General features: G+C 67.0%; 80 protein-coding genes and 2 riboswitches (1 of these 82 cut by a window edge). Of the genes, 35 read left to right on the top strand and 45 right to left on the bottom strand.

The features are described 5' to 3' along the window. The 4 genes in view from ACWV14_RS13250 to ACWV14_RS13235 are tightly spaced (at most 29 nt apart) and all read right to left on the bottom strand, a layout consistent with a single transcriptional unit that may run on beyond the window. Positions 1 to 675, bottom strand: partial view of an enoyl-CoA hydratase/isomerase family protein gene (locus ACWV14_RS13250; RefSeq protein WP_454909041.1) — the 5' portion only. It extends 441 nt beyond the left edge of the window; only the first 675 of its 1,116 coding nucleotides appear in the window; its start codon is at positions 673 to 675; its stop codon lies off the left edge, out of view. Between the two features lie 29 nt (positions 676 to 704). Further along, positions 705 to 1,859: an acyl-CoA dehydrogenase family protein gene (locus tag ACWV14_RS13245; protein WP_422086082.1), complete on the bottom strand. Its 1,155-nt coding sequence runs from the start codon at positions 1,857 to 1,859 to the stop codon at positions 705 to 707. Further along, complete coding sequence (locus ACWV14_RS13240) at positions 1,856 to 2,254, bottom strand: lysozyme inhibitor LprI family protein (RefSeq protein WP_454909040.1); 399 nt, start codon at positions 2,252 to 2,254, stop codon at positions 1,856 to 1,858. The genes ACWV14_RS13245 and ACWV14_RS13240 overlap by 4 nt, the downstream gene beginning before the upstream one ends. Further along, a complete protein-coding gene (locus ACWV14_RS13235) occupies positions 2,251 to 3,774 on the bottom strand; it encodes a CoA-acylating methylmalonate-semialdehyde dehydrogenase (protein WP_454909039.1) in 1,524 nt (507 codons plus the stop codon). The genes ACWV14_RS13240 and ACWV14_RS13235 overlap by 4 nt, the downstream gene beginning before the upstream one ends. A 151-nt stretch (positions 3,775 to 3,925) precedes the next feature. Here ACWV14_RS13235 and ACWV14_RS13230 point away from each other — a divergent pair, with 151 nt between their 5' ends. Both ACWV14_RS13230 and ACWV14_RS13225 read left to right on the top strand, forming a co-directional pair. Next, positions 3,926 to 4,837, top strand: coding sequence for a LysR substrate-binding domain-containing protein (locus ACWV14_RS13230; protein ID WP_454909038.1), 912 nt, complete (start codon positions 3,926 to 3,928; stop codon positions 4,835 to 4,837). Between the two features lie 56 nt (positions 4,838 to 4,893). Continuing rightward, positions 4,894 to 6,063 carry a pyridoxal phosphate-dependent aminotransferase gene (locus tag ACWV14_RS13225; RefSeq protein ID WP_454909037.1) on the top strand — a complete coding sequence of 390 codons (1,170 nt, stop codon included), beginning with the start codon at positions 4,894 to 4,896 and terminating at the stop codon, positions 6,061 to 6,063. A gap of 26 nt (positions 6,064 to 6,089) precedes the next feature. Here the strand turns inward: ACWV14_RS13225 and ACWV14_RS13220 are convergent, their stop codons facing one another. The 4 genes from ACWV14_RS13220 to ACWV14_RS13205 all read right to left on the bottom strand — a co-directional run bounded on the left by ACWV14_RS13220 (position 6,090) and on the right by ACWV14_RS13205 (position 10,078). Next, positions 6,090 to 7,145 (bottom strand): DUF4241 domain-containing protein, encoded by a 1,056-nt coding sequence (locus ACWV14_RS13220; protein WP_454909036.1) that lies wholly within the window; start codon positions 7,143 to 7,145, stop codon positions 6,090 to 6,092. 12 nt (positions 7,146 to 7,157) lie between these two features. Then, a complete protein-coding gene (locus tag ACWV14_RS13215; RefSeq protein ID WP_454909035.1) occupies positions 7,158 to 8,552 on the bottom strand; it encodes a CoA transferase in 1,395 nt (464 codons plus the stop codon). Positions 8,553 to 8,625: 73 nt separating this feature from the next. Further along, positions 8,626 to 9,264: a 3-oxoacid CoA-transferase subunit B gene (locus ACWV14_RS13210; RefSeq protein WP_454909034.1), complete on the bottom strand. Its 639-nt coding sequence runs from the start codon at positions 9,262 to 9,264 to the stop codon at positions 8,626 to 8,628. Between the two features lies 1 nt (position 9,265). After that, positions 9,266 to 10,078: a CoA transferase subunit A gene (locus ACWV14_RS13205; RefSeq protein ID WP_422086075.1), complete on the bottom strand. Its 813-nt coding sequence runs from the start codon at positions 10,076 to 10,078 to the stop codon at positions 9,266 to 9,268. Between the two features lie 94 nt (positions 10,079 to 10,172). Here ACWV14_RS13205 and ACWV14_RS13200 point away from each other — a divergent pair, with 94 nt between their 5' ends. Then, positions 10,173 to 10,739, top strand: a complete 567-nt coding sequence (locus tag ACWV14_RS13200; protein WP_454909033.1) for a LuxR C-terminal-related transcriptional regulator — start codon at positions 10,173 to 10,175, stop codon at positions 10,737 to 10,739. On the opposite strand, the gene ACWV14_RS13195 is transcribed toward ACWV14_RS13200, so the two are convergent. Next, complete coding sequence (locus ACWV14_RS13195) at positions 10,726 to 11,226, bottom strand: GNAT family N-acetyltransferase (RefSeq protein ID WP_454909032.1); 501 nt, start codon at positions 11,224 to 11,226, stop codon at positions 10,726 to 10,728. The genes ACWV14_RS13200 and ACWV14_RS13195 overlap by 14 nt on opposite strands. 194 nt (positions 11,227 to 11,420) lie before the next feature. On the opposite strand from ACWV14_RS13195, the gene ACWV14_RS13190 reads away from it, so the two are divergent. Together ACWV14_RS13190 and ACWV14_RS13185 are read left to right on the top strand one after the other, a co-directional pair. Next, positions 11,421 to 11,567 (top strand): hypothetical protein, encoded by a 147-nt coding sequence (locus ACWV14_RS13190; RefSeq protein WP_422086073.1) that lies wholly within the window; start codon positions 11,421 to 11,423, stop codon positions 11,565 to 11,567. A 76-nt stretch (positions 11,568 to 11,643) separates the two neighbouring features. Next, positions 11,644 to 12,123 carry an ASCH domain-containing protein gene (locus ACWV14_RS13185; RefSeq protein WP_454909031.1) on the top strand — a complete coding sequence of 160 codons (480 nt, stop codon included), beginning with the start codon at positions 11,644 to 11,646 and terminating at the stop codon, positions 12,121 to 12,123. Between the two features lie 9 nt (positions 12,124 to 12,132). Here the strand turns inward: ACWV14_RS13185 and ACWV14_RS13180 are convergent, their stop codons facing one another. The 13 genes from ACWV14_RS13180 to ACWV14_RS13120 form a co-directional block, all read right to left on the bottom strand. Beyond that, entirely contained in the window at positions 12,133 to 13,098 is a 966-nt protein-coding gene (locus tag ACWV14_RS13180) for a Bug family tripartite tricarboxylate transporter substrate binding protein (RefSeq protein WP_454909030.1), read from the bottom strand. Positions 13,099 to 13,151: 53 nt separating this feature from the next. Continuing rightward, complete coding sequence (locus ACWV14_RS13175; RefSeq protein ID WP_454909029.1) at positions 13,152 to 13,532, bottom strand: VOC family protein; 381 nt, start codon at positions 13,530 to 13,532, stop codon at positions 13,152 to 13,154. Next, positions 13,529 to 14,512 (bottom strand): hydroxymethylglutaryl-CoA lyase, encoded by a 984-nt coding sequence (locus ACWV14_RS13170; RefSeq protein ID WP_454909028.1) that lies wholly within the window; start codon positions 14,510 to 14,512, stop codon positions 13,529 to 13,531. Before ACWV14_RS13170 ends, ACWV14_RS13175 begins: the two co-directional genes overlap by 4 nt. Beyond that, positions 14,509 to 15,681: a CaiB/BaiF CoA transferase family protein gene (locus ACWV14_RS13165; RefSeq protein ID WP_454909027.1), complete on the bottom strand. Its 1,173-nt coding sequence runs from the start codon at positions 15,679 to 15,681 to the stop codon at positions 14,509 to 14,511. Before ACWV14_RS13165 ends, ACWV14_RS13170 begins: the two co-directional genes overlap by 4 nt. Before the next feature lie 113 nt (positions 15,682 to 15,794). After that, the gene (locus ACWV14_RS13160; RefSeq protein ID WP_454909026.1) at positions 15,795 to 16,565 is read right to left on the bottom strand and encodes a hypothetical protein; all 771 of its coding nucleotides are present in this window, start codon (positions 16,563 to 16,565) and stop codon (positions 15,795 to 15,797) included. Continuing rightward, entirely contained in the window at positions 16,562 to 17,290 is a 729-nt protein-coding gene (locus tag ACWV14_RS13155; RefSeq protein WP_454909025.1) for a phospholipase D-like domain-containing protein, read from the bottom strand. The genes ACWV14_RS13160 and ACWV14_RS13155 overlap by 4 nt, the downstream gene beginning before the upstream one ends. A gap of 1 nt (position 17,291) precedes the next feature. Further along, complete coding sequence (locus ACWV14_RS13150) at positions 17,292 to 22,556, bottom strand: DNA repair ATPase (protein WP_454909024.1); 5,265 nt, start codon at positions 22,554 to 22,556, stop codon at positions 17,292 to 17,294. 12 nt (positions 22,557 to 22,568) lie between these two features. After that, positions 22,569 to 23,114 (bottom strand): zf-TFIIB domain-containing protein, encoded by a 546-nt coding sequence (locus ACWV14_RS13145; RefSeq protein ID WP_454909023.1) that lies wholly within the window; start codon positions 23,112 to 23,114, stop codon positions 22,569 to 22,571. Next, positions 23,111 to 25,297, bottom strand: a complete 2,187-nt coding sequence (locus ACWV14_RS13140) for a flotillin family protein (RefSeq protein ID WP_454909022.1) — start codon at positions 25,295 to 25,297, stop codon at positions 23,111 to 23,113. The genes ACWV14_RS13145 and ACWV14_RS13140 overlap by 4 nt, the downstream gene beginning before the upstream one ends. Before the next feature lie 74 nt (positions 25,298 to 25,371). Further along, on the bottom strand, positions 25,372 to 26,025 hold the full coding sequence (locus tag ACWV14_RS13135) for a ubiquinone biosynthesis protein (protein WP_454909021.1): 654 nt from the start codon (positions 26,023 to 26,025) through the stop codon (positions 25,372 to 25,374). A gap of 34 nt (positions 26,026 to 26,059) precedes the next feature. Continuing rightward, positions 26,060 to 26,434 carry a hypothetical protein gene (locus ACWV14_RS13130; protein WP_454909020.1) on the bottom strand — a complete coding sequence of 125 codons (375 nt, stop codon included), beginning with the start codon at positions 26,432 to 26,434 and terminating at the stop codon, positions 26,060 to 26,062. A gap of 2 nt (positions 26,435 to 26,436) precedes the next feature. Beyond that, positions 26,437 to 27,150: a PspA/IM30 family protein gene (locus ACWV14_RS13125; protein ID WP_454909019.1), complete on the bottom strand. Its 714-nt coding sequence runs from the start codon at positions 27,148 to 27,150 to the stop codon at positions 26,437 to 26,439. 11 nt (positions 27,151 to 27,161) lie between these two features. Further along, positions 27,162 to 27,578 carry a YjfI family protein gene (locus tag ACWV14_RS13120; RefSeq protein WP_454909018.1) on the bottom strand — a complete coding sequence of 139 codons (417 nt, stop codon included), beginning with the start codon at positions 27,576 to 27,578 and terminating at the stop codon, positions 27,162 to 27,164. 151 nt (positions 27,579 to 27,729) lie between these two features. Between ACWV14_RS13120 and ACWV14_RS13115 the strand changes: the two genes are divergently transcribed. Then, a complete protein-coding gene (locus ACWV14_RS13115) occupies positions 27,730 to 28,647 on the top strand; it encodes a LysR family transcriptional regulator (protein ID WP_454909017.1) in 918 nt (305 codons plus the stop codon). Between the two features lie 25 nt (positions 28,648 to 28,672). On the opposite strand, the gene ACWV14_RS13110 is transcribed toward ACWV14_RS13115, so the two are convergent. Continuing rightward, positions 28,673 to 29,059 carry a DUF779 domain-containing protein gene (locus ACWV14_RS13110; RefSeq protein ID WP_454909016.1) on the bottom strand — a complete coding sequence of 129 codons (387 nt, stop codon included), beginning with the start codon at positions 29,057 to 29,059 and terminating at the stop codon, positions 28,673 to 28,675. Continuing rightward, positions 29,059 to 30,579 (bottom strand): aldehyde dehydrogenase, encoded by a 1,521-nt coding sequence (gene adh / locus ACWV14_RS13105; RefSeq protein WP_454909015.1) that lies wholly within the window; start codon positions 30,577 to 30,579, stop codon positions 29,059 to 29,061. Before adh ends, ACWV14_RS13110 begins: the two co-directional genes overlap by 1 nt. Before the next feature lie 229 nt (positions 30,580 to 30,808). Between adh and ACWV14_RS13100 the strand changes: the two genes are divergently transcribed. The 3 genes from ACWV14_RS13100 (at position 30,809) to ACWV14_RS13090 (ending at position 35,383) form a co-directional block, all read left to right on the top strand. Continuing rightward, a complete protein-coding gene (locus ACWV14_RS13100) occupies positions 30,809 to 32,680 on the top strand; it encodes a sigma-54-dependent Fis family transcriptional regulator (protein ID WP_454909014.1) in 1,872 nt (623 codons plus the stop codon). Positions 32,681 to 32,747: 67 nt separating this feature from the next. After that, on the top strand, positions 32,748 to 33,608 hold the full coding sequence (locus ACWV14_RS13095) for a class I SAM-dependent methyltransferase (RefSeq protein ID WP_454909013.1): 861 nt from the start codon (positions 32,748 to 32,750) through the stop codon (positions 33,606 to 33,608). A gap of 176 nt (positions 33,609 to 33,784) precedes the next feature. After that, complete coding sequence (locus ACWV14_RS13090; protein WP_454909012.1) at positions 33,785 to 35,383, top strand: glucan biosynthesis protein; 1,599 nt, start codon at positions 33,785 to 33,787, stop codon at positions 35,381 to 35,383. A 13-nt stretch (positions 35,384 to 35,396) separates the two neighbouring features. Here the strand turns inward: ACWV14_RS13090 and ACWV14_RS13085 are convergent, their stop codons facing one another. Continuing rightward, positions 35,397 to 35,807 carry an FKBP-type peptidyl-prolyl cis-trans isomerase gene (locus tag ACWV14_RS13085; RefSeq protein WP_454909011.1) on the bottom strand — a complete coding sequence of 137 codons (411 nt, stop codon included), beginning with the start codon at positions 35,805 to 35,807 and terminating at the stop codon, positions 35,397 to 35,399. A gap of 133 nt (positions 35,808 to 35,940) precedes the next feature. On the opposite strand from ACWV14_RS13085, the gene eat reads away from it, so the two are divergent. From eat to eutC, 3 genes are read left to right on the top strand one after another with little or no spacing between them, the layout of a single operon-like run. Further along, the gene (gene eat / locus ACWV14_RS13080) at positions 35,941 to 37,353 is read left to right on the top strand and encodes an ethanolamine permease (protein WP_454909010.1); all 1,413 of its coding nucleotides are present in this window, start codon (positions 35,941 to 35,943) and stop codon (positions 37,351 to 37,353) included. 20 nt (positions 37,354 to 37,373) lie between these two features. Next, the gene (locus ACWV14_RS13075) at positions 37,374 to 38,768 is read left to right on the top strand and encodes an ethanolamine ammonia-lyase subunit EutB (protein WP_454909009.1); all 1,395 of its coding nucleotides are present in this window, start codon (positions 37,374 to 37,376) and stop codon (positions 38,766 to 38,768) included. After that, the gene (gene eutC, locus ACWV14_RS13070; RefSeq protein WP_454909008.1) at positions 38,765 to 39,520 is read left to right on the top strand and encodes an ethanolamine ammonia-lyase subunit EutC; all 756 of its coding nucleotides are present in this window, start codon (positions 38,765 to 38,767) and stop codon (positions 39,518 to 39,520) included. Before ACWV14_RS13075 ends, eutC begins: the two co-directional genes overlap by 4 nt. Before the next feature lie 19 nt (positions 39,521 to 39,539). On the opposite strand, the gene ACWV14_RS13065 is transcribed toward eutC, so the two are convergent. The 3 genes from ACWV14_RS13065 to ACWV14_RS13055 are packed head-to-tail and all read right to left on the bottom strand — an operon-like array spanning position 39,540 to position 43,458. Then, a complete protein-coding gene (locus ACWV14_RS13065) occupies positions 39,540 to 40,928 on the bottom strand; it encodes a c-type cytochrome (RefSeq protein WP_454909007.1) in 1,389 nt (462 codons plus the stop codon). Further along, positions 40,925 to 42,697, bottom strand: a complete 1,773-nt coding sequence (locus tag ACWV14_RS13060; RefSeq protein WP_454909006.1) for a GMC family oxidoreductase — start codon at positions 42,695 to 42,697, stop codon at positions 40,925 to 40,927. Before ACWV14_RS13060 ends, ACWV14_RS13065 begins: the two co-directional genes overlap by 4 nt. A gap of 14 nt (positions 42,698 to 42,711) precedes the next feature. Beyond that, positions 42,712 to 43,458, bottom strand: coding sequence for a gluconate 2-dehydrogenase subunit 3 family protein (locus ACWV14_RS13055; protein ID WP_454909005.1), 747 nt, complete (start codon positions 43,456 to 43,458; stop codon positions 42,712 to 42,714). A gap of 167 nt (positions 43,459 to 43,625) precedes the next feature. On the opposite strand from ACWV14_RS13055, the gene ACWV14_RS13050 reads away from it, so the two are divergent. Continuing rightward, positions 43,626 to 44,210, top strand: coding sequence for a peroxidase-related enzyme (locus ACWV14_RS13050; RefSeq protein WP_454909004.1), 585 nt, complete (start codon positions 43,626 to 43,628; stop codon positions 44,208 to 44,210). A 7-nt stretch (positions 44,211 to 44,217) separates the two neighbouring features. Here the strand turns inward: ACWV14_RS13050 and ACWV14_RS13045 are convergent, their stop codons facing one another. Genes ACWV14_RS13045 through ACWV14_RS13035 form a run of 3 tightly spaced genes read right to left on the bottom strand, consistent with a single transcriptional unit; the run spans position 44,218 to position 47,140 of the window. Further along, positions 44,218 to 45,969, bottom strand: coding sequence for a phosphoethanolamine transferase (locus ACWV14_RS13045; protein WP_454909003.1), 1,752 nt, complete (start codon positions 45,967 to 45,969; stop codon positions 44,218 to 44,220). Positions 45,970 to 46,026: 57 nt separating this feature from the next. Then, positions 46,027 to 46,608 (bottom strand): phosphatase PAP2 family protein, encoded by a 582-nt coding sequence (locus tag ACWV14_RS13040; protein ID WP_454909002.1) that lies wholly within the window; start codon positions 46,606 to 46,608, stop codon positions 46,027 to 46,029. Further along, positions 46,595 to 47,140 (bottom strand): phosphatase PAP2 family protein, encoded by a 546-nt coding sequence (locus tag ACWV14_RS13035; protein ID WP_454909001.1) that lies wholly within the window; start codon positions 47,138 to 47,140, stop codon positions 46,595 to 46,597. The genes ACWV14_RS13040 and ACWV14_RS13035 overlap by 14 nt, the downstream gene beginning before the upstream one ends. 301 nt (positions 47,141 to 47,441) lie before the next feature. Between ACWV14_RS13035 and ACWV14_RS13030 the strand changes: the two genes are divergently transcribed. Together ACWV14_RS13030 and ACWV14_RS13025 are read left to right on the top strand one after the other, a co-directional pair. After that, positions 47,442 to 48,116: a response regulator gene (locus ACWV14_RS13030; protein WP_422086051.1), complete on the top strand. Its 675-nt coding sequence runs from the start codon at positions 47,442 to 47,444 to the stop codon at positions 48,114 to 48,116. Continuing rightward, on the top strand, positions 48,113 to 49,468 hold the full coding sequence (locus ACWV14_RS13025; protein ID WP_454909000.1) for an ATP-binding protein: 1,356 nt from the start codon (positions 48,113 to 48,115) through the stop codon (positions 49,466 to 49,468). The genes ACWV14_RS13030 and ACWV14_RS13025 overlap by 4 nt, the downstream gene beginning before the upstream one ends. A gap of 3 nt (positions 49,469 to 49,471) precedes the next feature. On the opposite strand, the gene ACWV14_RS13020 is transcribed toward ACWV14_RS13025, so the two are convergent. From ACWV14_RS13020 to ACWV14_RS13005, 4 genes are all read right to left on the bottom strand, one after another. Beyond that, complete coding sequence (locus tag ACWV14_RS13020; protein ID WP_454908999.1) at positions 49,472 to 50,167, bottom strand: M949_RS01915 family surface polysaccharide biosynthesis protein; 696 nt, start codon at positions 50,165 to 50,167, stop codon at positions 49,472 to 49,474. 6 nt (positions 50,168 to 50,173) lie between these two features. Then, a complete protein-coding gene (locus ACWV14_RS13015; RefSeq protein ID WP_454908998.1) occupies positions 50,174 to 50,596 on the bottom strand; it encodes an acyl-CoA thioesterase in 423 nt (140 codons plus the stop codon). Then, the gene (locus ACWV14_RS13010; RefSeq protein WP_454909630.1) at positions 50,593 to 51,426 is read right to left on the bottom strand and encodes a DMT family transporter; all 834 of its coding nucleotides are present in this window, start codon (positions 51,424 to 51,426) and stop codon (positions 50,593 to 50,595) included. The genes ACWV14_RS13015 and ACWV14_RS13010 overlap by 4 nt, the downstream gene beginning before the upstream one ends. Before the next feature lie 77 nt (positions 51,427 to 51,503). Next, a complete protein-coding gene (locus tag ACWV14_RS13005) occupies positions 51,504 to 52,286 on the bottom strand; it encodes an SDR family oxidoreductase (protein ID WP_081267080.1) in 783 nt (260 codons plus the stop codon). Between the two features lie 143 nt (positions 52,287 to 52,429). On the opposite strand from ACWV14_RS13005, the gene ACWV14_RS13000 reads away from it, so the two are divergent. Further along, positions 52,430 to 54,127, top strand: a complete 1,698-nt coding sequence (locus ACWV14_RS13000; protein WP_454908997.1) for an electron transfer flavoprotein-ubiquinone oxidoreductase — start codon at positions 52,430 to 52,432, stop codon at positions 54,125 to 54,127. A 111-nt stretch (positions 54,128 to 54,238) separates the two neighbouring features. On the opposite strand, the gene ACWV14_RS12995 is transcribed toward ACWV14_RS13000, so the two are convergent. From ACWV14_RS12995 to ACWV14_RS12985, 3 genes are all read right to left on the bottom strand, one after another. Continuing rightward, the gene (locus ACWV14_RS12995; protein ID WP_454908996.1) at positions 54,239 to 54,589 is read right to left on the bottom strand and encodes a hypothetical protein; all 351 of its coding nucleotides are present in this window, start codon (positions 54,587 to 54,589) and stop codon (positions 54,239 to 54,241) included. A gap of 5 nt (positions 54,590 to 54,594) precedes the next feature. Next, positions 54,595 to 55,101, bottom strand: a complete 507-nt coding sequence (locus tag ACWV14_RS12990) for a hypothetical protein (RefSeq protein WP_454908995.1) — start codon at positions 55,099 to 55,101, stop codon at positions 54,595 to 54,597. A gap of 65 nt (positions 55,102 to 55,166) precedes the next feature. After that, a complete protein-coding gene (locus tag ACWV14_RS12985; RefSeq protein WP_454908994.1) occupies positions 55,167 to 55,391 on the bottom strand; it encodes a hypothetical protein in 225 nt (74 codons plus the stop codon). Between the two features lie 95 nt (positions 55,392 to 55,486). On the opposite strand from ACWV14_RS12985, the gene denD reads away from it, so the two are divergent. The 4 genes from denD to ACWV14_RS12965 all read left to right on the top strand — a co-directional run bounded on the left by denD (position 55,487) and on the right by ACWV14_RS12965 (position 59,373). Further along, positions 55,487 to 56,506, top strand: a complete 1,020-nt coding sequence (gene denD, locus ACWV14_RS12980) for a D-erythronate dehydrogenase (protein ID WP_454908993.1) — start codon at positions 55,487 to 55,489, stop codon at positions 56,504 to 56,506. Between the two features lie 44 nt (positions 56,507 to 56,550). Then, entirely contained in the window at positions 56,551 to 57,519 is a 969-nt protein-coding gene (locus ACWV14_RS12975) for a TRAP transporter substrate-binding protein (protein WP_081267076.1), read from the top strand. After that, complete coding sequence (locus ACWV14_RS12970; protein ID WP_454908992.1) at positions 57,516 to 58,010, top strand: TRAP transporter small permease; 495 nt, start codon at positions 57,516 to 57,518, stop codon at positions 58,008 to 58,010. The genes ACWV14_RS12975 and ACWV14_RS12970 overlap by 4 nt, the downstream gene beginning before the upstream one ends. Positions 58,011 to 58,095: 85 nt before the next feature. Then, on the top strand, positions 58,096 to 59,373 hold the full coding sequence (locus tag ACWV14_RS12965; protein ID WP_454908991.1) for a TRAP transporter large permease: 1,278 nt from the start codon (positions 58,096 to 58,098) through the stop codon (positions 59,371 to 59,373). Here ACWV14_RS12965 and ACWV14_RS12960 read toward each other — a convergent pair. Then, complete coding sequence (locus tag ACWV14_RS12960) at positions 59,361 to 60,149, bottom strand: AraC family transcriptional regulator (RefSeq protein ID WP_454908990.1); 789 nt, start codon at positions 60,147 to 60,149, stop codon at positions 59,361 to 59,363. The two genes, ACWV14_RS12965 and ACWV14_RS12960, sit on opposite strands and share 13 nt — an antisense overlap. 89 nt (positions 60,150 to 60,238) lie before the next feature. Here ACWV14_RS12960 and ACWV14_RS12955 point away from each other — a divergent pair, with 89 nt between their 5' ends. Then, positions 60,239 to 61,429 carry an MFS transporter gene (locus ACWV14_RS12955; protein WP_454908989.1) on the top strand — a complete coding sequence of 397 codons (1,191 nt, stop codon included), beginning with the start codon at positions 60,239 to 60,241 and terminating at the stop codon, positions 61,427 to 61,429. A 78-nt stretch (positions 61,430 to 61,507) separates the two neighbouring features. Beyond that, on the top strand, positions 61,508 to 61,975 hold the full coding sequence (locus tag ACWV14_RS12950; protein WP_454908988.1) for a L,D-transpeptidase Cds6 family protein: 468 nt from the start codon (positions 61,508 to 61,510) through the stop codon (positions 61,973 to 61,975). Positions 61,976 to 61,979: 4 nt separating this feature from the next. Here ACWV14_RS12950 and ACWV14_RS12945 read toward each other — a convergent pair whose 3' ends face one another. Continuing rightward, positions 61,980 to 62,399, bottom strand: coding sequence for a hypothetical protein (locus tag ACWV14_RS12945; protein ID WP_454908987.1), 420 nt, complete (start codon positions 62,397 to 62,399; stop codon positions 61,980 to 61,982). 166 nt (positions 62,400 to 62,565) lie between these two features. Between ACWV14_RS12945 and ACWV14_RS12940 the strand changes: the two genes are divergently transcribed. The 10 genes from ACWV14_RS12940 (at position 62,566) to gcvP (ending at position 73,350) form a co-directional block, all read left to right on the top strand. Continuing rightward, entirely contained in the window at positions 62,566 to 63,123 is a 558-nt protein-coding gene (locus ACWV14_RS12940) for a hypothetical protein (RefSeq protein WP_454908986.1), read from the top strand. A gap of 144 nt (positions 63,124 to 63,267) precedes the next feature. Beyond that, on the top strand, positions 63,268 to 63,552 hold the full coding sequence (locus ACWV14_RS12935) for a DUF6506 family protein (RefSeq protein WP_454908985.1): 285 nt from the start codon (positions 63,268 to 63,270) through the stop codon (positions 63,550 to 63,552). A gap of 187 nt (positions 63,553 to 63,739) precedes the next feature. After that, a complete protein-coding gene (gene istA / locus ACWV14_RS12930; protein WP_454901620.1) occupies positions 63,740 to 65,329 on the top strand; it encodes an IS21 family transposase in 1,590 nt (529 codons plus the stop codon). Then, positions 65,319 to 66,122, top strand: a complete 804-nt coding sequence (gene istB / locus ACWV14_RS12925; protein ID WP_454901618.1) for an IS21-like element helper ATPase IstB — start codon at positions 65,319 to 65,321, stop codon at positions 66,120 to 66,122. Before istA ends, istB begins: the two co-directional genes overlap by 11 nt. A 139-nt stretch (positions 66,123 to 66,261) precedes the next feature. Next, the gene (locus ACWV14_RS12920; protein WP_454908977.1) at positions 66,262 to 66,822 is read left to right on the top strand and encodes a hypothetical protein; all 561 of its coding nucleotides are present in this window, start codon (positions 66,262 to 66,264) and stop codon (positions 66,820 to 66,822) included. Next, entirely contained in the window at positions 66,822 to 67,334 is a 513-nt protein-coding gene (locus ACWV14_RS12915) for a PaaI family thioesterase (RefSeq protein ID WP_454908976.1), read from the top strand. Before ACWV14_RS12920 ends, ACWV14_RS12915 begins: the two co-directional genes overlap by 1 nt. Positions 67,335 to 67,348: 14 nt before the next feature. Further along, positions 67,349 to 68,473 (top strand): alkene reductase, encoded by a 1,125-nt coding sequence (locus ACWV14_RS12910; RefSeq protein WP_454908975.1) that lies wholly within the window; start codon positions 67,349 to 67,351, stop codon positions 68,471 to 68,473. A 53-nt stretch (positions 68,474 to 68,526) separates the two neighbouring features. Next, positions 68,527 to 68,617: riboswitch (glycine riboswitch) on the top strand. A gap of 12 nt (positions 68,618 to 68,629) precedes the next feature. Beyond that, a riboswitch (glycine riboswitch) is annotated at positions 68,630 to 68,742 on the top strand. Positions 68,743 to 68,787: 45 nt separating this feature from the next. Further along, positions 68,788 to 69,960: a glycine cleavage system aminomethyltransferase GcvT gene (gene gcvT, locus ACWV14_RS12905; RefSeq protein WP_454908974.1), complete on the top strand. Its 1,173-nt coding sequence runs from the start codon at positions 68,788 to 68,790 to the stop codon at positions 69,958 to 69,960. A 60-nt stretch (positions 69,961 to 70,020) separates the two neighbouring features. After that, positions 70,021 to 70,392: a glycine cleavage system protein GcvH gene (gcvH, locus tag ACWV14_RS12900; RefSeq protein WP_093055555.1), complete on the top strand. Its 372-nt coding sequence runs from the start codon at positions 70,021 to 70,023 to the stop codon at positions 70,390 to 70,392. Positions 70,393 to 70,440: 48 nt separating this feature from the next. Next, on the top strand, positions 70,441 to 73,350 hold the full coding sequence (gcvP, locus tag ACWV14_RS12895; RefSeq protein ID WP_454908973.1) for an aminomethyl-transferring glycine dehydrogenase: 2,910 nt from the start codon (positions 70,441 to 70,443) through the stop codon (positions 73,348 to 73,350). A gap of 46 nt (positions 73,351 to 73,396) precedes the next feature. Here the strand turns inward: gcvP and ACWV14_RS12890 are convergent, their stop codons facing one another. Both ACWV14_RS12890 and ACWV14_RS12885 read right to left on the bottom strand, forming a co-directional pair. After that, positions 73,397 to 74,308 (bottom strand): DUF3014 domain-containing protein, encoded by a 912-nt coding sequence (locus ACWV14_RS12890; protein ID WP_454908972.1) that lies wholly within the window; start codon positions 74,306 to 74,308, stop codon positions 73,397 to 73,399. A gap of 135 nt (positions 74,309 to 74,443) precedes the next feature. After that, positions 74,444 to 75,559 carry a DUF2855 family protein gene (locus tag ACWV14_RS12885; RefSeq protein ID WP_454908971.1) on the bottom strand — a complete coding sequence of 372 codons (1,116 nt, stop codon included), beginning with the start codon at positions 75,557 to 75,559 and terminating at the stop codon, positions 74,444 to 74,446. A 49-nt stretch (positions 75,560 to 75,608) separates the two neighbouring features. Here ACWV14_RS12885 and ACWV14_RS12880 point away from each other — a divergent pair, with 49 nt between their 5' ends. Beyond that, positions 75,609 to 76,232, top strand: a complete 624-nt coding sequence (locus ACWV14_RS12880; RefSeq protein WP_454908970.1) for a TetR/AcrR family transcriptional regulator — start codon at positions 75,609 to 75,611, stop codon at positions 76,230 to 76,232. Here ACWV14_RS12880 and ACWV14_RS12875 read toward each other — a convergent pair. Beyond that, positions 76,207 to 76,884: an alpha/beta hydrolase gene (locus ACWV14_RS12875; protein ID WP_454908969.1), complete on the bottom strand. Its 678-nt coding sequence runs from the start codon at positions 76,882 to 76,884 to the stop codon at positions 76,207 to 76,209. The genes ACWV14_RS12880 and ACWV14_RS12875 overlap by 26 nt on opposite strands. A 16-nt stretch (positions 76,885 to 76,900) precedes the next feature. Next, positions 76,901 to 77,953: an NAD(P)H-dependent flavin oxidoreductase gene (locus ACWV14_RS12870; RefSeq protein ID WP_454908968.1), complete on the bottom strand. Its 1,053-nt coding sequence runs from the start codon at positions 77,951 to 77,953 to the stop codon at positions 76,901 to 76,903. A 104-nt stretch (positions 77,954 to 78,057) separates the two neighbouring features. On the opposite strand from ACWV14_RS12870, the gene ACWV14_RS12865 reads away from it, so the two are divergent. Further along, entirely contained in the window at positions 78,058 to 79,020 is a 963-nt protein-coding gene (locus ACWV14_RS12865) for a hypothetical protein (RefSeq protein WP_454908967.1), read from the top strand. A gap of 49 nt (positions 79,021 to 79,069) precedes the next feature. On the opposite strand, the gene ACWV14_RS12860 is transcribed toward ACWV14_RS12865, so the two are convergent. Continuing rightward, entirely contained in the window at positions 79,070 to 80,371 is a 1,302-nt protein-coding gene (locus ACWV14_RS12860; RefSeq protein ID WP_454908966.1) for a UDP-N-acetylglucosamine 1-carboxyvinyltransferase, read from the bottom strand. Between the two features lie 261 nt (positions 80,372 to 80,632). On the opposite strand from ACWV14_RS12860, the gene ACWV14_RS12855 reads away from it, so the two are divergent. After that, positions 80,633 to 81,046, top strand: coding sequence for a GFA family protein (locus tag ACWV14_RS12855; RefSeq protein ID WP_454908965.1), 414 nt, complete (start codon positions 80,633 to 80,635; stop codon positions 81,044 to 81,046). Positions 81,047 to 81,430 lie beyond the last annotated feature (384 nt).

The raw sequence follows: 81,430 nt of genomic DNA, 5'->3' as shown, positions 1-81,430 counted from the left end.
AATGCGCGACAGCGTTGCGCGATCGGCCTTGCCTTCGGCCGCCCACCGGGTGGAAGCGATGGCCTCGATCACGTCGCCCTTGCGCTCCTGCGGCACCAGCACGTCGGCCAGCCCGCAGAAGATGGTGTCGGCCGCGTTGATGTTCGCGGCCGTGAGCGCCAGGAAGAGCCCCGTGCGTCCCGGCGTGCGACGAAGGAACCAGCTGCCACCCACGTCGGGGTACAGGCCGATGTTGATTTCGGGCATGGCGATGCGGCTTTGCAGTGTCATCACCCGGTGCGAAGCGCCGGCCAGCAAGCCGACGCCGCCGCCCATCACGATACCGTGGCCCCAGCACAGGAAGGGCTTGGGGAAGGTATGGATCAGATAGTCGAGCTCGTACTCTTCGCGGAAGAAGTCTTCGGCATAGGTGTTGCGCGCGGGGCCGCAGTCCAGCAGCGTCTGGTAGAGCTGGCGCAGGTCGCCGCCGGCACAGAACGCCTTCTCGCCAGCAGCCTGAAGCAGCACGCCGACGATGCCGGCGTCCTGCGCCCACTCACGCAGCTTGGGCGTCAGCAGGCGCACCATGTCCACGGACAGCGCATTGAGCGAAGCCGGCGCATTGAGCGTGGCCACGGCAAAGCGCTGGCCGCCGGCGGTCTTGATTTCGTCGAAGAGAACTACGTTGTCAGTCATTGTTTTTTCAGGTTCCGGATACGGCGCGCTCAGCGGATATCGCTGTCGCCCTCCAGCAATTTTCGCGCAACGATCACGCGCATGATCTCGTTCGTGCCTTCGAGGATCTGGTGCACGCGCGCGTCGCGCACCAGGCGCTCGAGCGGAAATTCGCTCAGGTAGCCGTAGCCGCCGTGCAGCTGCAGCGCGTCGTTGCAGACGTTGAAGCCGGCATCGGTCGCAAAGCGCTTCGCCATTGCGCAATAGGTGCTCGCGTCGGCATGGCCCGCGTCGAGCTTCGATGCCGCCAGCCGAACCATCTGCCGCGCCGCGACCAGTTCCGTCGCCATGTCGGCGAGCTTGAACTGCAGCGCCTGGAAGCTCGCGAGCGGCTTGCCGAACTGCTGGCGCTCATGCAGATAGCGCCGCGCCGCGTCGAGCGCCCCCTGCGCCGCCCCCACCGAGCAAGTCGCGATGTTGATGCGTCCGCCGTCCAGCCCCTTCATGGCAATGCGAAAGCCCTCGCCTTCCTTGCCCAGCAGGTTCTGCGCCGGGATGCGCACGTTGTCGAAATTGATGGTGCGCGTGGGCTGGCTGTTCCAGCCCATCTTGTGCTCCTTCTTGCCGTAACTGACGCCGGGCGCATCGGCCGGCACGGCAAAGGCCGAGATGCCGCTCGCGCCCGCACCGCCCGTGCGCGCCATCAGCACCAGTACGTCGGTCGACCCGGCGCCCGAGATGAAGGCCTTGCCTCCATTGATGACGTATTCGGCGCCCTGCAGCTCCGCGCGCGTCTTGAGCGAGCCCGCATCCGACCCGGCGCCCGGCTCGGTCAGGCAATACGACGCCAGCTTGCGGCCGCTGGTCAGGTCTTCGCCCCATTGCTGCGCCACCGCGTCGGTCGCCCAGGTGCCGAGCATCCACGTCGCCATGTTGTGGATCGTGATGAAGGCCGTGGTCGACGGGTCGATTGCGGCCATCTCCTCGAACACCAGCGCCGCATCGAGCCGTGGCAGGCCGAGGCCGCCAATGCGCTCGGGCGCATACAACCCGCAGAAGCCCAATTCGCCAGCCTTGGCAATGGCTTCCTTCGGAAAGATGGCTTCCGCGTCCCACTGTGCCGCGTGCGGCGCGAACTCGGCCTGTGCAAAGTCGCGCGCGGTCTGCGCGAAAGCATTCTGTTCTTCAGACAGTTCGAAGTTCATTGTTCGCGCCCCTTCCAGCGGTCCAGTTCGGTGGTCCGTTTGCGGGTCGATTTCTCCAGGCATGCGTTGAACACCAGCGGCCAGATGGAACCACCTTCGCTTGCCTTCGCGGCACGCTTGCAGGCGGGATCGCGTCCCTTGAGCCACGTCCGCTGCTCGTTGCGCAGCGCGACACGCATCTGCGGCGAGAGCGTCTTCATCACCTCGCCGTACCGGATGTTGAGCGCGGCATCGGCAGCACGAAAGTCGCGTACCGCGCAGTCGTTCATCTGCTGCTGGTTTCCGTTCGGGTTGCAGTCGAGCGGCTCGTCAGAAGCCGCTGCCTGCGCCCTGCCCGCAAGCAATGCAACCGCCGCCACCGTGCCCCAGGCCGCGACGCGAAGCCCGCGCCTCATTTGAGGCTGATGGTGGTGTTGACGCCGTGCGAGACGGTGCTGTCGTCGAACCAGCGTGCCGTCACGGTCTTGGTCTGCGTGTAGAACATGATGACCTGCTTGCCGTACGGGCCCAGGTCGCCGAGCTTGGAAGCGCGCGAACCGGTGAACGAGAACATCGGCACCGGCACCGGGATCGGCACGTTGATGCCGACCTGGCCCACGTCGATGTCTTCCTGGAAGCGGCGCGCCGCGGCGCCCGACTGCGTGAAGATCGCCGTGCCGTTGCCGTTCGGGTTGCTGTTGATCAGGTCGATGGCCTCGTCGATGGTCTCGGCATCGGCAATGCACAGCACCGGGCCGAACACTTCCTGCTCATAGATCGTCATGCCCGGCTTCACGCCAGTGAAGATCGTCGGGCCGACGAAGTTGCCCTTCTCGTAGCCCGGCACGGTGGGCTTGCGGCCGTCGAGCACCAGCTTGGCGCCGTCGGCCTCGCCGCGTTCGATCAGGCTGTTCACACGGTCGTAGGCGGCGCACGAGACCAGCGGCCCCACGTCCACGCCCTTCTCGGTGCCGGCGCCGATCTTCAGCGTCTTCGCCTTTTCGATGAGTTCAGGCACCCAGTTGCGCGCCTCGCCCACCAGCACCGCCACCGACACCGCCATGCAGCGCTGGCCTGCCGCGCCGAAGCTGGCGCCGGCCAGTGCATTGAGCGTCTGCTCCTTGTTGGCGTCGGGCATGACGATGGCGTGGTTCTTCGCGCCCATCATGCATTGCGCGCGCTTGCCAGCCAGGGTGGCGCGGTTGTAGACGTGCGTGCCGACCTTGGTCGAGCCGACGAAGCTGATCGCCTTGATGTCCTTGTGGTCGCAGATGCCGTTGACGATGGCTTCGCCGCCGTGCACCACGTTCAGCACGCCGGGAGGAATGCCGGCTTCGAGCGCCAGTTCGCACAGGCGCATGGTGACCATGGGGTCCTGCTCGGAGGGCTTCAGCACGAAGGTGTTGCCGGTGACGATGGCCATGGGAAACATCCACAGCGGGATCATGGCCGGGAAGTTGAACGGCGTGATGCCGGCGCACACGCCCAGCGGCTGCAGCAGCGTGTAGGTGTCGACACCGTTGGCCACGTTGTTGGCCAGTTCGCCAAGCTGCAGGTTGCCGATGTTCGATGCGTGCTCCACCACTTCGAGGCCGCGGAACACGTCGCCTTCGGCGTCGGGCAGGGTCTTGCCCTGCTCGGCCGTGAGGATCGCGGCCAGCTCGCCCATGTTCTCGCGGATGAGCTGCTGCAGCTTCAGGAAGATGCGGGCGCGCGTGCCGATGGGGGTCTTGCGCCAGGTCTTGAAGGCTTCCTTGGCGGAGGCCACTGCGGCGTCCAGTTCTGACGGGGTCGCGAAGGGCACGCGGGCCAGCACCTGCTGCGTGGCCGGGTTGACGACGTCGCGCCATTCGGTGGTCTTGGATTCGACCAGCTTGCCGCCAATGAGCAGCTTGACGGTGGCGACCTGGGTCGACGGGGTGGTAGTGGCGTCCATGGGGTTTTGTCTCCTGTGATCCTGTGAATTCGGTGCCGGCGCGGCCGGTGCAGAGCGACATCCTAGCTTTGCAGATTTGCCATGACAATAGACAAAAATGCGCCAAGGCTTTGCAAATTTGCAGAGCCTCAACCTGAGGGCAAGCAAGCAGATGGATTGGGACAACCTTCGCTACTTCCTGGAGCTCGCCCGCTCGGGCACGCTCATGAGCGCCGCGCGCCGGCTCGAGGTCGACCACACCACCGTGGCGCGCCGCATCCAGGCGCTCGAGAAGGAGGTCGGCGCCCCGCTTTTCTCGCGTGAAGCGGGCGGGCACCGGCTCACCGAGGCGGGCCGGCGGCTGCAGCCGCAGGTCGAGGCGATGGAAAGCGCGTTCCAGGCCGTGGAAAGCACCGCGCCTGCCTCGCAGGAGGGCTTGTCGGGACTTGTGCGCATCGGCGCCACGGAGGGCTTCGGCACCGTGGTGCTGGCACCCCGTCTCGCGCTGTTCGCGGTGCAGCACCCGCGCCTCACCATCGACCTGCTGGCCATGCCGCGGCTGGTGCACCTGTCGCGGCGCGAGGCCGACATCGTGATCTCGCTCGAACGGCCGGCACGCGGCCCGGTGGTCGTCACCAAGCTCACCGACTACACGCTGCGGCTCTACGCATCGAAGCAGTACCTGTCGGTGCACAAGCCGATCAAGACACGCGAAGACCTGCGCGGCCACACCTTCATCAGCTACGTGGACGACCTGCTGTTCAGCAAGGAGCTGCAATACCTCGACGAGCTCCACCGCCCCGACAGCTTCGCGCTGCGCAGCACCAGCGTGCTCGCGCAGCACAGCGCCGTGGCGGCGGGCGCGGGCATTGCGGTGCTGCCCGCCTTCATCGCCGAGAAAGACGGCGCGCTGCAGCCCGTGCTGCCCGGGCAGGCGAACTTCACGCGGACCTTCTGGATGTCGATGCCGGCGGAAACCAAGCACCTTGTGCGGATGCAGGCCACCTGGGAGTTCCTGCGGCAGACGGCCGAGGCGCACCGGGCCCAACTGCTGCTGGACAGTCCGCCCGGTACCGCAGCCTGACGGCCCGTGTTGTGCCATGCTGGCGGCTACCCGCCGTGAACGACAAGGAGACCGGAATGCCACCCCACCGCCCCGCCCGCCTGACCCACATCGCCGGCATCGGCGTCGACCGCATGGGCGCCATTGCCGACGACGCCGACGGCCAGCCGTTCCTTCGCCTGGAGAACCTCGACGTCGACATCCCGCCCGACCCCGAGGCTGTCGCGCGCACGGTACGCGCGGCCTCCGAAGACGCGGACAACAGCTACCTGCCCTTCGTCGGCCAGTCGCGGCTGCGCGACGTGGCGGCGCGGCATGTGTCGGCGCTGTCGGGCGTGGCGTACAGCGGCGCGCGCAACTGCGTGATCTCGGCAGGCGGGCTCTCGGGCATCCTCAACGCGCTGCTCGCCACCGTCGAGGTCGGCGACGAAGTGCTGGTGACCGACCCGACCTACGCCGGGCTGCTCAACCGCGTCCGGCTTGCCGGCGGTACACCGAAGTACGCGCGCTTTCGCTTCACCCCCGGCGGCGAATGGAAGCTGGACCGCGACGCGCTCCAGGCCGCCGTCGGCCCGCGCGTGCGGGTGATGCTGCTGATGTCTCCTTCGATGCCCACCGGCGGCTACTTCGACGAGGAAGACTGGCGCGCCATCGCCGCACTGTGCGTGCGGCACGACCTGACGCTGATTCTCGACACGGCCATGGAGCGGCTGCTCTACGACGGCCGCCAGGTAATCCACCCCGCGGGCCTGCCGGGCATGGCCGAGCGCACCATCACCGTCGGCTCGTCGGCCAAGGAACTGCGCATGATCGGCTGGCGCGTGGGCTGGACCGTGGCGCCCGAGAGCTACATGCCCGACCTAGTGGCCGTGTCGCTCGCGAACGTGGTGGTACCGGTGGGCATCGCGCAGGATGCGGTGGCGACGGCACTGGAGCAATCGCCGCGCACGCTCGCACCTTATGTCGGCGAACTGGAACGTCGGCGCGACACCGTGCTCGCCGAGCTCAGGGGGCTGCCTGTCGGCGTACCGGCCGGCGGCTGGTCGCTGCTGCTGCGCGCGAGCGACTTCGGCATCGACGGGCAAACGCTGTCGCAACGCCTGTTGAAAGAGCGGGTCTGCGCCACGGCGATGCAAGGCTGGGGCGACACGCACGGCGCGCAATACCTGCGCTTCGTGTTTTCCAACGAGCCGGTCGAGCGGCTGCGCGGGCTGGGAGACAAGGTGCAGGCTGCGCTGGGCGCCTGAGCGCTCGGGAGCAGCTCAGAAGAGGCTCAGGAAAAAAGGCGCTTCAGGAATCCAGGCTTTGCCGCGGGCGCCGCAGCCTTCTCCAGCAGTTCGATCAGCCCCTCCACGCGCGGCTTCTTGAGCCGGCGCGCGTAGTCGATGTAGCTCTCTTCCTTGTCCATCCTGTAGAGCCGCGGCGGCATCGGCAGGCCTTGCACCGCGTCCAGCAACACGCGCAGCGCGTCGATCTGGTTCATGCGAATGGCGCTCGTGATCGCGGTCTCGCCGAACGACGGAATGATCTCGTTGGACTGCGCGAGGCCCGCACCGAGCAGGGCCTTGATTGCCGCCACGTCGCCTTCGACAGCCGCCGCACCCAATGCATCCAGCGCCGCCGATTTTTCGGGCGAGAGACTGGCCTTGTAGGCATCGCTGCGCTTGTCGTCCTCGTCGCGCGCGTCACCGCCTTCCATGATCATGAAGTCGGTCACCAGTGCCACGGGTTCGCCTGCAGCGTCGAGGGCCCAGAAGCTGGGGTAGCTGCCGTCGCCCCAACCCGAGCGGAAGATCACCATGTTGCTCGCCGAACCCGGCCCGAGCGGGTAGTGGTCGACGACGTTGGCCTCGCCCATCTCGCCCGCGAGCACGTCGTCGTAGTAGCTGATGAAATCGGGGTCGGCGGCTTCGCGCTTGTCGCGCTCGGCCATGGCGGCCGCGGCGTCGGGGTCCATGAAGCAGCCGACGCCCGCGTCGACCGGGTAGCCGTAGAACTCGCCGTCGCCCAGCGCTTCGAGCGACTCCCCTTCAATCAACGCCATCTGCCAGCTCAGATCGGCAGCGCGAAGGCTGCCGCGGTCACGCAGCCACAGCACCGCCAGCGCATGCCGGCCCTTGTCGTGCAGCACTTCGACGGGGAAAGCGCCGCGCGCCTGCAGCTCGCGCGCAAATGGTTGCCGTTCGGGCTGCACCAGCGGATCGCAGGCCACCACACGCCCGCTCGTGATCTGCACCGGGCCGCAGGGCAGCCGCGCCAGGTGCCGCGCGCGCAGCACATCGTCGTCGAGGAAAACGGCCTGGAGGTTGTCGATGTCGAGATAGGGCATCGGTCCAGTTTCTCACTTTGCCGTGTCAGCCGGCCACACCGGCGGATGGCTGCCCGGCGGCATCGAAGGGCGCGGCCAGGCGGCGGGCGTTCGCGACAGCTGCGCGCTGTGGCGCAGCGCGGCCAATTCGCCGAAGCCGGAGGCCGAGGTCTCGACGTACGGCTCGAGGTCCGGTCTTGCGATCGACAAGCCGCCGGGCACGCGACCGAGGCTGCGCAGCCAATGTCCCGTCTGCGCCAACGACACCTCCACGTGCCAGCTGCCGCCCTCCTGCTGCTGTCGCCACAGCGCGGCGGCGGCACCGAATGCGATCAGGTAGCCGGTCGCTTCGTCGAGGATCTGCATTGGCAGCGGCTTCGGCTTGCCGTCGCCCGCGGCCTCGCCTTCGGCGTGGTTGAAGCCCATTGCGGTCTGCACGAGCGAATCGAAACCACGACGATTGGCCCATGGACCTCGGGTGCCATAAGCCGTCAGCGACACGCACACGATGCCCGGCCGCACCCGCGCCAGCTCCGCCGGCCCGAAGCCCAGCGATGCGACGCCGCCGGGCCGGTAGCCCTGCACGAAGACATGCGCCTGCGTAGTCAGTTGCCGCAGCGCGGCGCGGCCTTCGTCGGTGCGCAGATCCACATGCGTCGACAGCTTGCCGCGGCTGGTGTCGGCAATGGATTCGATGTTCGGCAGGTTCGGCGAATTGACGAGCATCACGTCAGCGCCATACGCCGCGAGCGCGCGACCGCCGACCGGGCCCGCGAGGATGCGCGTCAGGTCGAGCACGCGTACGCCCGCCAGCGGCCGCTGGTCTTCGCGCAGCGGCGGCAGCGCGAGCGGCGGTGCGTCGCCGATGCGTTCGATGGTGAGGAGCGGTTGCGCCGCAATGGCCTGGCCTTGCGGCGTGGCGTCCCATTCGTCGAAACGGCGCAGCGCGGTCGCTACCAGCCCTTGCGCAGCGGCGGCATCTTCGAATTCATGCGCGCGCCAAGTCGCCATCACCGTCTCGGCCTCGGCACGCGTGGCGGTGGCCGGGTCCAGCTTCATCAGCCGCAACGCCCCGTCGCGGTGATGTGCAAAATTTGCGTGAATGCGCACCCAGCCGTCGGCGCAGCGGTACAGCCCCGAGAAGGTGTCCCACGGATCGGGCACGCGCCCGTCGAGGCTGAACCATCCGGTGCAGTCGAGCGCCGCATGCTGCATGTCGACGCCGACCTGCTGACGCGCCGAACCTCGCAGGTGCCCGAGCTCGCATGCAGCCAGCGCCGCCGCCGCGATGGTGCTCTGTGCCGCCACGCCGACCGCGAAAGACGACGGCAGCACCGGGTCGGTGCCCGTGAGCCGCGCAAACGACAAGGCATCCGGCGGCAAGCCTGCTTCCCGCCAGATGCCACCCAGAACTTCGCTCGCATTCATTCCTGTGTGCTCCAAAGAAAAAGGCAGGGCCTGCTTTCGCTGCCCTGCCCTTGCCGTAGTCGCGTCGAACGCCTTACTGGATCAGCTTGGCACCCGTCTTGGCCTGCAGCGTGTCGAAAGTGACGCCTGGCGCAAGCTCGACCACCTTCAGGCCTTCGGGCACGACGTCCATCACGGCCAGGTCGGTGATGATGCGGTCGACCACGCCCACGCCGGTCAGCGGCAGGGTGCACTTCTCGAGGATCTTCAGGTCCTCGGTGCCGTCCTTCTTCTTGGCGACGTGCTCCATCAGCACGATCACGCGCTTCACGCCGGCCACGAGGTCCATCGCGCCGCCCATGCCCTTGACCATCTTGCCCGGGATCATCCAGTTGGCGAGGTCGCCCTTGGTGCTGACCTGCATGGCGCCCAGGATCGACAGGTTGATCTTGCCGCCGCGGATCATTGCGAAGCTGTCATGGCTGCCGAAGATGGCCGAGCCGGGCAGCGTGGTGACGGTCTGCTTGCCGGCGTTGATCAGGTCGGCATCGACGTTGTCCTCGGTCGGGAACGGGCCGATGCCGAGCATGCCGTTCTCGCTCTGCAGCCACACTTCCTTGGTGCCGGTGTGGTTGGCCACGAGCGTGGGAATGCCGATGCCGAGGTTGACGTAGAAGCCGTCCTCGAGTTCTTGGGCGGCACGGGCCGCCATCTGGTCTTGGGTCCAGGGCATCTCAGGCTCCTTCTTTCTTGTTGGCGGGCACGGTGGGCACGGGCACTTCGCTTCCGGCTGCCGCCTGCGCGATGACGGCCTGGGCCTCGACCTTGGCGGCCGCGGCGTCCACCGGCGCGGCGGCGCTCACGGTGCGCTTCTCGATGCGCTTCTCGGGGGTGGCGTTGAGCACGATGCGGTGCACGTAGATGCCCGGCAGGTGGATGTCGTCAGGGGCCAGTTCGCCCACTTCCACGATCTTCTCGACCTCGACGATGCAGATCTTGCCGGCCATGGCCGCGGCCGGGTTGAAGTTGCGCGCCGTCAGGCGAAAGCGCAGGTTGCCCGACTTGTCGGCCACGTCGGCCTTCACCAGCGCCACGTCGGGCACCAGCGAATGTTCCATGACGTAGGTCTCGCCGCCGAATTCGCGCAGTTCCTTGCCTTCGGCCACTTGCGTGCCGACACCGGTCTTGGTGAAGAAGGCCGGAATGCCCGCGCCGCCGGCTCGCAGCTTCTCGGCCAGCGTGCCCTGGGGCGTGAATTCGAGGGCCAGTTCGCCCGCGAGGTACTGGCGCTCGAACTCCTTGTTCTCGCCGACGTAGGACGCGATCATTTTCTTGATCTGGCGAGTCTCGAGCAGCTTGCCGAGGCCGAAACCGTCGACGCCCGCGTTGTTCGAGACGACGGTGAGGTTCTGCACGCCGGAATCCTTCAGCGCGTCGATCAGCGCTTCAGGAATGCCGCACAGGCCGAAGCCGCCTACCGCGAGCATCTGCCCGTCGGCCACGACCCCCTTGAGTGCCGCGTCCGCGGAGGGATAAATCTTGTTCACTCGGGCTCCTTGATGGATGAATGGAGAGTGGGTGGGAAAGCCTTGAACGATACTACCTACTCGTATACGTAGTATTTCGTAATGGTGAGACCCGATGCCCGAAATCGATTACCGGCTGGCCTTTGAACACGCGCCCGTCGGCATGGTGGTTTCGAGCAACCGCACCATCGTGGCCTGCAACGTGCGCGTGTGCGAGATTTTTGGCGCAACGCCCCCAGCCCTGGTAGGGCATTCGTTCAGCATCCTGTACCCCAGCGTGGCCGAGTTCGAGCGCATCGGCAAGCGCATGGAGCCCTTTCTGAACGCCAGCGGGCACTACGCCGACAACCGCATGATGAAGCGCCTGGGCGGCCTGCACGGTGCGATCGCGGGCGAGACCTTCTGGTGCCACGTCACCGGCCATGCGATGAACCGCGCCGCCCCCCACGAGGCCGGCATCTGGACCTTCGAAGACCTGGGCTCGCGCCGCGCGGTGAAGGCCGAGCTCACGCCGCGCGAACGCGAGGTGGCGGCGCAAGTGATGCGCGGGCTGACCTCGAAGGAAATCGGCAAGGCGCTGGGCATCAGCCACCGCACGGTCGAGCTGCACCGGGCGCGGCTGATGCGCAAGTACGCCGCAGCGACCACGGCGGAGCTGGTGCAGAAGCTCATCGCGGGTTAGGTGCCGGCAACGGCAGTGCGAGCCGCACCATGTCGCGCAGCACGATGCCATCCTGCTTCTGCAGCTTCCTCGAGCGGCGCTCGAAGAAACCCACATCGACCCCGACGATGCGAAAGCCGAAGCGCTGATAGAAGGCCAGCTCTCGCAAACTGCTGTTGCCGGTACCCACCTCGAGCAGGTGCGCGCCACGCTCGACGGCAAGCGCCCTCGCCTTGCGCAGCAGCGCGGTACCCACGCCCCGACCGCGCAGATCGTCGCTCACCGCGATGTTCATCAACTCCCAGGTGCCGACGCGGGTCTGCATGAGCACCATCTGGCCCACGACGAGACCGTCGATTTCAGCGAGCCATTGCTCGCCGCGCGAGAGGTACTTCCGGATTTCCGCGCGCGGGCCGTCGGCCGCGAACAGCAGCGTCCAGGGCGTGGCATCGGTGGGAGTGGCGCGGCGCAGCTTCGGGCGCGCGGCGGGTTGTTTCTTCTTCGTCATCGGTCGGTGTCTGTGTTTCGTCTGCACCCGCGCAGAACGCGAGCGGCGGAGAGTACAGCCTTGCGACAGATCCTGGCGGGATCGTTGCAAAAACGGAAACGCCGTGTCGACGAAAGCGCTGCGCCGGCGCAAGCCCGCAGGTCTATCGTTGAACCCACGCAGGCACACAGCCCGCAATCACCCAGGAGCCTGAAATGTCCACACGCATCCATTCCGAACAAAGCCTCTTGCTGCAAACGCAGGCCACCGCCGTGCGCGCCCATGCGCTCGTCGTGCAGAAACTGCCGGTCGCGCTGACGCTCTCGGCCATCATCCTGTCGATCATCGGCGTGAAGCTGTAGCCGCGCCGGATGGCCGGAGCGGGCCGGCGGGCCGCCAGTTGTGGCAGGCTCGGCGCCTGTCTCCAGTCCATCCGACATGAACATCCCACCCCACCTGCATCCCTTCTGGGAGCGATTCCAGCGCGCCAGCGGAGCCGAGCTGTCAGCCCTGTCCGCCCGGTTCTGCGAGGCATTCCACTTCGACGACAACGAGGCCGGCGCCGCCGAACTCGCGGCACTCGTGCTCGCGGGACGCAAGCGCGGCACCGCCAGCCTCGAGTGGTCTTTCGAGGCAACGGGCAGGCCCCGCCCCCGGCCCGGTGACCTGAGCATCGTCACCGACTGGCATGGCAAGCCGCTGTGCGTGATCGAGACTCGCGCCGTGGTGGTCATGCCCTTCGAGGATGTCGGCGAAGACTTCGCCGCCGTCGAGGCCGAAGGCGACGGCTCGTTGCGCTACTGGCGCGAAGGCCACTGGCAATACTTCAGCGGCGAATGCGAGCGCATCGGCAGAGCACCCGACCTGCGCATGCCGGTGCTGTGCGAGACCTTCGAGGTTGTCTACCAGGAAGGCTGAGAGTCCCCTTCAGTCCGGCTTGATGTCCGCCGACTTGATGACCTTCGACCATGCCGCCAGTTCCTGGTCGACGAATTTCGCGAGCGTCGGCGAATCCATGTAGGTCGCGAAGGCACCCTGCTCGTCCACCCTCTTGCGGAAAGACTCGCTCTCCACGATCTTCCTGATCTCCGCGCTCAGCCTGGCGACCACATCGGGCGGCGTCTTCGCCGGCGCGAACACCGCGAACCACGACTCCACCTCGTAGCCCGGCAAGCCCGCCTCGGCCGAAGTCGGCACATCGGGCATCGACGGGTGCCGCTTGCTGCCCGTGTACGCCAGCGCCTTGATGCGCCCGGTCGCGAAATGGCCGATGACCGACGGCGGCGTGGTGATGAACATGTCGACGTTGCCCGAGATCAGGTCGTTGATGGCCGGCCCGGAGCCTTTGTACGGCACATGCGTCATCGCCTGCTTCGACTGCCGCGACAGCAGTTCGCCCGCGATGTGCTGGATCGAGCCGTTGCCCGACGAGGCATAGAACAAGCCACCCTCCTTCTTCTTGCCGTACTCGATGAGTTCCTTCATCGAATTCACAGGCAGCTTGCCGCTCACCGCGACCACGTGCGGCGCGCGCATCACCATCGCCACCGGCACGAAGTCCTTCGTGGGGGTCCACTTGAGGTTCGGGTAGAGCGAGGGGTTGCCGACGTGGTAGCCCGAGTACTGCATCAGCAGCGTATAGCCGTCGGGCGCGGCGCGGGCCACGAACTCGGCGCCGATGTTGCCGCTGGCGCCGGGCTTGTTGTCGACCACCACGGGCTGGCCCAGCGCGCGCTGCAGCGGCTCGCCGACCAGCCGCGCCATGATGTCGGTGGAGCCGGCGGGCGCGGTGGGAACGACGAAGGTGATCGGTTTGGAAGGCCAGGTGTCTGCGCTGGCGGCCGAAGCGGCCAGCACGAGGCCGGCCGCGAGCAGGCGGCGAATGGTTTGCATGGTTTGTCTGTCTCCGGTGTTTTTCTTGTCTGCTGTCTTCGAAGCCCGCGCCCTCAGGCCGCGAGTTCCGAGATCTCGATCAGGTTCAGGTCGGGGTCGCGCACGTAGACCGAGCGGATGCGCGAGGTGGCGCCCGTGCGCATCACCGGCCCTTCGAGAATCGGCACGCCCTTGTCCGCCAGCCGCGCCATCACCGCCTCGAGCGGCACGCTGGCGATGAAGCACAAGTCCAGCGAGCCTGGGGTCGGCAGTTGCGCCTTGGGTTCGAACTCGTGCCCCTTCACATGCAGGTTGATCTTCTGGTTGCCGAAGCGAAAAGCCTTGCGCCCGGCGCCGAAGCTCTCGAGCGTCATGCCCATCACGTCGACGTAGAAGCGGATGCAGTCTTCCTCGTGCGCGGTGGTCAGCACCAGGTGGTCCAGGTGATCGATCATGGGTGAAGCTCCTTCTGTGCGCGGGCGCTGGCGCGGGCCGCGATGTCGTTGAAATCAGGGGGCGGCGAGTGCCGCGTCAGGCGATGGCCGGCACGGGAAACCTGGCTCGGCAGTTCATGCTCCACAAGCAACGCCAGCTCGGCCGCCGCGGCAACCAGGCCGTCCAGGTCCATACCCGTCTCATAGCCCATGCATTGCAGCATGTGGACCACGTCTTCGGTCGCGACATTGCCGGTCGCGCCGGGCGCGTAGGGGCAGCCTCCGATGCCGCCCAGCGACATATCGAGCCGGCGTATCCCCGCTTCGACGGCGGCCACCGTGTTCGCGAGGCCCATGCCGCGCGTGTTGTGGAAATGGGCGGTCCAGCCCAGCGCCGGCCAGGCCGCGATGACCCGCTCGCAGACGGCCTGCACCTGCGTGGGATAAGCCATGCCCGTGGTGTCGCACAGCGTCGCGCCCTGCACGCCGAGCGCGGCAAAGCGCTCGATCCACCCGAGCACCCCATTCACCGGCACCTCACCTTCCATCGGGCAGCCGAACACGCAGGAGAGCGACACGTTCACCGGCACTGCGGCCTGCTTCGCCAGCGCTATCACTTCGGCCAGTTGCGCGAAAGACTGCTCCCGCGTCATGCGCAGGTTCGACAGGTTGTGCGTCTCGCTCACGGACATCACGATGTTGAACTCGTCGATGCGGCTTTCCAGCGCCCGCTGCGCGCCGCGCACGTTCGGCACCAGCGCCGTGTAGACCACGCCGGGCCTGCGGGCGATGCGGTGCATCACCTCCTCGCCGTCGCGCAGCGCCGGAATCGCTTTCGCCGACGTGAACGAGGTCACTTCGATCTTCGCGTAGCCCAGCCCGCCCAGCCGGTCGATCAGCGCGACCTTGTCGTCGGTGGGAATGAAGCGGCTTTCCATCTGGAAGCCGTCGCGCGTGGCCACCTCGTTGATGTGCAGCCGGGTGCCGTTGCCGGTTTTCATGCGGGCTCGCTTTCCGCGCGGCGCGCAGGCCAGCCGCCTGCGTGCAAGTCGCCGTTGTGCTCGCCCAGGCGCGGCGCGGGATGCGCGATGCGCCCCGGCGTCGCGCTGAGCTTGGGCACCACGCCGGGCACTTTCAGCGTGCCGCCGCTGGCGGTTGCCGACTCGACGATCATCCCGCGCGCCAAGTACTGCGGATCGCTCGCGATGTCGGCCACGGTGTAGATGCGGCCGACCGGCACGCCGGCCGCGTCGAGCGCCGCCAGCACCTCGTCGCGGCTGCGCTGCAGCGTCCACGCCTCGATGGCGGCGCCGATCTCTTCCACCCGCAAGACGCGCCCGTCGTTGTGCGCGAGTTGCGGGTCGCTTTCCAGGTCGGTGCGGCCGATGGCCCGCATCAGCCGGCGGAAGATGCTGTCGCCGTTGCCCGCCACCAGCACGTAGTGCCCGTCGTTGCAGCGGTAGGCGTTGGTCGGCGCGATGCCGGGCAACGCGCTGCCGGCCCGCTCGCGCACCGCGCCGAAGGCGTCGTACTCGGGCAGCAGGCTTTCCATCACGTTGAACACCGACTCGTACAGCGCCACGTCGATGAACTGCCCTTCCCCGCCGTGCGCCGTGCGGTGGTGCAGCGCCGTGAGCACGCCGATCACGCCATGAAGCGCCGCCAGCGTGTCACCCAGCGAAACGCCCACGCGCACCGGCACCCGCCCCGGCTCCCCGCTCAGGTAGCGCAGCCCGCCCATCGATTCGCCGAGCACGCCGAAGCCGGGCTTGTCGCGGTACGGCCCGGTCTGCCCGTAGCCGGAGATGCGCAGCATGATGAGACGCGGATTCAGCGCGTGCAGTTGCTCCCATCCCAGGCCCCAGCCTTCCAGCGTGCCGGGCTTGAAGTTCTCGATCAGCACGTCTGCCTCGCGCGCCAGTGCACGCACCGCATCCTGCCCCTCGGCACTGCGCAGATCGAGGCACACCGAGCGCTTGTTGCGCGACTGCACCTCCCACCAGACCGAGCCGCCGTCGCGCAGCAGCCGCCACTTGCGCAGCGGATCGCCGACGCCTTCGGGTTCGACCTTGATCACGTCGGCGCCGAACTCCGCCAGGGTCTTGCCGGCGAAGGGGCCGGCAATCAGCTGGCCGAGTTCCAGCACCTTCAGGCCTTCGAGTGCATTCATGTCCGCGTCTGTCTCCATGTTGGGTTGGCCCCACTCTAGGAACAGATTGCGCCGCGCGGAATTGCCGTGACGGCAGCAGGTCTTCGCGAAACGCGAAGACCTGCGAGCAACGCCTACTTTTTACGCGCGGGGCCGGACCCGGCAGCCGGCGGCACCGGCTCCGGCGCCTTGACCCATCCGCGCAGCAGCACGCCCATGAAGAGACCCGCGCCGAAGATCGCCCAGTACACCCAGACCGGCAGGTTCTCGGCCCCGCTGTGCAGGTTCATGCCAAAGACCGCGCCGACGGCCATCAGCGGAAAAGTCAGCGCCGCGATGGTGTTGAGCTTGTGCTGCGCGCGGCTCACCTCCATGGCCGCGCGCGCCTGCAGTTCCGCCGCGTGCGCGAGGCGGTAGTCGAGCGACATGCGGGTGTCCGCCAGCAGCAGTTCAAGCCCGCGCGCGATCTCGACGGCGCGGTCGCGCATGTCGGTGATCAGCGGATCTTGCGACGCGGCCTCGCGTGCCGCCTGCAGCGTGGCCTGCATGTTCGACGCTGCACGCGCCAGCGGAATCAGCGGCCCGAGGACCTGGAACAGCGCCTCCGCCGTCTCGGCCGCCTCGTGCCGGATCTCGAACGTGCCGAGCGCCGTGCGGTAGCTCTCGAGCAGCTTCGACAATGCCTTCTCGCCCGGGTTGTTGCCCTTGTGCAGCCATGCACCGTCGGGCTTGCGCAGGAACACGGCCGCCTTGCGCTCCGAGCCCGTGCCGGCGGGCGGCTCGTGCAGGATCACCATCAGATGCTCCTGCTCGTGGATGACGCGCTGCGCCCCGTAGCTGGAGGTGCCCAGCCGCTGCCGCATCTCGGGCGGCAGCTCCCAGTCGTAGTCGATGCGTCTTGTCATCGCGGGGCCTGCAGTTCTTTCCACAAGGTGTCGAATTCGTCGGCGAAGCGGCGCACCAGCGACGGATCGTTGCTCAGCACCAGGTTTTCCTCGTTGAACTCGCAGGCGCTGCGCGTCCAGTTGTAGCTGCCGTTGAGCAGCCGCGTGCCGTCGAAGATCGCGAACTTGTGGTGCATGTGCGCGTCGGTGCGGTCCACCGCGACCGGAATGCCCGCGGCGCGCAACTGGCCGACGTCGCTGCCGCGATCGAACTCCTTGTCGTTGTCGGAGATGAAGCGCAGCGACACGCCCCGCCTGTGCGCGGCCAGGATCTCGGCAGTGATGCGGTCGTCAGACAGCGTGAACACGCACAGGTCGACCGAGCGCCTGGCGGTCCTCAACTGCTGGTTGATGGCCTGCAGGCAGGCCGTGCCGGGGCTGAAGAAGGCCTGCGAGCGCACCGCCACGTTGTCGGGCGAGCGCCCGGTGTCGATGGCGCGGACCACGCCTTCGAGCCATTTCAGCAAGGCCAGCTGCTCCGGGTCCGCGGTGCGCGAACGCACCAGGTCGAAGGCGCGGTTGCGCAGCTGGCGCAGGCCGTCTTCGGGCGGAGAGGCTTCGCGCAGCGTGTGCACCAGCACCCGGCGCTCGTCGTCGCTCAGGCGGTCGTCGGCCAGCGTGGCGTCGAGCTGGGCGAGCAGTTCGGGCAGAGCCGGCTGTGGATCGGTCGATGGGGCTTGAGACACGTCACTCCTCCTTGCCGGGCTTGGGCGTGCGCTTCGGCGCAGCGTGGGTGGCCTGCATCTCGGCGGCCAGCCGTTTCATGTCCTGCGTGATCGTGCGGTCGAGTTCCAGCCGGCGCTCGGTGGCCGTCACCAGCGGCAGGATCAGCTCGCGATAGGTCACGGCGATCTGCAGCATGGCGTCCGCCAGGCGCTGGCTGTCGCCCGGCCCTTCGGCGGGCGGCACGGGCACGGGCTTGAGCCCGTCGACCGCGCGCGCAACGTCGAGCATGCTGCTCGCAATGCGCTGGCTGCCGTCCACGTCGGCGCCGCCCAGCTTGCGCTGGCGCACGAACTCATCGCAGATGGCCTGCCAGCGCGCGCTCTCCTCCGGCGTGGGGCTGCCGAGCAGTTGCGCGAGGCGCAGCAGGTTTTCTTCCGCCCCGGTGGCCAGCGTCTGGGCCTCGCCACGGTAGTGGTCGCGCAGCAGCGCATCGAGCTCGTCGTCGCGCATCAGCGCGGTGATCTTCCCCGCCAGCTTGGTCATGTTGCGGTAGCTGCCCTGCAGCTTGAACGGCGGCGCGGTGCGGTAGGCCTCCTGCTGCGCGGCAGACTCGATGTACGCGAGGTTGACTTTCAGCAGCAGGTCGCGCGCGCGGAACAGCCGCTGCAGCAGCGCCTTGATCTCCTCCAGCTCGACGGCGCTGTAGGCATGCGACAGCGCGCTGCTCGGCACCTCGTGTCCCTGCGCCATCTGCACCAGCAGCTGCACGTCCTTGGGGTCGCGCGAGGCCAGCGGCATCAGAGTGGGGTTGGAGGTAAGGCTGTTCTCGATGTAAGACAGCGCGAACGCCGCCTCGCGGCCCGAGAGCACGTCGCCCAGGTTGTAGATGTCGGCCCGGTTGGCCAGCATGTCCGGGATCTTGAACACGTCGCCCGACTCGGTGTACGGGTTGCCCGCCATCACGATGGCGAAGCGCTTGCCCCGCATGTCGTAGCTGCGCGGCTCGCCGTTCCACACGCCCTCGATGCGGCGCGTGCCGTCGGCCAGCGCGATGAACTTCTGCAGGAACTCCGGGCTGGTGTGCTGGATGTCGTCGAGGTACAGCATCACGTTGCTGCCCATCGCGAGGCCGAGGTTGAGCTTCTCCAGCTCCTGCCGTGCCGCGCTGTTGGGCGCATTGGCGGGGTCGATCGCGGTAACGCCGTGGCCCAGCGCCGGACAGTTGATGCGCACGAAGATCAGGCCCAGCCTGTCGGCCACGTACTCCATCAGCGTGGTCTTGCCGTAGCCGGGCGGCGAGATCAGCAGCAGCAGGCCCATGCGGTCGGTGCGGCTGCCCTCGCCCGCGGAGCCGATCTGCTTGGCCAGGTTGTCGCCGATGATGGGCAGGTAAAGCTCGTCGATCAGCCGGTTGCGGACGAAGGTCGACAGCGGCTTGGCCTGGAACTGGCCGAGCTTCAGGCGCGCCTTCTCGCGCTCGAGCAGTTCGTGGCGCAGGCTGTTCAGCGCCTCGAAGCCCGGCACCACATGCGTGGCGTGGAACAGGAACCGGCGCCAGAAGTCGTTGAGGTTCAGCGTCATGCGGCCGTCGATCACACGCGGATGCTCGCCGCGCAGCCCGTCGACCGTGCGGTCGAGCGCCACGTTCACGCGCGTACGCTGCAGCGGCATCGCCAGCACGCTGGCCGCGTCGTCCACCCAGTCGATCGACTGCGGCGACTGGTGCAGCGCGTAGGCATGCACCCAGTCGCGCGCGAGCCTCCAGCGTTCGGCCGGCGGGGCGGCATCGAGGTCGGCCTGCCATGCATCGCGGCGCCCACCGCGCTCCAGCTCCCGCAGCAGCGCGGCGGCAAGGTCTTCGCCAGCGCCCGAAACCACCCAGGTTTCACCGGCATGCGCCGCCAGCTCGCGCGCAAGGTAAGCCGCCGACTGCTCGCACAGCGTGGCGACGCGGCCATCGTGGGCGTCGCGTTCTTCCTGCGTGGCGTTGTCGGCCAGCGGCAGCAGGTCGGGCAGCACGTCGCGCACAAAATGGCCGAGCGAACGCGCCGTATCGGCTTCGAGCTGTTCGAGCGCACCGCACCGGCCGAACATCTCGCTCATCTGCATTGCTGCCCGGGCGCGCCGCAGAAGCGACTCGCGGTGCGCGATCAGGTGGCCGTGCTGCCAGTACAGCAAGGCCAGCGCGCGCTCGGTCGGCCCCCAGGCCAGCAGGCCCGCCTGGTCCTGCATGGCGACCAGCGCCCCCAGCAGGCGAAGCGCATCGTCATCGTGAATGCCCTTCTGGTAGCCCTCCTGGTAGCGCGCGGCGGCAAAGCGCCGCACCATCTCCAGCAGTTGCGGATGCTGCGGGTCTTCGGCCAGCAGCGTGCGCACCTCGGTCCAGTTACGCTCGGCCTTGCCGTCGAGCAGCGATTCCAGCAGGCGGCCTGCGAGGTACTCGGCGCGCGAGAGTTCCGCCGTCTCGGACACCAGCGACTGGTTCCAGTAGACCTGCAGCTCGCGCAGCCGCTCGTCGTCGACCGGGCTCTGGTAGTCGGTGCCGGTCACCTGGTAGGCCATGCCGTCTTCGCGTGCCACCAGCGTCAGGTCGACCGGCTGGCGGTGCACCGTGAAGGCGTGGCGGCCCAGGCGCAGCGTGTCGCCGCCCTCGCTCACCAGTTCGCGCTTGTCGCGCACCGCGCGCAGGGCCTGGTCGCGCGCCGTCTTCAGGCGCGTGTCAAGCTCGTCGGCCGGCACCGCAGCGCCCAGCGTGCGCAGGTCGGCGATCAACGTGTGCAGCTTGCCGATCATCGGGTCGGCCGCGAAATAGCTGTGGACCTGCGTCAGCTCGCCGAACTGCGCAATGCGGCGCGGAATGCCGTCCAGGATTCGGCCGGCCGCGTCGACCACGCCTTGCGCACGGCGCTGACGGGCATCGACCAGGCTCTGGCGCCGTGCGGAGAGCGCCTCGTACACGTTCTCACGCTTCTCGGCGATGTCGCGCAGAAAATCTTCCTGCTCGGCGAAGCGGCCTTCTATCTCCTCCAGTTGTGCCAGCAGGCGCGTGAGCGCGTCGTCGCATTTTTCTGGCGTGTCGGCGAACTCCAGCGCGTTTTCCACGGCCTGGCTGAACAGCTTGAACTGCGCGCCGAACTCGGCCCGCGCCTCGGTCGCACCAAGCGATTTGCGCCGCGCGCGCGCATCGGCGCGCATGCGGTTGATGTCGGCGTAGATCAGCGAGATGCGATCCAGGATCGACGTGCGGATCACCGCGTCGCCGCCCGGCAGGCTGCCGAGCTGCTCCGTCAGCAGGTCGAGCCCGGCCGCCTGTTCGTCGAGCGTGGCCAGCAGTTGCCCCAGCGCCGGCGAGGTGGCCAGATTCGGCAAGTCGAGCGCCAGCTTGTCCAGCGCCTGGCGTTGGCCGACGAAGGCGGTGTCGGCCGCCAGGAACTGCATCGCGCGTTCGCCGATGCGCTGCTGCTCGGTTGCCAGCGCCGCATCCATGGCGGCGATGCGCGGCAGGTCGGCGTAGCGCAGCTCCTTGAGCATCTGCAGCGCGCCGCGCCGCTCGCGCAGCCGCGCCAGCGCCTTCACAAAATCGTCGGGCGCGCGCCAGATGGTGCTGGCGATGTCGACCAGCAGCGCATGCTGCTCGTCTTCCGCGCGGGCCAGCGCACGCGCGGTCTCGCGGCGGATGGTGTCGACCTTCTCGAATTCGGCCAGCGTGCTGCGCGCCACCTCGGCGATGCTGCGCAGCTCGGCCATGAGCCCGGCGGCTTCCGGCGCGTCGAGCCAGAAGTAGGCATCGCTCACGCGGGTGCATTGGCGGATCAGGTCTTCGTAGGCGGCCTTGGTCGGCGCCTGCTCGCGCACCGCGCGGGCAATGCCCATGAGATCGCTCACGCCACGCACCAGCTCGGCGTTGCCGATCTTGCCGAAGAAGCCGGTGGCGGGCGGCTGCGCGCTCACATGCTCTTCGCTGGCGAACGGGGTCTGCCACAACTGCATCGGGTGCACGCGCGAAGGCTCGCCCTCGTTGTCGTGGAACACCAGGATGCGGCCGTCGGCAAATCGTGCGTAGCCGTTGGCGATGATCGGCGTCGCGAGCTTCTTGTCGATCAGGTTGTAGTTGAAGAGCGCGTAGCGGCCCGGCTTCGGGTCGTAGAAGATGTAGGCCACGTCTTCGCCGTTGGGCGAACGCAGCATGCGCTTGAAGCGCAGGTTTTCCACCGTCTCGGCCGGCAGGTCGAAGCGCTTGTGCTCGCCCGACTGCAGGTAGTAGCCGCCCGGAAAGATGATGCCGTGGTCTTCCGGCAGCTGCACGCACGAACCGCCGATGGCGTCGATGCGCTCCACCTGTTGCGTGCGGATGTTGAACACCAGGTAGCGCGTGACCTGCTCGCGGTAAGGCTTCACGCGCAGCAGGATCAGCATGCCGAGCTTGGCCCAGGCAATCTCTGCGTCGGTCAGCGACTGGCTCCTGTCTTCGACGGGCTCGCTGTAGATGCCCAGGCCGGTCTCGGTGTTGTTCTCTATCTTGACCGTGAGGTCGCCGCCCAGTGTCTCGACGAACACCGTGTCCAGCACGTTCACGTGCGGGTGCTTGCCGCCCACGTGGTCTTCGCGCGTGGCCACGGTCCATTCGAAGTCGTGGCTCGCTGGCAAGGCGATGTCGCGCTCGCCGCGGTTGTCGATGTAGCTGATGCGGCCGTCGCGCTCGATGGCCCAGCGGAACACGCGCACGTCTGTGACCTGCTGGCCGATCTGGAAGGCAGCGAGCAGCTTGTCCTGCGTTACGCGCAACTGCAGCAGCGTGGCCTGCTTGTAGTACGCATACAGCTCGCGGAAGTCGGACGCGAAGCGCGTGTCTTCAAGGAAGCTGCCGGCAAGCGGCACGGGCTGCAGTTCATCGCTCTCGGCACCGGCCTCGCCCGGCGAGGCCAGCCGGTACAGGCCGAACACATCGCCGACGGTGGTCTCCTTGCGCAGGCCGATGAACACGTTGTAGCCGAACAGCAGCAGGTCGCCGATGCGCACCAGGTCGCGCGCCACCGCGTTGTTCTCGGTGCGCGCGCGGGTGCGCAGTATCAGCGTCTGGTCGGAGCGGCCGAACTCGGCCAGCCGCTGCTCATTGAGCGCCTGCGTCTTCTTCAGCAGGCCCTCGCCCTGCGTTTCCAACCGCTTCTTCAGCAGGTCGTAGCTGCCGCTGCCGGACACCAGGGCTTCGGTCTGGGCCGAGGGGTCGGAGGCGGCCGTTTGCGTTGGAGCGCCGGGCGGGGCTCCCGTTTCATCCGTTGGGTGCATAGGTCGGCGCGGTCAGTCCGCGCGCAGCAGTGCGAGCAGTTCGTCGCGATGGGGCTGGGCGTCGAGCCAGGCGCGGATGCGGTCGAGCTCGTCGATGCATTCGTTGCCATAGCGACGGCGCAGCGCGGCAATGCGCACTTCGCGCACCTCCTCGCTCTGCAGGCGACGCTGCCAGCCGTCGGACAGCAGTTCATCGAGCCGGCCGGCGAGGCCGCGGCTCACGATGGCGCGCCACTCGCCCCTGTCGAACCAGAGGTTCTGGCAGGCCACGCAACGGTCGATGCGGAAGTCGGGGCCTGCGCTCACGCGCAGCCGCTGCATCAGCCGGTCGCACTCGGGGCAATGCCGCACCGAGGTCGCGTCGAACACTTCGATGACCTCGTCATCGACCGCATGCGGCACGCGGCTCCCGTCGGCGGCCTTCCATGCCCGCCAATCGTCCATGGCCATGAGCATGCCGCCGCAGTCGGCGCACTGCGCCGCGAGCAGGGCCTCGGCCAAGGCCACGGGCTGCATCGCCGGGTGCGAGGCGCAGCTGCATTTCAGGCCCGGCCTCATCGCGCATCTCCGTTCAGCGGGCGGAAGGTGGAGATCAGGTTGCTCAGCGCGGTCTTCTGGCTCTCGCTGCCGTCGCTTGCAATCTTCTTCATCAGCGCGGCCACGCTGAGGTTCTGGATTTCACCCGACGAGCTGCCGAGCGCGCCGACGATGTCGCGCAGGTCCTTCACCACGTCGCGCTCGCCCGAGAGCTGGTCCTTGAACGCGACCTGCAGCGCATTGCTCTTGGAGATGACGCCGTCGATGCCCTTGCCCACGGAGAGCGAGCGCACGAAGCTGTCGAAGTAGTCGCCCTGCCCGCCAACGATGTCGATCTTGGCGTTGGCCAGCGCGGTGCCCAGAACTTCGGCCTGCTCCTTGGCGATGGAGGTCTGCGCGTCGATGCCCTTGAGGGTTTCGATGTGCGACTTCTCCAGGCGCATGCGGAATTCTTCGTGGTCGCGGGTTTCGGGGCTCATGGACTTCATGGCCTCGAACTTCTCGTGCAGGCCCTTGGCTTCGGCACCGAAGCGCGCCTCGATGACCTGCGCATCGGCCTGGCCCGACTTGAGCGTGGCCTCGGCATCGGCCGTGCGCACGTTGACTTCGGCGAGGCCGAGCTTTTCCTTGCCCGAAGCCTCGGCCTCGAACTTGGCGCGCATGCCGGCAGCCTCGGCCTGCGAGCGGGCCTCGATGACCTGCGCATCGGCCTGGCCGGCCTTGAGGACGGCGTCGGCATCGGCCTGGCGCACATGCACGTCGGCCAGGCCCAGCTTTTCCTTGCCCGAGGCTTCGGCCTCGAAGCTCGCGAGCTTGGCCTGCGCGGTCGCGATCTCGACCTTGGCGGCCGCAAGGCCCGGCGCGGCCGTGATGGCCTCCACGCCTTCGGCTTCGCGCTTCTTCGACTCTGCATCGCGCTCGGCAATCTTGAGCTTGGCATCGGCCAGCGTGAGTTCTTCAGCGGCCTTGTGGCGGGCGCGCTTTTCCTGCGTCTCGGCCGCCTTCACGTCGAGCACCATCTTCTCTTCGGCCTGCCCCTCGGCCATGATGACGACCGACTTCTTGGTGCGCTCGGCCTCGGCCACCACGCGCAGTTCCTTGATGGCTTCTTCCTGCTCGGCCACCGTGCGCTCGACCACGATGCGTTCGCGGATCACGTCGGCAATGGCCTTCTTCTGCACTTCGACGGCCTTGTCCTTCTCGATGCGCTGCAGCGTCACTTCCTTCTCGCGGTCGACGATCTCCAGGTCGCGTGCGCGGATGACCTTTTCTTCTTCCACGGCCACGGCACGCTTGCGGTTGTTCTCGGCCACTTCCTTTTCGCGCTGCACGTTTTCCTGCTGCACCGACACCGATTGTTCGGCCACGAGGCGCGCGGTTTCGGACTTGGTGCGCTCCTCGGCCTGGATCTTGGCGGTCTCGGCTTCTTCGCGGGCGCGCACGCTGGCAATCTCGCGCTGCTGGCGCGCGGTGGCGTCGGCCTGCTGGCGCTCGAGTTCGAGCAGCGCTTCCTGCGTCTCGACGTTCTTCTTCTTGATCTGCATTTCCTCGTTGCGGCGCAGTTCGTTGGTGCGCACGTGCTCGACCGCCGTCAGCTCGGTGATCTTCTTGATGCCCTGCGCATCGAGGATGTTGTTGGAGTCGAGCTCCGACAGCGGCGTCTGCTCGAGGAAGTCGATGGCGGCGTCTTCGAGCACATAGCCCGAGAGGTCGTTGCCGATCTGGCTGACGATCTGGTCGCGGAAGTTGTCGCGCGCCTGGTAGAGGTCGACGAAGTCCATCGACTTGCCCACCGTCTTCAGCGCTTCCGAGAACTTGGCGGAGAACAGCTCCTCGAGCGTCTCGTGGTTCGACGCGCGCGCGCAGCCGATGCCCTGCGCCACCTTCAGCACGTCGTCGGCCGTCTTGTTCACGCGCACGAAGAACTTCACCTTGATGTCCGCGCGGATGTTGTCGCGGCAGATCAGGCCCTCGTTGCCGGAGCGGTCGATCTCGATGGTCTTGACCGAGATGTCCATCAGCTCCGCCTTGTGGATGATGGGGTACACCATCCGCCCGGTGAACGTCACCTCGGGTTCCGCGCGCAGCGTGTTCACGATGAGTGCATGGCCCTGCTCGATCTTGCGATAGAACTTGGCGAACATCGCGAACAGGCCGAGGATGACAACGGCCAGTATGACGATGGCAAAGATGATGGGCTCCATTTTTTCTCCAGGTGTGCTTTGAGAGCGAAAGAAACAGGTGAGCGGCGCGGCGCGATGCGGCGCCGCGAGGGCACTCAGACGGCGATGTCGTCTTGTGCGGCAATGAGGTAGCGGCCTGCCACCTCGTCGTATTCGAGGATCAGCGCCTGCGAACCGCGCTTGAGGGAGTTGGGCACCGTGGCCCACACGCGGATGTTGAGGCTGGCGCCGCGGCGCGCGACTTCGGCGCGGCCGTCCTTCTCGTTCACCACGCCGGTGACGACGCGGCAGCTCTGGCCGACCAGCGCGGCATTGCTCACGGCGGTGTGGCTCACGAACAGCCCGCGCAGCGGACGGATCGCCACCGCGGTGACGGGAATGGCGATGACGGCGCTGGCCACCAGCAGCACGGTGCCGGCGAGCAGCTGCAGCGGCAGGGTCGGCACCAGCGGCAACAGCCACTCGCCACCCAGGCAGCAGACCGTCCAGGAGACCAGCACCAGCAGGCTCACGGCCACCGAGAACGGCACGCCGTTCAGGCCGAAGGCCACCACGAAGCTCGCGAGATGCCCGATGTCGTTGGCATCGCCGTCCGCATGCGTGTGCACGCCGACATCGACGTCGAGCCCGCTGTGCTCGATGTCGACCATGCCCAGCATCGCGAGCAACCAGTAGATCACCACGACACCCAGCAGCACCGTGTAGATCGCGGTGGGGTACCCCGTCACCGCTCCCATGAAATCGCCCATTGATCCTCCCGGGTACGGGTTGTTGTTCGTTGTTCTATTTGCGGCCCGGCCTTCCCGTGCCGGTGCTCTTCTTCTCTGCCACTGTGCCAGAGCCCGCCTTGGCGGCGAATGCGATCAGGTCACGCGTGGCTTTCTCCTTGATGGCCAGGCGGTCGTCCGCCGCCAGGCCGTAGCGCCTGGCGAGGAATTCATAGTCGGTCGCGCTCAAAGACACCGTGAGGCGCGGGCGCTTGGGCTTCGAGGTGGTCGCGAGGCCCAGCACCTGCCGGATCTGGTCGGAGGTGGACACATGCTGCTCGAAGGCCGCTGTACGCACGGCCTCCAGCACGGCCTCTTCCACGTCGAACGCCACCTGCACGGCGCGTATCGCCTCGTCGGAGCCCTGCCAGCGAACCGGCTTGGCGCGCATGCTTATTGCGCTCCGGGCCCCGAGGGGTTGGCCTGGCGGGCGCGGATGCGCTCCATTACCTTGCCGGTGCGGTCGGCTTCGTTGCCGATGCCCGCCGCGGCGAGCTTCTTTTCAAGTGCGCTGTGGCCGAACTCGTTTTCGAGCTGCTGGCTGGCCGTCATGCGGTCGGACAGGTCTTCATGGCGCGCTCGGATGCGCTCCAGCGATTCACGCGCATTGGCCAGCCGCGAGCCGCCGCTGCCGATGTTCTCGGAGATCGACTGGGTGGCGCGGTAAACGCTCTCGGTGGTCTTGGCGATGCCGATCTCGCGCTCGTGTTCGCGAATGCGCGCCTCGGCCGACTTGATGAGTTCCTTCAGGCGGGACACCTGCAGCGCGTAAGAGGCATGCGCCTTGGCCTGCTCCTCGAGTTCCTGCTCCAGCAGGCCCACCTTGGCGGCCACGTCGAGCGCCAGGCCTTCCTGCGTCTTGTTGAGCGCCTCGAGCGCCAGGCCTTCGTAGCGCGCGGCTTCGTTCTTGAGACGCTCGATCTCGCGGGCCGACTGCATCTCCTTGGCCATCACGCCGGTGAGGTCGCCCTTGGCCTTCTCGATGCTGTGCTTGGCGTCGATGATTTCCTGTTCATAGATGCGCGTGGCGTTGCTGTCGACCACGCTCTCGCCGATTTCGCGCGCGCTGCCGCGCAGCAGGGTGACGAGTTTCTTGATGACTGTCATGGGACCTCCGCTTAATTCAGGAATTCGGACAGTGCGTCGAGTGCATCGAGCGCGTTGTCGCTGAGCACCGCCACTTCGCGCGCGATGTCTTGCACGCTCGCATCGCGGCCCAGCGCGCCGGTGAGCACATAGCGCCCGTCGACCCGGCCGAACGACGACAGCGGCACCGAGGGGTTCAGGTCGAGCAGCGATTCGAGCAGCTCGGTGCGGCGCGCGGGCTTCACTTCTTCTTCGGTCCAGAGGTAGCAGATGCAGATGATCTGCATGTCCGAACTCGTGACGAAGATCGGGAGCTCGTCGCGCCCCTCGATACTCACCTGGACCACCGGCGTGCTGCCTGGAATGGGCTGCAACTGAACGGGCAGCCCACCCATCGCAGCACCGGCCAGCGCGTCGAGCCCCTTGAGTTGATCGAGCAGTGATTGCATACCTCTCCTTATGGTTGGTATCGATGGAAGCGAGCGATGCTTCGATGGATTCACTATAGGTTTCACGACATATCATGTCAAATGAACCCTTTGGTTCTCAACACAAATGCACGGTGACTTTCGGCACTTGCACCCTCTCTAGAATTCGCCGATGGCCAACCCGATCAATCCCGCGCGCGTCGACTTCGTCACGCTGCGGTTGTTCTGCGCGGTGGCGCAGTCGGGCAGCATCACCAAGGGTGCGGAGGCATGCCACCTTGCGTTGTCAGCCGCAAGCCGCAGGCTTTCCGACTTCGAAGCGGCCACCGGTTCCAAACTGCTCGAACGCAGCGCACAAGGCATCGCGCTAACGCCCGCAGGCCATGTGGCGATGCAGCATGCGATGCGCCTCTTCCAGGGTTTCGAGCAGTTCAGCAACGAGCTCAACGACTACTCGAGCGGCGTGCGCGGCCATGTCCGGCTGTGGGCCAACATGTCGGCGCTCACCGAGTTCCTGCCCACAACCCTCGCGACCTTCCTCGCGCAGCATCCCGACATCCGCGTCGAGGTCGAGGAACAACTCAGCGGCGACATCGTGCGCGCGCTGGTCGACGGCCTCGCGGACGTCGGCGTGTTCGCGGAGAACACGCCCGCGTACGGCCTCGACGTCGCCCCCTTCCAGACCGACGAGCTGGTGGTGTTGTGCGCCAGGCAGCACCCGCTGGCACGCACGCGAGCCAAGCAGGTCGACTTCAAGACCTGCCTCGCACATGAATTCGTGGGGCTGAACCGCAGCAGCTCGCTGCTGGAACTCACGTCGCGCGCCGCCGAGCAGGCCGGCATTCCGATGCGGCTTCGTGTGCAGGTGCGCAGCTTCGACGCCATGTGCCACATGATTGCGGCCAACCTCGGCATCGGCGTGGTGCCGTTCGCAGCGTGCAAGGCGCAGGTGGCGGCGCTTGACTTGAAGGTGGTGCGGCTGCGTGACGCATGGGCCACGCGGCGGCTGCTGATGGCGACGAAGGCGGGGGCAACGTTGTCGCCGGCGACACAACTGCTGGTGAAGCAGTTGTTCGCCTCGTCGAACTAGCAGCGGACTTCAGTCCGCTGCCGCCCTACCGAACCTGCTTCGCCTCTTCGGCCTCCAGCACGGCCCACTCATCATCGGTGAAGAGCCGCGAGCGCGTCAGGAAGCGCACGCCCTCCGGTCCTTCCAGCGAGAACATGCCGCCGCGCCCCGGCACCACGTCGATGATCAGCTGCGTGTGCTGCCAGTACTCGAACTGCGGCCCGCTGATGTAGAACGGCATGCCGCCGATGTGCCCCAGCAGGCGGTCGTAGTCGCCGACGATGAACTCGCCCTGGGCGTAGCACATCGGCGCGCTGCCGTCGCAGCAACCGCCCGACTGATGGAACATCAGCGGGCCGTGCCTGGCGGCGAGCCTGTCGATCAACGCGAGCGCGGCATCGGTCGCGGTGACGCGCAGGACTTCGCCTGCCATCAGAAGAAGCCCAGCTTGTTCTCGCTGTAGCTCACCAGCAGGTTCTTGGTCTGCTGGTAGTGGTCGAGCATCATCTTGTGGTTCTCGCGCCCGATGCCCGACTGCTTGTAGCCGCCGAAGGCCGCATGCGCCGGATAGTGGTGGTAGCAGTTGGTCCATACGCGGCCTGCCTGGATGCCCTTGCCCATGCGGAAGGCGCGGTTCATGTCGCGGCTCCACACGCCGGCGCCCAGCCCGTAGAGCGTGTCATTGGCGATGGAGAGCGCTTCTTCCTCGTCCTTGAAGGTCGTCACCGACACCACGGGGCCGAAGATCTCTTCCTGGAAGATGCGCATTTTGTTGTGGCCCTTGAACACGGTCGGCTTCACGTAGTAGCCGTCGGCCAGGTCGCCTTCGAGGCTGGCGCGCTCGCCGCCGATCAGCACCTTCGCTCCCTCCTGCTTGCCGATGTCCATGTACGACAGGATCTTCTCGAGCTGCTCGCTCGAGGCCTGCGCGCCGATCATCGTGGCCATGTCGAGCGGGCTGCCCTGCTTGATGGCCGCCACGCGCTTGAGCGCACGCTCCATGAAGCGGTCGTAGATGGACTCCTGGATCAGCGCGCGCGACGGACAGGTGCACACCTCGCCCTGGTTCAACGCAAACATCGCGAAGCCTTCGAGCGCCTTGTCGAAGAAGCTGTCGTCGCGATCCATCACGTCGGCGAAGAAGATGTTGGGCGACTTGCCGCCCAGCTCCAGCGTGACCGGAATCAGGTTCTGGCTCGCATACTGCGAGATCAGGCGGCCGGTGGTGGTCTCGCCGGTGAAGGCGATCTTGCCGATGCGGTTGCTCGACGCCAGCGGCTTGCCCGCTTCCACGCCGAAGCCGTTCACCACGTTCAGCACGCCAGGCGGCAGCAGGTCCCCGATGATCTCCATCAGCACCAGGATCGACACCGGCGTCTGCTCGGCCGGCTTCAGCACCACGCAGTTGCCGGCCGCCAGCGCGGGTGCCAGCTTCCACACCGCCATCAGGATCGGGAAGTTCCACGGAATGATCTGGCCGACCACGCCGATGGGCTCATGGAAGTGGTACGCGAAGGTCTCGTGGTCGATCTCGCTGATGCCGCCTTCCTGCGCGCGGATGCACGAGGCGAAGTAGCGGAAGTGGTCGACCGCCAGCGGCAGGTCGGCAGCCATGGTCTCGCGGATCGGCTTGCCGTTGTCCCAGGTCTCGGCGGCCGCGAGCATGGGCAGGTTTTCCTGCATGCGGTCGGCAATCCTGTTGAGGATGTTGGCGCGCTCGGTGGTCGAGGTGCGGCCCCAGGCGGCCTTGGCCTTGTGCGCGGCGTCGAGCGCGCGGTCGACGTCCGCCGCCGTGGACCGCGGCACTTCGCAGAAGACCTTGCCGGTGACGGGCGTGATGTTCTCGAAGTACTGGTTGTCCGCCGGCGAGACCCATTCGCTGCCGATGTAGTTGCCGTAGCGCTTCTTGAACGGAACCGCGGTACCGAATTTGCCTGGTTCGAGCATGTCCATGAGTTGTCTCCATTTGCTGCTGTTGGCGCCACGACATGCGGCGACCCGCACGGACATCCGCAAGCCACGTACCCGCCGGGATCGGGACATTCCCTGAGTGCCTCCCTGCTGGCGACCGCACTCTGCAGCGGGTTTTCATTCGCAATCTGCGACATATTCTTGCGAACACAGCGACTAGGATGTCGCACAAGGCGAACAGACCGCGAACGGCAGACAACCGGAGACACGCATGAGTGAAGCGCAGTGGCCATCGGTCCGGGTCGAACAGGCCCGGGACCTGTTCTTCGTGCAGGGCCGCGACCCCGCACCGTGGATCGCGCCACACATCTCGCGCTCGTGGCAGCGCAGCCGTCCGGTCGACCATCAGTACATCGACCCGGCCCCCATGGCGCTGGCCCTGCTGCGCGAGCGGCGCGAGCAGTCGATGCGGCTGCTGGACTGCGCGCAGCCTGAGCTCGACGGGCTGGCCGAGCATGCAATAGGCAACGGCTGCGTGGTGATCCTGTCGGACGCCAGCGGGCTGATCCTGGAAGAAATAGGCAGCCCCGACTTCCTGCCCAAGGCCGAGCGCATCGCGCTGCAGCCGGGCGTGGAGTGGTCGGAAAACAACCGCGGCACCAACGCCATCGGCACCGCGCTGGCAGAACGCGAGGCGCTGATGGTGCTGGGCGGCGAGCACTACCTGGCGCAGAACGGCGCGCTGGGCTGCGCGGCGGCTCCCATCTTCACCGGCCGGGGAGAGCTGGCCGGTGCCCTCGACATCTCGGGCGAGACGGTGCGCGTGAACACGCATGCGCTGGGCCTGGTGCGCATGGCGGCGCAGCAGGTGGAGCACCGCATGCTGCTGGCCGAGGCACAAGGCCATGTGCTGCGCTTCCATGCGCGGCCGGCGCTGATCGGCACCGCGCGCGAGGGGCTGATCGTGATCGAGGGCGGACGCATCGCCGCGGCCAACCGCGTGGCGCTGGAACTGTTCGGCCGTTCATGGGACGGCCTGCTCGACCTGGAGGCCAGGGACTTCCTCGGCCCCAACTGGCCCGGCATGGAGCACCGGCGCAGCCTGCTGACCCTGCCGGGCGGGCGGCAGATCGCCACGGTGATGGAGCGTTCGAACATGCGCGGCGGCGCACGGCCGACGGCACGGCGCGCCGACGCGCCCCAGGCGGCCGACGACGTCCTGCCGCTGCTCGACAAGGCCGTGCGGGTACTCAACGAAGGCGTGTCGGTGCTGGTCAATGGCGAGACCGGCAGCGGCAAGGAAGTGTTCTCGCGCCGCCTGCATGCCGCGAGCCGCCGCGCCGCCGGCCCGTTCGTGGCGGTCGACTGCGCCTCGCTGCCCGAGACGCTGATCGAGTCGGAGCTGTTCGGCTACGACGAAGGCGCCTTCACCGGCGCCCGGCGCAAGGGCATGGCGGGCCGCATCCGCGAAGCGCACGGCGGCGTGCTGTTCCTCGACGAGATCGCGGAGATTCCGCTCGCACTGCAGACCCGGCTGCTGCGGGTGCTGGAAGAACGCGTGGTCACGCCGCTGGGCGGCGGCCAGGGCGTGGCGGTGGACTTCGACCTGGTCTGCGCCACCCACGGCGACCTGCCGGCGCTGGTGCAGGCCGGCCGCTTCCGGGCCGACCTGATGTACCGCGTGGCAGGCTTCACCGTCGCCTTGCCGCCGCTGAGCCGGCGCACCGACCGGCATGCGCTGATCGCGCGGCTGTTCCTCGAATCGGGCGGCGCCGACAAGCACCTGCGGCTGGAGAGCGATGCGCTCGAAGCGCTGGCCGCCTACCGCTGGCCTGGCAACGTGCGCGAACTGCGCAGCACGCTGCGCGCGGTGGTCGCGCTGGCCGACACGGGCGACTCGGTAACGGCCGCCGCCCTGCCCGCTCACCTGTTCGGCACGCCCGCCGCGCCGCCATCGGATGCGGCCACCGAAGCCGTCCTGGCACCGCAGGCCGGCCCGCTGCTGGCCATCACCCGCCACGCCATCGACGACGCGCTCAAGGCCTGCGACCACGACGTGTCCAAGGCGGCGCGGCGCCTCGGCGTGCATCGCAGCACGGTCTACCGCCATCTTGCGCGGCAGCGAGGCAAGCCGGCCGCCTGAACAAAAGACTGACTTGCCCATCGATGCCGGAGCGGCCAGACTGGGGTCTGGTCTTTCCTGGGCATTCATGACACACAGCAAACCCGCGCGACGCCTGTCGGCCGTGCCTTCCACCCTGCGGATTCCCCTGGCCGCGCGGGCATCGGGCGATGCGATGTTTCCGCAGGTGGCCGTGCGGGACGCCTATGCCGCCGGCATCCTCGAGCAGATCCGCGACGACGGCAGCGCGCTGCCCGAAGACCGCGCCACCATCTACGGCATCCTCTCGCGCACGCGCCGCTTCCGCAGCCTCGCGCAGGACTTCCTGAAGGCACACCCCGGCGCCCGCGTGGTCAACATGGGCTGCGGGTTGAGCCACTACTTCCAGTGGCTGGACGACGACAAGTCGCACATGACCGACGCCGACCTGCCCGAAGTGCTCGAGCTGCGCCGCGAACTGATCCCCGAAACCCACGAACGCCACGACCTGCGCACGCTCGACCTGACCGCGCCCGACTGGTGGGAGCAACTGGGGCTGCCGCGCAAGCGCAATGCGCGCCCGGTGTTCCTGTTCACCGAGGGCGTGCTCATGTACCTGCAGCCCGAGCAGGTGCAGGCGGTTTTCGCGACCTTCGGCGAACGCGCGCCCGCGGGCTCGGTGCTGGCCTTCGACGCCATGTGCTGGCTGGCTGTGGGCCGCGCGAAGCAGCATCCGTCGGTGCGCACCACTGGCGCCGAATTTCACTGGGGCATCCGCCGCGAGGCCGAGCTGACGCAGTCGCACCCCCGGCTGGCGCTGGACGCCACCTACAGGGTGATGGAAGGCATCGGCCTGCCCTACATGCTGTTCGCGCCGATGGTGATGCTGCTGCTCGGCGTGCCTCTGTATGCGGTGTATGCGCTGAAGGCCACGGACCCCGTCCACAAGACTGGGGGCGCCGATACATAAACGCACAATTTTCCGGATTCCCGGCCTTGTCCGGCCCGGTTTGCGCGGAATGGCTGACGCGGGGCGGCCGTGCGCCGGGTCAAGCTCGGGGTTGTTCCCGGTCGCGGAAAATGGCCGATTCGTTTCCGCCGCTTTCCTTTCTTTTCCCCCAGAGATTCGCAACCCTCAAGAACCACATGCTTGATCGCCGATCCTTCCTTGCCGCCGGTGGCGCTGCCGCCGCACTCGCCGCCCTGGGCCTGCCCACCGAGGCACTCGCCGCCAACGGCCTGCAACTGAGCCAGCCTTCCCCCTTCTCTTTCGACGCCTTGGTCGCGCAGGCCAAGGCGCTCGCCGCCCAGCCTTACGTGGCCGCCGCGCCGCTGGCTCCTGAAGTGCTCGACCGCATCGACTACGACGCGCACGGCAAGATCAAGTTCGACCCCGCCAACGCCCTCTTCCGCGACGGGCCTGGGGCCTTTCCTGTCACCTTCTTCCACCTCGGCCGCTTCTTCCAGGCGCCGGTGCGCATGCACGTGCTCGAAAACGCCGGGGGCGACGCCTTCGCGCGCGAAGTGCTCTACAGCCCCGACTACTTTTCGATGCCGGCCAACAGCCCCGCGCACCAGCTGCCGCCGGGCGCGGGCTTCGCGGGCTTCCGGCTGCAGGAAAGCCGCCTGGGCGACCAGAGCAAGCTCGACTGGCAGAAGAACGACTGGGTCGCGTTCCTCGGCGCTTCGTACTTCCGCGCGATCGGCGAGCTGTACCAATACGGCCTGTCGGCACGCGGCATCGCACTCGACGTGGCCGTACCCGACAAGCCCGAGGAGTTCCCGAACTTCACGCGCTTCTACTTCGAGACGCCCGCCGCCGGCAACACCACGTCGATGACGGTCTACGCGCTGCTCGAAGGGCCGAGCGTCACCGGCGTGTTCAAGTTCGTCATGCAGCGCACCAAGGCCGTCATCATGGACATCGACGCGCGCCTCTTCATGCGCCGCGACGTGTCGCGCCTGGGCCTGGTGCCGCTCACGTCGATGTACTGGTACTCGGAAACCAATAAGCCCACCGCCATCGACTGGCGTCCCGAGGTGCACGACTCCGACGGCCTCGCGATCTGGAACGGCGCGGGCGAGCGCATCTGGCGCCCGCTCAACAACCCGACGCAGACGCGCGCCTCGGCCTTCACCGACACCAGGCCGCGCGGCTTCGGCCTGCTGCAGCGCGACCGCGTGTTCGACCACTACCAGGACGGCGTGAACTATGAAAAGCGCCCGAGCCTGTGGATCGAACCGCTGGGCGACTGGGGCGAGGGTTCGGTGCAGCTCATCGAGATACCGACCGACGACGAGATCCACGACAACGTGGTCGCCTTCTGGGTGCCCAAGGCAGATGCCAAGGCGGGCGGGAGCTACAGCCTGCAGTACCGCCTGCACTGGACCGACCAGGAACCGTTTCCCTCGCCGCTCGCGCATTGCGTGGCCACGCGCATCGGACGCGGCGGCCAGCCGGGGCAGCCGCGTCCGCAGGGCGTGCGCAAGTTCATGGTGGAGTTCATCGGCCAGCCGCTGACCACCGTGCCCTTCGGCGTGAAGCCCGAGGTGGTGCTGACGGCGGCGCGCGGCAAGTTCTCTTACGTCTTCGCCGAGGCCGTGCCCAACGGTGTACCGGGCCACTGGCGCGCGCAATTCGACTTCACGCCCGAAGGCAACGAGCCGATCGACATGCGGCTCTACCTGAAGAACGGGGACCAGACGCTCACCGAAACCTGGCTGTACCAGTACCAGCCAGGGTGAGCGCCTCGAAGCGTCAGCGCTTCGTGACGGAGACCAGCTCGACTTCGAAGTTGAGCGTGGCGTTCGGCGGGATCACGCCACCGGCGCCGCGCGCGCCGTAGGCGATGGACGGCGGGCAGGTCAGCTTGGCCTTGCCGCCGGGCTTCATCTTCTGCACGCCTTCGGTCCAGCAGGGGATCACGCCGTTGAGCGGGAACTCGGTCGGTTCGCCGCGCTTGTAGGAGCTGTCGAATTCCTTGCCGCTGTCGGGGAAGGTGCCGCGGTAGTGCACCTTGACCACGTCGGTGGCTGCGGGCGAAGCGCCGGTGCCTTCCTTGATCGACTGGTAGATCAGCCCGCTGGGCGTGGTCACCGGCGCGGACTGCGCGAACGCGGCGGGAATGGCGAGGACGGACACGAGAGCGGCACAGAAAAGAGACTTCACGAAACACCTCGGGGATTGAAAGACTCCGATTATGGCCAGCGCGCATGTCGCGCCCGCAAGCCGGTGTATCCGGTGGAACAGCCCTTGCTTTGCCGAATGTGCACTGTCACCATTCACGAAGAGAGGACGCCGCATGAACTCCACCGACGCCACACCGGCCGCGCACGCCGGCACCGGCCATCTCAAGAAAGTACTCGGCCCCCTGCAGCTCTGGGGCATTGCGGTGGGCCTCGTCATCTCCGGTGAATACTTTGGTTGGAGCTACGGCTGGAACACGGCCGGCACGCTCGGTTTTCTCGTTGCCACGTTGCTGGTGGCGACGATGTACACCACCTTCATCTTCAGCTTCACCGAACTATCCACGGCCATCCCGCACGCGGGCGGCCCCTTCGCGTATGCACGGCGCGCCTTCGGGCCGCATGGCGGATTCGTCGCGGGCTTCGCGACGCTGATCGAGTTCGTCTTCGCGCCGCCGGCCATCGCGCTGGCCATCGGCGCCTACCTCAACGTGCAGTTTCCCGGCATCAACCCGAAGTGGTTCGCGCTGGGGGCCTACGTGATCTTCATCGGCCTCAACTGGATCGGCGTGGGCATCGCGGCGGCCTTCGAACTGTTCGTCACGGTGCTGGCCATCGTCGAGCTGCTGGTGTTCATGGGCGTCGTCGCGCCGGGCTGGACGCTGGCCAACTTCACCGCCAACGGCTGGGCTGGCGGCAGCGTGCTGAACGGTGCGGCCGTCTCGGGCATCTTCGCCTCCATCCCGTTCGCGATCTGGTTCTTTCTTGCCATCGAAGGCGCAGCCATGGCAGCCGAAGAGGCGCGCGATCCGCACCGCACCATTCCCATCGCCTACACCACGGGCATCGTCACGCTGGTGGTGCTGGCCTTCGGCGTGATGATCTTCGCCGGCGGCGTGGGCGACTGGCGCAAGCTCGCCAACATCAACGACCCGCTGCCCCAGGCCATGAAGGCGGTGGTGGGCGACAACAGCGGCTGGCTGCACATGCTGGTGTGGATCGGCCTCTTCGGGCTGATCGCTTCGTTCCACGGAATCATCATGGGCTACTCGCGCCAGATCTTCGCGCTGGCGCGCGCGGGCTACTTGCCGCGCTACTTCGCCGGCCTGAGCCCGCGCTTCGACACGCCGCACCGCGCGCTGCTGGCCGGCGGCGTGATCGGCGTCATTGCCATCTTCAGCGACGAGTGGGTGCAGTTCGGCGGGCAGACGCTCACCGCCAACATCGTGACCATGGCGGTGCTCGGCGCCATCGTGATGTACATGATCTCGATGGCCGCGCTGTTCAAGCTGCGCCGCAGCGAGCCCGGCCTGCAGCGCACCTACCGCGCGCCGTTCTATCCCGTGTTCCCGGCCATCGCGCTCGGGCTCGGCGCGGTGTGCCTGGGCGCGATGGTGTGGTTCAACGGCATGCTCACGCTGCTGTTCGTCGTGCTGATGGCCGCGGCCTACGGCTACTTCCTGCTGACGTCGGCGCAACGCGACGCGGCGGCACCCGACGAAATGCTTTCCTCCACCACCCACGCCTGACGATCTCCGACCCAAGACACATGCGCTACAGCACCACCATCGCCGGCCAGGTCTTCCGCTTCGACGACCTGAAGCAGGTCATGGCCTTCGCCAGCCCCGCGCGCTCGGGCGACTACCTCGCAGGCATCGGCGCGGCCACCGCGCAGCAGCGCATGGCGGCGCGCCACGTGCTGGCCGACACGCCGCTCAAGCAGTTCCTGAGCGAAGCGCTGATTCCCTACGAGAGCGACAACATCACGCGCCTCATCATCGACGGCCATGACGCGAATGCCTTCGCGCCGGTGTCGCACCTCACGGTCGGCGACTTCCGCAACTGGCTGCTGTCCGACGCGGCCACCACTGCCACGCTCACCGCACTGGCGCCGGGCCTCACGCCCGAAATGGTGGCGGCCGTTTCAAAGCTAATGCGCAACCAGGACCTGGTGTCGGTCGCGAAGAAGTGCTGCGTGGTCACGCGCTTTCGCGACACCATCGGCCTGCCCGGCCACCTGGCCGTGCGCCTGCAACCCAACCACCCGACCGACGACCTGCGCGGCGTGGCGGCCTCCACGCTCGACGGCCTGCTCTACGGCGCTGGCGACGCGGTGATCGGGCTCAACCCCGCTTCCGACAGCATGCCGGTGCTCGGCGAGCTGCTGCGCATGCTCGACGAGGTGATCCAGCGCTTCGAGATTCCGACGCAGAGCTGCGTGCTCACGCATGTGACCAACACGCTCAAGCTCGCGGAGGCCGGCGCGCCGGTCGACCTGGTGTTCCAGTCGATCGCGGGCACCGAGAAGGCGAACCTCTCGTTCGGCGTGACGCCCGAGCTGCTCGACGAGGCCTATGCTGCGGCGTTGTCGCTCAAGCGCGGCACCGTGGGCGACAACGTCATGTACTTCGAGACCGGCCAGGGCAGCGCGCTGTCGGCCAACGCCAACTTCGGCGTCGACCAGCAGACCTGCGAGGTGCGCGCCTATGCGCTGGCGCGGCGCTACAAGCCGCTGCTCATCAACACGGTGGTCGGCTTCATCGGGCCGGAGTATCTGTACGACGGCAAGCAGATCATCCGTGCCGGGCTCGAAGACCATTTCAGCGGCAAGCTGCTGGGCCTGCCCATCGGCTGCGACATCTGCTACACCAACCACGCCGAAGCCGACCAGGACGACATGGACACGCTGCTCGTGCTGCTGGGCACGGCGGGCATCAACTTCATCATGGGCATCCCGGGTGCGGACGACGTGATGCTCAACTACCAGAGCACCTCGTTCCATGACGCGCTGTTCATGCGCCAGACGCTGGGCCTGAAGCGCGCGCCCGAATTCGAGGCCTGGCTGCAGCGCATGCAGATCACCGATACCGCCGGACGGCTCGCGCCGCCCTCCTCCAACCGGCTGCTGGCCGACATGAGCGGGCTTTCCGCATTGGCCCGATGAGCGATTCGCCTGTCACCCCCAACCCGTGGGCCCAATGGCGCTGCGCCACACCCGCGCGGCTGGCGCTGGGCCGTGCCGGCGCCGGCATGCCGACCGACGAGACGCTGCGCTTCGGCTGGGCGCATGCGATGGCGCGCGATGCCATTCACGCCGCGCTCGATGTCGACGCGCTCGACGGCCAGTTGCGCGGCCAGCACTGGGAGGTGGCCCGTGCGCGCAGCCGCGCGGCGGACCGCACCGCCTACCTGCGCCGCCCCGACCTGGGCCGCCAGCTCGACGAGGACGACGCCACGCGCCTGCGCGGCGAGCGGCGCTACGGCTGCGATGTCTGCATCGTGATCGGCGACGGCCTTTCCTCGCTCGCGGCCACGCGGCATGCGGTGCCGCTGCTCGCGGCGCTGCGTGCGCAACTGCCGCCGGACACGCGCTTCTCACCCGTGGTGATTGCCACGCAGGCGCGCGTCGCCCTGGCCGACGAAGTGGGCGAGCTGTTCGGCGCGGCGCTGTCGGTCATGCTGATCGGCGAGCGGCCGGGCCTGAGTTCGCCCGACAGCCTCGGCATCTACCTGACTCATTCGCCCCGGCGCGGCCGGCACGACGCCGAGCGCAACTGCATCTCGAACGTGCGGCCGGAGGGCCTGGCCTATGAGGCGGCCGCGTTCAGGCTCGCGTGGCTGATGCGCGAGTCGTTGCGGCGGGGGCTGACGGGCGTCGAGCTGAAAGACGAGAGCGATCTCGTGGCGCTCAGGTAGGCAAGAGCGCCCCGCCCGCTCACTTCTGCTGCTGCGCGTTCGCGGTAGCCACGGGCTTGATCGAATCGCGCACCTTGGCCACCTGGGCCGCCGTGACGGCATCGCCCTGGTTGCCCCAGCTCGACCGCGCAAAGCTCAGCACGCTGGCCACGTCGGCGTCGCTCAGGCGCCAGCCGAAATCGGGCATGGCGATGGGCGATGGCGTCTGTGTGGTGCTGGGCATGGCCGAGCCTGCGAGCACGAGGCGGATCAGCGAAGTCGGGTCCCTGGCATTCACCACGCTGTTGCCGGCCAGCGCCGGGAAGGTCTTGTCCGCGCCCGTGCCGTCGGAGCGATGGCAGGCATTGCAATTGTTGAGGTAGACCATCGCGCCGCTGTTGCCCTCGACCGTGCCGTTGCGCAATGCGAGCGCGGTCGGGTGCTGCGCAGCCGCTGCCACCAGGGACGCGGGCGACGGCGCACTCTGCGCGCTGCCCTCCGCTCCCAGCGACTGCAGATAAGTGGCCACCGCCTGCAGGTCTTGCGACGACAGGTGCTGCGTGCTGTTCTGCACCACGTCGACCATGGCGCCGAACGCGGCCGTGTGGCTGGTGCGACCGGTCTGCAGGTACTGCACGATGTCTTGCGCCGGCCACTGCGCCATGGTCGGGCGGCCGGTGTGGCGCAGAGGCTGCGCATACCAGCCGTCGATCACCGCGCCAGACAGGAACAGCTCGCCCTTGCCGTCGGTGGCCGCCTTCACGCCGCCCAGCATGCTGCGCGGCGTGTGGCAGTCGCCGCAATGGCCCAGGCCCTGCACCAGGTACGCGCCGCGGTTCCACTCGGCGCTGCGCGCGGCGTCGGGCTGGTAGACGCCCTTGTCGAGGTAGATCCAGTTCCAGCCGACCATCAGCCCGCGCATGCTGAAAGGCCACGGCAGGTCGGTGGCCGGCGGCTTCTGCGCCACGGGCTGCACGCCGTTGCGAAAGAACGTGAAGAGCGCATGCATGTCCTCGTCGTTCACGCGGGCGAACGACGGGTACGGCATGGCCGGGTACAGGTGATGGCCGTCCTTGGCGACGCCTTCGCGCAGCGCGCGGGCGAACTCGGCCTCGGTGTAGGTGCCGATGCCGGCCTCGGGGTCTGGCGTGATGTTGGTCGAGACGATGGTGCCGAACGGCGTTTTCATCGGAAGGCCGCCGCCGAAGGCCGGCTTGCCGGGCGCGGTGTGGCAGCTCACGCAGTCGCCGGCGCGCGCGAGGTAGCGGCCGCGCTCCAGCACGGGGTCGGACGATACGGCCATGGCAGCTACCGGTGCAGCCACGCCGGCCACCGGCGGCGCCTCCGCCTTCTGCGCCACGGCCCAGGCCCCGGCGCACAACAGGGCCACGGCCGTCGCCACGCCGGCAGATACACGACGCGCGTTCATGCCAGGGCTCCCGGGTTCTTCAGGTACTGCTCGCGGATCGCCTTGGCGGCCCAGTAGGCCAGCGCGCCCACCATGCCGGTCGGGTTGTAGCCGAAGTTCTGCGGGAAAGCGCTGGCGCCCATCACGAAGACATTGGGCACGTCCCACACCTGCAGGAAGCGATTGACGGCGCTGGTCGTCGGGTCGGTGCCCATCGGCGCGCCGCCTGTGTTGTGGGTCGACTGGTAGTAGCGCACGTCGTAGTGCGCGCCTGCCTTCTGGAAATTCATCTTCATCTGCTTCGGCCCCATGGCCCGCGCGATCTGCTCGACCTTGGTGCCGATGAACTGCGTCATCGCGAGGTCGTTGGCCTTCCAGTCGAAGGTCATGCGCAGGAGCGGCTGGCCGTGCACGTCCTTGTAGGTCGGGTCGAGGTCGAGGTAGTTGTCGCGGTAGGCCATCACCGAGCCCTGGCTGCCAACGCCGGCCTGGTAGAGGTAGTTTTCTTTGGCGGCCTTCTTCCAGCCCGCGCCCCAGTTCGGCGTGCCGGGCGGCAGGCTCAGCTGCTGGATCGGCCGGCCGCCGGTGTTGATGCAGTTGATGCTCGCGCCGCCCACGAAGCCGAGCGGACCATGGTCGAAATTGTCGCCGTCGAAGTCGTCGATCACGCTGCCGCTGGCACCCGCGCCGACGAAGGGGTTCATCGGCTGGTCCTTGTCGAAGAACAGGCTGGCACCGCCGTTGAGCTGGTAGGCGTAGTTGCGCCCCACCACGCCCTCGCCCGTGGCGGGGTCGTATTTCTTGCCGATGTTCGACAGCAGCAGCAGCCGCACGTTGTGGAACTGGTAGGCGCACAGCACGACCAGGTCGGCCGGCTGCTCGACCTCGTTGCCCTGGGCATCTACGTAGGTCACGCCGGTGGCGCGCTTGCCGTCGGGCGACATGTTCACGCGCAGCACGTGCGAGCGGGTGCGCAGCTCGAAGTTGGGGCGCTTAATCAGCACCGGCAGCAGCGTGGTCTGCGGCGAAGCCTTCGAATACATGTAGCAGCCGTAGCGCTCGCAGAAGCCGCAGAAGTTGCACGGCCCGAGCTGCGCGCCATGCGGGTTGGTGTAGGCGCGCGAGGCATTGGCGGCCGCTTGCGGGAACGGGTGATAGCCGAGTTCGCGCGCGGCTTTCTCGAACAGCCTGGCGCTGTTGACAGAGGCCAGCGGCGGCAGCGGGAATTCGTTGGCGCGCGCGCCTTCGAAGGGGTTGCCGCCGGGCTGGATCTTGCCGCCGATGTTGCCGGCCTTGCCGGAGGTGCCGCAGATCTTCTCGAACTGGTCGAAGTGGGGCTCCAGTTCTTCATAGCTCACGCCGAAGTCCTGGATGGTCATGCCTTCGGGAATGAATTTCTTGCCGTAGCGCTCTTCGTAGTTGCTGCGGATGCGCAGGTCGCTGGGCAGCGGCCGCCAGTGGTGGCCGTTCCAGTGCACGCCCGCGCCGCCCACGCCGTCGCCGGGCAGGAAGGACGCGAGCTGCCGGTAAGGCACCGCCACCTCGGCCGGTGTGTGGCGGATGGTCACTGTCTCGCGCGAGAGGTTCTGGAACAGCTTGCCGCGGATGCCGTAGCTCAGCTCGTCGGTGATGCGCGGGTAGGCGAAGTCGGGCTGCGTGTCGCGGTTCTCGCCGCGCTCCAGCGCCAGCACCTTCAGGCCGGCAGCAGTGAGCTCCATGCCCATGATCGCGCCGGTCCAGCCGAAGCCGACCAGCACCGCGTCCACACTGGGCTTCTTGATGTTTGCCATGGTGTGCCGCTCCCTCAGCCCTGCGGGCCGGCGATGCTCACCGGCGGCAGGTTGTACTTGACGCCGGGCCGGTCGACCCAGTCGGCGTAGTCGGCGCGAGCGCCGGGGAAGCCGATCATCTTCCAGGCGGCGGCGTTCTTGTTGCCGCCGTGGATCGGGTCGCTGAAGTAGCCCTCCTTGGTGTTCTGCAGCAGGAAGCCGAAGAAGTCGGTTGCGCCCACGCCGTCGAGCGCGATGGTGCCGCCCTCCAGGCCCTTGAGCACCTCGTCCTGCTGCGCGGCGTCGAGCTGCGCGAAGGCCTTGCCGGAAAACTGCTTGCGGCTGTAGGCGTCCGTGGCCGCGATGCCCGCGCGGTACACCTCGCGCGGCGGCATCTTCTTCTGGTAGCCGAAGAGCGGCGAAACCTCGACGAAAGGGCCCTGCATGTACCAGGTGGCCGCATGGCCGAAGGCGCCCTCCATCTGCCGGTCGATGAACTCGGGCACGCCGGCCTCGATGGCGCCGGGGCCGGCATCGTCGGAAGGAATGAGCCTGGCCACCGCGGCCTGGACGAAGGCCCATTCGGCGGCGTTGAAGTAGACGGGGGTGTAAGGAGTGCCGGGAGGCGGCGCTGCGGCGGGGCTGGGTGCCGGCGCCGGTGGAGCGGGCTGTGCCAGTGTCACGCCGGTGATGCCGCCGGCACCGAAGGCCGTTGCGGCCGGCACGATGGCGATGGACCGACGCAGGAAACCACGCCGGTCGGGATACGACTCGTCTTTCATCGCGTTATGTGCGGCGCTGGCCGCGTGTTGTTGTGCGAACCTTCATCATGGCGGCGACTCGCGCCTCGCCATGTAGGAAAGCTGCTTGCCTATGATGGAAGAGGCGCGGCGCCTTTCAGAGCGCTTTCAAAAAGGCACTGCAAACCGACGACCACAACGGAGACGACATGACCACCACCAGCCGCTACCCGCTCGCCGAACTGAAAGACCTGCCGCAAGACATCCGCGCCGCCATCCTCGCGGTGCAGGAAAAAGCCGGCTTCGTGCCCAACGTGTTTCTTGCCCTTGCACGCCGTCCGGCCGAGTGGCGCGCCTTCTTCGCATACCACGACGCGCTGATGCTCAAGGAAGAAGGCTCGCTCACCAAGGGCGACCGCGAGATGATCGTCACCACCACCAGCGCGGCCAACCAGTGCCTGTACTGCGTGGTGGCGCACGGCGCGCTGCTGCGCATCTACGAGAAAAAGCCGCTGGTGGCCGACCAGGTGGCGGTGAACTACCTCAAGGCCGACATCACGCCGCGCCAGCGCGCGATGCTCGACTTTGCGATGAAGGTCTGCGACCGCTCGCACGAGATCGACGACAGCGACTTCCCGCCGCTGCATGCCCACGGCTTCGACGACGAGGACATCTGGGACATCGCGGCCATCACCGCCTTCTTCGGGCTGAGCAACCGCATGGCCAGCTTCAGCGGCATGCAGCCGAACAACGAGTTCTTCCTCATGGGGCGCGTGCCCCGCGAGAAGAAGTAAAGGGGCCTCAGCCCTTTGCCCGGCAGGATGCGAGGGCGTCCAGCGCGGGCTTGTATGTGGGCGTGGTCACGTCCATCACGCCGAGCACCGTGTGGTAGAGGTTGTCGTGCGTGAGCGGCGCGTCGAGCCCCGCCTCCATGCACGAACGCGAGAGCTTGCGCCGCGCGCTCATGCCGTCGCCGAACCAGGTGACCATGGGCACGTGCTTCTGCGCGTCGGGCGCGAAGCTGTAGGGCACGCCGTGCAGGAACAGGCCGTACTCGCCGAGCGACTCGCCGTGGTCGCTCACGTACAGCAGCGCCGGGTCGTACTGCTTCGACTGCGTCTTGAGCCAGTCGATGGTCTGGCCCAGGAAGCGGTCGGTCTGCAGGATCGAGTTGTCGTAGACGTTCATCAGCTCGGCATGGCCGCACTCGGCCAGCGCGTTGGTCTTGCACTCGGGCAGGAAATGCTTCACGTCGGGCGCTGAGCGCTTGTAGTAGGCCGGGCCGTGGCTGCCCATCTGGTGCATGACCAGCACGATGCCCTTGGCGCGGCGCTCGGCCGGCAGCGCGGCAATGCGCTCGTCCAGGCCCTTGAGCATCACGTCGTCGAGGCACTCGTCGCCGTCGCACAGCGCCTTCTTGGTTGCCGCGTCGAGCCCGGCGAAGGCAGATGCATTGGGGATGCGCTCGCAGACGCCCTTGCAGCCGGCCTGGTTGTCGAGCCAGAACACGGCGAGGCCGGCGGCCTGCAGAACGTCGACCAGGGTCTCGTAGTCGTCCTTGCGCGATTCGTAGCCCTCCTTGCCGAGCGGCGAGAACATGCAGGGCACAGAGGCCAGCGTGTTGGTGCCGCAGGAGCGCACCTCGCGGTAGCTCAGAACGCCACGCTTTGCCAGCTCGGGATTGGTGTCGCGGGCATAGCCGTTGAGCGAGAAGTGATCGGCCCGCGCCGTCTCGCCCACCACCACCACGAACAACGGGGGCTTCGTCTGGCCGGCATAGCTGGCGCCCAGCGCCGTGCCGGCCGTGATCGGGATGAGCTTGCCGCTGCGCTTGAACATAGGCTTGATGAGCAGCGAGCCGGCCGAATAGAGGCTCGCGATCGGGTTCATCATGTAGCGCAGGTGCACGTTGTTGCGCATCAGCGGTGCCAGCTCGCGGTTCATGGACACCACCGCGGCCAGCGCCAAGACCACCGACAGCAGCAGCAGCGCGACGTTGCGCCAGAGCTTCGACAGAAAACGCATCGGCAGGACGCGCACGCGCCAGAGCACGAAGGCCGCGGGCAGCGCCACCACCAGCACGTTGAAGGCCATGCGCCAGCTCAGCAGGTCGCGCGCTTCGTTGGGGTCGGTCTGCATCGCATTGGCGACCATGGTCGGGTCCATGACCACGCGGTACGCGAGCATGTAGTGCTGCACCACCGCGGCCAGCACGACCACCGCCAGCCACAGCGGCTTCATCCAGCGCGACCAGGCGGTGAACGACAGGATCGCCACCGAGCCGCAGAAAGTGAGCAGGCTCATGACCAGGATGGTCGGCATGTAGGTGCTGGGTGCACCGCCGATGCGGGCCAGCTCGTTCCAGAGCGGCCAGTTGGTGGTCAGGACGAGATAAAGGCTGATCCACACGACGACCGCGGCCGCGGAGCGGGGCCGGCCGAGCCATTGGTTGAAACGCGTCCAGGGCGCTGCCGGCGATGAGGCAGCGAATGGGTCGGGTTCGGGGAAGCTACCTTGTGGTGCAGGTGCCGGGTCAATACGCAAAACAGACATCCAACTAATGTAGGAACGGGGGCTGAAGATAGCCTGAATTACCCGTTCATGTCATGTTCAGGCGCGCCTTATGCGCGATCGCAGCCGGGCCCTTGGAGCCCGCGCCGGCGCAGGCGAGGTACGGACACGCGGAATCAGGCGGATGCCCCGCTCCACGAGGATCGACACCAGCGCGCCAAGCATCGCCGCGGCCACCACATCGGACGGGAAGTGCAGCCCCAGGTACAGGCGGCTCCAGGCGACCGTGGCGGCCACCGCCAGCGCGGCCAGCATCGGAAAACGCCACGGAAGGCACCAGAGCGAAAAGGCCGCGGTGAAGGTGCCGGCGGCATGAAGGCTCGGAAAACCCGGACGAATGCCCTGCGGCACCCACTGGATGCCCAGGTCGTAATAGGCCGGCCGGGGCATCGGAAACGCCCAGCGGATCGCCTGCACGAGCAGCCACACCGCCAGCAGGCTGATCATTGCGGTGATGAAGGCATGGCGCCAGCGCCGATCGAACAGTGCGCCGATGGCCAGCGCCAGCGCCAGCAGCGACGGCAGGAAATCGGAGGCGAAGCTCGCGAACTGCAGGCTCCATGCAGGCACCGAAGGGCCCGCATTGACCAGCTCGAAAAGGGTGGCGTCAATACCCTGCATGGGCGGGCTCGGCCGGCTTGAGCGGCTGCGGATTGAAGCGCGCGAACACCAGCTCGATGGCAAAACCTACCGTCCAGCAGATCCAGGCGGTCCAGAGTGTGTGGCTCATGTAGTGGGCACCGCGCACCTGCTGGGACAGGCCCAGCGCCAGCCCGGCCACCAGTGCCACCGCCAGCCAGATGGCCGCCGCGCGGGCCGAGGCCCGGCGCAGCACGAAGTAGCCGCCTGCATAGGCAAACGCCGCGGAGGCATGGCCGGCCGGGAAGCACCCGCCCGGACCGCCGTCGGAGACGCCCCATGACCAATGCGACACGTAGCGCGCCACGCCGCCGAACTCTTTCAGGTCCCAGGGACAGCTGGTATCGCTGGCATGCTTGATGAGACTGACGGCGATCACCGCGGCCAGCGTCGTCAGTGCCAGCTGCACGCGGTCGCCGGTGCCCAGGCGGCGCAGCACGCCGACCGGCCAGCGAATGGCGATGAACAGCGCGGTGACGAGCGCCCAGCTGAGGTCGCGGGCTCCCTCATGCATGACGTGAACCAGAAAAAAGTTCGTCCGCCATGTGAAACCGAAGGGGGAGCCGGACAGCCGCGCCAGCGGCAGATCCCAACCGGTCGCGTCCCACGCCAGCAAGGCGGCAAGCGCAAAGAGGGTCAGCACCCCCAGGCGAAAATTCGAAGCACGAGTCATGAACGTAGGCAGGGCCTGAAAACAGCCGCGAGCCTACGTTTGCGGAATGAACACAGCCTGAAGGCACCTGAACGAAATCTGACTGGGGGTTTGTCCGCAATTCGACGGAGCTAGACTTCTTTTTTTGTTGAAAGGACATGGCGTGCGCATATTGCTGGTCGAAGATGACACTGCGCTGGCAGATGCGGTCTGCAGCTACCTGCTGGCCAAGGCCTTCGTGGTCGACGTGGCGCCCAGCCTCGCCGACGCGCGCGGCGCGCTGCTCTCGGTCCAGTACGCGGCGGTGTTGCTCGACCTCCACCTGGGCGACGGCGACGGGCTCTCGCTGCTTCCCCAGATACGCGCCCTGCCCGAACGCCCCATCGTCATCGTCCTGACCGCGCGCGACCAGGTCACCGACCGCATCCGCGGGCTCGACGCCGGCGCCGACGACTACCTCATCAAGCCCTACGACCCCGCCGAGCTGCTCGCCCGCCTGCGCGCGGTCGAGCGGCGGCGCAGCGCCAGCAGCTCGCCGGTCCTGAAATTGGGCACGCTGGAGATCGACCTGGCGCACGACATGGTCCGCAAGAACGGCGCCCCCATCACGCTGACCCAGAAGGAATGGGCGCTGCTGCGCGTGATGGCGACCCGGCCAGAGCGCATCCACACGCGCGAGAACCTGGCCGATGCGCTCTACGGTTTCGGCGACGAGGCCGACAGCAACACGCTCGAAGTCTTCATCAGCCGCCTGCGCCGAAAGCTCGGGCGCAGCCACATCCAGACGCTGCGCGGGCTCGGCTACCGCCTGTCGTTCTCCGCGGACGACGACGAATGAGATTCGGCGCAAAGCTCGGTGCAGGCCGCGACTCCCTGGCCGGGCGGCTCACCCGCACGCTGATCGTCTGGGTCGGCGGCGTGTGGCTGATGTGCGTGCTGGCGGTGGTCTGGTACGTCGACCGGGAAATCAACCACAACTTCGACAACGAACTGGTCGAGGTGTCCCACCGCATGTTCGACATGGCGGTGCAGGAACTCGACAAGCTGCAGCACACCAGCGGCACCGCCCCCACGGAACCGCTGATCGCGCCCAAGCAGCTGTTCTCCGAGGACGCGGTGATGTACCAGGTGGTGGACGTGCACGAGCACGTGCTGCTGCGTTCGGCCGAGGCGCCCGTCGGCGCCTTCGACGTCCCGCTGGCCGCCGGCTTCGCCAACAACCAGACCTGGCGCATCTACACGGTGCGGCACCCCTCGCTGGGGCTGTACTTCCAGGTGGCCGACCCGCTCGACGAGCGGCGCCGCGCGCTGAACCGCACCTTGTTCGGCCTGATCATTCCGCTGGGCGCGGTGCTGCCGCTGCTAGCGCTGGTGCTGCGCAACGTGGCGCGCAACGAACTGCGCGCGCTTCAGCAACTGGCCGGAGAAATCGCAAAGCGCAACGGCGCCGACCTGCGCCCGATCACCTTGCCGGGCCTGCCGCAGGAGCTGCGCTCGGTCGGCGACCACGTCAACCGGCTGCTGGAGCGGCTTTCGCATTCGCTCGACGTGGAGCGCGCGCTCGCGGCCAATGCGGCGCACGAGTTGCGCACCCCGCTGGCCGCCGCGCGGCTGCGCCTGCAGACCGCCCTGGAACACGACCTGCGGCGCAACGACGTGCAGGCCGCGCTCGACGCCCTGCAGATGCTGAGCCACCGCGCCGAAAAACTGCTGCAGCTGTCGCGCGCGGAATCCGGCGCCTCGCTGGCGCGTGCGCGGGTCGACCTGGTGCAACTGGTCGGCACCGTGGCGCAGGAGCTCTGGCAAGACCCGCTCGTCAACGAACGCCTGACGCTCAAGGTGCCCGACAGCGCGGCGCCGGTGGCGCTCGGCGACGTCGACGCGCTGGCCATCGCCTTGCGCAACCTGGTGGAAAACGCCCTTCGCTACGGCGGCGAGCGCGTGGTGATCGAGGTGACGGCCCCCTGCACGCTGGTGGTCCGCGACTTCGGAGCCGGTGTCGGCGCGGAGCAACTGAGCACGCTGCGGCAGCGCCATGTGCGGCACGCCTCCGACCGCGCGGGCTACGGGCTCGGGCTGTCGATCGTCGGGACCATCGTCGAGAAGCACAACGCGCGGCTCGAACTCGAATCGCCGCCGCCCGGTGCGGCGCACGGCTTCGAGGCGCGCATCGTGCTGCAGCCGGTCTGAGCTTCAGCGCCTGGCCGCTTCCTTCCTCGGTGCAAAGTCGTAGGAATTGTCGAACCCGAACTGCCCCGCGCTGTACATGGCGGACATCTTCTTGACGAGGTGCTGCCGCACCGGCTTCGGCAAGGCAAAGTAGTTGGCGTTGGCCGTGGTCTTGCGGTCGCCGTCGAGGTGGCCGGTGATCGCATGGATCGTGGCCTTTTTGCCCTGGTGGAAGGTAACGATCTTGATGCGGCCCGTGAAGTCGTCGGTACTGATATTGGCCGCATCGTCGAGGATGAAGAACCGGTACACAAGGACGGGGTCGACGAGGCCGTCACCGTCGATGTCCGCCAGCTCGAAGAGCCTGGACCTGAAATTGACGCCAGCGTCGTCCTTGCCGGCGAAGTCGCGAATCGACCATTGCCGCACCAGCGCGTTGCCAGCCTCCACCTTGTAGAGAGAAGCCTGGATGGCGGAGGACAGCTTTTCCTGGGTAAACGGCAAGTCCTGCTTCTCGCCGAGCAGCAGCGCGTAGCTGCCCGACTTGTCGGTGTAGCAGTAGCGCTTGAACACGGGAAGCTCGAAGCCGCCGGCCTTCTTCAATGCCTCGGCGCTCAGGAACGGCGCGTTGGCGGGGCATTCGTTCTTGCCGGGGGCCTGTGCCAGGACGTGGCCGCAGGCGGCGAGCAGCGCGAGCGTCAGCACAGCATTGCGCTTCATCGGCGACTACTCGCTCACCAGCGTGCGCAGCCAGTCGGGCAGCGCCAGTGCCTTCTGCTTCGGGAAGTCGACCCAGATGGTGGTCGCACCGCCTGCCGCGCAGATCACATCGGGAGCTTCCTCGCGTGCCATGGTGCCCCAGCTCTCGAAGGTGGTGCGGCCCGGGTCGCTCACATACATCTTGAGCAGCACCTTGCCGGGGTACTCGATCTGCCGGTAGAAATTGCAGAAGGCGTTGACGATCACCATACCCTCGCCGCCCGGCTCGGGCTCGAAGCCGATGGAATGCATCCAGTCGATGCGCGCGGTCTCGAGGTAGCGGAAGTAGGTGCCGTTGTTCAGGTGGCCCATGGCGTCCATGTCTCCCCAGCGGATGGGGATCAGGGTTTCGTACACGAGCTTCTTCTTTTCGGGGATTTCGATTCTCATCGGTGCGCCTTGATGGATGCGAGGATGCCCAGCACGAACAGCAGTGCCGCGGCCCACTCGGTGGCCTGCGGCCAGCGGCCGTCCCAGACGAAGGAATAGAGCAGCGCAAACAGCGTCTCGCTCACGATCAGCTGGCCGCACAGGCTCGCGGAAAGCCGCTGGCTCGCGATGTTCCAGAGGATGGTGGCCAGCCACGAAGAGCCGAAGCCGCTGGCCAGCGCGAGCCAGACGAAGAGCATGCCGTCGGGCCGGGTCCGCAGCGTGGCGATGTCGCTGCCCGCCGCCAGCCACAGCGCCAGCGCGCCCAGACCGGTCGCCACGCCCAGCCAGTTGGCCCAGTCGGTCGCGTTGAGTTCGGTGTGGCGCTGCAGCCAGGCGGCATTGAGCAGGCCATAGACCGTCCAGCTCACCATTGCGCACAGCGCCAGCGCGATGCCCCAGCCAAAGCGCGCTCCGCTGGCGTCGCCAGCGCCATGCTGCGCCGACCATGCGCCCCAGATCATCAGCGCGATGCCCGCGCCGGTGAGCACGAGCCCCGGCAGCAGCGCGCTCAAGCGAAGGCCCGCCGGCCTGCCCAGCAGCATCATCCAGACCGGAATCGTGCCGATGATGAGGCTCGGCACCTCGGTGCCCGCAGCCTCGATGCCGAAGGCCAGCAGCAGGTAATAGCCGCTGAAGCCCAGCACGCTGAGGCCCAGTGCCGCCAGCGCCTGCCGGCCGGTGGGCCAGCGCACGGCGACCGGCCGCGCGAACACGGCGAGCCCGGAGATGGCACCGAACACCAGGAAGCGTGAGGCGGTGATGTCGACCATGCCGAAGTGGCCCACCATGCGCGGCGCCACGAAGGTCAGGCCCCAGAGCGCGCCCGCGCCCAGCCCGGCGGCAATGCCGACCAAGGCGCGCGGACTCAGAGCGCGAACCCGTCGTCGGCCGCGATGACGGCGCCGTTCACGAAATGGCTCTGGCCGCTGGCCAGCAGCACGATCAGGCCGTCCAGGTCTTCGGGCTTGCCCACGCGCTTGCGCGGCAGCATGTTGACCAGCTTGGCGCCGCCTTCGGTGGTCCAGTGCTCCTCGTTGAGCTCGGTCGTGATGTAGCCCGGGCACAGCGCGTTCACGTTGATGCCGAAGCGGCCCCACTCCAGCGCCATGGCCTTGGTCATCTGCACAACGGCGGCCTTGCTCATGCAGTAGGTGCCGATCTGCGGCATGACCTTCAGCGCCGCCGCCGACGCGATGTTGATGATGCGCCCGCCGATGTAGGTGCCCGGTGCCGTGCCCGTGGCGCGCGCCAGCATGCGCTTGCCCACTTCCTGGGCGACGAAGAACGAGCCCTTGACGTTGGTGTCGAAGATGTAGTCGTAGTCGTCGGGCGTCACGTCCTGCAGGCGCTGGGTGGTGCTCACGCCCGAGTTGTTGACCAGGATGTCGATGGCCCCGACCTCGGTCTCGGCGCGCGCGACGGCGGCCTTGATGCTGCCGATGTCGGTGACGTCGAGCTCGACCACGTGGGCGTCGCCGCCCTCGCCTTCGATGCGCGCGCGCAGCTCCTTGAGCTTCTCGATGCGGCGGCTCGCGAGCACCACCGCGGCGCCCGCGCGTGCCAGCGTTTTTGCGAACTGGGCGCCAAGCCCGCTGGAGGCGCCGGTGACAAAGGCAACGCGGCCCGAGAGATCGATGCTGTAAGCCATGAACTGAATCCTGTGGAGTCGCGCAGGCGACGCTAAGGAAAGCCGAGCCCGCAAGTGACGCGGGCCGCCCGCGGACGCCGCATAAAATGCCCCGCAACCCGGGATGCCCCGCGCCTCGAAAAATCATTATCGACCCAACCCACATGACCCACGACGAAATCCTCGCCCAGTTCGGCCCTCGCGAAGCCATGGAATACGACGTGGTCGTGGTCGGTGGCGGCCCGGCCGGCCTCTCGACCGCGATCCGGCTCAAGCAGCTCGCCGCGCAGCAGGACAAAGAGATCTCGGTCGTGGTGCTCGAAAAGGGTTCGGAGCCCGGCGCGCACATCCTGTCGGGCGCCATCATGGACCCGCGCGCGCTCAACGAACTGCTGCCCGACTGGAAGGAACTGGGCGCCCCGCTGAACCAGCCCGTCACCGACGACGCGATGGTGTTCCTGGGCGAAAAGGGCAGCCTGCGCACGCCCAACGCTTTCCTGCCGGCGTGCTTCCAGAACCACGGCAACTACATCATCAGCCTGGGCGCCTTCACCAAGTGGCTGGCGCAGCAGGCCGAGAACCTGGGCGTGGAAATCTTCCCCGGCTTCCCGGCCGCCGAGGTGCTCTACAACGAAGACGGCTCGGTGCGCGGCGTGGCCACCGGCAACATGGGCGTCGGCAAGGACGGCGAGCCGACCGAGAACTTCCAGCTCGGCATGGAGCTGCTGGGCAAGTACACCGTGTTCGCCGAAGGCGCGCGCGGCCACCTGGGCCGCCAGCTCATCGCCAAATACAAGCTCGACGCCGGCAAGGACCCGCAGACCTACGGCCTGGGCGTGAAGGAAGTCTGGGAAATCGACCCCAAGCGCCACCAGCCCGGCTTCGTGCTGCACACCGCCGGCTGGCCCATGAAGAGCGACACCTACGGCGGCGCGTTCCTCTATCACATGGAGGACAACAAGGTCACCATGGGCTTCATCACCGGCCTGGACTACAGCAACCCCTACCTGAGCCCGTTCGAGGAAATGCAGCGCTGGAAGCTGCACCCCAACATCCGCTGGTACCTGGAAGGCGACGAGGCCAAGGGCATCAAGCCCGCCAAGCGCATCGGCTACGGCGCGCGCGCCATCACGGCCGGTGGCCTGATGTCGCTGCCCAAGACCGTGTTCCCCGGCGGCGCGCTGGTCGGCTGCGAGGCCGGCTACCTCAACGTGAGCCGCATCAAGGGCAGCCACGCTGCCATCAAGACCGGCATGCTGTGCGCCGAGGCCGCCTTCGAGGCGGTGCAGGCCGGCCGCCAGCACGACGAACTGACCGCCTACCCGGAAGCCTTCGAGAAGAGCTGGCTGCACGCCGAGCTGAAGAAGGCGCGCAACTTCAAGGCATGGTTCAAGAAGGGCCTGGGCGTTGCGACGCTCATGAACGGCATCGAACAATGGCTGCTGAAGGGCAACATTCCCTGGACACTGCGCCGCAACAAGGCCGACCACCTGTACCTGAAGCCCGCCTCGGAGTGCAAGCCCATCGTCTATCCGAAGCCCGACGGCAAGCTCACCTTCGACCGGCTCTCCAGCGTGTTCATCAGCAACACCAACCATGAAGAGCAGCAGCCGGCCCACCTGACGCTGAAAGACCCGACGGTGCCGGTGAACATCAACCTCGAGAAGTTCGCGGGCCCCGAAAGCCGCTACTGCCCGGCCGGCGTGTACGAGTTCGTGGGCACCGAAGACGGCAAGCAGCGCCTGCAGATCAACGCGCAGAACTGCGTGCACTGCAAGACCTGCGATATCAAGGACCCGACGCAGAACATCGTGTGGGTCACGCCTGAAGGTGGTGGCGGGCCGAACTACGTTGGCATGTAAGGCGTCTGCGCCTTGCCACGGAGGCCCTCTTCGGAGGGCTTTTTCGTTTCTGCTGCGGGGCGTTCGGTGCGTGCGCTGAAGGACCGCCCCCTGGAACGAAACAGACCGGTATCAGATCAGGTACGCGGCCACCTCGTCGCGCGCCAGGAAGCGAACGAGCGACACGAGCAAGTCGGCCATGAGCCCGAGCGCCGCGCCGAAAAGCAACTGCGGATCGGCCCCATCCTCCACGAGTGCGCCGCAGAACAAAGCCAGCAGCGCGGCCCGGTGCGGATGCAATTCGGGCAATTGAGCCGCCGCCAGCCGCAAAACCTCGTCCTTTGCGGGACTGTTCGTCACCGAGAGGTAGAAATCCCTGACCTCCTTGCGCGAGAAAAACGAGGACTGAGTGTCGAGATCGGCATCGACGAGCACCGGCTGCCGCAGCGTGTCCAGGAAACTGGATGGGAGCTTCGTCGCCATGGCTGTCATTTCAACGGGAAAGTCGTTTGGCGCTGCCTGGCATCGACCATCAGCGGCCCACGCCGCCCCCAGGACAGGGCGCCCAGCAGGCAACCGCCCAGCGGCATGCACAGAGCCATGACGCGATACCACGTTGGAACGGAACCCGGCGGCTGGGCAACCATCATGATCACGATGAACGACGTGGCCAGCACGCCCGCCGCGGCGGCATGCAGATACGGTTTGCTGGGCGCGAACGACGCGGCGACGCGTCCAGCCGCCATCAATATGGCAAGGTCGATGAAGAAAAGGATGATGAAGCGCGGTGTCAGCGCATAGCTGAAAAGCGTGGCGTAGATGTCCTTCTGCGAATAGCCCTGCTGCTGCATGACCCACATCATCACGTTGGCAGCCAGCGTGTTCAGGTAGGCCTCGCCGCCCACGCCCGCGGCCGCTCCAAGCAGCGCCGCACGCCAGCTGAAACCGTCTCCTTCGACGAAGTCGGGATCGATGTTCCGCACCGTCTCCGTCACTTCGAATCTCTTGTCCATGGTGTCCCTCCTTCAAAGAGCCCGGCCCCGCAGGCTCCGGCATCCTCTCACGCGCGCGCGACGAATCCGGCCAGGATGGCACCGGCGATGGCACCGGGCAGCGAGAAATTCGCGCTGGCCAGTCCGGCAAGCGCCCCCGCACATGCACCCAGGAAAATCCAGGTGAGCAAGGCGCGCCTGCGCCGGTAATGCGGCAAAGGCTTCTGGGCGAACATGCCGTTCGCCACGAGCCATGCAATGGCGAGGAGCCACAAAACCACGACCGTGAACATCCGGTGTCTCCTGTCGATGAAAGACGCGTACCCGTCATCGAGCATGCCACATGCCCCGCCGCGCTTATTCTTGGCGCTCAAAGGAGACAAGACCCATGCACATCGTCATCACCGGCGGCGCCGGCTTTCTGGGCGCACGCCTTGCGCGCACGCTGTTGAAGCAAGGCAGCCTTTCGCTGGCCGGCGCCCCGGCCCGCTCCATCGAACGCATCACGCTGGTCGACCGCGCCGCCCCGCCGGCCGACCTCTCATCCGATGCACGCATCACCGCCGTCACCGGTGACCTGAACGCGCAGTTCGCTGCCGATGCCGACGCCAGCTTCTGGCGCGAAGCCGACGCCATCTTCCACCTGGCCGCCGCGGTCAGCGGCGAGTGCGAGGCCGACTTCGACCTCGGCATGCGCAGCAACTTTGCGGCCACGCATGCGCTGCTCGAAAAAGTACGCGCGCTCGGCACGAAGCCCGTGCTGGTGTTCTCCAGCTCGCTCGCCGTGTTCGGCGACTCGCCCGAACAGCCCTTGCCCAAGGTCATCGAAGACCGCACGCTGCCCACGCCGCAGACCAGCTACGGCATCCAGAAATTCATCGGAGAACAACTGGTTGCCGACTACACGCGAAAGGGCTTCGTGCGCGGGCGCAGCGTGCGGCTCATGACGGTGAGCGTGCGGCCGGGCAGGCCGAACGGCGCGGCCTCGGGCTTCTTCAGCGGCATGATCCGCGAGCCGCTGGCCGGCCTGCGCGCCGCCTGTCCGGTGCCGGACTCGACGCCTGTCGCCATTGCGTCACCCGCGCGAACCATCGAGGGCATCGTGCGCGCCGCGGAGGCCAGTGATGAGCAATGGGGTCCGCGCACCGCGCTGAACCTGCCTTCGCTCGCCACCACCGTGGGAGAAATGGCGCTGGCGCTCGAGCGCGTGGCCGGCAAGGCGGCCACCGCCCTGCTCGATCGCACGCCCGACCCGACGATCCAGCGCATCGTGAAGACCTGGCCGGGCCACATCGAGACCGTGCGCGCAAGAGCGCTGGGCCTTGTGGCCGACGAGAGCTTCGAGGCCGTCATTCGCGATTACGTCCGTGAAAATCCCGACGCGGTAAAGCTCCCGGTTGTTGCATAGTCCGTTGCGCCTGACGCGTTCCTGACCAAACTCCCGGAGACAACATGAAATTCGGCCCCATTGCCGCCGCCTGCCTTTCGCTCGCCCTGAGCTCGGTCGCCTTTGCACAGACGACCATGAAGATCAGCATTTCGACCGCGCAGAACTCGCACCAGGGCGTTGCCATCGACACCTTCGCCAAGGAAGTCGAGAAGCGCACGGGAGGCCGCTACAAGGTGCAGACTTTCTACAACGGCTCGCTCGGCGGCGAGCGCGAGTCGATCGAGGCGGTGCAGCTGGGCACGCAGGAACTCGCGTTCTCCTCGACCGGCCCGGTGCCCAACTTCGTGCCCGAGACCAAGATCCTCGACGTGCCCTTCCTGTTCCGCGACAAGGCCCATGCGCGCGCCGTGCTCGACGGGCCGATCGGTCAGGAGATGCTGACCAAGTTCGACGCCAAGGGCTTCAAGGCGCTGGCGTGGGCCGAGAACGGCTTTCGCCACATGACCAACAGCAAGCGCGACGTGAAGGCCCCCGAAGACCTGAAGGGCCTGAAGATGCGCACGATGGAAAACCCGGTGCACATCGCGGCCTACAAGGGCTTCGGCATCATCACCACGCCCATGGCCTTCCCCGAGGTGTTCACCGCGCTGCAGCAAGGCACGGTCGACGGCCAGGAGAACCCGCTGCCGGTCATCATCTCGGCCAAGTTCGACCAGGTGCAAAAGCACCTGTCGCTCACTGGCCACGTCTACTCGCCCTGCATCTTCGTGATGAACAAGGCGAGCTTCGACAAGCTCAGCGCGGCCGACAAGCAGGCCTTCCTCGACGCTGCCAAGGAAGGCACCAAGGCCAACCGTGCGCGCGTGGACGAAGACGACGCCAAGGGCGTGGCCGACCTGCGCGCCAAGGGCATGACCGTGATCGACAACGTCGACAAGGCCAAGTTCGTCGCCGCGCTCGCGCCGGTCAATGCCCAGTTCGAGAAAGACTTCGGCAAGGCCAACCTCGACAAGATCCGCGACTACAAGTGAAAGAGAAATTCCTGAGCGTCGAGCGCTGGACCACCGGCTTCTCGATGCTGATGGCCTGCGCGATGCTGGTCGTCGCGTCGGCCCTGGGCGTGTTCCAGATCGTCACCCGTTTCGTGCTGGAACAGCCGGCCGAATGGAGCGAGATCCTGATCCGCGTGAGCCTCATCTGGATGGTGTTCATGGGCATCCCGATGGCGTTCAGACAGGGCGCGATGGTGAGCGTGGACGTTCTCTACCGCTGGAGCCCGCCGCGCATGCGCCGCGTACTCGACGCGGTGGTGAGCGTCGCCGCGCTGGTGCTGATGCTGATCGTGCTCTGGTGGGGCTGGGACTACGCCATGCGCGGACGCGTGCAGTCGATGGCCGGCCTCGAAAGCATCTCGATGGTGTGGTCCTACCTGGCGCTTCCCGTGGGCTCGCTGTTCTGCCTGTTCGGCATCGTCGGCAATTTTCTCGACCCGAAGCGGCTCGAACTGGAGACCGCGCAATGAGCGCCGCGCCGGGCCGCCCCAAGCAAGCGAACGGCCCCCTCGGGGGGCAGCGAGGACACGAAGTGCCGAGCGTGGGGGCTACATCATGAGTGTGGTGATGGTTGCAACGATGGTGCTTTGCTTTGCACTGTCGGTGTCGGTGGCGGTGTCCATCGGGCTGGCGTCGATCCTGGGCATCCAGGTGACGAACGCCAACATGCTGATCTCCGTGAAGGAGATGTTCAACTCGATCAACAAGTTTCCGCTGGCGGCCATTCCGTTCTTCATCCTGGCCGGCAACCTGATGGAAACCGGCGGCATCTCGCGCCGGCTGGTGGAGTTTGCCAAGAGCATCGTGGGCGGCGTGCAGGGCGGCCTGCCGATGACCTGCGTGCTCACCTGCATGATCTTCGCGGCGGTGTCGGGCTCGTCGGTGGCCACCACCTTCGCGATCGGCGCCATCCTGATTCCGGCGCTCATCAAGCACGGCTACCCCACTTCTTACGCTGCGGCCCTGCAGGCCACCAGCGCGGAGCTGGGCGTGATCATTCCGCCGTCGATCCCGATGATCCTGTACGGCGTGAGCGCCGAAGTGTCCATCGGCGAGCTGTTCATCGCAGGCTTCGGCCCCGGCATCCTGATCAGCCTCGCGCTCATGCTGTTCGTGTGGGTCTACTGCAAGTGGAAGGGCTGGGGCAAGACCGACGGCGAAGGCCGCATGCCGTTCGGCCGCGCACTGTGGCAGGCGGGCTGGGCGCTGCTGATGCCGGTGATCATCCTCGGCGGCATCTACGGTGGCGTCTTCACACCCACGGAAGCCTCGGCGGTGGCGGTGTTCTATGCGCTGGTGGTGGGCATGGTGATCTACCGCGAGATCAAGCTGACGGACCTGTACGCCATCTTGCGCAAGTCGGTGATGTCGTCGGCGGTGATCATGTTCATCATCGCCAACGCGGGGCTGTTCGCGTTCCTCATCACCCGCGCGGGCGTGCCCGACGCCATCGGCCACTGGCTGCAGGAGGTGCTGCAGTCGCCGGCGATGTTCCTGCTGGGCGTGAACGCGGCGCTGTTCGTGATCGGCATGTTCATCGAGACGAGCGCGGCAATCATCGTGCTGGCGCCGATCCTGGCGCCGGTGGCGGTGCATTTCGGCATCGACCCGGTGCACTTCGGGCTGGTCATGGTGGTGAACCTGGCCCTGGGCATGATCACGCCGCCCTTCGGCGTGAACCTGTTCGCGGCCTGCACCGTGGCACGCATATCGCTCGATCGCATCGTGAAGCACCTGGTGCCCTTCGTGCTGGTGATCATGGCGTGCCTGATGGTGATCACCTACGTGCCCTGGATCTCGCTGGCGCTGCGCGACCTGGTCTACGCCAGGTAGTCGCGCCGCAGGTACACGCTGGGCGGCACGCCCAGCGTGCGCCGGAACATGGCGGTAAAGGCGCTCGGGCTTTCGTAGCCGTGCGCCAGCGCCACCTCGAGGATCGACGCGCCCGCAGCCAACTGCGGCAGGCTCAGCAGCAGCCGCGCCTGCCGGCACCACGCGCCGAAGTTCATGCCCGTCTCGCGCTGGAACAGGCGCGCGAGCGTGCGGGTGTTCATGTGCAGGCGCAGCGCCCAGTCGTCCAGCGTGGCGGGCAGCGAAGGGTCGCGCACCAGTTCCTCGCACAGCACGGCCAGGCGCGCATGGCGCGGCATCGGCACATGCAGCGACAGCACTGGCGCGGCCTGGATCTCGTCGAGGATCAGTTCCATCACCCGCTCGTCGCGGCCACCCGGTGCGTAGTCGAGCGGCAGCGCCACGGCGGTGACGATCAGCTCCCTCAGCAGCGCGGCTACATGAATCACGCGGCATTCGGCGCCCAGGTCCGCGCGCGTGCCGGGCTCGACGAAGACGGTGCGCATCTTCACCTCGCCGGCCATGCGAATCTGATGCTCCATGCCGGCCGGCACCCACACGCCGCGCCCGGTCGGCACCACCCAGTTGCCTGCCGCGGCGCTCACCAGCATCACGCCCGAAATCGCGTGAATCAGCTGGCCGCGCCGGTGCGTGTGCGGCGGTATGAAGGCGTCGCCGGCGGGGTCGGTGGCCAGCACCGCGACGGCGCGCGGGGTCGACTCGCCCTCTTCGGGCCGCAGGTTGATCGCTTTGTCCATTTCTCGACGATGCTTGTTGATTCGTAGCAAGAACATCTTCGCACGGCTTCCTACGATGCTTTTTTCCAAGAAACGAAAGAAGCGATCGAATGAACAAGCGCCGACTCGGGTTGCTCACCGGCACCCATGCCGTCAATGACCTCTACCAAGGCCTCGTGCCCGCACTGCTGCCGTTCATGGTGCTGGAACGCGGCTACAGCTACACAGCCGTGGCGGGCCTGATGCTCGCGGCCACCGGGCTGTCGAGCGTGGTGCAGCCGCTGTTCGGCCTTTACGCCGATCGCCATCCGCGCAGTTGGCTGGTGCCCACCGGCTTCATGGTGGCCGCGCTGGGCGTTGTGCTGGCGGGCATCAGCCACAGCTACCTGTTGACCTGGATCGCGATGGTGCTGTGCGGGCTGGGCATCGCGGCCTACCACCCGCCCGCCACCGTGGCGGCGCGCGCGGCCGGCGGCGCGTCGCAGAAGGCGATGAGCGTGTTCTCGGTGGGCGGGACCATCGGCGCGTCGTTCGCGCCGGTGCTGGCTGCCACCGTGGTGAGCGGCGCAAGCCTGTCGCGCAGCTACCTGCTGGGCGTGCCCGCACTGGCGATGGGCATCGTGTGGATGATCGCGAATGCCGGCAGCGGCGCGGCCTCCGCCGCCACGGCGGCCGCTGCGCGCAATGCGGGCGGCGAAGTGCTGAAGCCGCACAACGACTGGCGCGCCTTCAGCCTGCTGGTCGCGACCATCATCGGCTGGTCGATCCCGTATGTCACCGTGCTGTCGATGCTGTCGCTGCGCATCACGCGCGACCTGCACGGCACCGCCTTCCAGGGCGCCGCGGCGCTGACCTCGTTCACCGCCGCAGGCGCTGTCGGCACGCTGCTCGGCGGCTGGCTGGGCGACCGCATCGGCCGGATGGGCACTATCCGCGCCGGCTACCTGCTCGCGCTGCCGTCGCTCGCGGGCCTGGTGCTCGCGCCGAACGCCGGCTGGGCGCTCGCCTGCACCGCGCTTCTCGGCATGTGCATGTTCCTGCCCTTCGCAGCGCAGGTGACGCTGGCGCAGGACTATCTGCCGCGCAACCCCGCCACGGCGAGCGGCATCACGCTGGGACTGGCGCTGTCGGTGGGCGGACTGGTGTCGCCGCTGTTCGGCATGCTGTCGGATGCGCGCGGCCTCGGCGTCACGCTCACGACGGTGCTGTGCGTGCTCTGCGTCGCGACGGTGCTGGCCTTGAGGCTGCGCAACCGGTCGATGCAGGCGGTGCCGGCCGAGGTGGAGGGCGCGGCCGCCTGAGCACCGCGGGCGCGTTCGTTCACTGCCAGAATCGGCGTCGGACTCGACGCCGATAACTGACAAAGAGGGAACTGCGCCATGAACCGATCCTTGACGACCTGCCTGCTCGCCGGTGGGCTGCTGCTGACCACGGCCGCATTCGGCGCCACACCGGCCGCGCCGGCCACGCCGTCCGCCACCGAGGCAGCGGTCCCCGCTCCCACGGTCGGCATCGCCGAAGTCGAGGCCGCGGTGCGCGCCTGGGCCGCGGCCTGGTCGGCCCGCGACGCGGACCGCTACCTCGCCGCCTACGCGCCCGACTTCACGCCGCCGCGCAACCAGGACCGCAAGCGCTGGGAGACCGACCGGCGCGCGCGCATCGCGGACAAGTCGAGCATCAGCGTGGGCATCGAAGACCTCGTCATCAGCATCAACGGACAGGCCGCGAGCGCCAGGTTCAAGCAGGTCTACCGCGCCGACAAGGTGAAGGAGACGGGCCGCAAGACGCTGGAGCTGCAGCGCGTGGGCAACCAGTGGCTGATCCGCAAGGAAAGCGCGGGCGGCTGACGGCTCACAGCCCCAGCTTCGTCAGGGCCCAGGCCACGGTGCCCAACTGCACCACGTTGAGCGCCATTCCGGCAATGTGAAGCTGGCGGAACCGGCGGGCCGAAACGTCGACCGCCGGGATCGTGCCGCGCAGCAGGTCCATGCGCGGAATGATCAGCCAGCGGCGCAGCGAGAAGGCCAGGCCAGCGATGAAGGCCATGCCCACGGCAAAGACCGGCCTGCCGGACCAGACGTAGCAGAGCGCCGCCGCACTGCCCGTCAGCATCATCGCGAGGTAGTAGACGTTGAACAGGCCACGGATGAAGCGCGAGTCCAGCGGCGTGTCGTGCTTGAGGATCAGCAGCGGCAGCGAGCCCATCATGAAAAAGCCCATCCAGACGAGCAGCAGGACTGTCGCAATGAGTGCAAAGACGATGGGAAGCATGTGGTGGACCCCTCCGCGGTGCCGGAGCATACCGCCGGGCAAGGCCGTCGCGGTATCGGGACTCGTGCGGAGCACAAACGCCATTTCCTGAAGCAAAAAGGGTTCATGAAGATGTCACCACTTGCAACGATGCTGCTGCCCTCGATCTCCGAAAGCTGTGGCTGCCATGTTTCCCACCAAGACCGACAAGGCGCGCGACGAACTCCAGGGCGGACAGCGCACGCTCAGCCAGCGTGAACGCGCGTTGCTCCTCATGGCCGACGGGCGGCGCTCGCTGAGCGATTTCAGCCCGCTGTTCAGCAACCGCGACGAAGCCGAGCAGGCCATCCAGACACTGGTGCAGCGCGGCTATCTGCAGACCCCGAAGGTCGCTGTCGCACCCAAAGCCGCCCCCCCTGCCCCGGCGCCCGCCCAGCCCGCACCGATTGCCACGACCGAGCCGATCCAGATCGCAACCTCGGCCGACACCTTCGACGGCAAGCGCTCCCTGGCCACCACGCGCATGTTCCTGTTCGACATCTGCGAGCGCATGTTCGTGCGCCGCGATCCCAAGTTCGCACTGCAGATGCGCGACGCCCTGCGCGAAGCCCGCGACCGCGAAGCCATGCTGACCATTGCCGCGCTGATGCTCACCGAAATCGAGAAAGCCGCCGGCCCCGAGCGCGCCGAGTCGCTGCGCGAGCGGATCGACAAGCTGCTGCCGCTGGCTGAGATAGTTCACTGAGATTGCTCGGGCGAGAGCCAGCCAGTCGCGAATCTTGCAGACGAGAAGCCTGGTCCGGTGTTAGGCTGAATTGAAGGCAGGCGGTCGCCAGCGGCGTCTCTTGCTCCAACGCTCTCATCCAACGCACAAACGGAGAACAAGCTCATGGCCCTCACCAAGTTCGGATTCATCGTGACCGGAGACCGATTTGTCCAGCATCAGGGAACAGAGCAGTTTCAGATGAAGGTGGTGGGCGTCGCAACGGCCTCCGAAGGCATCGAGGTCGCGCAGGAGATGGTTCGCGAAGGCGTGCAGCTCATCGAACTATGCGGTGGATTCAGCCCCGTGTGGGCGGGCAAGATCATCGAGGCCATCGACTATGCCGTGCCCGTCGGCGTAGTCGCGTATGGACCGGAGTCGATCGACGCCATGCACCGCCTGTTCTCGTAGGCAAGACGGGCATTCGGCGGCAACTCAGGCTTGCTGGCTGCCGAGAAATCTTGCGACAAGGGGCCGCGTGGTTTTCCTTGTGTGTTGATTTCCATCCAGAAGTGACCCACTTGGCCCGGTGATTTCCATCTAAATCTGACCCACGTGATAACCCTAACCTGCTGCTTTTAGCAGCAGGAGCACAGGAGTGATTGACGTGGCGACACTGAGTGTCATCAGGCGTTGGGCACTGCGAGAGCAACTGTCCATCCGAGAGATAGCCCGGCGCACGGGCTTGTCTCGCAACACCATCCGCAAGTACCTTCGCGAGGGCGAGGCGGCGCCCAGCTACGCGAAGCGCATCAGCCCGAGCAAGCTCGACGCGTTCGCCGAGAAGCTCGGCGGCTGGCTCAAGAGCGAGGCGTCTAAGTCACGCAAGCAGCGGCGCACGCTCAAGCAGATGCACGCCGATCTGGTGGCGCTGGGCTACCAGGGCTCCTACAACCGCGTGGCGGCCTTTGCACGAGCGTGGCATGCGCATCTCCACGAGGTCCAGCAGACGACCGGGCGCGGCACCTTCGTGCCTCTGGCCTTCGGTCCCGGCGAGGCATTCCAGTTCGACTGGAGCGAGGACTGGGCCGTCATCGCTGGTGAACGCACCAAGCTGCAGGTGGCGCACTTCAAGCTCAGCCACAGCCGTGCGTTCATCGTGCGCGCCTACCTGTTGCAGACCCACGAGATGCTGTTCGATGCGCACAACCGGGCCTTCGAGGTACTCGGGGGCGTGCCTCGGCGCGGCATCTACGACAACATGAAGACCGCCGTGGACAAGGTACGCCGCGGCAAGGAGCGCGACATCAACGCGCGCTTCAGCGCCATGGTCAGTCACTACCTGTTCGAGGCCGAGTTCTGCAACCCGGCCTCGGGCTGGGAGAAGGGCCAGGTCGAGAAGAACGTGCGTGATGCGCGCCACCGGTTGTGGCAACCTGTGCCGGCGTTCGCCACGCTGGCGCTGCTCAACGACTGGCTGGAGGACCGCTGCAAGGCGCTGTGGGGCGAGATCGTCCACGGCAAGCTGCCAGGGACCGTAGCCGATGTCTGGGCGCAGGAACGGCCACTACTGTTGCAGATCCCCAGACCCTTCGATGGTTTCGTGGAACACACCAAGCGCGTCTCGCCCACCTGCCTGGTGCACTTCGAGCGCAACCGTTACAGCGTTCCGGCCTCCTACGCGAACCGGCCAGTGAGCCTGCGCGTGTACGCCGAACGCCTCGTCGTGGCGGCCGAGGGCCAGATCGTGTGCGAGCACACGCGCATCATTGACCGTCGCCACGACACCGCAGGTCAGACCGTCTACGACTGGAGGCACTACCTGGCAGTGCTGCAACGCAAGCCAGGAGCGCTCAGGAACGGAGCGCCCTTCAGCGAGCTGCCGCAGGGCTTCCGGCGGCTGCAGGCCGCGCTGCTGAAGCAGCCAGGCGGAGACCGCGAGATGGTGGAGATCCTGGCGCTGGTGCTGCACCACGACGAGCAGGCAGTGCTGACCGCGGTCGAACTGGCGCTGGAAGCCGGCGTGGCCAGCAAGACTCATGTGCTGAATGTGCTGCACCGACTGCTCGATGCCAAGCCCATTGCGCCGGCGCCTGTCACGGCACCGCAGGCACTGCGCCTGATGAACGAGCCGAAGGCCGATGTGCTGCGCTACGACACGCTCCGGGGGCGTGCCAGCGCTGCTGGCGGCCTGCGCGGGCCGCTGAACTCCAAGTCGAGTAGCCAGGAGGTGCGCCATGCGACATGACCCTGCCAGCGGCGCCATCGTGATCATGCTGCGCGAACTCAAGATGCACGGCATGGCCCAGGCCGTCGCGGAGCTGGCCGAGCAGGGATCGCCGGCCTTCGAGGCGGCCCAACCGATGCTCTCGCAGTTGCTAAAGGCAGAGACAGCCGAGCGGGAGGTACGCTCGGTGGCCTACCAGTTGAAGCTCGCTCGCTTCCCAGCCTATCGCGATCTCGCTGGCTTCGACTTCGCCAACAGCGAGGTCAACGAGGCGCTGGTGCGTCAGCTACACCGATGCGAGTTCATGGACGATGCGCAGAACGTGGTGCTCGTGGGCGGTCCGGGCACCGGCAAGACCCACATCGCCACGGCGCTGGGCGTGCAGGCCATCGAGCACCAACACCGCCGGGTGCGCTTCTTCTCGACGGTAGAACTGGTCAACGCACTCGAGCAAGAGAAGGCCAGTGGCAATCCCGGCCACATCGCGCACCGACTGATGTACGCGGACATGGTGGTGCTCGATGAACTGGGCTACCTGCCGTTCAGCGCATCAGGTGGCGCGCTGTTGTTCCATCTGCTGTCCAAACTCTACGAACGCACGAGCGTGGTGATCACAACCAACTTGAGCTTCAGCGAGTGGGCCAGCGTCTTCGGCGACGCGAAGATGACGACGGCGTTGCTGGACCGGCTCACGCATCACTGCCATATTCTGGAGACCGGAAACGACAGCTTCCGCTTCAAGCACAGCTCGGCTCAACCCGTTCAAGCAGTCCAACCTAAAAAGGAGAAAGCCAAGAACTTATCCACACCGTGAGCCGGCTGGCTCGCAAAGAGGGTGGGTCAATATTCGATGGAAATCGCGGGTCAGGATTCCATGGAACTCAACAATCACGCGTCTATTCGAAGGTCGCGCCCGACGACCGGGTTCTCGCGCCCTATCCGTTGATGAGGGAATGAACACAAGAATTTCTGGATTGCAAATGCTGCCTCCTCATCCCCGATCTTTCTTCCTTGCAGGCGTCATGCAGGGCGCGCGCGGCGGACGCGATCTCGCGGACCAGTCGTACCGCCCGGCGATCGCAAGAGCCATCCGACGCCACTTTCCGAATGCCGTGGTGCACGACCCCGCCGAACGAATGTGGGACAACCTGCAAACCTCCCGCGAACGCATTCGCGAGGCGCACACCGCCTTGCTCCAGACGCCCAAGGTAGCCAGGTCCGACCTGGACCCTGCGCTGCTGGAGTTGACGCAAATATTCCACCGGCAGACGGCGATGGCAGGTAACTGCGATGTCTGCGTCGTCTTCCTGCCGAACAACGAGCCAAGCATGGGAACAGCCGCGGAGATGTTGACAGCCCACAACGCTGGACGGTTCGTGGTGGCGATTACCCGTATGCGGCAGAACCTGGCTGTGCTCGCCTGCTCCCAACTGATTGTCGAAAGCATGGAGACGTTCGAAAACTGGCTTTCGACGCTTGCAGTTTCACCCACGACGAAGGAAGGAGCGACCTGATGGTTGATGTTGAACTGTTGGTACGCGAGAGCGAGCGACCGGCGGAATTCCCCGGCCTCGATATCAAGACGAAATACCGCAAGGTATTGAATGAAGTGGTGGACGGCACCGATATCGCACCGATCCCGATTGCGACGATCGGCCTTCCTTTTGCCACGCCATGCGCTGCGAGCTGGGAGTACGGACGGCTCTCCGGTGTCTACACGCCACCTTCGCATGCCGCGATGCCTACCGGCAACATCTTTGGCGGATACCTCACGGGCCTGGTTGACCAGTGGGCCGGACTCGCTACTTACTCGGTCATACCCGATCGACTGCAAGTGCTCACCGTCAACATGAACATGGACTTCAAGGCCCCGGCCGTGATTACGGAAACCCGGCTGCAGGCCAGCGTGACGGCATTGACGGAAAGAAAAGCCATCGTTCAGGTGCTCGCCTGGCAGGCTGACATCCTTCTCTTCGAGGCGAACGTGGTCGAGGTCCTGGCGCCCTGGCGCGTCAAGCCAGCCTGAGGCTGGGGATCACAATGAATCGGACATCGCCACTTCTGCGCCCGATCACGATATCGGGCACCCTTTTGAACAACCGCGTCTTCATGGCGCCGATGACGCGCATGCGGGCCAACGGCACGGAATGTCCGACACTGCTGACCGCCAGGTACTACGCACAGAGGGCAACCGCCGGTTTGATCGTCACCGAGGCCACGCAGGTCTGCGCCCAAGGCAAGGGCTACTTCGGCACACCGGGTATCTACACTGATGCGCAGGAAGGTGCGTGGAGCCGCGTGGTGAAAGCGGTGCACGAAGCGGGCGGCCGAATTGCAATGCAACTCTGGCACGTGGGGCGCATCTCGCACAGCCTGAACCAGCCGGACGGCGCGCAGCCGGTCGCTCCTTCAGCCGTCGCCACACGACGCTCGAAGGTAAGCGTCTTCAAGGACGGGCGAATCCAGGAAGTGCGCTGCGAGCCAGCAAGGGAGCTTTCAGGCGATGAAATTTCCGTGATCGTCTCGCAGTACGCGGCAGCGGCGGAACGTGCAAAGCGGGCAGGCTTTGACTTTGTCGAAATTCATGCGGCCAACGGCTATCTGATCAACCAGTTTCTTTCCACGAATACCAACCTTCGGACAGACCAATACGGCGGCTCTCTTGAAAATCGGGCCCGCTTCCTGGAAGAAATCGTCGATGCGGTCTCTCTTGTCATCGGCGCAGGCAGGGTCGGAGTTCGCATATCGCCCAATGGGGTATTCAACGATATCGCCGACAGCGAAGCCGAACAAATGGCCTGTTTGCTAGCCCACAGCCTGAACGCCAAGGGGATCGCGTATCTGCATGTCGCAGAACCAGACTGGGCGGGCGGCGTTGCATTGACTGCAGCATTCCGACAGGGGCTACGCGAAAGATTCAGGAATTGCCTGGTTTTTTGCGGAAATTTCGACCAGAAATCAGCGGAGGAATTGCTGGCGCAAAAAGTTGCGGATGCGATGGCGTTTGGTCGTCTGTACATCGCGAATCCGGATCTGGTGACTCGCTTTGCCGGCGGCGCCAGGCTGAATGTGGCCGACCCATCGACTTTCTATTTCGGCAACACCAAGGGGTATACCGACTATCCGTCATTGGGAAGCTCCGAGGCCACAACGGCAACCGCTTGACCAGAGCGGCCGGCCGATAGTCCTTGGAACATGCCCTAGCCGATCAACTACACTCTCGAAGGTCAGGAGAGAGCCCCGCAAGCCGGGGCCGCCGAAGGCGCAGGGGTTTCCCGAACGCTCAGGCAAAAGGACTGACAAGGCGCCGGAAAACACCGGCGTTTCCTTGCTGGAGAGAGGCCGCCGTACCGCAAACGGCGCAGCGGCCCACCGAAGGAGCAAACCCCGATCGTGGGGCGAATCTCTCAGGTAAAGCGGACAGCAGGGGTGGCCCATGGCTTGCGTCATGGATTTTGTCTGCCCCTTTGGAGTGCCCCGTGGCCGCTTCCTCCGCACCCGCTACCGAACTTCTCAAGACGCCGCTGCACGACCTTCACGTGGAGCTCGGCGCCCGCATGGTGCCCTTCGCCGGCTATTCCATGCCGGTGCAGTACCCCGCCGGCCTCATGGCCGAACACAAGCACACGCGCGACGCGGCCGGCCTGTTCGACATCTCCCACATGGGCCAGCTGCGCCTCGTCGGCCCCGACGCCGCAGCCGCCTTCGAAACCCTGATGCCCGTCGACGTGATCGACCTGCCCGCCGGCAAGCAGCGCTACGGCCTGCTGCTGAACGACGAAGGCGGCATCCTCGACGACCTGATGTTCTTCAACGAAGGCCACGGCTCGCTCTTCGTGATCGTCAACGGCGCCTGCAAGGTGGCCGACATCGCCCACATCCAGCAGAAGATCGGCGCCCGCTGCGAAGTGCAGCCCTTGCCCGACCACGCCCTGCTCGCGCTGCAGGGCCCCCAGGCCGCGGCCACGCTGGCGCGCCTGTCGCCCGGCATCGAGCGCTTCGTGTTCATGACCGGCGGCGCGGTGCAGATCGGCGGCATTCCCGCCTTCATCACGCGCAGCGGCTACACCGGCGAAGACGGCTTCGAGATCTCGGTGGCCGCCAAGGATGCCGACGCACTGGCCCGCCTGCTGCTGGCCCAGCCCGAGGTCAAGCCCATCGGCCTGGGCGCGCGCAATTCGCTGCGGCTCGAGGCCGGCCTGTGCCTCTACGGCAACGACATCGACACCACCACCACGCCGGTCGAGGCCTCGCTCAACTGGGCGATGCAGAAGGTGCGCCGCGCGGGCGGCGCGCGCGAAGGCGGCTTCCCCGGCGCCGCGAAGATCCTCGCGCAGCTTGCCGCTGCCACGGCTGGCACCGCCGGCCACACCGACCACGACACGCTGAAGCGCAAGCGCGTCGGCCTCGTGGCGCTCGAGCGCATTCCGGTGCGCGACGGCACGCTTCTGCAGTCCTTCGAAGGCCAGGACATCGGCATCGTCACCAGCGGGCTGCTCGGCCCCACGGCCGACCGCTGCATCGCCATGGGCTACGTGGCCACCGCCTTCGCCGAGCCCGGCACCCGCGTGCAGGCCATCGTGCGCGGCAAGCCGGTGCCCATGGAAGTCTCGACCATGCCTTTCGTGCCGACCCGCTATTACCGCGGCTGAACGCGGCAGACCCGGCTAGGCTCTGCACCCCGATTCATTTTTTCCACGAGGAGTTTTCTCATGAGCATCAAGTACACCAAGGACCACGAATGGGTGTCGGCCGAAGGCGACGCAGCCACCGTCGGCATCACCGTGCATGCGCAGGACGCGCTGGGCGACGTGGTGTTCGTCGACCTGCCCGAAGTCGGCAAGACCTTCGCGCAAGGCGAAGTTGCCGGCGTCGTCGAGTCGGTCAAGGCCGCAGCCGACGTGTTCATGCCCGTGTCGGGCGAGATCACCGAAGTCAACGAAGCCCTGCGCGCCGACCCGTCGCTGGCCAACAGCGACCCGCTGGCCGCCGGCTGGTTCTTCAAGGTCAAGCTGAGCGAGCCCGCGCAGCTCGACGCCCTGCTGGACGCCGCCAGCTACGACAAGTTCGCGGCCGAATCCTGATCGCCTGATTCTTCTTCCGAGCCCCCTTCCTCCCGAGCCCTCACCGCCATGCCGATTCCCGCCCTTCCCTCTTTGCAAGAACTAGAGAACGCCGAAGAGTTTCTCGCCCGCCACATCGGTATCGATGCGGCGGACGAGGCGCGCATGCTGCCGGTGATCGGCTCGGAAACGCGGGCGGAGCTCATCGACGGCATCGTGCCCGCGGCCATCCGCCGCGCGCGACCGATGCGGCTGCCGGCCCCCGTGACCGAAGCCGACGCGCTGGCCGAGCTGAAGGCGATGGCGTCGAAGAACAAGGTGTTCAAGAACTTCATCGGCCAGGGCTACTACGGCACGCACACGCCGGGTGTCATCCTGCGCAACATTCTCGAGAACCCCGCCTGGTACACCGCTTACACGCCCTACCAGGCCGAGATCTCGCAGGGCCGCATGGAAGCCCTGCTCAACTTCCAGACGATGGTGTGCGACCTCACGGGCATGGCCATCGCCAACGCCTCGATGCTCGATGAAGCCACGGCAGCAGCCGAAGCCATGACGCTCGCCAAGCGCAGCGTGAAGAGCAAGAGCAACGTGTTCCTGGTGTCGGGCGACTGCCATCCGCAGACCATCGAGGTCATCAAGACGCGCGCCGCGCCGCTGGGCATCGAAGTGAAGGTGAGCACGGTGTCGGAAACGCTGCCGCACCTGATGGTGAGCGGCACCTTCTTCGGCGTGCTCGCGCAGTACCCCGCCACCACCGGCCACGTGCACGACCTGCGCCCGCTCGCGGGCCATGCGCACCAGTGCGACGCCGCCTTCATCGTGGCGGCCGACCTGCTGGCGCTGACGCTGCTGGTCGCGCCGGGCGAGTTCGACGCCGACATCGTCTGCGGCACCACGCAGCGCTTCGGCATGCCGCTGTGCAACGGCGGCCCGCACGCCGCCTACCTGGCCTGCCGCGACGAGTTCAAGCGCTCGCTGCCGGGCCGCCTGGTGGGCGTGAGCGTCGACACGCACGGCCAGCCCGCCTACCGCCTCGCGCTGCAGACGCGCGAGCAGCACATCCGCCGCGAGAAGGCCACCTCCAATATCTGTACCGCCCAGGTGCTGCCGGCCGTGGTGGCCAGCATGTACGCCGTGTACCACGGGCCAGACGGCCTCACGCGCATCGCGCAGCGCGTGGCGGCGCTCACCGCCATCCTGTCGACGGGCCTTTCGCAGATGGGCCGCGAGCCGGTCAACACCACCGCCTTCGATTCGCTGACCATCCGCACCGGCGACGACACGCCGGCCATCATCGAGCGTGCGCAGGCAGCCGGCGTCAATTTGCGCCAGCGCCTGCAGCAGCACCTGGGCATCTCGCTCGACGAGACCACCACCCGCGCCGACGTCGAGACGCTGTGGACCCTGTTCGCGCCCGTCGGCAAGCCGCTGCCGCGCTTCGACGACCTGGCCGCGAACACCACGCCGCTGATCCCCGCAGACCTGCGCCGCGCCAGCGCCTTCCTCACGCATCCGGTGTTCAACACCCACAAGAGCGAGACCGCCATGCTGCGCTACATCCGCAGCCTGTCGGACAAGGACCTCGCGCTCGACCGCAGCATGATCCCGCTGGGCAGCTGCACCATGAAGCTCAACGCGACCAGCGAGATGATCCCCATCACCTGGCCCGAGTTCGCCAACATCCATCCTTTCGCACCTACGGACCAGCAGCTCGGCTATGCCCAGCTCGATGCGCAGCTGCGCGCCTGGCTGTGCGAAGCCACCGGCTACGCTGGCATCAGCCTGCAGCCCAACGCGGGTTCGCAGGGCGAATATGCGGGCCTGCTGGCCATCAAGTCCTTCCATGAAGCCAAGGGCCAGGGCCACCGCAACATCTGCCTGATTCCGTCTTCCGCGCACGGCACCAACCCCGCGAGCGCGCAGATGGTGGGCCTGCAGGTGGTGGTGACGGCCTGCGACGCGCAGGGCAACGTCGACATGGACGACCTGAAGCGCGCCTGCGAAAAGCACAGCGCCAACCTGGCCGCGGTGATGATCACCTACCCCAGCACGCACGGCGTGTTCGAAACCCGCGTGAAGGAACTCTGCGAGCTGGTGCATGCGCACGGCGGCCGCGTGTACGTGGACGGCGCCAACATGAACGCGCTGGTCGGCGTGGCTGCGCCGGGCGAGTTCGGCGGCGACGTGAGCCACCTGAACCTGCACAAGACTTTCTGCATTCCGCACGGCGGCGGCGGCCCGGGCGTGGGTCCGGTCTGCGTGGTCGAAGACCTGGTGCCGTACCTGCCGGGCCATGTGACGGCCGGCGTGCCGTCGCACGGCGTGGGTGCCGTGTCAGCAGCGCCGCTGGGCAACGCGGCGGTGCTGCCGATCAGCTGGATGTACTGCCGCATGATGGGCGCCAAGGGCCTGCAGGCCGCAACCGAAACGGCCATCCTGAGCGCCAACTACATCAGCGCGCGCCTGAAGGACCACTACCCCACGCTGTACGCCAGCCCCAACGGCCACGTTGCGCACGAGTGCATCCTGGACCTGCGCCCGCTGAAGGACACCAGCGGCGTCACCGCAGAAGACGTGGCCAAGCGCCTGATCGACTATGGCTTCCACGCGCCTACGCTGAGCTTCCCGGTGCCCGGCACGCTGATGGTGGAACCTACAGAGAGCGAGCCGCTGGCCGAACTCGACCGTTTCATCGACGCGATGATCGCCATCCGCGGCGAAATCCGCCGCATCGAGGAAGGCGTCTGGCCGAAGGAAGACAACCCCCTCAAGCACGCGCCGCACACTGCCGCAAGCCTGCTGGGCACCGAGTGGAGCCACCCGTACTCGCGCGAACTCGGCGCGTTCCCGCTGGCCACGCTCAAGAACGCCAAGTACTGGCCGCCCATCGGCCGCGTCGACAACGTCTACGGCGACCGCAACCTGTTCTGCAGCTGCGTGCCCGTGGGCGACTACCAGGAAACCGAAGAGGCCTGAGCCTCGCCGGCCGGACCGGCCGGGCCGGCCGGTCTATTGCGACTGGCTACTGCGACTTCTTCTTCGCGATGTCGGCGGTCGCGATCTGCTGACGCAGCCCGCGCAGGCTGGCCTTCATCTTGCGCTCGTTCTCCGGCCCCATGCGCACCATGATCTTCTGGCCGGAGCTCGCTTTCTCCAGCTCCTGGTCGACGTACTCGTAGCGCACCCAGGGGCGCTGCGAAGGCACGTCGCCCTTCACCTCGACCAGCCGCACCTGCACCGGGCCCTTGGGCTCGGGCGCCTGCAGCAGGTTGTCGATCACCGCGATGAGCCGGTCGTTGAAGTAGCGCCCCGGGTAGCCCAGCTCTTCATAGGCCTGCTGGAACAGCGGATAGAGCTTGGCGTAAACCGCCGCGGCCTTGGCCGGATCGACCGATTGCACCAGCAGCACGAAGCCGTTGTAGCGCGCCGCGTTGTTGGCGGAAATGGTCTGCGCCTCGCCCTGCCCCTCGGTGATGAAGCGCTGGCCCGTGGGCTGCACCGGCCATGCGCTGGCGGGCGCCTGCTCGCGCGCGAGGTTGTCTACCGTGGCCACGAAGCGCCGGACGATGCCGTCGGAACGCAGGAAGCTCTCGGCGTTCTTCGCGCCCAGCAGATCGGCCAGTGCCTTCATCACGCGCGAATCGGAATCGGCGAGCTTGGGCAGCGCGGCGTCAGGCGGCGCGAGCGCATCGACGGGGTTCTGCGGGCCGGTGGGCTCGGCCCGGGCGGGGGGTGGAGGCGGTGGCGCATCGGCGGGCGCCGCGGCCACGGGCGAGGGCTCCGGCGGCTTTTGCTGTTGCTGGTACCAGCGCCAGCCGAAAAAGGCTGCCGCCAGCAGCACCAGCACGATGACGATGATCGTGCCCACGGGCGTTTCACGGCGGGGGCGGAATTCGGGCGCGTCGCGCGTGTCGCGGATGTCGCTTTCGGGCATGGGTCGGTTTCCTTTGGCTGGCGTGGAAGGCACAGGGAGACGAAGGCTATGGTGCACCAATAAGGGCACCGCCGCGTCCGCATCGTCCCCCATCGTCGTAACGCCCTGTGACGTGCCGACCCGGCAGAAGTTCAGTCAGTCTGCGAGCCGCACCACATGCGCCTGCCGCGGGTCGACCTTGCCAGCGTGCAGGTCGGCGATCACCGCCTGCGCATGCGCGAAGCCTTCACCCTGCGCCAGCGCCATCCAGCGGTTGCCGGGGCGGCTGATCTCGGCAATGAACCGGCCCTGCGCCTCGTTGAAACGGCGGTTGACCTCCTGCGGGCCCCAGTCGGCATTTCGCTTGCGGATCTGCACCGGCGCGAAATAGAGCTGCGGCGTGGGTCCGGGCAGCGACGTGGTATCGCCGAGGAACTCGGTCTTCTGCGCCGATCCCGCATAGCAGTCGTAGACCAGCGATTCGCCGAAGTGGTGGTGCACCGTCGCGCGCAGTTCGTCGTTGCCGGAGAAGTCGACATACAGCGTGGGCACGTCGGACGGCAGCGTGGCGATCTCTTCATAGGCCAGCGTGCGGTCGTAGCAGCCAAGGCCTTCCACGAAGGCGCGATTGCCGTTGGACGTGGCGGCAATCAGCGTCAGCCCTTCGCGCTTGCCCAGGCAGAAGGCCGTGCCGAACGCGGTCTTGCTCGACGCGCTCGACACCACCACCTGCTTCGCGCCGAAGAAGCCGTTGTCTTCCAGGAATTCGGCCAGCATGAAAGAAGTGATGAACAGCGGACGCACCAGCATCTGGTAGTCCTCCAGCGCGGCAACGTAGCCCGCGTCGTTGCTGCAGCGCATGTACTGGTTGTAGGCCGACACCAGTTCGCTGCGGTGCGAGGCGCCGTCGTAGAAGCCGCGCGGCGTCACGCGCACCGGCTGCATGCGCAGGTGGCTGGCGATCGGGAAGTAGCCGTAGAAGCGCTCGCCCACCGCCACGCCCTCCACGTTCGAGGCAGCCACGTCGGCGAAGCCCCAGGCCGGCATGTGGCCCCAGTCGTCATCGCCGGTCGGAAAGAACTGCCAGTACTTCATGACCGCGTCGCCGAAGGCCGCGTAGGTGATGTTGTTGGTGGTCAGCGAGAAGCGGCCGATCTTCATCAGCACCTCGCCGGGTTGCAATGCGCCGGTGTCCTCCGTGGTCACGACACGGGTAGTGCCGAGTGCGTTCTTGCGCGTCTGGAGGCGGGTTAAAGTGAATGCGTTGTTCATTCGCAAACTGTATGGCGGCCCGCTTCGCGGCGGGTTCGGAAACCCGTCGATGCCGGACGCACCCCGCTCCAAGCCCCTGAAACGCCCCACGCAGGCACGCAGCAAGTTCACCGTGCAGGCGATCTACGACGCCTTTGTTCGGATTTGGAACGCGTACGGCTGGGAAGGCGTGACCACCCGCGCCGTGGCGCTCGAAACCGGGATCGCGGTCGGCACGCTGTACGACTACTTTCCCGACAAGGAAGCCCTGCTCTCGGGCTATGTGCGCCACTGCATCGAGGCGCTGCTCGCACGACTCGACGCGGATGTGATCGCACCCGAAGACATCGGCTGGCGCGAGCGGGTGCAGCGCCTGGTGCGCATCACCTGCGACACGCAGCTCGAAGGGCTGCCCGCCTTCGACCACGAGATGCTGATGCTCGAACACCGCGTGGCCGAGCCCAAGCACCATCGCCGGGTGTACGACGAACTCGCGGCACGGTGGCTGCGGGCCTTCGCGGCCTGCACGGACCTGGAGCCGCAGCCCTCGCCCGACACCATCCACGCCCTGCTGACCGCCTGCTGGGGCGCCCGCCGCTACCGTCTGCTGGTGCAGCCCGACGCAGCCAGCGACAACGGCTACTGGCTCGCGGAGATAGAAGCGATGGTCACGGCGCGTCTGGCGACGCGCTGAGCGCCTGCAGCCACGCCAGCGTGGCCTGCAGCTCGGCCGGGCGGATCTCGTGCGCGCCCGGGAAGTCGCCGCCCGACAGCGTCAGCGGCAAGGTGCGCGCCAGTTCGCGCGTCACTTCAGCCGCGCTGGGCGGAATCACGTTGTCAGAACTGCCGTGGCTCACCCACAGCGCCTTGCCCTCGAAGGCCTCGGCCGGCGCGACATTCGGCACCACTTGCGACAGCAGCCGGCTGTGCCACACCATCGCGGCGCGCACGCTCTCGGGCTTGGTCAGCAGCAGCGACAGCGCCATGATCCCGCCCTGGCTGAAGCCGCCGACGATCACACGCTCCGGCGGCACGCCGAGCTGCTGGCCGGCCGAGGCGATCATTTCGCCGACGAGGAAGCGGCTCTCGCGCTCCTGCTCTTCGTTGATCAGGCGCTCGCCATTCGGCAGGAACTGGAACTCGAACCACGCATAGGCATCGGGCGACAGCACATACGGCGCGCGCAGGCTCAGCACATGAAAGTGCGGCGGCATCATGCGCGCGAGACCGAACAGGTCCTGCTCGTTGCTGCCGACGCCGTGCATCAGCACCAGCAGCCAGGGTTCGGCGGTGCCCGGCCGGGCCGCGTGTTCGAGGAATTTGAGGGGCAGGTGAAGTTGGGTCATGGGGTGGTAGCAGTGCTTATCGGATTGCCTGAAAGCCGCGTGCCAGTTCGCGCGTGAGTTCGGCCGCCGGCACCTCGCGGCAGCCGGTCGCGTTCTGGCCCGACCACAGCGGAGAAAAATCGCCGCTGCCCTTTGCCTCGGCCTTGGCACGAAGCGGCGCAATGCCCGAGGTGGCCAGCGGGAACTCCGGCGCCGCCGCGCCGATGGGGCCCAGGTCGCGCATCACACGGTTCACGATGCCGCGCGCGGGCCGCCCGGTGAAGAGATTGGTCAGCGCCGTGTGGCGCGCGGCTTCGCTCTTGAGCGCGGCGCGGTGCAGCGCGCTGGTGGTCGCCTCGTTCGTCAGCATGTAGGCCGTGCCGATCTGCACGCCTGCCGCGCCCAGCGCCATCGCGGCGGCCACGCCGTTCGCATCGGCGATGCCGCCGGCCGCGATCACCGGCAGCTTGACGGCACGCACCAGCTGCGGCAGCAGCGCGAAGGTGCCGAGCTGCTTCGTCAGGTCATGCGACAGGAAGTGCCCGCGATGCCCGCCGGCCTCCAGGCCCTGGGCAATGACCGCATCCACGCCGCGCGCCTCGAGCCACAGCGCCTCGTCGAGCGTGGTGGCCGAAGCCAGCACCTTGGCGCCCCAGCCGCGCACCCGGGCGAGCAGCGCCTCGGACGGCAGCCCGAAATGAAAGCTCACCACCGGCGGGCGGAACTCGGCGATCAGGTCGGCCACATCCGCGCTGAACGGGTTGCGCCCCGGCCCGGCGGGAATGCTCGCGGCGTCGATGCCGTGCTCCGCGTAGTACGGCGCCAGGGCGGCGCGCCATGCGGCTTCGCGCTCGGCGCTCGGCTCCGGCGGGGTGTGGCAGAAGAAATTGACGTTGAAAGGCTTGTTCGTGCCCGCGCGAATGGCCGTGAGCTCGCTGCGCATGACGTCGGGGCTCAGCATGGCGCCCGGCAGCGAGCCGAGCCCGCCCGCGTTGCTGACCGCGATCGCCATCGCGCTGCCTTGCACGCCGGCCATGGGCGCCTGGATGAGAGGGAGTTCGGTGCCGAGGATCTGCTGCAGCGTCGTCATTCGAAATGCGTCCTGGAGTGTCGGGGAGCGGCCATTGTCCGGTCTGCGGGGAAGTGACGGCGGCGGCGGGGTCATCCGCACGCGGCTTCGGCACAATCGCGGGCATGCACATCCCCAGTTCCGACAGGCCGCGAGCCGCCCTGGCCAAGGCGGCCGTTGTTGCCGCGCTCCTCGCGCTGGCCGGCTGCTCCCAGGAAGACAGCAGCAACACCGCCGCTGACGTTCCGGCCGCCACCGAGGAAGCACTGGCACCGGCCGCCGAGCTCTCCGCGCCGGCTTTTTCGGCCACCCTGAAGCGCGGCGACCTCATGCCGCTGGTCTTTCCCGGCTGGGAAGACAAGGACAAGGGCCGCGTCGGCACCGTGGCGCTACCCGACATCGGCAACGACGGCAAGCCCGTGCCCGACAGCGAAGGCGAGCAGCAGGCCGACGTGTCGCCGCGCGAGGTGGTGCGCCTGGACGACACCCACGCCGTGATGCTGACCGAGACCGTGCCGCTGGACGATCAGGGCCAGCCCATGAACGCCCATGTGGCCGGCGCCTGGATCGGCGCCTATTTCTTCGAACAGGGCAACGACGGCTGGGCGCTGTCCAAGCGCAACGACGCGGTCGGCTATCAGGGCTTCATGGGCAGCATCGGCAAGACTGCCATCGAGCGCATCGCACCGCAGCACTTCGTGCTCACCGCCACCAGCGGCAGCTGCTGGCAGGGCTACTGCGGCAGCTGGCTTTCGGTCTACGAACTGGGCACGAGCGAGGTGCGCCAGATGGTCGACGGCATTCCGCTGTCGGCGAGCAACGGCGGCGTCGACGGAGCCTGTGAGCAGGTGCTGGCCAACGAAAGCCCCGAGACACCACCGCGCGGCAGCTGCTTCGAAATCGAAGGCTCGGCGCAATTCGCGCTCGGCACCGACGACGAGCCTGGCGAGATGCGCCTGGTGTTCAGCGGCACGCGCACCTCCGGCGCCGGCGCGCGCGCCGAGTCGGTCGACAGCACCGTGGTGTACGCCTACCGCAAGGGCAGCTACGTGCCGGGCAGCGGGCGCAACCCGGTGCCGTCGTTCTGAGGCACGGACTGCAGCTGGCAGCCCGCAGCCCGCCTGGCCTCAACTCGCTTTATTCCTCGCTGGTCCACTCCACCTGCACGCCCAGGCTGCGCAGGTTTTCCACGAAGCGCGGGTGCGCGCGGCGGATCGGCGTGGCATTGCGAATTTCCGAGCGGCCTTCGATGCTCGCCGCCACCATGAACAGCGCGATCGCCACCCGAATGATGTAGGGGCTCTCGACCACCGCAGGCGTCAGCGGATTGCCGCCGAAAGTAATGAGCCGGTGCGGGTCCGACGAGAACACATGCGCGCCGAACTTCGACAGCTCGCCGGTCCAGCCCAGCGCGCCGTCGTACACCTTGTTCCAGAACATCGCGTTGCCCTGAGCGCGCACGCCCAGCGCAATGAAGATCGGCAGCAGGTCGACCGGAAAGTACGGCCAAGGCGCCGCCTCCACCTTCGTCAGCACGTTGCTCGTGAACGGTGTCTGCACCTTCAGCGGACCGCCGCGCAGCGCACGCGACCAGCCATCTTCATGCACGATCTGCACGCCGAACTTCGCGAAGGTGCGGTCCAGCAGCGGAAAGTTTTCAGGCGCGCTGTTGCGCACCACCACGTCACCGCCGGTGATGGCGCCGAGCGCGAGGAAGGTGGTGATCTCGTGGAAGTCTTCGTCGAAGCGGAACTCCCCACCCTTGAGCGTGCCGCCGCCGTGCACCGTGAGCCGCGAAGTGCCCATGCCGTCGATGCGCACGCCGATCATGGCCATGAAGCGGCAGAACTCCTGCACATGCGGCTCCGACGCGGCGTTGGTCAGCGTCGAGGTGCCGCCCGCGGCAGCCGCGCACAGCACGAAGTTCTCGGTGGTCGTGACCGAGGCGTAGTCCAGCCAATGGTCGGTGGGCGTGAGCCGGCCCTTGCTGTGCACCAGCAGCGAGCCCTCGGTGCGCTCCACCTCGCCGCCGAAGCGCTGGAACACCTCCACGTGCGGATCGATCTCGCGCACGCCCAGCGTGCAGCCCTTCACGTTGTCTTCCAGCCGCGCCACGCCAAAGCGCGCGAGCAGCGGCGGCACCAGCATGATCGACGAGCGCATTTCCTCTGGCAGACGGTGCAGCGAGGCGTCGAACGTGGTCTCGCGGTGATGCAGCTCGAGCGTGCCCGTTTCGTGGTCCATGTGCACGTCGCTGCCCAGGGTGCGGAAGATCTCCAGGATCTTGCGCACGTCGGTGATGTCGGGCACCCCATGCAGCCGCAGCGGCTCCCAGGTGAGCAAGGTGGCACAAAGCACCGGCAGTACGGCGTTCTTGTTGGCGGAGGGGGTGATGCGGCCACGCAGCGGCGTACCGCCGTGCACGATGAGGTTGGACATGAAGAGGAAGAAACGGGGGAGCGGGAGGCGGAGGGAAATGGCGCGTAAACAATTCGCGCCCAGAGGTCAGCACTTTACCGTCTGAAAGCGGCATGAACGGCGCTGAAGTTGTAAGAACTTCAAAGCAGGAGCCGCTGAATTGACAATTCTTTCGCGTTACATCCACCGATTTGCCAGGCGACTCACGACGAACTTGTTACTCCCCCGCCACCGCCCTGCCCGGCTAGATTGGTTGCCTCCCGCTTCGAAAGGACAAACCAGATGACCCATGCCTACACCGGCGGCTGCGCTTGCGGCGCCATCCGCTACGAAATTGCGTCCGAACCCGTCTTCCAGAACCACTGCCAGTGCCGCGACTGCCAGCGCAAAAGCGGCACCGGGCACGGCTCTTACCTCACCTTTGCGCGCGGCGGCGTGAGGCACAGCGGCAACGCCACGCTGTGGGACATGGTCGGCGACAGCGGCAACGTCAAGACGCGGGCGTTCTGCCCGACCTGCGGCTCGCCTGTGTACGTGACCTTTGCGGCGATGCCCGACATCTTCACGGTGCATGCGGCGAGCCTCGATGATCCGGGGCGGTACAAGCCGCAGGTCGTCACGTATGCCGTGCGGGGGTATGAATGGGATTTTCTGGACCCGGGGCTGCCGAAGTTCGAGAAGATGCCGCCGATGTGAAAGGGAGGCCCCGCCCTGCGAATTCCTCGCACTGAACTTCGAGCTGGGCGTGAAGAAGACCCAGCGTTGCAGAGAGAAGCCTTTGTAGCGAGCAGCGATGACGTGCATCGAAGAGCGGCGCGGAGTCCGCGTCAGAAGAAGCAGCATCGCGCCGATCCTCGTCCCAACCTAGCAAATGGACCAGCGTTTGCGCGCCGTCGCAGGATGTCCGCGGGCTGCTAAACCCGTCACCACAAATCGTGGCGCGGGGCGAGTTACACGGAATTGACAGCAGCCGTCAATTTGGAGGAGCCCGGGTGATTTTTCTCAAGCCGTCGGCTATTCAACTCGACCACCACCTACCCAAAATGAGGGATGGTGGGAGCTGTCACCTCCACTTAATCT

This window comes from Variovorax durovernensis (genome assembly GCF_977011995.1).
Note: the sequence above shows the minus strand (reverse complement) of the source record. Positions and strands in the feature narration are given on the sequence as shown.

Coding starts and splice junctions, on each gene's coding strand:
- denD (WP_454908993.1), top strand. CDS start 55,487: ATGCACATCGTCATCACCGGCGGCGCCGGCTTTCTGGGCGCACGCCTT.
- ACWV14_RS12995 (WP_454908996.1), bottom strand. CDS start 54,589: ATGGCGACGAAGCTCCCATCCAGTTTCCTGGACACGCTGCGGCAGCCG.
- ACWV14_RS12910 (WP_454908975.1), top strand. CDS start 67,349: ATGAATCGGACATCGCCACTTCTGCGCCCGATCACGATATCGGGCACC.
- ACWV14_RS12965 (WP_454908991.1), top strand. CDS start 58,096: ATGAGTGTGGTGATGGTTGCAACGATGGTGCTTTGCTTTGCACTGTCG.
- ACWV14_RS13095 (WP_454909013.1), top strand. CDS start 32,748: ATGACACACAGCAAACCCGCGCGACGCCTGTCGGCCGTGCCTTCCACC.
- ACWV14_RS13160 (WP_454909026.1), bottom strand. CDS start 16,565: ATGACAAGACGCATCGACTACGACTGGGAGCTGCCGCCCGAGATGCGG.
- gcvH (WP_093055555.1), top strand. CDS start 70,021: ATGAGCATCAAGTACACCAAGGACCACGAATGGGTGTCGGCCGAAGGC.
- ACWV14_RS13200 (WP_454909033.1), top strand. CDS start 10,173: ATGCCCGAAATCGATTACCGGCTGGCCTTTGAACACGCGCCCGTCGGC.
- ACWV14_RS13005 (WP_081267080.1), bottom strand. CDS start 52,286: ATGGCTTACAGCATCGATCTCTCGGGCCGCGTTGCCTTTGTCACCGGC.
- ACWV14_RS13230 (WP_454909038.1), top strand. CDS start 3,926: ATGGATTGGGACAACCTTCGCTACTTCCTGGAGCTCGCCCGCTCGGGC.
- ACWV14_RS13090 (WP_454909012.1), top strand. CDS start 33,785: ATGCTTGATCGCCGATCCTTCCTTGCCGCCGGTGGCGCTGCCGCCGCA.
- ACWV14_RS13135 (WP_454909021.1), bottom strand. CDS start 26,025: ATGGGCGATTTCATGGGAGCGGTGACGGGGTACCCCACCGCGATCTAC.
- ACWV14_RS13055 (WP_454909005.1), bottom strand. CDS start 43,458: ATGAAAGACGAGTCGTATCCCGACCGGCGTGGTTTCCTGCGTCGGTCC.
- ACWV14_RS13060 (WP_454909006.1), bottom strand. CDS start 42,697: ATGGCAAACATCAAGAAGCCCAGTGTGGACGCGGTGCTGGTCGGCTTC.
- ACWV14_RS13235 (WP_454909039.1), bottom strand. CDS start 3,774: ATGGACGCCACTACCACCCCGTCGACCCAGGTCGCCACCGTCAAGCTG.
- ACWV14_RS12955 (WP_454908989.1), top strand. CDS start 60,239: ATGAACAAGCGCCGACTCGGGTTGCTCACCGGCACCCATGCCGTCAAT.
- ACWV14_RS13130 (WP_454909020.1), bottom strand. CDS start 26,434: ATGCGCGCCAAGCCGGTTCGCTGGCAGGGCTCCGACGAGGCGATACGC.
- ACWV14_RS13035 (WP_454909001.1), bottom strand. CDS start 47,140: ATGCATGAGGGAGCCCGCGACCTCAGCTGGGCGCTCGTCACCGCGCTG.
- ACWV14_RS13015 (WP_454908998.1), bottom strand. CDS start 50,596: ATGAGAATCGAAATCCCCGAAAAGAAGAAGCTCGTGTACGAAACCCTG.
- ACWV14_RS12920 (WP_454908977.1), top strand. CDS start 66,262: ATGAACACAAGAATTTCTGGATTGCAAATGCTGCCTCCTCATCCCCGA.
- ACWV14_RS13220 (WP_454909036.1), bottom strand. CDS start 7,145: ATGCCCTATCTCGACATCGACAACCTCCAGGCCGTTTTCCTCGACGAC.
- ACWV14_RS13050 (WP_454909004.1), top strand. CDS start 43,626: ATGACCACCACCAGCCGCTACCCGCTCGCCGAACTGAAAGACCTGCCG.
- eutC (WP_454909008.1), top strand. CDS start 38,765: ATGAGCGATTCGCCTGTCACCCCCAACCCGTGGGCCCAATGGCGCTGC.
- ACWV14_RS12945 (WP_454908987.1), bottom strand. CDS start 62,399: ATGCTTCCCATCGTCTTTGCACTCATTGCGACAGTCCTGCTGCTCGTC.
- ACWV14_RS12940 (WP_454908986.1), top strand. CDS start 62,566: ATGTTTCCCACCAAGACCGACAAGGCGCGCGACGAACTCCAGGGCGGA.
- ACWV14_RS13145 (WP_454909023.1), bottom strand. CDS start 23,114: ATGAGGCCGGGCCTGAAATGCAGCTGCGCCTCGCACCCGGCGATGCAG.
- ACWV14_RS12975 (WP_081267076.1), top strand. CDS start 56,551: ATGAAATTCGGCCCCATTGCCGCCGCCTGCCTTTCGCTCGCCCTGAGC.
- istB (WP_454901618.1), top strand. CDS start 65,319: ATGCGACATGACCCTGCCAGCGGCGCCATCGTGATCATGCTGCGCGAA.
- ACWV14_RS13115 (WP_454909017.1), top strand. CDS start 27,730: ATGGCCAACCCGATCAATCCCGCGCGCGTCGACTTCGTCACGCTGCGG.
- ACWV14_RS13140 (WP_454909022.1), bottom strand. CDS start 25,297: ATGGAGCCCATCATCTTTGCCATCGTCATACTGGCCGTTGTCATCCTC.
- ACWV14_RS13065 (WP_454909007.1), bottom strand. CDS start 40,928: ATGAACGCGCGTCGTGTATCTGCCGGCGTGGCGACGGCCGTGGCCCTG.
- ACWV14_RS13040 (WP_454909002.1), bottom strand. CDS start 46,608: ATGCAGGGTATTGACGCCACCCTTTTCGAGCTGGTCAATGCGGGCCCT.
- ACWV14_RS12985 (WP_454908994.1), bottom strand. CDS start 55,391: ATGTTCACGGTCGTGGTTTTGTGGCTCCTCGCCATTGCATGGCTCGTG.
- ACWV14_RS13165 (WP_454909027.1), bottom strand. CDS start 15,681: ATGAATGCACTCGAAGGCCTGAAGGTGCTGGAACTCGGCCAGCTGATT.
- ACWV14_RS13075 (WP_454909009.1), top strand. CDS start 37,374: ATGCGCTACAGCACCACCATCGCCGGCCAGGTCTTCCGCTTCGACGAC.
- ACWV14_RS13110 (WP_454909016.1), bottom strand. CDS start 29,059: ATGGCAGGCGAAGTCCTGCGCGTCACCGCGACCGATGCCGCGCTCGCG.
- ACWV14_RS13190 (WP_422086073.1), top strand. CDS start 11,421: ATGTCCACACGCATCCATTCCGAACAAAGCCTCTTGCTGCAAACGCAG.
- ACWV14_RS12875 (WP_454908969.1), bottom strand. CDS start 76,884: ATGACCCAACTTCACCTGCCCCTCAAATTCCTCGAACACGCGGCCCGG.
- ACWV14_RS12885 (WP_454908971.1), bottom strand. CDS start 75,559: ATGAACAACGCATTCACTTTAACCCGCCTCCAGACGCGCAAGAACGCA.
- ACWV14_RS12890 (WP_454908972.1), bottom strand. CDS start 74,308: ATGCCCGAAAGCGACATCCGCGACACGCGCGACGCGCCCGAATTCCGC.
- gcvP (WP_454908973.1), top strand. CDS start 70,441: ATGCCGATTCCCGCCCTTCCCTCTTTGCAAGAACTAGAGAACGCCGAA.
- ACWV14_RS13225 (WP_454909037.1), top strand. CDS start 4,894: ATGCCACCCCACCGCCCCGCCCGCCTGACCCACATCGCCGGCATCGGC.
- ACWV14_RS12960 (WP_454908990.1), bottom strand. CDS start 60,149: ATGGACAAAGCGATCAACCTGCGGCCCGAAGAGGGCGAGTCGACCCCG.
- ACWV14_RS13100 (WP_454909014.1), top strand. CDS start 30,809: ATGAGTGAAGCGCAGTGGCCATCGGTCCGGGTCGAACAGGCCCGGGAC.
- ACWV14_RS13215 (WP_454909035.1), bottom strand. CDS start 8,552: ATGAATGCGAGCGAAGTTCTGGGTGGCATCTGGCGGGAAGCAGGCTTG.
- eat (WP_454909010.1), top strand. CDS start 35,941: ATGAACTCCACCGACGCCACACCGGCCGCGCACGCCGGCACCGGCCAT.
- ACWV14_RS13025 (WP_454909000.1), top strand. CDS start 48,113: ATGAGATTCGGCGCAAAGCTCGGTGCAGGCCGCGACTCCCTGGCCGGG.
- adh (WP_454909015.1), bottom strand. CDS start 30,579: ATGGACATGCTCGAACCAGGCAAATTCGGTACCGCGGTTCCGTTCAAG.
- ACWV14_RS13175 (WP_454909029.1), bottom strand. CDS start 13,532: ATGATCGATCACCTGGACCACCTGGTGCTGACCACCGCGCACGAGGAA.
- ACWV14_RS12950 (WP_454908988.1), top strand. CDS start 61,508: ATGAACCGATCCTTGACGACCTGCCTGCTCGCCGGTGGGCTGCTGCTG.
- ACWV14_RS12870 (WP_454908968.1), bottom strand. CDS start 77,953: ATGACGACGCTGCAGCAGATCCTCGGCACCGAACTCCCTCTCATCCAG.
- ACWV14_RS13045 (WP_454909003.1), bottom strand. CDS start 45,969: ATGTCTGTTTTGCGTATTGACCCGGCACCTGCACCACAAGGTAGCTTC.
- ACWV14_RS13180 (WP_454909030.1), bottom strand. CDS start 13,098: ATGCAAACCATTCGCCGCCTGCTCGCGGCCGGCCTCGTGCTGGCCGCT.
- ACWV14_RS13010 (WP_454909630.1), bottom strand. CDS start 51,426: ATGGTGGGCCACTTCGGCATGGTCGACATCACCGCCTCACGCTTCCTG.
- ACWV14_RS12865 (WP_454908967.1), top strand. CDS start 78,058: ATGCACATCCCCAGTTCCGACAGGCCGCGAGCCGCCCTGGCCAAGGCG.
- ACWV14_RS12855 (WP_454908965.1), top strand. CDS start 80,633: ATGACCCATGCCTACACCGGCGGCTGCGCTTGCGGCGCCATCCGCTAC.
- ACWV14_RS13185 (WP_454909031.1), top strand. CDS start 11,644: ATGAACATCCCACCCCACCTGCATCCCTTCTGGGAGCGATTCCAGCGC.
- ACWV14_RS12880 (WP_454908970.1), top strand. CDS start 75,609: ATGCCGGACGCACCCCGCTCCAAGCCCCTGAAACGCCCCACGCAGGCA.
- ACWV14_RS13240 (WP_454909040.1), bottom strand. CDS start 2,254: ATGAGGCGCGGGCTTCGCGTCGCGGCCTGGGGCACGGTGGCGGCGGTT.
- ACWV14_RS12915 (WP_454908976.1), top strand. CDS start 66,822: ATGGTTGATGTTGAACTGTTGGTACGCGAGAGCGAGCGACCGGCGGAA.
- ACWV14_RS13120 (WP_454909018.1), bottom strand. CDS start 27,578: ATGCAATCACTGCTCGATCAACTCAAGGGGCTCGACGCGCTGGCCGGT.
- ACWV14_RS13195 (WP_454909032.1), bottom strand. CDS start 11,226: ATGACGAAGAAGAAACAACCCGCCGCGCGCCCGAAGCTGCGCCGCGCC.
- ACWV14_RS13150 (WP_454909024.1), bottom strand. CDS start 22,556: ATGCACCCAACGGATGAAACGGGAGCCCCGCCCGGCGCTCCAACGCAA.
- ACWV14_RS12935 (WP_454908985.1), top strand. CDS start 63,268: ATGGCCCTCACCAAGTTCGGATTCATCGTGACCGGAGACCGATTTGTC.
- ACWV14_RS13210 (WP_454909034.1), bottom strand. CDS start 9,264: ATGCCCTGGACCCAAGACCAGATGGCGGCCCGTGCCGCCCAAGAACTC.
- ACWV14_RS13125 (WP_454909019.1), bottom strand. CDS start 27,150: ATGACAGTCATCAAGAAACTCGTCACCCTGCTGCGCGGCAGCGCGCGC.
- ACWV14_RS13020 (WP_454908999.1), bottom strand. CDS start 50,167: ATGAAGCGCAATGCTGTGCTGACGCTCGCGCTGCTCGCCGCCTGCGGC.
- ACWV14_RS13170 (WP_454909028.1), bottom strand. CDS start 14,512: ATGAAAACCGGCAACGGCACCCGGCTGCACATCAACGAGGTGGCCACG.
- ACWV14_RS13245 (WP_422086082.1), bottom strand. CDS start 1,859: ATGAACTTCGAACTGTCTGAAGAACAGAATGCTTTCGCGCAGACCGCG.
- ACWV14_RS13000 (WP_454908997.1), top strand. CDS start 52,430: ATGACCCACGACGAAATCCTCGCCCAGTTCGGCCCTCGCGAAGCCATG.
- ACWV14_RS12860 (WP_454908966.1), bottom strand. CDS start 80,371: ATGTCCAACCTCATCGTGCACGGCGGTACGCCGCTGCGTGGCCGCATC.